Source organism: Cellulomonas persica (genome assembly GCF_007989825.1).
Lineage (GTDB): Bacteria > Actinomycetota > Actinomycetes > Actinomycetales > Cellulomonadaceae > Cellulomonas > Cellulomonas persica.
Map to the genome: position 1 here is coordinate 171,657 of NZ_BJUA01000002.1, position 115,343 is coordinate 286,999.

At 72.9% G+C, this 115,343-nt stretch carries 102 protein-coding genes, 2 tRNA genes and 1 riboswitch (1 of these 105 only partly in view); of the genes, 67 read left to right on the forward strand and 37 right to left on the reverse strand.

Going from position 1 to position 115,343, the window contains the following annotated elements; translation table 11 throughout:
- Together CPE01_RS02600 and aspS are read left to right on the forward strand one after the other, a co-directional pair.
- Nucleotides 1-681, forward strand: partial view of an Rv2578c family radical SAM protein gene (locus CPE01_RS02600; RefSeq protein ID WP_146805083.1) — the 3' portion only. The gene continues 351 nt to the left of window position 1, outside the view; only the last 681 of its 1,032 coding nucleotides appear in the window; the start codon falls outside the window, past its left edge; its stop codon occupies nt 679-681.
- A 128-nt stretch (nt 682-809) separates the two neighbouring features.
- Nucleotides 810-2,594, forward strand: a complete 1,785-nt coding sequence (gene aspS, locus CPE01_RS02605; RefSeq protein WP_146805084.1) for an aspartate--tRNA ligase — start codon at nt 810-812, stop codon at nt 2,592-2,594.
- 105 nt (nt 2,595-2,699) lie between these two features.
- Here the strand turns inward: aspS and CPE01_RS02610 are convergent, their stop codons facing one another.
- The gene (locus CPE01_RS02610; protein ID WP_146805085.1) at nt 2,700-3,053 is read right to left on the reverse strand and encodes a hypothetical protein; all 354 of its coding nucleotides are present in this window, start codon (nt 3,051-3,053) and stop codon (nt 2,700-2,702) included.
- A 30-nt stretch (nt 3,054-3,083) separates the two neighbouring features.
- Nucleotides 3,084-5,318, reverse strand: coding sequence for an MMPL family transporter (locus CPE01_RS02615; RefSeq protein WP_146805086.1), 2,235 nt, complete (start codon nt 5,316-5,318; stop codon nt 3,084-3,086).
- Between the two features lie 156 nt (nt 5,319-5,474).
- Here CPE01_RS02615 and CPE01_RS02620 point away from each other — a divergent pair, with 156 nt between their 5' ends.
- From CPE01_RS02620 to CPE01_RS02665, 10 genes are all read left to right on the forward strand, one after another.
- Nucleotides 5,475-6,848 carry a replication-associated recombination protein A gene (locus tag CPE01_RS02620; protein WP_146805087.1) on the forward strand — a complete coding sequence of 458 codons (1,374 nt, stop codon included), beginning with the start codon at nt 5,475-5,477 and terminating at the stop codon, nt 6,846-6,848.
- 263 nt (nt 6,849-7,111) lie between these two features.
- Nucleotides 7,112-7,738, forward strand: coding sequence for a 30S ribosomal protein S4 (gene rpsD, locus CPE01_RS02625; protein ID WP_146805088.1), 627 nt, complete (start codon nt 7,112-7,114; stop codon nt 7,736-7,738).
- Between the two features lie 188 nt (nt 7,739-7,926).
- Nucleotides 7,927-8,295 carry a DUF948 domain-containing protein gene (locus CPE01_RS02630; protein ID WP_146805089.1) on the forward strand — a complete coding sequence of 123 codons (369 nt, stop codon included), beginning with the start codon at nt 7,927-7,929 and terminating at the stop codon, nt 8,293-8,295.
- The gene (locus CPE01_RS02635) at nt 8,295-8,669 is read left to right on the forward strand and encodes a hypothetical protein (RefSeq protein WP_146805090.1); all 375 of its coding nucleotides are present in this window, start codon (nt 8,295-8,297) and stop codon (nt 8,667-8,669) included. The genes CPE01_RS02630 and CPE01_RS02635 overlap by 1 nt, the downstream gene beginning before the upstream one ends.
- A 104-nt stretch (nt 8,670-8,773) precedes the next feature.
- Nucleotides 8,774-11,470 (forward strand): alanine--tRNA ligase, encoded by a 2,697-nt coding sequence (gene alaS, locus CPE01_RS02640; RefSeq protein ID WP_146805091.1) that lies wholly within the window; start codon nt 8,774-8,776, stop codon nt 11,468-11,470.
- Nucleotide 11,471: 1 nt separating this feature from the next.
- Complete coding sequence (gene ruvX / locus CPE01_RS02645) at nt 11,472-12,062, forward strand: Holliday junction resolvase RuvX (RefSeq protein ID WP_146805092.1); 591 nt, start codon at nt 11,472-11,474, stop codon at nt 12,060-12,062.
- Entirely contained in the window at nt 12,059-13,255 is a 1,197-nt protein-coding gene (mltG, locus tag CPE01_RS02650; protein WP_146805093.1) for an endolytic transglycosylase MltG, read from the forward strand. Before ruvX ends, mltG (CPE01_RS02650) begins: the two co-directional genes overlap by 4 nt.
- A gap of 84 nt (nt 13,256-13,339) precedes the next feature.
- The gene (gene mltG, locus CPE01_RS02655; protein ID WP_146805094.1) at nt 13,340-14,509 is read left to right on the forward strand and encodes an endolytic transglycosylase MltG; all 1,170 of its coding nucleotides are present in this window, start codon (nt 13,340-13,342) and stop codon (nt 14,507-14,509) included.
- Nucleotides 14,506-15,357, forward strand: a complete 852-nt coding sequence (locus tag CPE01_RS02660) for a shikimate dehydrogenase (RefSeq protein WP_146805095.1) — start codon at nt 14,506-14,508, stop codon at nt 15,355-15,357. The genes mltG (CPE01_RS02655) and CPE01_RS02660 overlap by 4 nt, the downstream gene beginning before the upstream one ends.
- A 60-nt stretch (nt 15,358-15,417) precedes the next feature.
- Entirely contained in the window at nt 15,418-17,088 is a 1,671-nt protein-coding gene (locus CPE01_RS02665) for a cation:proton antiporter domain-containing protein (RefSeq protein WP_146805096.1), read from the forward strand.
- A gap of 39 nt (nt 17,089-17,127) precedes the next feature.
- Here CPE01_RS02665 and CPE01_RS02670 read toward each other — a convergent pair whose 3' ends face one another.
- Both CPE01_RS02670 and CPE01_RS02675 read right to left on the reverse strand, forming a co-directional pair.
- Nucleotides 17,128-19,461, reverse strand: coding sequence for a glycosyl hydrolase family 95 catalytic domain-containing protein (locus CPE01_RS02670; protein WP_146805097.1), 2,334 nt, complete (start codon nt 19,459-19,461; stop codon nt 17,128-17,130).
- Entirely contained in the window at nt 19,461-20,501 is a 1,041-nt protein-coding gene (locus tag CPE01_RS02675) for a LacI family DNA-binding transcriptional regulator (protein WP_146805098.1), read from the reverse strand. The genes CPE01_RS02670 and CPE01_RS02675 overlap by 1 nt, the downstream gene beginning before the upstream one ends.
- Nucleotides 20,502-20,674: 173 nt before the next feature.
- Here CPE01_RS02675 and CPE01_RS02680 point away from each other — a divergent pair, with 173 nt between their 5' ends.
- The 3 genes from CPE01_RS02680 to CPE01_RS02690 all read left to right on the forward strand — a co-directional run bounded on the left by CPE01_RS02680 (nt 20,675) and on the right by CPE01_RS02690 (nt 26,604).
- Nucleotides 20,675-22,297 carry a GH39 family glycosyl hydrolase gene (locus CPE01_RS02680; protein WP_146805099.1) on the forward strand — a complete coding sequence of 541 codons (1,623 nt, stop codon included), beginning with the start codon at nt 20,675-20,677 and terminating at the stop codon, nt 22,295-22,297.
- A 407-nt stretch (nt 22,298-22,704) separates the two neighbouring features.
- Entirely contained in the window at nt 22,705-25,353 is a 2,649-nt protein-coding gene (locus tag CPE01_RS02685) for an alpha/beta hydrolase-fold protein (RefSeq protein WP_186811378.1), read from the forward strand.
- 72 nt (nt 25,354-25,425) lie between these two features.
- The gene (locus CPE01_RS02690; RefSeq protein ID WP_146805101.1) at nt 25,426-26,604 is read left to right on the forward strand and encodes a COG1470 family protein; all 1,179 of its coding nucleotides are present in this window, start codon (nt 25,426-25,428) and stop codon (nt 26,602-26,604) included.
- An 87-nt stretch (nt 26,605-26,691) separates the two neighbouring features.
- Here CPE01_RS02690 and CPE01_RS02695 read toward each other — a convergent pair.
- Nucleotides 26,692-26,776: transfer RNA gene (locus CPE01_RS02695), tRNA-Leu, on the reverse strand.
- A 125-nt stretch (nt 26,777-26,901) separates the two neighbouring features.
- Between CPE01_RS02695 and CPE01_RS02700 the strand changes: the two genes are divergently transcribed.
- Nucleotides 26,902-27,561 (forward strand): ANTAR domain-containing response regulator, encoded by a 660-nt coding sequence (locus CPE01_RS02700; protein WP_146805102.1) that lies wholly within the window; start codon nt 26,902-26,904, stop codon nt 27,559-27,561.
- A 64-nt stretch (nt 27,562-27,625) separates the two neighbouring features.
- Here the strand turns inward: CPE01_RS02700 and CPE01_RS02705 are convergent, their stop codons facing one another.
- On the reverse strand, nt 27,626-28,405 hold the full coding sequence (locus tag CPE01_RS02705) for an endonuclease/exonuclease/phosphatase family protein (RefSeq protein ID WP_146805103.1): 780 nt from the start codon (nt 28,403-28,405) through the stop codon (nt 27,626-27,628).
- Nucleotides 28,406-28,652: 247 nt separating this feature from the next.
- Here CPE01_RS02705 and CPE01_RS02710 point away from each other — a divergent pair, with 247 nt between their 5' ends.
- Nucleotides 28,653-29,960 (forward strand): ABC transporter substrate-binding protein, encoded by a 1,308-nt coding sequence (locus tag CPE01_RS02710; RefSeq protein WP_146805104.1) that lies wholly within the window; start codon nt 28,653-28,655, stop codon nt 29,958-29,960.
- A gap of 184 nt (nt 29,961-30,144) precedes the next feature.
- Here CPE01_RS02710 and CPE01_RS02715 read toward each other — a convergent pair whose 3' ends face one another.
- Genes CPE01_RS02715 through CPE01_RS02730 form a run of 4 tightly spaced genes read right to left on the reverse strand, consistent with a single transcriptional unit; the run spans nt 30,145 to nt 34,309 of the window.
- Nucleotides 30,145-30,951, reverse strand: a complete 807-nt coding sequence (locus CPE01_RS02715; RefSeq protein WP_371861974.1) for an ABC transporter ATP-binding protein — start codon at nt 30,949-30,951, stop codon at nt 30,145-30,147.
- A 23-nt stretch (nt 30,952-30,974) separates the two neighbouring features.
- Entirely contained in the window at nt 30,975-31,946 is a 972-nt protein-coding gene (locus CPE01_RS02720) for an ABC transporter ATP-binding protein (protein ID WP_146805106.1), read from the reverse strand.
- On the reverse strand, nt 31,936-32,922 hold the full coding sequence (locus CPE01_RS02725) for a branched-chain amino acid ABC transporter permease (protein WP_146805107.1): 987 nt from the start codon (nt 32,920-32,922) through the stop codon (nt 31,936-31,938). The genes CPE01_RS02720 and CPE01_RS02725 overlap by 11 nt, the downstream gene beginning before the upstream one ends.
- A 16-nt stretch (nt 32,923-32,938) precedes the next feature.
- Nucleotides 32,939-34,309: a branched-chain amino acid ABC transporter permease gene (locus CPE01_RS02730; protein ID WP_146805108.1), complete on the reverse strand. Its 1,371-nt coding sequence runs from the start codon at nt 34,307-34,309 to the stop codon at nt 32,939-32,941.
- Nucleotides 34,310-34,858: 549 nt separating this feature from the next.
- Between CPE01_RS02730 and CPE01_RS02735 the strand changes: the two genes are divergently transcribed.
- The gene (locus tag CPE01_RS02735; protein ID WP_246783688.1) at nt 34,859-35,527 is read left to right on the forward strand and encodes a GNAT family N-acetyltransferase; all 669 of its coding nucleotides are present in this window, start codon (nt 34,859-34,861) and stop codon (nt 35,525-35,527) included.
- On the opposite strand, the gene CPE01_RS02740 is transcribed toward CPE01_RS02735, so the two are convergent.
- Nucleotides 35,511-35,924, reverse strand: a complete 414-nt coding sequence (locus CPE01_RS02740; RefSeq protein WP_146805110.1) for a PaaI family thioesterase — start codon at nt 35,922-35,924, stop codon at nt 35,511-35,513. The genes CPE01_RS02735 and CPE01_RS02740 overlap by 17 nt on opposite strands.
- Between CPE01_RS02740 and polA the strand changes: the two genes are divergently transcribed.
- The 3 genes from polA to CPE01_RS02755 all read left to right on the forward strand — a co-directional run bounded on the left by polA (nt 35,923) and on the right by CPE01_RS02755 (nt 40,900).
- Entirely contained in the window at nt 35,923-38,673 is a 2,751-nt protein-coding gene (polA, locus tag CPE01_RS02745) for a DNA polymerase I (RefSeq protein WP_146805111.1), read from the forward strand. The genes CPE01_RS02740 and polA overlap by 2 nt on opposite strands.
- Nucleotides 38,674-38,891: 218 nt before the next feature.
- Complete coding sequence (locus tag CPE01_RS02750; RefSeq protein ID WP_146805112.1) at nt 38,892-39,245, forward strand: DUF485 domain-containing protein; 354 nt, start codon at nt 38,892-38,894, stop codon at nt 39,243-39,245.
- Nucleotides 39,242-40,900: a monocarboxylic acid transporter gene (locus CPE01_RS02755; RefSeq protein ID WP_146805113.1), complete on the forward strand. Its 1,659-nt coding sequence runs from the start codon at nt 39,242-39,244 to the stop codon at nt 40,898-40,900. The genes CPE01_RS02750 and CPE01_RS02755 overlap by 4 nt, the downstream gene beginning before the upstream one ends.
- Before the next feature lie 75 nt (nt 40,901-40,975).
- Here the strand turns inward: CPE01_RS02755 and CPE01_RS02760 are convergent, their stop codons facing one another.
- Nucleotides 40,976-41,809, reverse strand: a complete 834-nt coding sequence (locus CPE01_RS02760; protein WP_146805114.1) for a class I SAM-dependent methyltransferase — start codon at nt 41,807-41,809, stop codon at nt 40,976-40,978.
- A 142-nt stretch (nt 41,810-41,951) separates the two neighbouring features.
- Between CPE01_RS02760 and CPE01_RS02765 the strand changes: the two genes are divergently transcribed.
- The 7 genes from CPE01_RS02765 to CPE01_RS02795 all read left to right on the forward strand — a co-directional run bounded on the left by CPE01_RS02765 (nt 41,952) and on the right by CPE01_RS02795 (nt 50,715).
- A complete protein-coding gene (locus tag CPE01_RS02765; protein ID WP_146805115.1) occupies nt 41,952-42,977 on the forward strand; it encodes a 6-phosphofructokinase in 1,026 nt (341 codons plus the stop codon).
- A 235-nt stretch (nt 42,978-43,212) separates the two neighbouring features.
- A complete protein-coding gene (gene rpsA, locus CPE01_RS02770) occupies nt 43,213-44,691 on the forward strand; it encodes a 30S ribosomal protein S1 (RefSeq protein ID WP_146805116.1) in 1,479 nt (492 codons plus the stop codon).
- Between the two features lie 178 nt (nt 44,692-44,869).
- Complete coding sequence (gene coaE / locus CPE01_RS02775) at nt 44,870-45,514, forward strand: dephospho-CoA kinase (protein ID WP_146805117.1); 645 nt, start codon at nt 44,870-44,872, stop codon at nt 45,512-45,514.
- A 288-nt stretch (nt 45,515-45,802) separates the two neighbouring features.
- Nucleotides 45,803-46,219 (forward strand): hypothetical protein, encoded by a 417-nt coding sequence (locus tag CPE01_RS02780; RefSeq protein WP_146805118.1) that lies wholly within the window; start codon nt 45,803-45,805, stop codon nt 46,217-46,219.
- 112 nt (nt 46,220-46,331) lie between these two features.
- Entirely contained in the window at nt 46,332-48,437 is a 2,106-nt protein-coding gene (gene uvrB / locus CPE01_RS02785) for an excinuclease ABC subunit UvrB (RefSeq protein WP_146805119.1), read from the forward strand.
- Nucleotides 48,438-48,701: 264 nt separating this feature from the next.
- Nucleotides 48,702-49,712 (forward strand): TerC family protein, encoded by a 1,011-nt coding sequence (locus tag CPE01_RS02790; RefSeq protein WP_146805120.1) that lies wholly within the window; start codon nt 48,702-48,704, stop codon nt 49,710-49,712.
- A gap of 1 nt (nt 49,713) precedes the next feature.
- Nucleotides 49,714-50,715 carry a TerC family protein gene (locus CPE01_RS02795; protein ID WP_146805121.1) on the forward strand — a complete coding sequence of 334 codons (1,002 nt, stop codon included), beginning with the start codon at nt 49,714-49,716 and terminating at the stop codon, nt 50,713-50,715.
- Between the two features lie 4 nt (nt 50,716-50,719).
- Here the strand turns inward: CPE01_RS02795 and CPE01_RS02800 are convergent, their stop codons facing one another.
- Entirely contained in the window at nt 50,720-51,004 is a 285-nt protein-coding gene (locus CPE01_RS02800) for a YciI family protein (RefSeq protein WP_146805122.1), read from the reverse strand.
- 77 nt (nt 51,005-51,081) lie between these two features.
- Between CPE01_RS02800 and CPE01_RS02805 the strand changes: the two genes are divergently transcribed.
- A complete protein-coding gene (locus CPE01_RS02805) occupies nt 51,082-51,897 on the forward strand; it encodes an aldo/keto reductase (RefSeq protein ID WP_146805123.1) in 816 nt (271 codons plus the stop codon).
- A gap of 47 nt (nt 51,898-51,944) precedes the next feature.
- Complete coding sequence (locus CPE01_RS02810; RefSeq protein WP_146805124.1) at nt 51,945-53,102, forward strand: acyl-CoA dehydrogenase family protein; 1,158 nt, start codon at nt 51,945-51,947, stop codon at nt 53,100-53,102.
- Nucleotides 53,103-53,177: 75 nt separating this feature from the next.
- Here the strand turns inward: CPE01_RS02810 and CPE01_RS02815 are convergent, their stop codons facing one another.
- A complete protein-coding gene (locus CPE01_RS02815) occupies nt 53,178-53,885 on the reverse strand; it encodes an MBL fold metallo-hydrolase (RefSeq protein ID WP_146805125.1) in 708 nt (235 codons plus the stop codon).
- A complete protein-coding gene (locus CPE01_RS02820) occupies nt 53,882-55,762 on the reverse strand; it encodes a glycoside hydrolase family 15 protein (RefSeq protein ID WP_146805126.1) in 1,881 nt (626 codons plus the stop codon). The genes CPE01_RS02815 and CPE01_RS02820 overlap by 4 nt, the downstream gene beginning before the upstream one ends.
- A 91-nt stretch (nt 55,763-55,853) precedes the next feature.
- Between CPE01_RS02820 and uvrA the strand changes: the two genes are divergently transcribed.
- On the forward strand, nt 55,854-58,751 hold the full coding sequence (gene uvrA, locus CPE01_RS02825; RefSeq protein WP_146805127.1) for an excinuclease ABC subunit UvrA: 2,898 nt from the start codon (nt 55,854-55,856) through the stop codon (nt 58,749-58,751).
- 127 nt (nt 58,752-58,878) lie between these two features.
- On the opposite strand, the gene CPE01_RS02830 is transcribed toward uvrA, so the two are convergent.
- Nucleotides 58,879-59,391 carry an OsmC family protein gene (locus CPE01_RS02830; RefSeq protein WP_146805128.1) on the reverse strand — a complete coding sequence of 171 codons (513 nt, stop codon included), beginning with the start codon at nt 59,389-59,391 and terminating at the stop codon, nt 58,879-58,881.
- 75 nt (nt 59,392-59,466) lie between these two features.
- Here CPE01_RS02830 and uvrC point away from each other — a divergent pair, with 75 nt between their 5' ends.
- From uvrC to CPE01_RS02875, 9 genes are all read left to right on the forward strand, one after another.
- Entirely contained in the window at nt 59,467-61,572 is a 2,106-nt protein-coding gene (gene uvrC, locus CPE01_RS02835; RefSeq protein ID WP_146805129.1) for an excinuclease ABC subunit UvrC, read from the forward strand.
- The gene (gene rapZ / locus CPE01_RS02840) at nt 61,569-62,510 is read left to right on the forward strand and encodes an RNase adapter RapZ (RefSeq protein WP_146805130.1); all 942 of its coding nucleotides are present in this window, start codon (nt 61,569-61,571) and stop codon (nt 62,508-62,510) included. The genes uvrC and rapZ overlap by 4 nt, the downstream gene beginning before the upstream one ends.
- Before the next feature lie 44 nt (nt 62,511-62,554).
- Nucleotides 62,555-63,565, forward strand: coding sequence for a gluconeogenesis factor YvcK family protein (locus tag CPE01_RS02845; RefSeq protein WP_246783689.1), 1,011 nt, complete (start codon nt 62,555-62,557; stop codon nt 63,563-63,565).
- 46 nt (nt 63,566-63,611) lie between these two features.
- Nucleotides 63,612-64,592: a DNA-binding protein WhiA gene (gene whiA / locus CPE01_RS02850; RefSeq protein WP_146805131.1), complete on the forward strand. Its 981-nt coding sequence runs from the start codon at nt 63,612-63,614 to the stop codon at nt 64,590-64,592.
- Between the two features lie 300 nt (nt 64,593-64,892).
- Nucleotides 64,893-65,897 (forward strand): type I glyceraldehyde-3-phosphate dehydrogenase, encoded by a 1,005-nt coding sequence (gap, locus tag CPE01_RS02855; protein ID WP_146805132.1) that lies wholly within the window; start codon nt 64,893-64,895, stop codon nt 65,895-65,897.
- Nucleotides 65,898-66,016: 119 nt separating this feature from the next.
- Nucleotides 66,017-67,216, forward strand: a complete 1,200-nt coding sequence (locus CPE01_RS02860; RefSeq protein ID WP_146805133.1) for a phosphoglycerate kinase — start codon at nt 66,017-66,019, stop codon at nt 67,214-67,216.
- Nucleotides 67,217-67,219: 3 nt separating this feature from the next.
- Nucleotides 67,220-68,014, forward strand: a complete 795-nt coding sequence (tpiA, locus tag CPE01_RS02865) for a triose-phosphate isomerase (protein WP_146805134.1) — start codon at nt 67,220-67,222, stop codon at nt 68,012-68,014.
- 157 nt (nt 68,015-68,171) lie between these two features.
- Nucleotides 68,172-68,417, forward strand: a complete 246-nt coding sequence (gene secG / locus CPE01_RS02870; protein ID WP_146805135.1) for a preprotein translocase subunit SecG — start codon at nt 68,172-68,174, stop codon at nt 68,415-68,417.
- 11 nt (nt 68,418-68,428) lie between these two features.
- On the forward strand, nt 68,429-68,776 hold the full coding sequence (locus CPE01_RS02875; RefSeq protein ID WP_146805136.1) for an RNA polymerase-binding protein RbpA: 348 nt from the start codon (nt 68,429-68,431) through the stop codon (nt 68,774-68,776).
- 89 nt (nt 68,777-68,865) lie between these two features.
- Here the strand turns inward: CPE01_RS02875 and CPE01_RS02880 are convergent, their stop codons facing one another.
- From CPE01_RS02880 to tkt, 6 genes are all read right to left on the reverse strand, one after another.
- Complete coding sequence (locus CPE01_RS02880) at nt 68,866-69,567, reverse strand: O-methyltransferase (RefSeq protein WP_222592859.1); 702 nt, start codon at nt 69,565-69,567, stop codon at nt 68,866-68,868.
- Between the two features lie 23 nt (nt 69,568-69,590).
- Entirely contained in the window at nt 69,591-70,370 is a 780-nt protein-coding gene (pgl, locus tag CPE01_RS02885; RefSeq protein WP_146805137.1) for a 6-phosphogluconolactonase, read from the reverse strand.
- A complete protein-coding gene (locus CPE01_RS02890) occupies nt 70,367-71,290 on the reverse strand; it encodes a glucose-6-phosphate dehydrogenase assembly protein OpcA (RefSeq protein ID WP_146805138.1) in 924 nt (307 codons plus the stop codon). Before CPE01_RS02890 ends, pgl begins: the two co-directional genes overlap by 4 nt.
- Entirely contained in the window at nt 71,287-72,828 is a 1,542-nt protein-coding gene (gene zwf, locus CPE01_RS02895; RefSeq protein ID WP_186811380.1) for a glucose-6-phosphate dehydrogenase, read from the reverse strand. The genes CPE01_RS02890 and zwf overlap by 4 nt, the downstream gene beginning before the upstream one ends.
- The gene (gene tal, locus CPE01_RS02900; RefSeq protein ID WP_146805139.1) at nt 72,825-73,955 is read right to left on the reverse strand and encodes a transaldolase; all 1,131 of its coding nucleotides are present in this window, start codon (nt 73,953-73,955) and stop codon (nt 72,825-72,827) included. Before tal ends, zwf begins: the two co-directional genes overlap by 4 nt.
- A 128-nt stretch (nt 73,956-74,083) precedes the next feature.
- Entirely contained in the window at nt 74,084-76,252 is a 2,169-nt protein-coding gene (gene tkt / locus CPE01_RS02905) for a transketolase (RefSeq protein WP_146805140.1), read from the reverse strand.
- 657 nt (nt 76,253-76,909) lie between these two features.
- Here tkt and CPE01_RS02910 point away from each other — a divergent pair.
- The 13 genes from CPE01_RS02910 (at nt 76,910) to CPE01_RS02970 (ending at nt 89,487) form a co-directional block, all read left to right on the forward strand.
- A complete protein-coding gene (locus CPE01_RS02910) occupies nt 76,910-77,779 on the forward strand; it encodes a heme o synthase (protein ID WP_246783709.1) in 870 nt (289 codons plus the stop codon).
- Between the two features lie 16 nt (nt 77,780-77,795).
- A complete protein-coding gene (locus tag CPE01_RS02915) occupies nt 77,796-78,752 on the forward strand; it encodes a site-specific tyrosine recombinase XerD (protein ID WP_146805142.1) in 957 nt (318 codons plus the stop codon).
- Nucleotides 78,753-78,789: 37 nt separating this feature from the next.
- Nucleotides 78,790-79,653 (forward strand): ParA family protein, encoded by an 864-nt coding sequence (locus CPE01_RS02920; protein ID WP_146805143.1) that lies wholly within the window; start codon nt 78,790-78,792, stop codon nt 79,651-79,653.
- Complete coding sequence (locus tag CPE01_RS02925) at nt 79,637-80,668, forward strand: segregation and condensation protein A (RefSeq protein ID WP_371861971.1); 1,032 nt, start codon at nt 79,637-79,639, stop codon at nt 80,666-80,668. Before CPE01_RS02920 ends, CPE01_RS02925 begins: the two co-directional genes overlap by 17 nt.
- A complete protein-coding gene (gene scpB, locus CPE01_RS02930) occupies nt 80,665-81,393 on the forward strand; it encodes an SMC-Scp complex subunit ScpB (RefSeq protein WP_146805144.1) in 729 nt (242 codons plus the stop codon). The genes CPE01_RS02925 and scpB overlap by 4 nt, the downstream gene beginning before the upstream one ends.
- Before the next feature lie 221 nt (nt 81,394-81,614).
- Complete coding sequence (locus CPE01_RS02935; protein ID WP_246783690.1) at nt 81,615-82,499, forward strand: pseudouridine synthase; 885 nt, start codon at nt 81,615-81,617, stop codon at nt 82,497-82,499.
- A complete protein-coding gene (locus CPE01_RS02940; protein ID WP_146805146.1) occupies nt 82,496-83,605 on the forward strand; it encodes a prephenate dehydrogenase in 1,110 nt (369 codons plus the stop codon). Before CPE01_RS02935 ends, CPE01_RS02940 begins: the two co-directional genes overlap by 4 nt.
- Nucleotides 83,587-84,309, forward strand: coding sequence for a (d)CMP kinase (cmk, locus tag CPE01_RS02945; RefSeq protein ID WP_146805147.1), 723 nt, complete (start codon nt 83,587-83,589; stop codon nt 84,307-84,309). The genes CPE01_RS02940 and cmk overlap by 19 nt, the downstream gene beginning before the upstream one ends.
- A complete protein-coding gene (locus CPE01_RS02950; protein WP_146805148.1) occupies nt 84,306-84,986 on the forward strand; it encodes a lysophospholipid acyltransferase family protein in 681 nt (226 codons plus the stop codon). The genes cmk and CPE01_RS02950 overlap by 4 nt, the downstream gene beginning before the upstream one ends.
- Nucleotides 84,987-85,052: 66 nt before the next feature.
- Nucleotides 85,053-86,528, forward strand: coding sequence for a ribosome biogenesis GTPase Der (gene der, locus CPE01_RS02955; RefSeq protein ID WP_146805149.1), 1,476 nt, complete (start codon nt 85,053-85,055; stop codon nt 86,526-86,528).
- 38 nt (nt 86,529-86,566) lie between these two features.
- Nucleotides 86,567-87,640: a hypothetical protein gene (locus CPE01_RS02960; protein ID WP_186811381.1), complete on the forward strand. Its 1,074-nt coding sequence runs from the start codon at nt 86,567-86,569 to the stop codon at nt 87,638-87,640.
- 326 nt (nt 87,641-87,966) lie between these two features.
- Nucleotides 87,967-88,494 (forward strand): hypothetical protein, encoded by a 528-nt coding sequence (locus CPE01_RS02965; RefSeq protein WP_146805150.1) that lies wholly within the window; start codon nt 87,967-87,969, stop codon nt 88,492-88,494.
- Between the two features lie 141 nt (nt 88,495-88,635).
- Nucleotides 88,636-89,487, forward strand: coding sequence for a hypothetical protein (locus CPE01_RS02970; protein WP_146805151.1), 852 nt, complete (start codon nt 88,636-88,638; stop codon nt 89,485-89,487).
- A 36-nt stretch (nt 89,488-89,523) separates the two neighbouring features.
- Here CPE01_RS02970 and CPE01_RS02975 read toward each other — a convergent pair whose 3' ends face one another.
- Both CPE01_RS02975 and CPE01_RS02980 read right to left on the reverse strand, forming a co-directional pair.
- Nucleotides 89,524-89,739 (reverse strand): WhiB family transcriptional regulator, encoded by a 216-nt coding sequence (locus CPE01_RS02975; protein ID WP_146805152.1) that lies wholly within the window; start codon nt 89,737-89,739, stop codon nt 89,524-89,526.
- 38 nt (nt 89,740-89,777) lie between these two features.
- Nucleotides 89,778-90,233: a hypothetical protein gene (locus CPE01_RS02980; RefSeq protein WP_146805153.1), complete on the reverse strand. Its 456-nt coding sequence runs from the start codon at nt 90,231-90,233 to the stop codon at nt 89,778-89,780.
- 418 nt (nt 90,234-90,651) lie between these two features.
- Between CPE01_RS02980 and CPE01_RS16315 the strand changes: the two genes are divergently transcribed.
- Nucleotides 90,652-90,837 (forward strand): hypothetical protein, encoded by a 186-nt coding sequence (locus CPE01_RS16315; protein WP_186811382.1) that lies wholly within the window; start codon nt 90,652-90,654, stop codon nt 90,835-90,837.
- Nucleotides 90,838-90,952: 115 nt separating this feature from the next.
- Nucleotides 90,953-91,879, forward strand: a complete 927-nt coding sequence (locus CPE01_RS02985; RefSeq protein ID WP_186811383.1) for a tyrosine-type recombinase/integrase — start codon at nt 90,953-90,955, stop codon at nt 91,877-91,879.
- 97 nt (nt 91,880-91,976) lie between these two features.
- Here the strand turns inward: CPE01_RS02985 and CPE01_RS02990 are convergent.
- Together CPE01_RS02990 and CPE01_RS16585 are read right to left on the reverse strand one after the other, a co-directional pair.
- A tRNA-Pro gene (locus CPE01_RS02990) sits at nt 91,977-92,050 on the reverse strand.
- A 105-nt stretch (nt 92,051-92,155) separates the two neighbouring features.
- A complete protein-coding gene (locus tag CPE01_RS16585; protein ID WP_222592860.1) occupies nt 92,156-94,129 on the reverse strand; it encodes an eCIS core domain-containing protein in 1,974 nt (657 codons plus the stop codon).
- A gap of 454 nt (nt 94,130-94,583) precedes the next feature.
- Here CPE01_RS16585 and CPE01_RS16320 point away from each other — a divergent pair, with 454 nt between their 5' ends.
- Nucleotides 94,584-94,742 (forward strand): hypothetical protein, encoded by a 159-nt coding sequence (locus CPE01_RS16320; protein ID WP_186811384.1) that lies wholly within the window; start codon nt 94,584-94,586, stop codon nt 94,740-94,742.
- A 70-nt stretch (nt 94,743-94,812) separates the two neighbouring features.
- On the opposite strand, the gene CPE01_RS03000 is transcribed toward CPE01_RS16320, so the two are convergent.
- A complete protein-coding gene (locus CPE01_RS03000) occupies nt 94,813-95,694 on the reverse strand; it encodes a manganese catalase (protein WP_146805155.1) in 882 nt (293 codons plus the stop codon).
- Between the two features lie 296 nt (nt 95,695-95,990).
- Between CPE01_RS03000 and CPE01_RS03005 the strand changes: the two genes are divergently transcribed.
- The 3 genes from CPE01_RS03005 (at nt 95,991) to CPE01_RS03015 (ending at nt 98,368) form a co-directional block, all read left to right on the forward strand.
- Nucleotides 95,991-96,554 (forward strand): isocitrate lyase/PEP mutase family protein, encoded by a 564-nt coding sequence (locus CPE01_RS03005; protein ID WP_146805156.1) that lies wholly within the window; start codon nt 95,991-95,993, stop codon nt 96,552-96,554.
- Nucleotides 96,555-96,632: 78 nt separating this feature from the next.
- Nucleotides 96,633-96,992, forward strand: coding sequence for a PadR family transcriptional regulator (locus CPE01_RS03010; protein ID WP_146805157.1), 360 nt, complete (start codon nt 96,633-96,635; stop codon nt 96,990-96,992).
- Entirely contained in the window at nt 96,989-98,368 is a 1,380-nt protein-coding gene (locus tag CPE01_RS03015) for a permease prefix domain 1-containing protein (protein ID WP_146805158.1), read from the forward strand. The genes CPE01_RS03010 and CPE01_RS03015 overlap by 4 nt, the downstream gene beginning before the upstream one ends.
- A gap of 133 nt (nt 98,369-98,501) precedes the next feature.
- Here CPE01_RS03015 and CPE01_RS03020 read toward each other — a convergent pair whose 3' ends face one another.
- Nucleotides 98,502-99,869 carry an SLC13 family permease gene (locus tag CPE01_RS03020; protein ID WP_186811385.1) on the reverse strand — a complete coding sequence of 456 codons (1,368 nt, stop codon included), beginning with the start codon at nt 99,867-99,869 and terminating at the stop codon, nt 98,502-98,504.
- 404 nt (nt 99,870-100,273) lie between these two features.
- Between CPE01_RS03020 and CPE01_RS03025 the strand changes: the two genes are divergently transcribed.
- Nucleotides 100,274-101,506 (forward strand): peptidoglycan-binding domain-containing protein, encoded by a 1,233-nt coding sequence (locus CPE01_RS03025; RefSeq protein ID WP_146805160.1) that lies wholly within the window; start codon nt 100,274-100,276, stop codon nt 101,504-101,506.
- Between the two features lie 43 nt (nt 101,507-101,549).
- The gene (locus CPE01_RS03030) at nt 101,550-101,954 is read left to right on the forward strand and encodes a PIN domain-containing protein (protein ID WP_146805161.1); all 405 of its coding nucleotides are present in this window, start codon (nt 101,550-101,552) and stop codon (nt 101,952-101,954) included.
- 24 nt (nt 101,955-101,978) lie between these two features.
- On the opposite strand, the gene CPE01_RS03035 is transcribed toward CPE01_RS03030, so the two are convergent.
- Nucleotides 101,979-102,911 (reverse strand): VOC family protein, encoded by a 933-nt coding sequence (locus CPE01_RS03035; RefSeq protein WP_146805162.1) that lies wholly within the window; start codon nt 102,909-102,911, stop codon nt 101,979-101,981.
- Nucleotides 102,912-103,027: 116 nt separating this feature from the next.
- Between CPE01_RS03035 and CPE01_RS03040 the strand changes: the two genes are divergently transcribed.
- Both CPE01_RS03040 and CPE01_RS03045 read left to right on the forward strand, forming a co-directional pair.
- Entirely contained in the window at nt 103,028-103,651 is a 624-nt protein-coding gene (locus tag CPE01_RS03040; protein WP_146805163.1) for a MarR family winged helix-turn-helix transcriptional regulator, read from the forward strand.
- Between the two features lie 72 nt (nt 103,652-103,723).
- Nucleotides 103,724-105,982: an aryl-beta-d-glycosidase gene (locus tag CPE01_RS03045; protein ID WP_146805164.1), complete on the forward strand. Its 2,259-nt coding sequence runs from the start codon at nt 103,724-103,726 to the stop codon at nt 105,980-105,982.
- A gap of 23 nt (nt 105,983-106,005) precedes the next feature.
- On the opposite strand, the gene CPE01_RS03050 is transcribed toward CPE01_RS03045, so the two are convergent.
- Nucleotides 106,006-106,638: a TetR/AcrR family transcriptional regulator gene (locus CPE01_RS03050; RefSeq protein ID WP_146805165.1), complete on the reverse strand. Its 633-nt coding sequence runs from the start codon at nt 106,636-106,638 to the stop codon at nt 106,006-106,008.
- Nucleotides 106,639-106,759: 121 nt separating this feature from the next.
- Here CPE01_RS03050 and CPE01_RS03055 point away from each other — a divergent pair, with 121 nt between their 5' ends.
- Complete coding sequence (locus tag CPE01_RS03055; protein ID WP_246783711.1) at nt 106,760-107,122, forward strand: hypothetical protein; 363 nt, start codon at nt 106,760-106,762, stop codon at nt 107,120-107,122.
- Nucleotides 107,123-107,173: 51 nt separating this feature from the next.
- On the opposite strand, the gene CPE01_RS03060 is transcribed toward CPE01_RS03055, so the two are convergent.
- The 5 genes from CPE01_RS03060 to CPE01_RS03080 form a co-directional block, all read right to left on the reverse strand.
- Nucleotides 107,174-107,488, reverse strand: a complete 315-nt coding sequence (locus CPE01_RS03060) for a DMT family transporter (protein ID WP_146805264.1) — start codon at nt 107,486-107,488, stop codon at nt 107,174-107,176.
- A gap of 10 nt (nt 107,489-107,498) precedes the next feature.
- A riboswitch (guanidine-III (ykkC-III) riboswitch) is annotated at nt 107,499-107,564 on the reverse strand.
- 11 nt (nt 107,565-107,575) lie between these two features.
- Entirely contained in the window at nt 107,576-109,159 is a 1,584-nt protein-coding gene (locus CPE01_RS03065) for an esterase/lipase family protein (protein ID WP_146805166.1), read from the reverse strand.
- A 126-nt stretch (nt 109,160-109,285) separates the two neighbouring features.
- Nucleotides 109,286-110,083: a universal stress protein gene (locus CPE01_RS03070; protein WP_146805167.1), complete on the reverse strand. Its 798-nt coding sequence runs from the start codon at nt 110,081-110,083 to the stop codon at nt 109,286-109,288.
- Between the two features lie 93 nt (nt 110,084-110,176).
- Nucleotides 110,177-110,662: a YbaK/EbsC family protein gene (locus CPE01_RS03075; RefSeq protein WP_146805168.1), complete on the reverse strand. Its 486-nt coding sequence runs from the start codon at nt 110,660-110,662 to the stop codon at nt 110,177-110,179.
- A gap of 99 nt (nt 110,663-110,761) precedes the next feature.
- Nucleotides 110,762-111,745 carry a pirin family protein gene (locus CPE01_RS03080; protein WP_146805169.1) on the reverse strand — a complete coding sequence of 328 codons (984 nt, stop codon included), beginning with the start codon at nt 111,743-111,745 and terminating at the stop codon, nt 110,762-110,764.
- Between the two features lie 104 nt (nt 111,746-111,849).
- Here CPE01_RS03080 and CPE01_RS03085 point away from each other — a divergent pair, with 104 nt between their 5' ends.
- The 3 genes from CPE01_RS03085 to CPE01_RS03095 are packed head-to-tail and all read left to right on the forward strand — an operon-like array spanning nt 111,850 to nt 113,433.
- Nucleotides 111,850-112,383 carry an RNA polymerase sigma factor gene (locus CPE01_RS03085; protein ID WP_146805170.1) on the forward strand — a complete coding sequence of 178 codons (534 nt, stop codon included), beginning with the start codon at nt 111,850-111,852 and terminating at the stop codon, nt 112,381-112,383.
- Entirely contained in the window at nt 112,380-113,066 is a 687-nt protein-coding gene (locus CPE01_RS03090; protein ID WP_146805171.1) for a methylated-DNA--[protein]-cysteine S-methyltransferase, read from the forward strand. The genes CPE01_RS03085 and CPE01_RS03090 overlap by 4 nt, the downstream gene beginning before the upstream one ends.
- A 10-nt stretch (nt 113,067-113,076) precedes the next feature.
- Complete coding sequence (locus CPE01_RS03095; RefSeq protein ID WP_146805172.1) at nt 113,077-113,433, forward strand: DUF2277 domain-containing protein; 357 nt, start codon at nt 113,077-113,079, stop codon at nt 113,431-113,433.
- A gap of 49 nt (nt 113,434-113,482) precedes the next feature.
- Here CPE01_RS03095 and CPE01_RS03100 read toward each other — a convergent pair whose 3' ends face one another.
- Entirely contained in the window at nt 113,483-113,809 is a 327-nt protein-coding gene (locus tag CPE01_RS03100; RefSeq protein ID WP_146805173.1) for a hypothetical protein, read from the reverse strand.
- Nucleotides 113,806-115,308, reverse strand: coding sequence for a malate dehydrogenase (quinone) (gene mqo / locus CPE01_RS03105; RefSeq protein WP_281285092.1), 1,503 nt, complete (start codon nt 115,306-115,308; stop codon nt 113,806-113,808). Before mqo ends, CPE01_RS03100 begins: the two co-directional genes overlap by 4 nt.
- Nucleotides 115,309-115,343 lie beyond the last annotated feature (35 nt).

The following is a 115,343-nucleotide window of genomic DNA, read 5'->3' on the forward strand; positions in this document are numbered from 1 at the left end:
CACGTCGCGCTCGGCACCAACACCGACCCCTACCAGCGGGCCGAGGGTCGCTACCGGCTCATGCCCGAGGTGATCGGCGCGCTCGCCGGCTCGGGGACCCCGCTGTCCATCCTGACCAAGGGCACGCTGCTGCGCCGCGACCTGCCGCTGCTCGAGGACGCCGCGCGCGAGGTCCCCGTCTCTCTCGCCGTCTCGATCGCGGTGCTGGACGACGAGCTGCAGCAGAGCCTCGAGCCGGGGACGCCCACGGCGCGTGCGCGGCTCGACCTGGTGCGCGCGATCCGCGACGCCGGGTTGCCGGTGCACGTCATGGTCGCGCCGGTCCTGCCGTGGCTCACCGACTCAACCGACCACCTCGACCGGCTGTTCGCCGCACTCGCCGACGCAGGCGCGCAGCGTGCCACGGTCCTGCCGCTGCACCTGCGGCCCGGGGCGCGCGAGTGGTTCCTCGCGTGGCTCACGCGTGAGCGCCCGGACCTGGTCGCGGGGTACCAGCGGGTGTACGGGCGCGGCTCGTACGCGCACGCCGAGTACCGGGCGTGGCTGGCCGCGCGCGCGGCGCCTCTGCTGTCGCGTCACGGTCTGGACCGCCGCAGGCGGGACGACGAGGACCTCCGGTGGGGGCGCGCGACGGCCGACGCGCACCCGGTGGCGGCCGAGGTCCAGCCGAGCCTGTTCTGAGGCGGTGCGGCGCCGGAGCGTGCGGGATGCCCGGTGCGGCGCGGAATGAGGTCAGGCGTCCCGACGTCGCGCAACTATGATCGTCACGGCGCCCGTCCGGGCGTGATCCCCGACCTGAAGGACCTTCCGTGCTGCGCACCCACACCGCCGGCTCGCTGCGGGCCGAGCACATCGGCACCACCGTCACCCTCACGGGCTGGGTGGACCGCCGGCGCGATCACGGCGGCGTCGCGTTCGTGGACCTGCGTGACGCGTCGGGCATCGCCCAGGTCGTCATCCGGGACGAGGCTGTCGCGCACGGGCTGCGCGCGGAGTTCGTGCTGCAGGTGACCGGCGAGGTCGGGCGCCGGCCTGAGGGCAACGAGAACGCGAACCTCGTGACGGGCGAGGTCGAGGTGGTCGCGACCGACGTGGTCGTCCTGAACGAGTCCGCGCCCCTGCCGTTCCAGGTCTCGTCGTCGCTCGACGAGCAGGTCGGCGAGGAGGCGCGCCTGCGCTATCGCTACCTCGACCTGCGCCGGCCCGCTCCCGCGCGCGCGATCAAGCTGCGCTCCCGGGTGAGCCAGGCCGCACGCGCCGTCCTCGACGCGCACGACTTCGTCGAGGTCGAGACGCCGACCCTGACGCGTTCCACGCCCGAGGGCGCTCGCGACTTCCTCGTGCCCGCGCGCCTGTCGCCGGGCAGCTGGTACGCGCTGCCGCAGTCGCCGCAGCTGTTCAAGCAGCTGCTCATGGTCGCCGGCCTCGAGCGGTACTACCAGATCGCGCGCTGTTACCGCGACGAGGACTTCCGCGCCGACCGGCAGCCCGAGTTCACCCAGCTCGACGTCGAGATGAGCTTCGTCGAGCAGGACGACGTCATCGCGATCGCCGAGGAGGTGCTCGTCGCGCTGTGGCGCCTGATCGACGTCGAGATCCCGACGCCGATCAACCGCATGACGTACGCCGAGGCCATGGAGAAGTACGGGACGGACAAGCCCGACCTGCGCTTCGGTCTCGAGCTCGTGGACCTCACCGCGTACTTCGCGAGCACGCCGTTCCGCGTGTTCCAGGCGCCGTACGTCGGCGCGGTCGTGCAGCCGGGTGGTGCGAGCACGCCGCGGCGCGGGTTCGACGCGTGGCAGGAGTGGGCCAAGCAGCGCGGTGCCAAGGGCCTCGCGTACGTGACGGTGGGCGAGGACGGCGAGCTCGGCGGCCCGGTCGCCAAGAACATCACGGACGACGAGCGCGCGGGCCTCGCCGCCGCGACGGGCGCGCAGCCGGGCGACGCGATCTTCTTCGCCGCCGGCAAGCAGTCGGAGGCTCGCGCCCTGCTCGGTGCCGCGCGGCTCGAGATCGGCCGCCGCGGTGGCCTGATCGACGAGGACGCCTGGTCGTTCGTGTGGGTCGTCGACGCGCCGCTGTTCAAGCCCACGGGTGAGGACGACGACGTGGCCGTCGGCGAGGGTGCCTGGACCGCGGTGCACCACGCGTTCACGTCGCCGACCCCGGAGTGGATCGACCGCTTCGAGGAGAACCCGGGCGAGGCCCTCGCGTACGCGTACGACATCGTCTGCAACGGCAACGAGATCGGTGGCGGCTCGATCCGTATCCACCGCCGCGACGTGCAGCAGCGCGTCTTCGAGGTCATGGGCATCGGCCCCGAGGAGGCGCAGGAGAAGTTCGGCTTCCTGCTCGACGCGTTCCAGTTCGGTGCTCCGCCGCACGGCGGCATCGCGTTCGGCTGGGACCGCATCGTCGCGCTCCTGACGCGCTCGGAGTCGATCCGCGAGGTCATCGCCTTCCCGAAGTCGGGTGGCGGCTACGACCCGCTCACGCAGGCGCCCGCGCCCATCACCGCCGCGCAGCGGCGCGAGGCCGGTGTCGACGCGAAGCCGAAGGAGACCAAGCAGGTCGCCGAGGCGACCGCCTGACGGGTGCCGGTCGCGAGGTGGTGAGCCGCGCAGGCGGCTCACCACCTCGTCGGCCCGCGTTGCGAGCCGCCCAGCACGTCCAGGGCCGTTCGCGATCGAGCTCGCTCACCACCTGGTCGGCGGCGGATCAGCGTCGTCGGCGAACGAGGCGTGCGTGCGCAGCTCGTCGATCACCGGCGGTGCCGGTGGCGCCGGCCGACGCGACGCGTGCAGCGCCTGACGCACGGTCCACCGCAGCGCCAGGATGATCCCGGGAAACGCGAGCACGGCGAAGAAGAACGAGAGTGCGTCGTCCTTGTCGCGTCGTGCGACGGCGTGGACGAGGTAGGAGACGTACGCGAGGAGCACGCAGAGCAGCACGACCGAGCCCGCGACCCAGGCGGCGACCTCGGCCTGGCTGCCCCGCCGCGGTGGGAGCGGGTCCGGCCCAGGTCCGTGGGCCGGCTCTGGCTCAGACATGTGCCTACCTCTCGTCGGGGGACGACGTGCTCAGTGGGCGACGCCGAGTCGCGCGTGCAGCCGCTTCGCCCAGCGGGGCGCCCACCAGTTCGCGCGTCCCAGGACGGTCATGGTCGCGGGGACCAGCAGGAGCCGCACGATCGTCGCGTCGATGAGGACCGCGACGGCGAGCGCGAAGCCGACCTCCTTGATCACCAGCAGCTCGCCGGCGACGAAGCCTCCGAAGACGATGATGAGGATCGCCGCGGCGGACGTGATGATGCGCCCCGACCGCTGCAGGCCGAGCCGGATCGCCTCGAGCGTGGGATGGCCGTCGTCGTGCAGCTCCTTGATGCGCGACAGCAGGAACACCTCGTAGTCCATCGCGAGGCCGAACCCGAAGGCGACCACGAGCGCGAGGACGTACGTCTCGATGCCGCCGGTGGAGACGAACCCGAGCAGGTCCTCGAGGTGGCCGTCCTGGAACGCGAGCACCAGGACGCCGAGCGAGGCGGCGAGCGACAGCAGGTTCGTCAGGAGCGCCTTGACCGGCAGGACGAACGAGCCCGTCATCGCGAACAGCAGCACGAGGGTCGCGAGCGCGACGATGGTGGCCGCGAGCGGTGCCCCCTGCTGGAGCGCGCCGACGAAGTCGATCTGGAACGCGGCCTGACCCGTCACCCACGTCGGGAAGTCCGGGTCGAGCGCGCGGATCTGCTCGACGACGTCGCGGGCGACCGGTCCGCCGCCGTCGGGGGTGTCCGGCCGGACGCCGATCACGACGTACGCGTCGGCCGCCGTCGGCGCGTCGACCGCGGCGACACCGTCGAGCGACTCGAGCGCGGTGGCCCAGGCCCTGCCCTCGTCGAGCGAGGTCTCGGCGACCACGGTCACCGCGGGTGAGGTGGCGGCCGGGTACTCGCGCGCGAGCGTCTCGACGAACTGGCGCTGCGTGCTGCCGGGCGGCAGGAGACCGGTGGTCGAGCTGCGGAGCTCGAGGTGCGCGAGGGGGAGCGCCAGCAGCGCGAGCAGGGCGACCGATCCCGTGAGGAACCACCACGGGCGCCGCTGCACGCGTCCCGCGAGCCGCGAGAACGCACCCTCGGGGGACTGGGTGTCCATCGTGCGGGCGAGCACGGAGCGGACGCCCGGGATGCGCGAGAGCAGCCCGGGCCGCAGGAGCCGACGCCCCGTCAGGGTCAGGAGGGCGGGGACGAGCGTGAGCGCGGTGGCGACCGCGATGAGGATGACCGCGCACCCGGCCGCACCGATGGCCCGCAGGATCTGCGGGCTGAACACCAGGAGCGAGGCGACCGCGATCGCGACCGTCACGGCCGAGAACGCCACCGTGCGTCCGGCGGTCGCCATGGTCCGCTCGACGGCGGCGGCGACCGCGCCGTCGCCACGTCGGCGTCGTGCGGCTCGACCACCGTCGTCGTCGACGAGGTGGTGCAGCTCCTCGCGGAACCGCGACACCATCAGCAGGCCGTAGTCGATGGACAGCCCGAGCCCGAGCACGGTGACGACGTTGATGACCGACGAGTCGACGTCCAGGAGGTAGCTCAGGCCCAGCACCGTCGCCAGGCCGCCGGCGATCGAGGCCAGTGCTCCGGCCATCGGCATCGCGGCGGCCAGGAAGCCGCCGAACACCAGCACCATCGCGACCAGGGCGATCGGGAGCGTCAGGCCCTCGCCGGTGCGCAGGTCCTTCTTCACCTGGGAGGTGATCTCGTCGACGATGAGGCTGGTCCCGCCGACGATGCCCGTGACGTCGGGGGCGACGTCCCGCAGGTCGTCGGGCACGGTGCCGAGCCGTTGCGCGACCGCGCCGATCGCCGTGCCGCGCGCAGACGGGCTCAGGCTCGGGTCGAGGTCGACCACGACGAGGAAGCCGTCACCGCTCGCGGCCACCAACGGGGCCGCGGCCGGGTTGGCGACCCCGTCCGGGAGCGCGAGCGGGTCGATCACCGAGGCCACCCCGGGGATCGCGCCGAGCTCCTGTCGAGCCTCGGTCAGCGCGCCGGCGACGGCGGCATCGGCGGGGTCCAGACCCGACAGGACGAGCGTGACCGAGGCTCCTGCGTCCTGCGCCTGCGCGAGCAGGTTGCGCCCGTCGACGCTCTCCGACCCCGGCACCGACGGCTCGCTCGTCGAGACCCGCTCGAACACGGACTCGCCGTGCAGCCCGAGCCCGGCGAGCACGTAGCACAGGACGGCGAGCACCGCCCACACGGCGATGATGGTGCGGGGGCGATGCGCGACGATGCGGCCGAGTCGGGCGAACACCGGGTCATCGTCGCAGGTCCGCCGCGGCCGCGTGAGCCGGACGCGCGGTCCTGTGGACGCCCGGGACCCTCCCGCCGGGGGCTGGGGACGGTCCGGGAGGCTGCCGCGCAGGACCCGGGGACCGAGCACGTGGGCGCCGCGACGTACGCTGCGCGCATGGACCTGTTCGACGCGATGACGTCGACGACCGCGGGAGTCCCCGCGCCGACGGCGGGCGCGCCGCTCGCCGTGCGGATGCGACCGCGCTCGCTCGACGAGGTGGCCGGCCAGGGGCACCTGCTGGTCCCCGGGTCACCGCTGCGTCGCCTGGTCGAGCCCGCGGGCGACTCCGAGCGGCGCGCCGCCCCGTCGTCGGTCGTGCTGTGGGGGCCGCCGGGAACGGGCAAGACGACGCTGGCCTATCTCGTCGCGTCGTCGTCCGGCCGCCGGTTCGTCGAGCTCTCCGCGGTCACCGCGGGGGTCAAGGACGTCCGTCAGGTCGTCGACGACGCGCGTCGGCGCCTCGTCACGGGCGGCGGCGAGACCGTGCTGTTCATCGACGAGGTGCACCGCTTCACCAAGGCTCAGCAGGACGCGCTGCTGCCGTCCGTGGAGAACCGGTGGGTCACGCTCGTCGCGGCGACGACCGAGAACCCGTCGTTCTCGGTGAACTCACCGCTGCTGTCGCGCTCGTTGCTGCTGACGCTGCAGCCCCTCGACGTCGAGGACGTGCGCGGCGTCGTGCGGCGCGCGGTCGCCGACGAGCGAGGGCTGGGCGGGACGGTCGAGCTCGCGCAGGACGCCGAGGACCACCTGCTGCGTCTCGCGGGCGGCGACGCGCGCAAGGCCTTGACGATCCTCGAGGCCGCGGCGGGCGCCGCGCTCGCCGACGGCACGGCCGACGCCGAGCAGCCCGCGGTGGTGGACCTGCCGACCGTCGAGCGCGCGATCGACGTCGCCGCCGTCCGGTACGACCGCGACGGCGACCAGCACTACGACGTGATCAGCGCGTTCATCAAGTCCGTGCGCGGCTCCGACGTGGACGCGGCCCTGCACTACCTCGCGCGCATGATCGCGGCGGGGGAGGACCCGCGGTTCATCGCGCGGCGCATCGTGATCTCCGCGGCCGAGGACGTCGGCATGGCGGATCCCAGCGCGCTGCAGACCGCGGTCGCGGCCGCCCAGGCGGTCCAGCTCATCGGGATGCCGGAGGCGCGGATCGTCCTCGCCGAGGCCGTCGTGCACCTGGCGACCGCACCCAAGTCCAACGCGGCGTACGTCGGGGTCGACCGCGCGCTCGCCGACGTGCGCGCGGGCAGGATCGGCGCGGTCCCGCCGCACCTGCGCGACGCGCACTACCCCGGGGCCCAGCAGCACGGTCACGGCAAGGGCTACGTGTACGCGCACGACGAGCCGCACGCCGTGGCCGCGCAGCAGTACCTGCCCGACGAGCTCGTGGGCACGCGGTACTACGAGCCGTCGGACCGTGGCTTCGAGCGGCAGGTCACCGAGCGGCTCGACCGGATCCGGCAGATCCTCGGGACCGACTGACCGCCGAGCCGGCGGGCCGTCGGGCGACCGGGCCCGCGTCACACCGCGGGGATTCGGCCCCCGGGTGCCTCAGCGGGTAGAGTCGTCAGGTCGTGCGCGCCACCACCACGCGGTGGAGGGCTCGCATCGACCACCTGGGGCCCTAGCCAGGACCGCTCCGCTCCGCTCGTCGGACGAGGACCGGTCCCTCGAAGGTCGGCCCCACGCCCACGGACGACCGTCCCGCCGGCGTGACGTCAACGAACACGACAGGAAGTACAGCTGTGAGCAGTGTGACCCGCTCGCGCCGCCAGGTCCGCCTGAGCCGCGCCCTCGGCCTGGCCCTGACGCCCAAGGCCGTCAAGCACTTCGAGAAGCGCCCCTACCCGCCCGGTGAGCACGGCCGTGCGCGTCGTCGCACCGAGTCGGACTACGCGGTCCGTCTGCGCGAGAAGCAGCGTCTGCGGGCCCAGTACGCGCTGCGCGAGAAGCAGCTCGCCCGTGCGTACCAGGACGCCCGCAAGGCCCCGGGCCTGACCGGTGAGGCGCTCGTCGAGATCCTCGAGACCCGCCTCGACGCGCTGGTCCTGCGCGCCGGCTTCGGCCGCACGATCCTGCAGGCGCGCCAGATCGTCGTGCACCGCCACATCCTCGTCGACGGCAAGATCGTCGACCGTCCGTCGTTCCGTGTGAAGCCGGGCCAGACCATCCAGGTCAAGCCGAAGAGCCAGGCGACCGTGCCGTTCCAGGTCGCCGCCGCCGGTGCGCACCGCGACGTCCTCCCCGCCGTCCCGGGCTACCTGGACGTCCAGCTCGAGAAGCTCTCGGCCGTCCTGGTCCGCGAGCCGAAGCGCGCGGAGATCCCCGTGACCTGCGAGGTCCAGCTCGTCGTCGAGTACTACGCCCGCTGACGCAGCCTGCACCACGTCACGGAGCCCCGTCGCGCCACGTGCGCGGCGGGGCTCCGTCGTCGCGTGGCCGCCACGCGGAGCCGACGAGCCCGTCGCGGTCGTCCTCGCGGCGGCCGCCGGCGTGTGTGTGGGCGCAGCGTGCGGCGGCGCGCAGGTAGGGTGCAACAGTCATCGAGGAAGGACGTGGGATGTCGGTCTCAGACGTCGCGGGGCTGATCGCGGCCATCGCCTTCGTGCTGCTCGTCGGCCTGCTCGCCGTCCCGCTGCTCAAGCTCGGCCGCGTCCTGGACGAGGCCCGCGGCTCGGTCAAGGAGCTCACGGACCACACCGTGCCGGTGCTCGACGAGACCGCGCAGCTCGTCGCGTCGTCGAACGGTCAGCTCGACAACGTCGACAAGGTGACCACGGCCGCGGCCCAGGTGTCGCAGAACGTGTCCGCGCTCACCGCGCTGTTCGCCGCCACGGTGGGCGGCCCGATGATCAAGGTCGCCGCGTTCTCCTACGGCGTGCGCCGCGCGTTCGGCGGGTTCGCCGCCGGGGCGCGCAAGGGCCGCTGATGCGTCGCCTGTTCTGGATCGGCGTGGGTGTCGCCCTGACCGTCGTCGTCGTGCGCAACGGGCGGCGGATCGCCGAGGCGTACCTGCCCGAGGGCACGACCGACGTCGTGGACGGGGCGACCCGGCTGACGCGTGCGGTGGCGACCGCGCGGTCGCAGTTCGCCGCGGGCTTCGCCGAGCGCGAGGCCGAGCTGCGGCACCAGCTCGTCGGTGACGCGGACGTCGACGAGCTGCGCGCCCAGCGCTCCCGGCACGTCGAGGAGCTCCGCGAGTCGTTCGGCTCGCGTCGCGCCCGTCCCGGCCGAGCCGCACCGTCCGACTGGGCGGGCCCCCTCGACGACCCCGACGACGACGGCGAGGCGGCCTTCTTCTAGACCGTCCGCACCCGACCGCCGCGTCCGCGCGACGGCACCCGCCCCGGGCACCCACGAGCCTGAACACCACCCGAGCACCACCACCGAGAACCACCGAGGACACCATGCGTACCGCCGAGATCCGCCAGCGCTGGCTCGACTACTTCTCCGCACGCGGCCACGCCGTCGTGCCGTCGGCTCCGCTCATCTCGCCGGACCCGTCGACGTTGTTCGTCATCGCGGGCATGGTCCCGTTCATCCCGTACATGCTGGGCGAGCAGACGCCGCCGTGGCCCCGCGCCACGAGCGTGCAGAAGTGCGTGCGCACCCTCGACATCGAGGAGGTCGGCAAGACCACGCGGCATGGCACGTTCTTCCAGATGAACGGCAACTTCTCCTTCGGTGACTACTTCAAGGAGGGGGCGATCACGTACGCCTGGGAGCTCGTCACGGGCAACCAGGCCGAGGGCGGGTACGGATTCGACCCCGACTCGATCTGGGTCACCGTGTACCACGACGACGACGAGGCGGCGGCGCTGTGGAAGCGCATCGCGGGACTGCCCGACGAGCGCATCCAGCGCCGCGGCATGCGCGACAACTTCTGGTCGACGGGCGCGCGCGGCCCCGCCGGTCCGTGCTCGGAGATCTACGTGGACCGCGGGCCGCAGTACGGCGCCGAGGGCGGCCCGGTCGTCGACGAGGACCGCTACCTCGAGATCTGGAACCTCGTGTTCATGCAGTACGAGCGCGACAACGGCGGGACCAAGGACGGGTTCCCGATCCTGGGCGAGCTCAAGCAGAAGAACATCGACACCGGCATGGGTCTGGAGCGCGTGGCGTACCTGCTGCAGGGCGTCGACAACATGTACGAGATCGACGAGGTCCGGCCGGTGATCGACGGCGCGGTCGGGCTGTCGGGCAAGCGGTACGGCGCGGACCACGAGGACGACGTGCGCATGCGCGTGGTGGCCGACCACGTCCGTTCCGGGCTCATGCTCATGGGCGACGGCGTCACGCCGTCCAACGAGGGCCGCGGCTACGTGCTGCGCCGCCTGCTGCGCCGCTCGATCCGCGCGATGCGCCTGCTGGGCGTCGACGACCCCGCGCTGCCGGTGCTGCTGCCGCTGAGCCGCGACGCGATGAGCGCGTCGTACCCGGAGCTCACGCGCGACTTCGACCGCATCAGCGCCGTCGCGTACGCGGAGGAGGAGTCGTTCCGGCGGACGCTCGCATCCGGCACGACGATCCTCGACACCGCGGTCGCGGGGGCGAAGGCCGCGGCCGGCGGCACGCCCGACGTGCGGCCCGTGCTCTCGGGCGCGGACGCGTTCCAGCTGCACGACACGTACGGCTTCCCGATCGACCTGACGCTCGAGATGGCGCAGGAGCACGGGGTCGACGTCGACCGCGAGGCGTTCCGGACGCTCATGGCCGAGCAGCGCGCGCGTGCCCGTGCGGACGCGCTCGCCAAGCGCGCCGGGCACGCGGACGTCGCGGCGTACCAGGACCTGCACGCGACGCTCTCGGAGTCGACGGCCAAGCCCGTCACCTTCGTGGGGTACACCGACGCGCAGGCGCGCTCGAAGGTCGTCGGCCTGCTCGTCGACGGCGTGCCCGCGCCCGCCGCGACGGCCCCTGCCGACGTCGAGGTCGTCCTCGACGTGACGCCGTTCTACGCCGAGGCGGGCGGTCAGCAGGCCGACACCGGCACGATCGTGCTCGACAACGGCGCACGCATCGAGGTCGACGACGTCCAGTCGCCCATCAAGGGCCTGTCGGTGCACCACGGCCGGCTGGTCGACGGCACCGTGACGCTCGGCGAGCCGGGCACGGCGTCGATCGACACCGCGCGTCGGCAGGCGATCGCGCGCGCCCACACCGCGACCCACCTGGTGCACAAGGCGCTGCACGAGTCGCTCGGCGAGACCGCGACCCAGGCCGGTTCGCTCAACGCGCCCAGCCGGCTGCGGTTCGACTTCCGCTCGCCGTCCGCCACGCCGTCGGAGGTCGTCGCGGAGATCGAGGCGCGCGTCAACGAGCGCCTGCAGGACGACCTCGAGGTCACCGACTCCATCAAGCCGATCGACGAGGCGCGCGCGATGGGCGCGATGGCGCTCTTCGGCGAGAAGTACGGCAACGAGGTCCGCGTCGTGTCCATCGGTGGCGACTGGTCGCTCGAGCTGTGCGCGGGCACGCACGTGAAGCGCTCGGGCGAGCTCGGCCTGGTGACCCTGCTGTCGGAGTCGGCGATCGGCTCCGGCGTGCGCCGCGTCGACGCGCTGGTCGGCGCGGGTGCCTACGGCTACCAGGCCAAGGAGCGCGCGCTCGTGGGGCAGCTGTCCGGCCTCCTCGGTGCGCGTCCCGACGAGCTCGCGGAGCGCGTCTCGGGCCTCATGACGAAGCTCAAGGAGTCCGAGAAGGAGCTCGCCGCGCTGCGCCAGGCCCAGGTGCTCGCGATGGCCGGCTCGCTCGCGTCGGGTGCCGAGCAGGTCGGGGTGACGCGCGTCGTCGCGTACGACGCGGGGGAGCAGTCGCCCGACGACCTGCGCACCCTCGTGCTCGACGTCCGCTCGCGGCTCGGCGAGTCCGCGCCGGCCGTGGTCGCGGTCGGCGGCGTCGCCAAGGGCCGCCCGGTCGTCGTCGTCGCGACGAACGCGGCCGCGCGCGAGGCGGGCCTCAAGGCCGGTGCGCTCGTGCGGACGGCGTCGCAGGTGCTGGGCGGCGGCGGCGGCGGCAAGGACGACCTGGCCCAGGGCGGTGGCACCGAGGTGGGTCGGCTCGCCGACGCGCTGGCCGCGGTGCGGGCCGCGGTCCAGGGCTGACGTGCCCGACGACTCGTCGGGAGCGGCGCACACCGAGGTCCCGATCCCTCGCGGGCCGCGCCTCGCGGTGGACGTCGGGACCGTGCGCGTCGGTCTCGCCGCGAGCGATCCCGACGGCCTCGTCGCGACGCCGGTCGAGACGCTCGCGCGGGACGCGCGCAAGCGCCCTGGACGCCTGCCCAAGGACATCGCCCGGATCGTGCGGGAGGCGCGCGAGCGGTGTGCGGAGTGTGTGTACGTCGGTCTGCCACGCCACCTCTCGGGGGCCGAAAGTGCGTCCTCGGCCGCGGCTCGCGCGTACGCTGACACACTGGCGCAGGCTGTCGCACCCGTCGAGGTGCGCATGGTCGACGAGCGGATGAGTACGGTGTCCGCTCATCAGGCGCTGCTGGCGTCCGGCCGATCCGGGCGCCGCCACCGTGACGTGGTCGACCAGGCCGCCGCGGTGGTGATCCTGCAGTACGCGTTGGACGCCGAGCGCGCGACGGGGCGACGCCCCGGTGAACGGGTGGAGGTCCGCCCGGAGCTCGGCACAGCGGGTATGGGGGCTGTGGGCGACGCGACGGACGACGGTGGAGCAACGCGCACGTGACCAACGGCAGCCAGACGCAGTGGTGGACGGCCGACGAAGCCCCTCGGGCTGACGTCGTCGTCCCCGGGGCGCCCGGACTCGCGCCGCAGGAACCTGAGCGCCGGCGGCGGCGCTCGTCGGAGCGGGTCGCGCAGGAGCGGGCTCGTCAGGAGGTGCGGCGGCGGCGGGTCGTGGTGATCCTCGTCGTCGTGGGACTGCTGGCCGGCGCGGGCTACGTGGTCGCGTCGCTGATGCGCGGCGAGGAGCCTGCGGTCGTGGGCGCCGAGTCCACGGCCGTCTCCGACTTCGACGGCCCGGGCCACGGCTCGGTCACGGTGACCATCCCGGCGGGCGCGGACGGCGCGGCGATCGGTGCGCTTCTCGAGGCCGCGGGGGTCGTCGCGGACGCCGACGTCTTCGCGTCCGTGTACGCCGCGAGCGGCGCGGCGGTCACGCCGGGCGCGTACGCGCTGCCGCTCGAGCTCAGCTCGGCCGACGCGGTGGACGCGCTGCGCGACCCCGCGGCCAAGGCGTCGCTCACCCTCACGATCGGCGAGGGCCTGACGTCGTGGCAGATCCTGGAGAAGATCAGCGAGAAGACCATGATCCCGCTCGCCGACCTGCAGGCTGCCGCGGCCGACCCGGCCGCGATCGGGCTACCCGAGCAGGCCGGCGGCAAGGTCGAGGGCTGGCTCGCGGCCGGGGAGTACGGCATCCCGTCCGACTGGGGCGCGGCCAAGGTGCTCAAGCAGCTCGTGGCGCGCACGGTCCAGATCCTGACGGACAAGGGCGTCGCCCCCGAGGCGTGGCAGACGGTCCTCACCAAGGCCTCGCTGGTCGAGCGCGAGATGACGATGGACGAGGCGCGACCGACGTTCGCGCGCGTGATCGAGAACCGGCTCGCCAAGGAGCGCACGCTCGAGATCGCCGCCTCCGTGTCGTACGGCGTGGGCAGCACGGCCGAGCCGACGCCCGCGATGCTCGAGGACACGAGCAACCCGTACAACACCTACAAGCACGTCGGGCTGCCGCCGTCCCCTATCGTGACGCCGGGGGCGGCTTCGCTCGACGCGGTGCTCCAGCCTGCCGAGGGGAGCTGGATGTTCTGGCTCGTGGTCGACGCGGACTCGGGCGAGACGAAGTTCGCGGTGACCTTCGACGAGCAGATGGAGAACCAGGCCGCGTTCGACGCGGCGCAAGCGGCAGACGGGTGACGAGGACCCGACGACCAGGACCCGGACGGACGACGTCCGGGACAGCCGCCCTCCCACGGGCGGCCGACGATGTGGAGAGCGGACGTGAGCGACAGTCAGACCGAGTGGTGGGCCCCGGCCCGTCCAGGAGCGAGCGAGGCGCCCGCTCCTGAGACGCGTCGCGCCCGCGACCGCGGCCGCGGCCGCGCCGAGCGCGCGCGCAAGGCTCGCCGTCGCCGCACGACCTGGGTGGTCCTCGTCGTGCTGCTGCTCGTCGGCGGCGCCGGGTACCTCGTGTGGTCGATGCTCGACGGCATGTTCGAGGGCAACGGGACCTCCGCCTCGCCGACCGACTTCCCCGGACCGGGGCACGGCTCCGTCGAGATCGTCGTCAACCCGGGTGACTCCGGGAAGGCGATCGGTCAGACGCTCAAGGACGCCGGTGTCGTGGCGTCGGTCTCGGCGTTCGTCTCGGCCTACGCCGCGAACCCGGGTGCGACGGGCATCCAGCCGGGCACCTACTCCATGCTGCTCGAGATCCCCGCGGCGGACGCCGTGACGTCGCTGCTCAACCCGGCGACGCGGGTCGAGACCAAGCTGACGGTCGTCGAGGGCAAGACGGCGAAGGAGATCTTCGCGGTCATCGCCGACAAGCTCGGCGTGTCCGCCGAGGACGTCGAGGCGGCGGTGGGTGACGGCTCGGCGATCGGCCTGCCCGCCGAGGCGCAGGGCGACGTGGAGGGGTGGCTGTTCCCCGCGACGTACGTCGTGCAGCCCGACGACGACGCGGTGGCGGTGCTGTCCGCGATGACCGCCAAGACGGTGCAGGTGCTGAACGACCTCGGGGTGCCGGAGGAGGACCGCGAGACGGTGCTCATCAAGGCGTCGCTCGTCGAGCGCGAGGGCAAGCTCGAGGAGGACCGCCCGAAGATCGCGCGCACCATCGAGAACCGTCTCGACGAGGACTGGACGCTCGGCATCGACGCCGCGGTCGCCTACGGCGCCGGCGTCAACGGGACCAAGCTGACCCAGGAGATGCTGAACGACACGACCAACCCGTACAACCTGCGCAAGATCAAGGGTCTGCCGCCGACGCCGATCGCGTCGCCCGGGACCGCGTCGATCGAGGCCGTCCTGCACCCCGCCGAGGGCGACTGGATGTACTGGTGCACGCCCAACCTCGACACGGGCGTGACGGTGTTCAGCGAGACCGAGGCCGAGCACGCGCAGTGCGTCGCCGACCTCAACGCCTGGCTGGAGGAGAACCCCCGGTGACGTCCGGAGTCACGCGACGGGCGGCCGTGCTCGGCCACCCCGTCGCGCACTCGCTGTCGCCCACGCTCCACCGTGCCGCGTACGCGGCGCTGGGGCTCGACGAGTGGGCGTACGACCCGGTCGACGTCACCGAGGAGCAGCTCGCGGACTTCGTCGCGGGGCTGTCCGACGAGTGGGTGGGCCTGAGCCTGACGATGCCGCTCAAGCAGACGGTCCTGCCGCTCCTGGACCACGTGGAGCCGCTCGCGCAGGTCGTGGGCGCGGTCAACACGGTGCTGCTGCAGGGCTCGGGTCCCGCACGCACGCTCGTCGGCGCGAACACGGACGTGCACGGCCTGGTCGCGGCGTTGCGCGAGGGGCTGGGCGAGGGCCGCACGGTCACCCGTGCGGTCGTGCTCGGCGCGGGGGCCACGGCGGCCTCCACGCTCGCCGCGCTGGCCGAGCTGGGCTGCACCCAGCCGCTCGTGCTCGTGCGCTCGGTCGCGCGCGCGGGCGGTCTGCTGCGGGCCGCGCACCGGATGGGCGTCTCCCCGGTGCTGCGCGCCCTCGACGACGCGCCGTCCGCCGTGCTCGACACGGACGTCGTGGTCTCGACGCTGCCGCCGCGCGCGGCCGACCCGGTCGCCGCGCAGCTCACGACCGCACCGGCGGGCGTGCTGCTCGACGTCGCGTACGACCCCCGGCCCACGGCACTGCACGCGCGCTGGTCCGAGCTCGGCGGCACGGCCGTCGGGGGCGAGAGGATGCTCCTGCACCAGGCGGCCGAGCAGGTTCGTCTCATGACCGGTCGCCCCGCGCCGATCGGTGACATGGACGCGGCGCTGGTGCGGGCCCTGGCCGAGCACTGACCCGCCGGCCGGGCCGAGCACCCGAAGCACTCCCGTTCGAGTCTGGTCGAGAGGAACCTGATGGCCGCAGCAGCGCTGTACCTCGGCGCGGCCGTCGTGGGCGGTCTCCTGGCGGTGCTCCTGCGCCTGCCTCCGCTCGTGGGGTTCCTGGCCGCGGGGTTTGCGCTCGGGGCCGGGGGAGCGCCCGAGCTGCCGTACCTCGAGGCGGTCGCCGACTTCGGCGTGGTCCTGCTGCTCTTCGCGATCGGCCTCAAGCTCGACGTGCGCACGCTGCTGCGTCGCGAGATCTGGCTGACGAGCGTCGTGCACATGGTCCTGAGCATCGCGATGGCGCTCGGCTTCCTGGGTCTGCTCTGGGTGGTCGGCTTCGGGCTCGTCGCGGACGAGTCGTTCGGGGCGCTCGCGCTGGTCGGCTTCGCGCTGTCGTTCTCCTCGACCGTCTTCGTCGTCAAGGTGCTCGACGACCGTTCGGACACCACGTCCCTGTACGGCCGGATCGCGGTCGGCGTGCTCGTGATGCAGGACGTGGCGGCGGTCGTGTTCCTCTCGCTGTCGAGCGGCGAGGCGCCGAGCCCGTGGGCGTTCCTGCTGTTCCTGCTGATCCCCGGCTCGTGGGTGCTGCACCGGATCTGGAACCGCGTCGGGCACGGGGAGCTCCAGGCGCTGTTCGGCGTGTTCGTCGCCGTGGTGCTGGGCTACGGGCTGTTCGAGCTCGTCGGGATCGACGGCGACGTCGGCGCGCTCGTCGTCGGCGTGCTGCTGTCCTCGCACCCGCAGGCAGGTGAGCTCTCGCGGTCCCTCATGACGTTCAAGGACCTCATGCTGGTGGCCTTCTTCGTCCAGATCGGGCTGCACGGCACGCCGCACGCCCTCGAGGTCGGGCTGGCCCTGCTGCTCCTGCTGCTGCTGCCGTTCCAGGTCGCCGCCTACGCGGTGGTGCTCTGGTTCATGCGCCTGCGGCGGCGGACGTCGTTCCTGGGTGGCCTCGTGCTGTCGAACTACTCCGAGTTCGGCATCATCGTCGCGGCCGTCGGTGCGAGCACCGGCCTGCTGGAGGAGCAGTGGGTCGTGGTCATCTCGCTCGCGGTCGCGTTCAGCTTCGGACTGTCGGCGATCGTCAACCGGCGCGGGGTCGAGCTCGCGACGAGGCTGTCGCGGCTGCTCCCGGTGCGGGACAGCGACCGCCTGCACCCGGACGACCGGCTCGTCGACATCGGCGAGGCGGACGCGCTCGTCCTCGGTCTCGGTCGCGTCGGCGCGTCCACCTACTCGCGGCTGCGCGACGAGTACGGACTGTCGGTCGTCGGCGTCGAGCACGACGCCACGCGCGTCGTGTCGCTCGAGGACGAGGGCTACGAGGTGGTCCGCGCGGACGCGACCGACCTCGAGTTCTGGACCCGCGTGCAGCGTGCCGGACGGGTCAAGGTCGCCGTCCTGGCGATGCCGTTCCACAACGCCAACCTCATCGCGCTCGCGCGGCTTCAGGCCGCGGGGTTCACGGGCCGCGTCGCCGCGGTCGCCCGGTACGACGACGACGTGGCCGAGCTCGAGCGGCACGGCGCCGACGCGGTCTTCCACCTGTACGGCTCCGCGGGCTTCGCGCTGGCGGACCACGCGGCCGAGGTCCTGCTTCCCGGTGCGAGCGCGCCCCCGACGACGCACCCGCCCGCGCGCCCGGGCGACGAGCTGGACGTCCTCGACCCGCTCAAGCCGCGCGACGAGCTCGACTGAGGGCGCGCGGCGTGGTGCAGGACGACGAGGTGCTCGGTGTCACGCCGCCCCGTCGGCCCACTGCAGCCGCACGGTCCTGGGGTCCGAGTCGACGGCCAGGCGCCCGGCAGGCAGGGCTGTCCCCGGCGTCGTGAACGGCCGTCCGGCGTCGAGCCGGACGCCGTGCGCGGGCGCCAGCCAGTCGGCCTCGGGCAGCCGTCGCACGGTCACGGTGCACCCGGCCGGGTCCCACTCCAGGCGGTCGACGACGACGCCGCCGCGGGCGCGCAGCCCGGTCACGCTGCCCGTCGGCCAGGCGCTCGGCAGCGCGGGCAGGAGGGTCAGGGCGTCGGACGTCGACGCGAGGAGCATCGCCGCGACCAGGGCGGGCAGGCCGCCGCTCGCGTCGAGGTTGAAGATCGAGCCCGCGTCGTGGGTCGTCGTCAGCGCCGGCCGCCACTGGTCCACCGCGAGCCACTCGACGCACCGCAGCGCAGCCCCGGCGTCGCCGAGCGCGGCAGCGGCCAGCCCCACCTGCACGAGCCCGAACGCCATCTCCATACGGCCGGGCGGCGGCGTCGGGTCCGCGGCGCGCCATGCGATCTTGGCGTGCACGGTGGCTCGCGCGGCCGCTCGCAGCGGTGCGCCCGCGGGGCCGACGAACGCGGGGTCCGGCTCGTACCAGAGCGGGTACAGGTGCGACGTGTGGCGGTGCGCGTGCTCCTGCGCGCACCCGTCGGCGATCCACTCGGCGAGCGTCCCGTCGTCGGCCACGCGGTAGGCGGGAAGCACGTCGACGAGTGCCGCCCAGCGCTCGTCGAGACGGTGGTCGTCGCGCGCCGCGGCGAGCACGGCACTCGCGCGGGCCGCGTCGCGCAGGATCGCGACGTCGATCGTGGCGTCCGCGGCGATCGGCCCGGCGGCGCCCGCCGGCGTGTTCTCGGGTGAGTACGAGGGCACCAGGTGGCGCCGCCCGCCGACGAGCACGGTCGACGTCTCCGCGAACCGCAGCACGCCCTCCGCCAGCGCCCACACGCGGTCGTCGACGATCGAGCGGTCGCCCGTGGTGGAGACGAGGTCCGCCGCGAGGCGCAGCACCCACCCCCCGCAGCCCGTCCAGAACGCGTGGGGGTAGGCCGCGCTCAGGTGGTCGGCCCGGCCGTGCGTCGACATGCGCGCGGGCAGCAGCATCCCCTCGGCGCCGAACACCCGGCGGGCGTTCTCCCGGTAGTCGTCGAGGTGGGCGAGCACGAGCGTCAGCAGGGACCGCGCGAGCTCGGGCGTGCCGGTGGGGACGAGCCCGGCCATCCCGCCGTTCTGGAGGTTGCCGTTGAGGGTGTAGTCCGCGGACCACGCCGGTCGCCACGTGCCCTGCCAGACGCCCTGCAGGGTCGGCGGGAGCTCACCGGTGGCCGCGACCGCGTGGGCGCGGCCGGACAGGTACGCGACCTCCACGGCACGGCGACGCGCGGCGGGGTCTCCCGCGCGCGCGGCGGCCCAGACGTCCTCGGTCGTCGGTCCGCCGACCGGGGCCCGCAGGTCGATCTCGGACGCCGACACGAGGCGGCCGTGCGTCGCGGCCTGCCGGCGCCGCAGCGACGCCCAGTCGACCTCGGCGTGCCCGGGCGGCGGGGGAGCGATGCCCGAGGTCCGCACGTCGACGTCGACCCGCACGGCCCGACGCCCGCCCGCGGGCACGACCAGCCGCGACGTGAGCGCGCGCGTCCCTGTCGTCCACTCGCCCGCGCCGCGCACGGTGACCGTGGCCGAGGCCGCACGCGTCGCTGCCTCGAGCCGGGCGTCGCGGCCTGCGGTGAGCGTCGTCGTGACCGCGCTCGAGGAGTCCGCCCCTCCGGTGTCGAGGGCGGTCTCGAGCGCGCCGCCGAGGGCGAGCGTCAGGTCGACGACGACCGCACGGTCCGACTCGACCGCGACCCACACCGTCTCCTCGTCGCGCGGGGTCAGGACCCGCACGACGCACCGGCCGTCGCGGTCGTCGGCGAGGTCGACCGCGATCTCGCCGAGGTGCAGGTCGGTCGAGCGCTCCCGGACCCGGGTGACGCCCGCGACCGCGATCGTGAGGGTCGCGCAGATGCCGAGAGGGTCGGTCCAGACGAGGCCCTCGGGGTAGCCGTTCGCGTCGAGGCCCTGCGTGAGGAGCGTTCCGGCGCGCGCCGCGTCACCCGCGACCACGGCTCGCCGCAGGCCGTCGAGGACAGGACGCAGGTCCGGTGCGGGCGGGCGGGGGTTGACCGGAACGAAGAACCGCTCGTGGCTGATCGTGACGACCTGCTGCTGGGCGGCGCCGTGGAGGACGGCGCCGACCCGGCCGCTGCCGGTGATCAGTCCGTGCTCCCACGTGGGCGCCGGGGTGCGGGTGCGGAACGTGCCCATCACGACGCCGGGGCGGGCGCGGTCGACTCGCGCACGACGAGCGAGGTGGCGAGCTGGACGTACCGGGACGCGGGCTCGGTCCCCGCGGCCATCGTGAGGACCGTCTCGACGGCGACGCGGCCCATCCCGGTCAGCGGCTGGTGCACGGACGTCAGGGGTGGCGAGGTCCACGCGGCCTGCGGGGTGTCGTCGAACCCGACCACGCTGAGCCGGGCGGGCACCGGGACGTCGAGCTCGCGCGCGGCGACCAGCACGCCGACCGCGATCTCGTCGTCGCCCGCGAGCACCGCCGTCGGCGGGTGCGCCGACGACAGCAGGTCCCGACCGCAGGTCCGGCCGGTCTCGACGGAGAAGTGGCCGTGCCGGACGAGGCCGTGGTCCAGCTCGATCCCGGCCGAGTCGAGCGCGGCGCGGTAGCCGTGGAACCGTTCGCGAGCGGCCGCCGAGCTCGTCGGGCCGCCCACCCAGGCGATCCGACGGTGCCCGAGCTCCACCAGGTGCTCGGTGGCCGTGCGGCCGCCGGCCCAGTTGGTCGAGCCGACGCTCACGACGTCGGGCGCGTCGAGGTCGACAGGGTCGACCATGACGAACGGGATGCCTGCCTCCGCGGCTGCCGCCAGGAGCGCGGTCGGCGTCCCGAGGGTCAGGCCGATGATGCCGACGACGCCGGCCGCCTGCTGCTCGGACATCCACGCGCGCGCGGCGGCGGGTGTCCCGCGCACGGCGTGCTCGGGCGCGAGCCGCACGAGCAGGGTCGTCTGCGCGGCCGTGGCCGCGGCGAGGACCCCCTGCAGGACGTGCGTGAGGTAGGGCGAGTCGAGGGCGTCGACGACGGCGGCCAGTGTCCGGGGGCGGGGGAGGTTCCACTGCGACGCCGGGGGCCGGTAACCGAGCTCGTCGACCGCGGCGAGCACACGGGCGCGGGTGTCGGCGGCGACGTCGCTGCGCTCGTTGAGCACCTTGGAGACCGTGCCCTTCGTGACGCCCGCCGCGCGCGCGACGTCGACCAGGGTCACGCGTGCCTGCGGTCGGCCCGCCATGGTGCTCCTCCCGTTCCGAAACTCGTTTCGAGGCTAGCGGCCGCGCGGCGGAAAGGTCAACGCGGCCGACCGCAGCGATGCCCGTTGACGTCGCCGTCGACACTCGATACCGTCCCCGGCGAAGCCGCGACGTTGCGAAACTGTTGCGACCAGACGAGCACCGGGAGCGACACATGACCTCACCGCGACTGCGCATCGACGGGCGCGACGCCGACGACCGGGCACTGCCGCACGTGTGGAGCTACTGCGTCGGCGCCGGCCGCGCCAACGAGGCCCTGCGCGCCGACTGGCAGGAGCACTTCCGCGAGGCGGTGACGACGCTCGGCGTCCGACGCGTGCGCTTCCACGGCCTGTTCCACGACGACATGTTCGTGTACCGCGCGAACGACGGCGGCGGCTTCGGCCCGCCGACGCCGTTCGACGAGCCGCGGTACACGTTCAGCTACGTCGACAAGGTCGTCGACTTCATCCTCGAGGCCGGGGCGCAGCCCTTCGTCGAGCTCGGGTTCATGCCGCGTGAGCTCGCCACCCAGACCGAGACGCTCTTCTGGTGGAAGGCCCACTGCAGCCCGCCCACCGACATGGCGCGATGGGTCGAGCTGGTCACCGCGACGCTCGAGCACTGGGTCGAGCGGTACGGCATCGACGAGGTCCGCCAGTGGCGGTTCGAGATCTGGAACGAGCCGAACCTCGTGCCGCACTTCTGGACCGGCAGCCGCACGGAGTACTTCGAGCTCTACGAGGCGACCGCGCGCGCGGTCAAGGCCGTCGACCCCCGGCTCGTGGTCGGCGGGCCGTCGACGAGCGTGTTCGTGCCCGACGACCGCTACAAGGGCGAGTTCGAGGACCGCGCCGCCGAGCACGCCACCGCGGCGTCGACCGACGTGGACGCGCTCGACTGGCGACCGGTGTGGATCCACGAGCTGATCGAGTGGTGCCGCGAGCGGGACGTGCCGCTCGACTTCCTGTCCACGCACCTGTACCCGACCGACTTCGCCTTCGGGTCCGACGGCGAGCTGCACCACATCCAGCGGCACGTCGACGCGACGTACCAAGACCTGACGCTGCTGCGCGACGTCATCGCCGCGAGCCCGTTCCCGGACGCCGAGCTGCACATCACGGAGTGGTCGAGCTCGCCGTCGAGCCGCGACGCGATGCACGACACCGTGTTCGCCGCCGCGTACATCACGCGCGCGTTCCTGCGTGGCGCGGCGCTCGCCGACTCGATCTCGTACTGGACGTTCACCGACGTGTTCGAGGAGGGCGGCGCGGGCGTCGGCCCGTTCCACGGCGGGTTCGGGCTCGTCAACACGCAGGGGATCCACAAGCCGACGTTCCACGCCATGGCGATGCTCGCCCGGCTCGGCGACCGCGAGGTCGCGGCCCTGCCGTACGGCACGATCACGCAGCACGCCGACTCGGGCGACGTCGCGGCGGTGTTCGTCAACTACCCGCAGGACATGGGCACGCGCGGCATCGGGTCCGAGATCACGTACGAGGCCACGCGTCGGCTCCAGGACCACGGGCCGAGCCTGCACGTGCAGCACACCGTCGAAGGCCTTGCCCCGGGTGCCGTGTACCGGCTCGAGCAGGTCGACTGGGATCACGGGAACGTCGCCGAGGCCTGGTACCGGATGGGTGCCCCGCTCAACCTCACGCGCGACGAGGAGTCACAGCTGCGAGCGGTGGCGGACGACCTCGCGCGGGCCGAGCTCACGGTGGGGCCGGACGGCGTGCTCACCATCGACGTCGACCTGCCGCCGTGGGCGGTCATGTCCGTCAGCCGTTCGCGCTAGTGGTTGCTTCGCCCTACCGCTTGACGCGAATCGGTGCGTACCGCGACGATGCGGACATCCCACTTCGACCTCGCGGCGAACAGGCGGACGGCGCTCCTACACCGGTGTAGAAGTGCAGTCCGGTTCGCCGGGCCGGATCGGGTGTCGGGCTCTACATCGGTGTAGAGCCCACGAAGGGGCACGTCGTGGACGCCGCCGGCGCCCACGTTCCTTCCGGGGGGAGAGCGACGCGGCTCCGGCCTCGTGCCGGGACGGGACCCGCGTGCGCCGTCCCGCCGGTCGACGACCGAGGAGATCACGTGATGCGGATGACTCGCAGGGGGCCGGGCGACCGGCACGGAACGTCGAGACGGACAGGGCAGCGAGGGACCGAGCAGCGAGCGACACGGCAGCGAAGGGCGGCGGCGATGATGACGGGAACGGCGCTCGTCGTGGGTGCGGCAGCCCTGCCGTCCACAGCGTCCGCGGCGGACGGCCCGGCCGCGGACCCGTGGGTGTCGACCATCCCCGAGGGCTACCACCGGTTCACCGCACCCCAGGCCGACGTCGAGGAGATCGTCGGCACCCGCCCCGCGGTGCTCGAGCTGCAGGGGAACATCGGCCCGAGCGGCACGTGGTCCGACCTCGCGATGGACCCGAGCGGGTCGAGCTACCACGCGACGGTCGGCCCGCTCGCACCGGGCCTGTACTACTACCAGTACACGGCGACCGAGGCGGACCGGACCAAGCACTCCTTCCGCACCCCCGGCACGCCCGTGGCGGTGACCTCCCACCCGGCGTGGAACACGCTGTTCGTGCCGGGGCCGTCGGTCCAGTGGATGGCGGACCTGCCGTCGGGCGGCACGGTCGACGAGCTCACCTACGACAGCCCCGTGACCGACGACGAGACGACGACGCTCGTCTGGACCCCGCCGGGCTACGACGGCGACCGCGTGGACCCGTACCCCGTGCTCTACCTGCTCGCGGACTCCAGCCAGACCTTCCGCGAGTGGGCCGAGCTCGGCCGCGTCCCGCAGGTGCTGGACAACCTCGCGGCCGAGGGGCGCCTCGAGCCCATGGTCGTCGTCATGGCACAGGTGAGCGGCAGCGACCCGCGCACCGAGCTGCTCGACGGCGTCGTCGCCGCGACTCGCGACGCGTACCACGTGGCGGGGGACGGCAGCGGTCAGGCCGTCGCGGGGATCCGGGCGGGCGCGCAGCAGGCGCTCACCGTGCTCCGCAGCGACCCAGGGACGTTCGGCGCGGTCGGGTCGTTCTCCGGCCGTCTCACCGGCACGATCAGCGCGTCCACCGCTCGTGAGATCAACGACGGCACGGACCTGCTGCGCATCTACGTGGGCAACGTGCTCGACCCGGCGTACAACCAGAACGACGCGCTCCTGAAGACGCTCGCCCGCGCGGGCGTCGAGCACGACTTCGACGGCGTCGACCCCGCGCAGGGCGGCACCTGGGACACGTGGCGCTCCGGGCTGCGCGACTTCGCCTCCCGCGTGTTCCAGGACGACCCGGGCCACGAGCCGCGCGACGGCCACCGGCCGCTCGACGGGCCGTACACCGCGCCCGCGCCGGGGTCGATCACGCTCCCGCACGTGGACGAGCACGGCATCGTGACGTTCGAGACGGGCACGCAGTGGGCCGACGCGAAGGACGTCACGGTCTGGGCGAACTGGGCACCGAACGGTGCCTGGTTCCGGGTGCCGATGACGAAGGTCGGCGATCGCTGGCGCGTCTCGATGGGGCCGCTCGACGGCTTCTACTACTACCGGTACGTGGTGGACGGCGTCGACGAGAAGGACCCCGAGGACACGGTCAACACCCTCACCGGCGTCAGCCCGCTGTTCGTGCCGGGCAAGACCGACCACATGCTCGGCGACGTGCCCGCCGGGCAGGGCGGAGACCTGTCGGTGCTCACGTACGACAGTGCCGTAGCGAACGAGGAGCGGTCCGCGTACGTGTGGACCCCGCCCGGCTACGACGCGGACCGCGCCGAGCCATACCCGGTCCTGTACCTCAACCACGGCGGAGGCCAGAGCTGGGGCGACTGGGTCGAGGTCGGTCGGGCCAAGCAGATCCTCGACCACCACTCGATCGACGGCGCGATCGTGCCGATGGTCGTCGTGATGGGGAACGGCAACGTGCCCGACTTCCCGGCGGAGCTGCTCGACAACCTGGCACCCGCGGCGCGCGCGAAGTACAACATCGCGTCCGACCCGGACCACCAGGCACTCGCCGGCCTGTCCCTGGGCGCCCTGCGCACCCTGGACACATGGCTGACCCGCCCCGGTCAGTTCGGCTGGATCGGGGCGTTCTCCGGCGGTCTGTTCTTCGGGGCGCCCGAGTTCGACGCGGCAGCGGTGAACAAGAACACGCGCCTGGCCCGGATCTACACGGGCGACGTCTTCGACTTCGCCTACCAGTCGGTGATGGACACGATGGACCTGCTGTCCGAGGCCGGGGTGAAGTACGAGTTCGCCGGCGTCACGCCCGGGCCGCACGGGTTCGACACGTGGCAGGCGAACCTCATCGACTTCGTCCCGCGGCTGTTCCGCGAGGTGCCGCCCGAGGGCATCGAGCTGCGGGCCGTCGTCCCGGAGCAGGAGGAGGGCGTCCTGGCTCTGTCCGTGGCCGACCACGGCGACGGCGTCACGCTCACGCCCGCCACCCACGCCGGTGACCGGCTGCGGTTCCGGGGTGCGCTGCCCGCCGTGACCGTGACGGACTCGCGGACCGTGGCCCAGGCGGGCGCGAGCGGGTGGGCGGTCGCCGGTCAGGCGCACACGTTCACGTCCGACACGCGGGTGTTCGGTGCCGAGCACCTCGGGTGGAGCCCGCGCGTGGGCACCCCACGCCCGGGTCTCGCCGCGGGCGCCGCACGGGCGACCTTCCTGAGCGGCGGGCAGGGGCTCGTCGTGCCGGGTCGGCTCGCCTCGGCGACACCCGAGGGGCGGTTCGGCTCGGCCACGCTGGGCGCGGACCTCACGCTCGAGGTGCCGGTCGACACCGCGCCGGGCAGCTACGCCGGGACGCTGACCCTGACCCTGTTCCCGGTCGACTGACCCGACCAGCACCGACCGCCGCGCGGCGGGCGCCCACCGGGTGTCCCGCCGCGCGGCGGCACTGGAGACCTCATGCGCACCGCTTCCCACCGCATCGCTGCTGCACGCGTCCTGGCAGGCGCCGCTCTCGCCGCGTGCGCGCTGCTGGCCGGCCCCGCCGTCCCAGCGGTCGCCGCACCGGACCCGTCGGTGTCGGCGACGCCCGCACCCACGGGCACCGTCACGTGGACGGTGCAGCCGGCCACGGCCGACGGGCCGGACGGCCGGATCTCGCTGCGCCACGTGCTCGACCCCGGCGCGTCCGTCGAGGAGCACGTCGCGGTCACGAACTTCAGCGACCGCGACGCGACCTTCGTGCTGTACGCCGGCGACGGCGTGGTCGGCGACACCGGCGACTTCGACGTGCCGTTCGGGCCGGACAGCCGCCAGGACGCGGGCGCATGGGTCGAGCTCGGCGAGGTCGAGGGGGCGCAGCGCCTCGACGACGGGCGCCTGCAGCTCACGCTCGGTCCGTCCTCGACGGTTCTGGTGCCGCTGACGATCAGCGTGCCCGCCGACGCGGCGCCGGGGGACCACCCCGCCGGCGTGGTGGCCGAGCTCGTCGACGGCGGGTCCGAGGTCAGGCTCGCGGCGCGCGTCGGCACGCGGCTGCACCTGCGTGTCTCGGGGGACATCCAGGCCTCCGTGGTCGCCGACGAGGTGGACGCGCGGTGGGAGCCGTCATGGAACCCGTTCGGACCGGGCGCCGTGCGGGTCCGGTACGTCGTGCGCAACGCGGGCGACGTGCGGCTCGGGGCGCGGTCCACGGTGCAGCTCGCGGGGCCCGGCGACACCGGCTCCGCGGAGGCGGTCAGCGAGGTCCGTGAGGTCCTGCCGGACCGTTCCGCGCTCGTGGAGGTGACGCTCCCGGTGTGGCCGCTGCTGCGGGCGAGCGGCGGCGTCGAGGTCACGCCGCTCGTCGTGGGCGAGGACGTCGTCGAGGTGAAGCTGGAGCGCACCACGGCCGCGGTCGCGGTGTGGACGCCGCCGTGGTCGCAGCTCGCGCTGGTGCTCCTCGTCGTCGCAGGCGTGCTCCTGGTGCGGTGGCTGCGACGGCGCTCCGCGCGGCGCGTGCAGGCGCACGTCGCCGCGGCCCTCGCCGCGGCGGGGGTGGACCCAGCGCGTGCAGCCGGTCCGTCGGGAGCGGGACCCCGTGAGCCGGACCGGGCGGGCCGGTCGGTCGGGACGCGCGCCGACGAGGCGACGCCCTGACCTCCCCGAGGTGGCCGGCCGGGCCGACGTCGGCCGCCTCGCAGGTGCGCTGGACGACGCACCCGGCGAGCGTGCGGTGAGTCGCTGTGGTGCCCCCGGAGGGACTCGAACCCTCATGCCTCGCGGCGCTCGATTTTGAGTCGAGTGCGTCTGCCAGTTCCGCCACGGGGGCGCGGTTCGCCACCCTATCGGGTCGGCCCCGAGCGACGCGGCCGCGAGCGGCCGCAGGGGCGGCGTGAACGGGCTCACACGGCGCGACAGCGGTGCGACGACGCGCCCGCCCAGTACGCTGTGTCCGTGACCAAGGACGCCACCCCCGATCCCGCCCAGGCAACGCCCGACCTGGAGCCCGCGGCCCCGAGCGCGCCGTCGAGCGGGCGCCCGGCCCGACGTGCGGTCGTCGCCGAGGACGAGGCCCTCATCCGCATGGACGTCGTCGAGACGCTGCGCGACGCGGGCTTCGACGTGGTCGGCGAGGCGGGGGACGGCGAGCAGGCGGTGGCGCTCGCGACCGAGCTCAAGCCCGACGTCGTCGTCATGGACGTGAAGATGCCGGTGCTCGACGGCATCTCGGCCGCTGAGCGCATCGCGAAGGAGCACGTCGCCCCGGTCGTCCTGCTCACGGCGTTCTCCCAGACCGAGCTCGTCGAGCGGGCGCGCGACGCCGGCGCGATGGCCTACGTCGTCAAGCCGTTCTCGCCCGCGGACCTGCTGCCGGCCGTCGAGATCGCGATCTCCCGCTACGCGCAGATCAGCGCGCTCGAGTCCGAGGTCGCCGACCTGTCCGAGCGGTTCGAGACCCGCAAGCGCGTGGACCGCGCCAAGGGGCTGCTGATGACCAAGGGCATGACCGAGCCCGAGTCGTTCCGGTGGATCCAGAAGACGTCCATGGACCGGCGTCTGACGATGCGTGAGGTCGCCGACGCCGTGATCGAGCAGATCGGCGGCGGTTCCTGAGCCCCGAGCCGCACGGCTCCTGAGCCCCCGTCCGCCCCGGTCCTCGACCGGAGGCGGCGGGGGCTCAGTCGTGCGTGGGCGCGGTCAGCTCGACGTCGACGACGAGCGCCCGGTGGTCCGACACCCCGGTCGCGACGGACCGCGCCGGGCCGGTCGCGGCGACGGGGCCGTCGGCGAGCACGTGGTCGATCTGCGACGTCGGCGCGTGCACGGGGTACGTGAGCGCATCCGCGAGCGAGGTCAGCCCGGTGACGCGCGCCGCGGTCGTCGGCCCGAGGTTGAGGTCGCCCAGGACGACGAGCGGGCGCGGCAGGTCGACGACCGCGTCGACGAGGTGGCGCGCCTGCGCCGCGTTCTGCCCGGACATGAACGACAGGTGCGCGCAGACCGCGGTGAGCGGGCCGTCCGGCGTGTCGAGCGTGGCGACCACGGCCGCCCGGGGGTGGTCGTGGATCGGCCGGGGCAGCCGCCGGCCGGACCGGTGTGCCCACGTGACCCCGCGACGCCGGGGGAGCCGCACCGTGCGCCACGCCGCGACCGGGTAGCGCGTGAGGAGGGCGACCCCGTACGCAGGCCCGCTCGGGGCCTCGTCGTGCCTCGGCTCACGCCACAGCCCGACCGGACCGCGCAGCGTCACCGCCAGACGCGCGTCGGCCGCGCCCATCGCCTCGGCCGCGACCGCGGTCAGGTCGGCACGGCTCGAGCGCAGCTGGCGGTGGTCGACCTCCTGGAGCGCGAGGACGTCGGCGTCGAGGGCACGGACCGCGTCCGCGAACCGTGCGACGTCCACCCGACGTGAGCCGGAGACGCGGCCGTGCTGCACGTTGAAGGTCACCAGACGCATGCGTCGATTGTGGCGCGGCGACGCTCGGCAGGCGCCTCGGACCGTCTCCCGGGTCGGAAGCACACGTCTCAGCCAGCGAACAGGCCCTTTCGGGTGAGCGGTTTCATCACAGGTTGGCAACGAAGCGTCGGACGATCTTGGCGGATACATCCCGGATACAAACGATGGTTACCGTCGCGTCACGTTTGCACCGGGTACCGATCCCTCGGGCCCCGGGACGCACCCCTCACGGAGAGGTTGAACGCCCATGGTTCGTTCTCATCACGCGATGAAGGCCGCGGCTCTCGCCGGCGCGGTCGCGCTGGTCCTGACCGCCTGTGGCGACAGCGGCTCGTCCGACGACGAGACCCCCGACGCCGCCGCCAGCACCGAGGCCTCCGGCTCGGGCGGCGGTGAGGGCGGCGCGCTGGTCATCGGCACGCTCCTGCCGCAGACGGGTTCGCTCGCCTTCCTCGGCCCGCCCGAGATCGCCGGTGTGGACCTCGCGGTGAAGGAGATCAACGAGAACGGCGGCATCAACGGAGAGGACGTCGTCGTCAAGCACGCCGACTCCTCGGACGCCGACCACGCGGACGTCGCGCCGCAGTCGTGGACCGACCTCCAGAGCCAGGGCGTCCAGGCGGTCATCGGTGCCGCCTCGTCGTCCGTGACGCAGCTCGTCGTCGACGACATCACCAACGCCGAGGTCGTCATGGTCTCGCCCGCCAACACGGCGACGAGCCTGTCCGGCTACAGCCCGTTCTACTTCCGCACCGCACCCCCGGACACGGTGCAGGGATCGGCGCTCGGCAACCTGATCGTCGAGGACGGCATCGAGAACCTCGGCGTCCTGGTCTTCAACGAGGAGTACGGCACGTCGCTGCGCGACGTCGTCAAGGAGACGGTCGAGGGCGCCGGTGTCACGGTGACGTACGGCAACCAGGGCGAGGAGTTCGACCCGACCGCCTCGTCGTTCGCCGACCCGGTCGCGGGCGTCATGACGTCCAACGGCGGTGCGGCGCCCGACGGCATCGCCATCATCGCGTTCGAGCAGACGAAGTCGATCGTCCCCGAGCTCGTCGCGGCCGGCTACCAGGGCCGCGTCTACATGGTCGACGGCAACACGGCCGACTACTCGAAGGACTTCGAGGCCGGCACGCTCGCCGCGTGGACGACTCAGGGCACCACGCCCGGCGCCTACCCGGACGACTCCTTCAAGGAGCGCATGCTCACGGTCGACCCCGACCTGAAGGACTACGCGTACGGCCCCGAGTCGTACGACGCGGCCATCCTCATCGCGCTCGCCGCGCTCAAGGGCGGTGGCGTCGACGGCGCGACGATCCAGAAGAACATGGCGGCCGTCTCGGGCGCCGACGGCGGCACGGAGTGCGAGGGCTTCAAGGAGTGCGCCGACCTCATCGCGAAGGGTGAGGACATCGACTACAAGGCGGCGTCGGGTGCTGGTCCGTTCAACGCCGACAACGACCCGTCGTCGGCGTTCATCGGGATCTTCCAGTACAACGACGACAACACCTACACCTGGCAGAAGGCGGTCGAGGGCTCCGTCACCGAGTGATCGTCCGCTGAGCTGACGACGTCGGCCCCGGTGGTCCCTGGTGACCACCGGGGCCGACGCGCGTCCGGGGGACGGACCGGGCACACGGGGGCGTGTGTGCCGCTCCGGTCGGGCGGCGGACGCGGCGGGTACGCCAGAGGGGCCCGGGCCGCTGATGCGTCCCCGGGCCCCTCGTCGTGTGAGGTCAGGCCTCCGGTGCGTCCTGCGTCCGGGCGTCCGTGGCTGCGGGGTCCTTCGCCGCGGCCTCGACGTCCGTCGCGAGAGTCCCCAGGTACAGCTGGATCACCTTGGGGTCGTGCATGAGCTCGCGCCCGGGACCGGAGTAGGCGTTGCGGCCCTGGTCGAGCACGTAGGCGCGGTCGCAGATCTGCAGGCAGCGCCGGGCGTTCTGCTCGACGATGACGATCGACACGCCCGCCTTGTTGATCTTGCGGGTGCGCAGGAACGCCTCGTCCTGCCGGACGGGGGACAGGCCGGCCGACGGCTCGTCGAGCAGCAGCACCGACGGCTCCATCATGAGCGCGCGACCCATCGCGACCATCTGGCGCTCACCTCCCGACAGCGAGCCGGCCCGCTGACGGCGGCGCTCCGCCAGGGCGGGGAAGATGTCCGTGACGAACTCGAACCGCTCCGCGAAGCGCTTGTGGTCCTGGAAGATCCCCATCTGCAGGTTCTCCTCGATGGTGAGCGAGGGGAACACGTTGTTGGTCTGCGGTACGAACCCGACCCCGCGGCGCACGAGCTTGTCCGCGCGCTGGTTGGTGATGTCGTCGCCGCCGAGCGTCACCGACCCCGCGCGGATCGGGACGAGGCCGAACAGCGCCTTGAGCAGCGTCGACTTGCCGGCGCCGTTCGGGCCGATGATCCCGACGAGCTCACCGGGGTGCAGCACGAGGTTGCAGCCGTTGAGGATGTCGACGCCGGGCAGATAACCCGCGTAGAGGTCGCGAGCATCGAGCAGAGGCTCTCCGTCGGGCGCTCCGCGGTGCACCTCGGGTGACGTGGTCTGCGTCGTCACTGCGTCGCCTCCTCGGCCTCGGCCTCTGCCTCGTACTGCTCGACGACGTCGTCCTCGAGCAGGCGGTCGTCACCGAGGTCCGTGTCGTGGTGCGCACCCAGGTAGGCGTCGACGACCGCCTGGTCCTGCATGATCGTCTCGGGCGGGCCCTCGGCGACGATCCGGCCCTCCGCCATGACGACGACCCAGTCGGAGATGTGGCGGACCATGTGCATGTCGTGCTCGACGAACAGCACGGTCATTCCCTCGTCGCGCAGGCCCGTGATGTGGCCGAGCAGCGACTGCGTGAGCGCTGGGTTCACGCCGGCCATCGGCTCGTCGAGCATGACCATCGTGGGGTGCGTCATGAGGGCACGCGCCATCTCGAGGAGCTTGCGCTGCCCGCCGGACAGGCTCCCCGCGAAGTCGTCGGCCTTGGTGTCGAGCTTGAACCGCTCGAGCAGCTCGTAGGCACGCGCCGTGATCGCGGCCTCCTGCGAGCGCCACACGGACGGCAGGAGCGACGCGAGCAGGTTCTCGCCGCGCTGGCCGGTGGCACCGAGCCGCATGTTGTCGATCACCGTCATGCGCGACAGCGCCTTGGTGAGCTGGAACGTGCGGACCATCCCGGCGGACGCCATGCGCGCCGCGGTGCGGCCGTGCACGGGGCGGCCTTCGAACGACCACTCGCCGACGTCCGCCTTGTCGAACCCGGTTAGCAGGTTGAACAGCGTGGTCTTGCCCGCGCCGTTCGGGCCGATCAGGGCCGTGATCGCGCCACGCTGCACCTCGAGGTGCTCGACGTCGACCGCGTTGATCCCGCCGAAGCTCCGGCGGACGCCGTCGGCGACGATGATCGGGTCGGGCTTGGGCGCGCCGGGCACGCGCGGCACCGCCGCGAGGTCCTTCGCGATGCGCTCGCGAGGCACCACGCCCGCGCCGCCCACGCGCGCGTCGGGGGCGGGCGTCGGGGGAGTCTCAGCGGACATCGATCGCCAGCTCCTTCTTGTCGCCGAGGACTCCTTGTGGTCGGAAGATCACGAGGAGCATGAGGGTCAGTCCGACGAGCATCCAGGAGAACGCCTCGGACTGCGTGCTGGTGATGAACGACAGCTCGGCGTCCCGCAGGATGCTCTTGACGAGCATGAACACCGTCCACAGCAGCACCGAGCCCAGGACGGGCCCGAACACCGTCGCGGCGCCGCCGAGCAGCAGGATCGTCCAGATGTTGAAGGTCGTCGTACGTCCCATCGCGTCGGCCTGGACCGACGTCGGGAGCGTGTAGAAGATGCCGGCGATCGCACCACCGATGCCGCCGAGGACGAGCGCCTGCATCTTGTAGCCGTAGACGTTCTTGCCGAGCGCCCGCACGGCGTCCTCGTCCTCGCGGATGCCCTTGAGCACGCGACCCCACGGGCTGCGCATCCAGCGCCACACGAGCAGGCAGCCGATCGCGACCGCGACCCACGCGACGAGGCGCAGCCACCACGAGTTCGACGTGCAGTTCGGGTACGTCCAGAGCCAGAGCGTCGTCGAGCCGTCCGGGAACGGGCAGAGCGACTCGAACGACTCCTTGTAGCCGTCGCCGCCGGACAGGCCGGAGTTGCCGCCGGTGAGCGAGGTGAGCGACGTCGAACGGCTGATGATGCGCACGATCTCCGCGGCCGCGATCGTGACGATCGACAGGTAGTCGCCGCGCAGCTTGAGCGTCGGGATGCCGAGCAGGATGCCGAACAGGACCGCCGCGACCATGGCGGCGATCACGGAGGCGAAGAACGGCCAGCCGGCGATCGCGGTGATCGCGTAGGCGTAGGCGCCGAGCAGCATGAAGCCCGCCTGCCCGAAGTTGAGCAGTCCCGTCATGCCGAAGTGGATGTTGAGGCCGATCGCCGCGAGCGCGTAGGCGGCGGTCGCGGGTGCGAACGCCTCGCCGGCGACGTTGGTGAGGATCCGGGTCCAGTCCATGGTGTCCCTCCTGGCCTCAGCCGATCCGGTCCCGGCGACCGAGGATGCCCTGCGGTCGCACGAGGAGGACGAGGATGAGGATGAGCAGCGCGCCGGCGTACTTCATGTCCGACGGGATGACGAGGCTCGACATCTCGGCGACCACGCCGATCACGAGCGAGCCGGCCAGGGCGCCCCACGCGGTGCCGAGACCGCCGAGCGTCACGGCCGCGAACATCAGCAGCAGCACGGTCCCGCCCATGTTCCAGGCGGTGGACTGGAAGTACAGGCCGACGAGCACGCCACCGAGCGCGGCGAGCCCGGCGGCCCCGGTCCAGACGATGCGGATCACGCGCTCCACCCCGATGCCCGAGGCTGCCGCGAGGGCGGGGTTGTCGGAGACCGCGCGCGTGGCGCGGCCGGTGCGCGTGTAGAGCAGGAAGACCGCCGCCGCCGCGAGCACGGCCGCGGCGATGCCGGCCGAGAGCAGGCTCTGCACGGTGAGCGTCACGGGGCCGATCGCCACGGGCTTCGGGTTCGTCGTGTCGATCCGCAACCGGCCGCCGCCGAGCAGGAACTGGAAGAGGTACTGCAGCACCATCGACAGACCGATCGTGACGATCATCTGCTGGGTCAGCCCGACCCTGCGGCGCCGCAGCGGCCGCCAGATGCCCGCGTCCTGCAGCCATCCCGAGGCCGCGCCGCAGAGCGTCGCCAGGATCGCGGCGAGCCACAGGTCCATCCCGACGACCTGCACGAACGTGTAGGCGAGGATCGCGCCGAGCGTGACCTGCTCACCGTGCGCGAAGCTGCTGAGCCCGGTCGTGCCGTAGATCAGGGACAGGCCGACCGACGCGAGGGCGAGCAGCAGGCCGAACACGAGGCCGTTCGCGAGCTGCTGCATGACGCGCTTGCCCGAGACCCCTCCGGTGGCGGACGAGTCGCCGCCGGAGGGCCGGTCGGTCGTCGGTGCTGTCGTGGCACCCTGCGTGGGCTCCGCCGACGGCGCAGCGCCGGTCGGTTCTCCGAGCGGGAACAGCGCGCGGGACTGCGAGTTCAGGAGCACCTTGACGGTGCGCGTCGTCGCGGACGGGTCGCGCAGCTGCTCGCCCTCGGGCAGGGTCGCCGGGTCGATCGTGACGGTGTACTCGCCCGCGGCGGTCACGGGTACGGACCAGACCCCGTCGTCGCCGGTGGTCACGGTGCTCGACCCACCAGCTCCCTCGACCGTGATCGAGACGCCGGCGGCCGGCTGGCCCTCCGCCGTCTTGACGGTGCCCGTGACGCAGCCGGTCGTCGCGTCCGGCGTGCACGGTTGCGAGGCAGCCGCGTGCGCGGGCCACGCCTGCAGCACGACCGCGATCAGCGCGGCGACGAGGAGCGTGACCGCTCCCGTACCCCTCCGCATGCGCAGCGATGCCGTGGCCTGGCCTCGAGTCGTGCTCGGTGCTCGTCCTGGATGGGCGAGAGCGCTCACCGAGGACCTCCGTCCTGTGCTCGCAACACCGTCCCGGGGATCAGGCGGTGGTCCTGCGTGTCAGCTCGTCGTCGTTCCGCTTCGTTCCGTGCTCCGTGCTGTCGCCGCGTCCTGCTCCCGAACGGGTGGCGCGACCGGCGCGACACTGCGTCCGGACGTGCACCGTGCGGGGCTACCGGTCGGTACGGACGCGAGCCGGGCCGACGTTAGGCACTGATTGTGTCCGTCTCGTTTCGGGTTGCCCAGAGGTAGGTTGCATGTCGCACGATCGGACGTATCGTCGCCCGATGTCACAGACGCGCCCGGATCGTACCGATGCTCGGCGTGTCGCGCGGACCTGCGGGTCGCAGCGCTGAGGCAGGACTAGGCACAGCAGCCCGGTGTGGGCCATGATCGACGTCGGCGCCGTCGTGGGCAGCGAGGCGTGCCGGAGTCCGGAGCCCCCTCATCCGCCGGAGGTACACGACCGTGCGTCCCGGAGTGCAAGCACGAGCTGCGCTGCCCGAAGACCTCGACGACCTCGTCCACCTGTGCCTCGAGGCGCGCAAGGAGGCCGGGACCGGAGCTCAGCTCTGCACCGACGACACCGACCGGCTGCGGCGGCAGCTGGGAGCGCTCCTCGCGGTCGACGGCGGCATCGTGCTCGTGGGGACGCTCGACGACCAGCCCGCGGGCCTGCTGCTCGGTCGACTCGTCGGCCCGAGCCTGTTCGCCGACGGGACCTCGCTGGCGCTCGAGGCCATCTACGTCCTGGGCACGGCGCGTCGTCGTGGGCTCGGCCACACCCTCCTGGCCCACGCCGCGGGCGTCGCCGAGCAGAACGGCGCCGCCGAGGTGTACGCCGCCCCGCTGCCCGGTGCGCGCGGCATGCAGCGCTTCCTCGCGCGGCTCGGTTTCGCTCCCGCCGCGGCCTTCCGGGTCGCCGGGACGGCAGCCCTGCAGCGCCGGCTCCAGCACGACCACGGCGCGGCGAGCGTCGCGGTGCGCCGCCCGTCGTCGCGCGGCCTCGAGGACCTCATCGCGCGTCGCCGTCAGGCGCGCGCGGCGCGTCAGCCGTCGGAGGCGGACCAGGCGGGCACGGGCGTCGGCCTGCGGATCGACCGCGCGGTCGGCGTGGTGCGCAGCGTCCCGCTCACCGGGCGTCGATGAGCATGCAGGTCAGCCGGGCGGTGCACAGCCGCCTCCCGGACTGGTCCTCGATCACGACGTCGTAGGTCGCCAGGCTCCGTCCGAGGTGCACGGCGCGTGCCGTCCCGGTGACGACGCCCGCCCGGGCCGACCGGTGGTGCGTCGCGCTCAGCTCGATGCCGACGGCCGTCCGCCCGGGTCCCGCGTGCACGACGGCGGCGTAGGAGCCCAGCGTCTCGGCGAGCGCTGCCGTCGCGCCGCCGTGCAGCAGCCCGAACGGCTGCGTGTTGCCCTCGACCGGCATCGTCGCCACCGCGCGCTCCGCCGAGAGCTCGGTCACCTCGATCCCCAGACGTTCGATGAGGGTGCCCCGCTCGGCGAGGCGGGGGTCGGGTGCGAGCGCAGGAGTGTCGGACATGGCAGATAGGTTGGCACCCGTGAGCGACGAACAGCCAGCCGCCCGTCCCGCCGGACCCGCCCGCCTCCTGCTCATCGACGGCCACTCGATGGCGTACCGCGCGTTCTTCGCCCTCCCGGTGGAGAACTTTGCGACGTCGTCGGGTCAGCCGACGAACGCGGTGTTCGGCTTCACCTCGATGCTCGCGAACCTGCTGCGCGACGAGCAGCCGACTCACGTCGCCGTCGCATTCGACCTGGGACGTACGACGTTCCGCACCGAGCGCTACGAGGCCTACAAGGGCACCCGGGACGCCACGCCCGAGCCGTTCCGCGGCCAGGTCGACGTGATCCGGCGCGTGCTCGAGCCGCTGCACATCCCCGTCATCACCAAGGAGCGGTACGAGGCGGACGACGTGCTGGCCACGCTCACCGAGCAGGCACGCGCGCAGGGCATGCAGGTGCTGATCTGCTCGGGGGACCGGGACTCGTTCCAGCTCGTGCGCGACGACGTCACGGTGCTCTACCCCGTCCGCGGCGTCTCCGAGCTCGCGCGCATGACGCCCGAGGCGGTGACCGCCAAGTACGGCGTGCCGCCCGAGCGCTACAGCGACCTCGCCGCGCTCGTCGGCGAGACGTCCGACAACCTCCCGGGCGTGCCGGGCGTCGGGCCCAAGACGGCCGCGAAGTGGCTCACGCAGCACGGCGACCTCGCCGGGGTCGTCGCCGCCGCGGACCGGATCACCGGCAAGGCGGGGGAGTCGCTGCGCGAGAACCTCGCCCAGGTCCAGCTCAACCGCGAGCTCAACCAGCTCGTGACCGACCTCGAGCTGCCCGTGGGCCCCGAGGACCTCGAGGTGCGCGAGTGGGACCGCCAGGCGCTGCACACCATCCTCGACGAGCTCGAGTTCCGCACGTTGCGGGACCGGCTGTTCGCGATGCTCCCCGAGCAGTCGAGCGTCGCCGCGGTCGCGGTCGCGGCGGCCGCGCTCGAGCTGGACGAGCTCGCGGAGGGTGCGCTCGGGCCGTGGCTCGCGGCGCGGTCCGGCGCGGTGCTCGGCCTGGACGTGCGGGGCAACGGCGCACCGTCCGGCGGGGACGCGTGGGGTCTCGCGGTCGCCGACGCGGACGGGCGGGCCGTCGTCGTGGATCTCGCGCAGGTCGCCCCCGTCGACGAGCAGGCCCTGGCGGCGTGGCTCGCCGACCCGGCGGCCGGCAAGGTCGTGCACGGGGCCAAGGTCGCGGCGCACGCGCTGCGGGGCCGCGGACTGGCCCTCGCGGGCGTGGTCGACGACACGGAGCTGGCCGCGTACCTCTGCCAGCCGGACCGCCGCGCGTACGACCTGCCCGACCTCGCGATCGGGTACCTGCACCGCGAGCTCGGCGAGGACGATGCCGCCGACGGCGCGCAGGGAGCTCTCGACCTGGAGCTGGACGGCACGGGCGAGGACCGTCGCGCCGCGGTGCGCGCCGCCGCGGTGCGCGACCTCGCCGACGTGCTCGCCTCCGAGGTCGCCGACCGCGGCGCCGCGCACCTGCTGTCCGACGTCGAGCTGCCCCTGCAGGACGTGCTGGTCCGCGTCGAGGCCACGGGGATCCAGGTCGACGCCGAGCGCCTGCGCGAGCTCGAGCGGTCGTTCGACGCGCAGGTGACGCGTGCCGCGGACGAGGCGTTCGCGGTGATCGGGCGCGAGGTCAACCTCGGCTCGCCCAAGCAGCTGCAGGAGGTCCTGTTCGACCAGCTCCAGATGCCCAAGACGAAGCGGATCAAGACGGGCTACACGACGGACGCGGCCGCGCTCACCGACCTGTTCGCGCGCACGCAGCACCCGTTCCTCGAGCACCTGCTCGCACACCGCGACGCGATCCGGCTGCGGCAGACGGTCGAGGGGCTGCAGCGCTCGATCGCGCCGGACGGGCGGATCCACACCACGTTCCAGCAGACGATCGCGGCGACGGGCCGCCTGTCGTCGACGGACCCGAACCTGCAGAACATCCCGATCCGCACGGAGGCGGGACGGCAGATCCGGCGCGCGTTCGTGGTCGGCCCGGGCTACGAGACGCTGCTGACGGCGGACTACTCCCAGATCGAGATGCGCATCATGGCTCACCTGTCGGGCGACGAGGGGTTGATCGCGGCGTTCCGCTCGGGCGAGGACCTGCACAGCTACGTCGGCTCCCGGGTGTTCGGCGTCCCGACCGACCAGGTCACGGCCGCGCAGCGGTCCAAGATCAAGGCGATGTCCTACGGCCTGGCGTACGGGCTCTCGGCGTTCGGCCTGTCGCAGCAGCTGTCGATCGAGCGGTCCGAGGCTGCCACGCTCATGGAGGACTACTTCGAGCGGTTCGGCGGCGTGCGCGACTACCTGACGGGCGTCGTCGACACGGCGCGTGCGACGGGATACACGGCCACCGTGCTCGACCGTCGTCGCTACCTGCCGGACCTCACGAGCGACAACCGGCAGCGCCGCGAGGCGGCCGAGCGCATGGCGCTCAACGCGCCGATCCAGGGCAGCGCGGCCGACCTCATCAAGCTGGCGATGCTGGGGGTCGACCGCGAGCTGCGTCGCCGGGGCCTGACGTCACGCATGCTCCTGCAGGTGCATGACGAGCTCGTGCTCGAGGTCGCGCCCGGCGAGCGCGACGAGGTCGAGCAGCTCGTCCGCGAGAAGATGGCGGACGCCGACGCGGCGCTCCCGGGCGGTCGCCTGGACGTCCCGCTCGACGTGAGCGTCGGCAGCGGCGCGAGCTGGCACGAGGCCGGCCACTAGCCCCGCGACAGCCACCCTGGCGTACCGACAGGGCGCGGGCCGAGGCGACACGCCTGGCCCGCGCCCCGTGCGTGGTCGTCCACCACGCGGGACGGGAGCCCTGACGCCCCGTCGAGTGTCGGGCGGTTTGCGGTGTGTTGCGAGCGAGATCGTGTGTTCTGGGTCACACTCGCTGCCGGTGGCAATCATGCCTCCGTCCATGCGGGAGGAGACGCAACGTGTCCGAGACGCTCAACGAACCACCCCAGACGCCGTACCAGGTGGTGCAGGCCAGTCCGGAGTTCCAGGCCCTACGCAGCAGGTTCCGCCGCTTCGTCTTCCCCATGACGGCGCTGTTCCTGGTCTGGTACTTCGTATACGTCCTGCTGGCGAACTACGCGCACGACTTCATGTCCACGAAGGTGTGGGGCAACATCACGGTCGGCCTGCTGTTCGGGCTCGGCCAGTTCGTGTCGACGTTCGCGATCACCATGATCTACGCGCGCTGGGCCAACGACCGGCAGGACCCCGTGGCCGACGAGCTGCGGGCCAAGATCGAGGACGGCGAGCTGGGCGGCGGTGAGCTCGCATGAGCGCCCGCGCCGAGGGCGTCGTGCTCGCCGCCACGACCGAGCAGGTGGGCGAGCCCGCGGTCAACATCGGGATCTTCGCGCTGTTCGTCCTCGTGACGCTCGTGATCGTGTTCCGGGCGTCGCGCAACAACAAGACCGCGGCCGACTACTACGCCGCGGGCCGGTCCTTCACCGGGCCGCAGAACGGCACGGCGATCGCGGGCGACTACCTGTCCGCCGCGTCCTTCCTCGGGATCTGCGGAGCGATCGCGATCAACGGGTACGACGGCTTCCTGTACTCGATCGGCTTCCTCGTCGCCTGGCTCGTCGCGCTCCTGCTCGTCGCCGAGCTGTTGCGCAACACCGGCCGGTTCACCATGGCGGACGTGCTGTCGTTCCGGCTCAAGGAACGCCCCGTGCGCATGGCGGCGGCGCTCTCGACGCTCACGGTCGTCTTCTTCTACCTGCTCGCCCAGATGGCCGGCGCCGGTGGCCTCGTCGCGCTGCTGCTCGGCATCTCGGGCACCGCGGCGCAGGGCGTGGTCATCGCCGTCGTCGGCGCGCTCATGATCCTGTACGTCCTCGTCGGCGGCATGAAGGGCACCACGTGGGTGCAGATCATCAAGGCCGTCCTGCTCATCCTCGGCGCCGGCGTCATGACCCTGTGGGTGCTGGCCAAGTTCGGCTTCAGCCTGTCGGCGGTCATCCAGGGTGCCGTCGACGCCGCGGGTGAGGGCGGGGAGGCGCTGATCGGCCCGGGCAAGCAGTACGGCGCGTCCGCGCTGAGCCAGCTGAACTTCCTGTCCCTGGCGCTCGCGCTCGTGCTCGGCACCGCGGGGCTGCCGCACGTGCTCATGCGCTTCTACACGGTGCCCTCGGCGAAGGAGGCGCGCCGCTCGGTGGTCTGGGCCATCTGGCTGATCGGGATCTTCTACCTGTTCACGCTCGTGCTCGGCTACGGCGCCGGTGCGCTCGTCGGACCGGACGTGATCAAGGGAGCACCGGGCGGCGTGAACTCGGCGGCGCCGCTGCTCGCGTACGAGCTCGGCGGGACGATCCTCCTCGGCGTGATCTCCGCCGTGGCGTTCGCGACGATCCTCGCGGTCGTCGCGGGACTGACGATCACCGCCGCGACGTCGTTCGCGCACGACATCTACGCCAACGTCATCAAGAAGGGCCAGATCCGGCCCGACGGCGAGGTGCGTGTCGCCCGCATCACGGTGGTCGCGATCGGTCTGCTCGCGATCATCGGGGGGATCTTCGCGAACGGGCAGAACGTCGCGTTCCTGGTGGCGCTGGCGTTCGCGGTCGCGGCGAGCGCGAACCTGCCGACGATCCTCTACTCGCTCTTCTGGAAGCGGTTCAACACCTCGGGCGCCCTGTGGAGCATGTACGGCGGCCTGATCTCGTGCATCGTGCTCATCGTGTTCTCGCCCGTCGTGTCGGGCAAGGTCGATCCCGTGACGGGGGACAGCCTGTCGATGATCCGAGACACGTCGATCGACTTCCACCTGATCGGGCTCGAGAACCCCGGGCTGATCTCGATCCCGCTGGCCTTCGTGCTCGGCATCGTCGGGACCCTGATCAGCCGCGAGAAGCCGCACCCGGAGAAGTTCGCGGAGATGGAGGTGCGCTCGCTCACCGGCGCGGGCGCCGAGAAGGCGACCGTGCACTGACCGGTGCAGCACGTGCGGCGGGCGGCCCGGTCGGACGGGTCGCCCGCCGCGCGGGCTCAGCGCCGGTGCGCGGGCTCAGGGCCGGTGCGCGACGAAGATCGCCGTGCCCGGCAGCAGCGCGCCGCGGACCGGACCCCAGCCGCCCCACGTCCGGTCGTGCCCGGCGGGCCACTCGGGTTCCACGACGCGGTCGAGCACGAGGCCGGCACCGACGATGTCCGCCACGTGGTCGCCCAGCGTGCGGTGGTACTCGGCGTACAGCACCGCGCCGGACGCGCCGAGCTCGACGTACGGCCGCCGGTCGAAGTACGAGCGGATCGCGGTCAGGCCCTCGGGGTCGTCCGGGAAGGCCCACCGCACCGGGTGGGTCACCGCGCACACCCAGCGTCCCCCTGGCCGGAGGACGCGCGCCGCCTCGGCGTGCACGGCCGCGGCGTCGGGGACGAACGGGATCGCGCCGAACGCCGTGAAGACGGCGTCGAACGTCGCGTCGGGGAACGGCAGCCGACGCGCGTCGGCGACGACCGTGGGCACGCGCACGCCTGCCGCCTCGTCGTACCCGCGTCCCGCGGCCAGCATCTGCTCCGACAGGTCGCTCGCGACGACCAGCGCCCCCTGCGTCGCGAGCCACCGGCTGCACTGCGCGGCTCCGGCGCCGACCTCGAGGACGCGCGCGCCGGCGACGTCGCCGAGCAGGCGGGCGTCGGCCTCCCGCAGGTGCTCGGGGCACCACACGAAGTCGGCCGGACCCAGGAAGTCGCCGTGCTCGTCGAGGTACTCGGCAGCGTTCGCGTCCCACCAGCGGCGTGCGGCGGTCCCGTCGTCAGCGACGTGCCGGAACGCCACCTCGGCCAGGTCCTCGGCTCCCCGGTCCTGGTCAGCCCTGCGCTCGGACGCGTCGTGCACCATGCCACCAGTGTGGCGGAGCGCGGCGACACCCCGACCCGGGACGGAAGGACCGCGGCGTGCGCGGGCACGCGGATAGGCTGACGGCACGGACGCCCGACGATGCGCGCCGGCCCCCCCTGTCGTTCGATGAAGGAGCTCACGCGTGCGAGTCGGTCTGCTCACCGGTGGTGGCGACGTCCCCGGGCTGAACGCGGCCATACGTGCCGTCGTCAAGCGCGGCGAGGGAGAGTACGGCCACCAGATCGTGGGCTTCCGCAACGGCTGGCGCGGGGTCGTGGACGGCGACGTCCTGCCGCTGTCGCGTCAGCACATCCGCAACGTCCTGCCGGTCGGCGGGACGCTGCTCGGCACGGCCCGGTTCCACCCGCACGCGAGCGACGGCGGCATCGACGCGGTGCTCGCGACGCTCGAGGCGGAGCGTCTCGAGGCGCTCATCTGCATCGGCGGTGACGGCACCCTGCACGCGGCGAGCAAGATCGCCGAGGCGGGCGTCAAGATCGTCGCGATCCCCAAGACGATCGACAACGACGTGTGGGGGACCGACCAGTCGATCGGGTTCGACACCGCGGTGACGGTCGCGACCGAGGCCGTCGACCGGATCCACACCACGGCCGAGAGCCACAACCGTGTGATGATCGTCGAGGTCATGGGCCGGCACGCGGGCTGGATCGCGGCGACCGCGGGCATCGCGGGCGGGGCCGAGATCGTCCTCGCGCCCGAGGCGCCCTTCGACATCGAGAAGATCGAGAAGTTCCTCAAGCACCGCCACCGTGCGCACGCGAGCTTCTCGATCGTGGTCGTCGCCGAGGGCGCCGTCCCGGCCGAGGGCACGGCGATGCACTACGAGACGCAGGTCGGCAAGTTCGGCGAGATCGTCGCGGGCGCCATCGGCGAGCGGCTCAAGGCCGAGATCGAGAAGCGCACGGGCTTCGACACGCGCGTCACGGTGCTGGGCCACGTCCAGCGCGGCGGCACGCCGACGCCCACCGACCGCATCCTCGGCAGCCGGTTCGGCGTCGCCGCGATCGACGCGGTGACGCAGGGCCGCTCGAGCGTGATGACTGCCCTGCGCGGCGACCGCGTCGAGCTCGTCCCGCTCGCGGAGGTCGCCGGGAAGGTCAAGCACGTCCCGGCCGAGCTGCTCCAGGTCGCGAGCGCCCTGGCGTGAGCCTCGCGGGCCGCGTCGTCGCCGACGCCCGGCCTTTGACCCACTCCGCCGTCCACCGTTAGGGTGGACGGCGGTGCCGCGCGCCTTCTTTCTCGCGTGCCCGCACGAGCTCGTCTCACGGCGACTCGTCGGGCCGCCGTGAACCTCGAGAACACTCCTGACGTGAAACCTCGTGGAGGCGTGCCCGCCGTCCCTGTACGAACTACTTCCTGTCCGCATCGGAGCCCACCACTACATGAGCATCTCCACCCCCGCGAAGCCCGCCACGCCGCAGGTCGCGATCAACGACATCGGCACGGCTGAGGACCTCCTCGCCGCGATCGACGCCACCATCAAGTACTTCAACGACGGCGACATCGTCGAGGGCGTCGTCGTCAAGGTCGACCGCGACGAGGTCCTGCTGGACATCGGTTACAAGACCGAGGGCGTCATCCCCTCCCGCGAGCTGTCCATCAAGCACGACGTGGACCCCGGCGAGGTCGTCAAGGTCGGCGACGAGGTCGAGGCCCTGGTCCTCCAGAAGGAGGACAAGGAAGGCCGGCTGATCCTGTCCAAGAAGCGGGCGCAGTACGAGCGCGCGTGGGGCACGATCGAGAAGATCAAGGAGGAGGACGGCGTCGTCACCGGCACCGTCATCGAGGTCGTCAAGGGCGGCCTCATCCTCGACATCGGTCTGCGCGGCTTCCTGCCCGCCTCGCTCGTCGAGATGCGTCGCGTCCGCGACCTCGGCCCGTACGTGGGCAAGGAGATCGAGGCCAAGATCATCGAGCTCGACAAGAACCGCAACAACGTGGTCCTGTCGCGCCGCGCGTGGCTCGAGCAGACGCAGTCCGAGGTCCGCTCCACCTTCCTGCAGACGCTGCAGAAGGGCCAGGTGCGCCCCGGTGTCGTCTCGTCGATCGTCAACTTCGGTGCGTTCGTCGACCTGGGTGGCGTGGACGGGCTCGTGCACGTCTCCGAGCTGTCCTGGAAGCACATCGACCACCCGTCCGAGGTCGTCGAGGTCGGCCAGGAGGTCACGGTCGAGGTCCTGGACGTCGACTTCGACCGCGAGCGTGTCTCGCTGTCGCTGAAGGCGACGCAGGAGGACCCGTGGCAGGCGTTCGCCCGGACGCACGCCATCGGCCAGGTCGTCCCCGGCAAGGTCACCAAGCTCGTCCCGTTCGGTGCGTTCGTGCGCGTCGAGGACGGCATCGAGGGCCTGGTCCACATCTCGGAGCTGGCCGTGCGCCACGTCGAGATCCCCGAGCAGGTCGTCCAGGTCGGCGACGACGTGTTCGTCAAGGTCATCGACATCGACCTGGAGCGCCGCCGCATCTCGCTGTCGCTCAAGCAGGCGAACGAGGGCTTCGACCCCGAGTCGGAGGACTTCGACCCCGCGCTGTACGGCATGGCGGCCGAGTACGACGAGCAGGGCAACTACAAGTACCCCGAGGGCTTCGACCCGGCCACGAACGAGTGGCTCGAGGGCTTCGAGGCTCAGCGCGAGGCGTGGGAGGCCCAGTACGCGGCCGCTCACGAGCGCTGGGAGGCCCACCGCAAGCAGGTCGCCGAGGCTGCGAAGGCCGACGCCGAGGCTGCGACGTCCGAGTCGGCTCCGGCCGCCGGCGGCGCGGTGCCGTCGTCCTACTCGTCGTCGACCGACGAGGCCACGGGGACGCTCGCGTCCGACGAGGCCCTCGCCGCGCTGCGCGAGAAGCTCACGGGCAACTGATCCACACCGGGTGATCGGGAGCGACTGCTCCCGGGCATCCGGACCACGGCGGGCCGGTCACCTTCGGGTGGCCGGCCCGCCGTGCGTTCTCCGGCCCCGGCTCCGGGAGTGCGCGGCCGCACGCCGAGCGGCACGTCGAGCGGGAGCGCGGCACGGCACCGGCGGGCAGGATGGGGGCATGCAACGGATCGGCCTGACAGGCGGCATCGCGGCGGGCAAGTCGGTGGCCGCCCAGCGGCTCTCCGAGCTCGGTGCGGTGGTGATCGACTCCGACGTGCTCGCGCGCGAGGCGGTGGCCCCGGGATCGGCGGGCCTCGCCGCCGTGGTCGAGGCGTTCGGCGAGGGCGTGCTCGACGCGGACGGGGCGCTCGACCGCGCGGCGATGGCGTCGCTCGTCTTCGCCGACGCCGACCGGCGACGTGCGCTCGAGGCAATCGTCCACCCCGTCGTCCGCCGGCTCGGCGCGGAGCGCGAAGCCGCCGCGGCGACGGCGGACCCGGGCGCGGTGGTCGTCCACGACATCCCTCTCCTCGTGGAGACCGGCCAGGCCGACACGTTCCACCTCGTCGTCGTGGTGCACGCACCCGCGCTGCTGCGGGTCGAACGGCTGGTGCGTCTGCGGGGCATGGAACGCGCGGCGGCGGAGGCGCGCGTCGCCGCGCAGGCGAGCGACGAGGCCCGCCTGGCCGCGGCGGACGTCGTGCTCGACGGGTCGGGCACGGATGCCGACCTGCGCGCGCAGGTGGACGACCTGTGGGACCGCCTGTGCGACGAGCGGACGCAGGAGAGCCAGGCCGAGCAGGCCGACGCGCAGCACGGCTGACGCGGTGCGGACGACGACGCCGTCGGCGCAGCAGCCCGCCGAGCGCAGTGCCGCGTCCCGGTGGACGTCCGTCGCCGGCCGGTGCGGCACCCTCCGAACGGCGTAACGGGCGGCTCCATGTACCGCTTCCAGGGCATTCCCTCCGTGCCGCCCTATCGCTAATGTCCCCTCCAGGCAAGGGACGAACCGCCCCGACGCCGCAGGGGGCTCAACCTGGACGCCTGTCCTACCGATAGACGTCTCACAAGCCGGTGCCGACGGGGTCGCCGCGACAAGGAGGTTCGAGCGATGGTCAAGCCCATTCAGACGAGGGCGTCGGTCTCGGTCGCATCCACACTGCTGTCCGAGGGCCGCATGCTCGAGCTCGCCGAGAAGGCCTCGACGGCCACGGACGACGCCTCGGGCCGGTTCCGGGTCGAGACGCGCACGCCGCACTCGACGACCTTCTCGCTGCGCGACCACCTCGACGGCTCGGAGCTGCTGCGCTTCGACACGAAGACCGACCGGGCGGTCGGCCGGACGACGGCGCGGACGGCGATCACGTTCTTCCGGACGAAGGAGGGCGGGCTCGCCTCGCTCGTCCCCGAGGCGAAGCGCAAGCTGCTCGGTTTCCGTGCGTACACGGACTTCATGGACTGGTTCGTCACGGCCGTCGTGCGCGAGGACCCGAACGCGATCGTCACGGTCGTCGACGGCAAGGAGTGACCCCGGGCGAGGCGTGACGCCGGGGAGCGCCGTCGGCTGCCGACGCGCTCCCTGAAGGCCGCTGATCCTCGTCGGGAGCGGGTGTGTCGGTGGTCCGACGTACCGTGGTGACATGCGTCCAGTCACGGAGCTCCAGCGCACCGTCGCACCGTTCCAGGTCGTCTCCGAGTACACGCCGTCGGGTGACCAGCCCGAGGCGATCGCCCAGCTCGCCGCGCGCCTGAACGCCGGCGAGAAGGACGTGGTGCTGCTCGGCGCCACGGGTACCGGGAAGTCGGCGACGACCGCCTGGCTGATCGAGCAGGTGCAGCGCCCGACCCTGGTCATGGCGCCGAACAAGACGCTCGCGGCGCAGCTCGCCAACGAGTTCCGCGAGCTGCTGCCGAACAACGCCGTCGAGTACTTCGTCTCGTACTACGACTACTACCAGCCCGAGGCGTACATCGCGCAGACGGACACCTACATCGAGAAGGACTCGTCGATCAACGACGAGGTCGAGCGGCTGCGCCACTCGGCGACGTCGTCGCTGCTGACGCGACGGGACGTGGTCGTGGTCGCGTCGGTGTCGTGCATCTACGGCCTGGGGACGCCGCAGGAGTACGTCGACCGCATGGTCACGCTGCGCGTGGGTGAGCAGGTCGACCGCGACCAGCTCCTGCGCCGCTTCGTGCAGATGCAGTACACCCGCAACGACATGGCGTTCACGCGCGGCACGTTCCGCGTCCGCGGGGACACCGTCGAGATCATCCCGAAGTACGAGGAGCTCGCGGTCCGGATCGAGTTCTTCGGCGACGAGATCGAGGCGATCGCCACGCTGCACCCGCTCACGGGTGAGGTGCTGCGCGCGGAGACCGAGATGATGATCTTCCCCGCGACGCACTACGTGGCGGGACCCGAGCGCATGGAGCGGGCGATCAGCGGGATCGAGGCGGAGCTCGAGGAGCGTCTCGCCGAGCTCGAACGCCAGGGCAAGCTGCTGGAGGCCCAGCGTCTGCGGATGCGCACGACGTACGACATCGAGCTCATGCGGCAGGTCGGCTCGTGCTCGGGGATCGAGAACTACTCGCGGCACATCGACGGCCGTGCGCCCGGCTCCGCCCCGAACACGCTGCTGGACTTCTTCCCGGAGGACTTCCTGCTCGTGATCGACGAGTCACACGTCACCGTGCCGCAGATCGGCGCGATGTTCGAGGGCGACATGTCGCGCAAGCGCTCGCTCGTCGACCACGGCTTCCGCCTGCCGAGCGCGACGGACAACCGGCCGCTGCGCTGGGAGGAGTTCGTCGAGCGCATCGGGCAGACCGTGTACCTGTCGGCCACTCCCGGCGACTACGAGCTGTCGATGGCGGACGGAGTGGTCGAGCAGATCATCCGGCCGACCGGGCTGGTCGACCCGGAGGTCGTGGTCAAGCCGACCAAGGGCCAGATCGACGACCTGCTGGGCGAGATCCGGGACCGGGTCGACCGTGACGAGCGCGTGCTCGTGACGACGCTGACCAAGAAGATGGCCGAGGACCTGACCGACTACTTCCTCGAGAAGGGTGTGCGGGTGCGCTACCTGCACTCCGAGGTCGACACCCTGCGACGCGTCGAGCTGCTCCGCGAGCTGCGGCTGGGCGAGTACGACGTCCTCGTCGGGATCAACCTGCTGCGTGAGGGGCTCGACCTGCCCGAGGTGTCCCTCGTCGCGATCCTGGACGCCGACAAGGAGGGCTTCCTGCGCTCGGGGAAGTCGCTCATCCAGACGATCGGGCGTGCGGCGCGCAACGTCTCGGGCCAGGTCCACATGTACGCGGACAAGATCACGCCCGCGATGCAGCTCGCCATCGAGGAGACCGCCCGACGCCGCGAGAAGCAGGTCGCGTACAACACGGCCCACGGCATCGACCCGCAGCCGCTGCGCAAGAAGATCGGAGACATCACCGACCTGCTCGCGCGGGAGGACGCCGACACGGCCGAGCTGCTCGGCGGCGGCGGACGGCAGACGAGCCGCGGCAAGGCACCCGTGCCCGGGTTCGGCTCGCGCGCGACGGCGACGGACGAACGTACCCGGCTGACCGGCGCGGCGGCGGGCGAGCTGGCGACGCTCATCCAGGACCTGACGGAGCAGATGCACGGAGCGGCGGCCGAGCTGCAGTTCGAGCTCGCCGCGCGGCTGCGCGACGAGATCTCCGGGCTCAAGAAGGAGCTCCGTCAGATGCAGGCGGCGACGGCGTAGCGCACGTCCCGCGGGGGCCGGCCCGAGCGGACGGCGTGATCTGCGGCACGGCGCGCGGCAGCGTGGTCGTTCGTCGCATACGATGACCGTCGGTGAAGGGGAGTACCCCACAATCGGCCGCGTCGTCATCACGGACCTCGCCGGCTGGAGCACCCGGTCCCCGGACCGGACTCCGGGCGGCGGCAGCCCGGTGCGGTCGGCCCGGGTCAGCGGGCGGGGGAGACCTTCGGTACTGACGTGCATCTCGTACCGGAGGAGTACTCCATGGATGTCCCTGTGCTTGTGTGGGCGCTGACCGGCGTCGCCGTCGTCGGACTCATCGTGTTCGACTTCTACGCCCATGTGCGCACCCCGCACGAACCGACGTTCCGCGAGTCGGCGTGGTGGTCGACCGTCTACATCGCGCTCGCGCTCGTCTTCGGCGTGGGGCTCGGCGTCGTCGCCGGCTGGGACCACGGGGCGGAGTACTTCGCCGGCTACGTGACCGAGAAGAGCCTGTCGGTCGACAACCTGTTCGTCTTCCTCATCATCATGACGAGGTTCGCGGTCCCGCGTGCCTTCCAGCAGAAGGTGCTGCTGGTCGGCGTCGCGATCGCGCTCGTGCTCCGCACGATCTTCATCCTGCTGGGCGCGGCCGCGATCGAGCAGTGGTCGTGGGTCTTCTACGTCTTCGGCGCGTTCCTGGTCTACACAGGCATCAAGCTCGCGCGCGACCACGGGGACGAGACGCCCGACGACGACACCGGCAACGGCGTGCTCGTGCGGTTCGTCCGCCGCGTGCTGCCGACGACGGACGTGTACCACGACGACCGCCTGACCGTGCGGGTCGACGGGCGACGCGTGCTGACCCCGATGCTCCTGGTCATGGTCGCGATCGGCTCGACGGACATCCTGTTCGCGCTCGACTCGATCCCCGCGATCTACGGCCTGACGTCCGAGCCCTACATCGTGTTCACGGCGAACGCGTTCGCCCTGCTCGGCCTGCGTCAGCTGTACTTCCTGATCGGCGGGCTGCTCGAGCGCCTCGTGTACCTCTCGCAGGGCCTTGCGGTGATCCTCGGCTTCATCGGCATCAAGCTCGTGCTGCACGCGATGCACACCAACGAGCTGCCCTTCATCAACGGCGGCGAGCACGTCGAGTGGGCGCCCGAGATCCCGATCTGGCTCTCGTTGACCGTGATCCTCGGAACCCTCGCGATCGCCACCGTGGCGAGCCTCGTCAAGACCCGCGGCGACCGGCGTTCCGAGCGGGCCGTCGCCGCCGTGGAGGAGTGACATGGACGTCTCGTTGCTGGTGTGGGGCGTCTCGATCGCGGTGGTCGTCACGCTCCTCGCGGTCGACATCGCCGTCGTCGGCCGCCGCCCGCACGTGCCGAGCACTGCGGAGTGCCTGCGGCACCTCGCGGGCTACGTGGGACTCGCGATCGCGTTCGGCCTGGGCGTGTGGGCCACGGCCGGCGGGCAGTACGCGGGGGAGTTCTTCGCGGGCTGGCTGACCGAGTACTCGCTCTCGGTCGACAACCTCTTCGTCTTCATGCTGATCATGGCGCGGTTCGCCGTGCCGCGGCCCTACCAGCAGACCGCGCTGCTCGTCGGCATCGTGCTCGCGCTGGTCTTCCGGACGGCGTTCATCCTGGCGGGCGCGGCGATCGTCAGCACGTTCAGCTGGGTCTTCTACCTGTTCGGAGCGTTCCTGGTGTGGACGGGGTGGAAGGTCGGCCGGCAGGGCGCGGAGGACGAGGCCGAGGAGTTCCACCCGCCGCTCCTGCTGCGGCTCGTGGAGCGCTGGTTCCCCTCGACGTCGCAGTACCACGGGGTGCGGCTCACGGTCGTCGAGAACGGCCGTCGACTGATCACGCCCATGCTCATCGTCCTCGTCGCGCTCGGCGCGACCGACCTGCTGTTCGCGTTCGACTCGATCCCCGCGCTGTTCGGGCTCACGAGCGAGCCGTACCTCATCATGATGGCGAACCTGTTCGCGCTGATGGGTCTGCGCCAGCTCTACTTCCTGCTCGGCGACCTGCTCGCGCGGCTCGTCTACCTCAGCTACGGCCTCGCGGTGCTGCTCGGGTTCATCGGCGTCAAGCTCGTGCTCGAGGCGATGCACGAGAACGAGGTGCCGTTCATCAACGGTGGCGAGCCGATCTCGTGGGCGCCCGAGATCCCGATCTGGGCGTCGCTGCTCGCGATCGTCGTGATCCTCGGGACCACCGCTCTCGCGAGCCTCGCGAAGTCGCGCCGCGACGAGCGCGCCGCGCTGACCGACGCCCCGGTCTGAGGTCTCAGCCCGCCCAGGGCCCCAGGACGACGTCCCACTCGCGGACCTCGGTCGCGGTGATCAGGCCCTCGAGGTGGAACGGGTCGTCCGCGAGCAGCGCCTGCAGCGCGTCCTCGTCGGGCGCCGAGAAGACGAGCAGCGCACCGGGGGCGCCGCCCACGTACGGCCCGGAGCCGCGGAGCAGACCGGTCGCGGCGAGACCCGCGAGGTAGGCGCGGTGCGCGGGTCGGACGGCGTCGCGGACATCGGCGCGCTCGTCGTACGTGTACTGGACGGCATACGTGGGCATGCGCCCATCCTGCCCGACGGTGCGCCGTCCCGGCTGCGACGACCGGCCCGGGTCGCGTGAGATGGCAGAGTGGCGGGATGACGACCTGCGTGACGCTCGCCGACGGCATGCGGATGCCCGTGCTGGGCTTCGGTGTGTACAAGGTGTCCGACGAGGATGCGGTGCCCGCGGTGAGCGAGGCGCTGACGGCCGGCTATCGGCTCGTCGACACCGCGACGCTGTACCGCAACGAGGCGGCGGTCGGGCGCGCGATCCGCGCGAGCGGGCTCGAGCGCGACGAGGTCTTCGTCACGACGAAGTTGTGGAACGACGCGCACGGCGACGGCGCGCGGGCGGCGTTCGAGGCATCGGTCGAGCGGCTCGGCCTGGGCGCCCCCGACCTCTACCTCATCCACTGGCCGGCGCCCGCGCGGGACCTGTACGTGCCCACGTGGCGCACGCTGCTCCGCCTGCGCGACGAGGGCCGCGTCCGGTCCGTGGGCGTCTCCAACTTCCAGCCGGACCACCTGCGGCGGATCGTCGACGACTCGGGCGAGGTGCCGGTCGTCAACCAGGTCGAGCTGCACCCGTACCTGCAGCAGCGCGCGCTGCGTGCGGTGCACGCCGAGCTGGGCGTCGTGACGCAGGCGTGGTCGCCGCTGGGCCGGGGCACCGTCCTCGCGGACCCGGTCATCGGTGACATCGCGCGCGCCCACGGGGCGAGCCCGGCGCAGGTCGTGCTCCGCTGGCACCTCGACCTCGGGATCGCGGTGATCCCGAAGTCCGTGACGCCCGAGCGCATCCGCGAGAACCTCGCGGCGGCCGACCTGGACCTGACCGACGAGGACCACGAGCGGATCGCCGCGCTCGACCGGGGCGAGCGCTCCGGCTCGGACCCCGACCTCGTGAACTGATACTCCACCGCCACCGGCCCGCCGGTGGCCCGATCCCGAGGGGAACCATGGCCCGCGAGCTCCGCACCCTGCTGACCGACGAGCTGCTGGCGCGCGTGCACGAGCGCGCGGCCGTCCACGACCGCGAGAACACGTTCCCGCACGAGGACCTCGCCGAGCTCGTCGCGGCGGGCTACCTCTCGGCGTTCGTGCCCGAGCGCCTCGGTGGAGCAGGGCTCACGCTCGAGGAGGTCGCGCGAGAGCAGGTCCGGCTCGCGGCGGCCGCCCCCGCGACCGCGCTGGCCGTCAACATGCACCTCGTCGTGACGGGGATGGCCGCGCTGCTCGTCGGACGCGGGGACGACCGACTCGAGTTCGTGCTGCGGGACGCGGCCGCGGGCGAGGTCTTCGCGTTCGGCAACTCCGAGGCGGGCAACGACCTCGTGATGTTCGGCTCGCGCACGCGCGCGGTGCCGCAGGCCGACGGCGGGTACCGGTACTTCGGGACGAAGATCTTCACGTCGCTCTCGCCGGTCTGGACGCGGCTCGCGACGTTCGGCCTGGACGACTCCGACCCGGCCGACCCTCGGCTCGTGCACGGGGTCGTGACGCGGGACGGCACGACGTCCAAGGACGACTGGGACACCCTCGGCATGCGTGCCACGCAGTCGGCGACCACCGTCCTCGACGGTGCCTACGCCCCTGCGGACCAGGTCTACCGCCGGCTTCCCCCCGGCCCGTCCGCTGACTCGTTCATCTTCGCGCTGTTCGCGGTGTTCGAGATCCTCCTGGGCGCGGTCTACACCGGTATCGGCCGTCGCGCGGTCGAGCTCGCTGTCGCGGCCGCGCGGCGGCGGACGTCGTTCAAGTACGCCGGCCGGCCGTACGCGCAGGACCCGGACATCCGCTGGCGGATCGCGGACGCCGCGCTGCTGCAGGACGGCGCCGAGCTGCAGGTGTTCGCGCTCGCACGGGACGTGGACGAGCAGGCCGACCACGGCAGCAGGTGGTTCGCGCAGCTCGTCGGGCTCAAGGTCCGGGCGACGGAGTCGGCCCGTCAGGTCGTCGAGCTGGCGCTGCGGGCGTCCGGCGGCGGCTCGTACTTCAGCGGCAACGAGCTGGGGCGGCTCTACCGCGACGTGCTCGCCGGGATCTTCCACCCGTCGGACGACGAGTCCGCGCACGCGACGGTCGCGACGTCCGTGCTCGGCCCCGTGGAGGACTGAGCGGCGCCACGCGCCCTCGTCGCGCGAGGCTGGTCGGGTGCGGTGCACCGGCTGTGCGGTGTCGTGCCTGTCGGGTCACCAGCCGCGCGTCCGCCAGTGCGGCAGCTGCGGACGTTCGGCACCCAGCGTCGTGTCCCGCCCGTGCCCGGGGTAGACCCACGTGGCGTCGTCGAACCGGTCGAAGAGCCGAGCAGTGACGTCGGCGTACAGCGACGCGAAGTCCTCGGGCGTCGTCGTGCGCCCCACGCCGCCGGGGAAGAGCGAGTCGCCCGTGAAGACGTGCGCTCGCCCGGGCGCGGCACCCGGTGCGGTCGCGTGCTCGGGCTCGCGGTAGACGAGCGCGACGGAGCCGGGGGTGTGCCCGCGCAGCGCGACGACCTCGAGCGTCACGTGCCCGACGACGACGAGGTCGCCGTCCAGCAGACGACGCGTGACCGGCGTGCCGGTCGCCTGGGCGATCGCGTCCGCGTCGGGTGCACCGGCGGCGACGGCCGCGCCCGTCACCGCGACGACCGAGGTGAGCGCGCCGAGGTGGTCGCGGTGCCGGTGGGTCGTCACGACGGTGTCGAGCCGTGCGGAGGAGCTTCCTTCGCGCACCAGGTCGAGCAGGCGGTCGGCGTCGGCCGCGGCGTCGACGAGGAGCTGGGCACCCGCTCGTCGGCACGTGACGAGGTAGGCGTTGTTGTCCATCGGGCCGACGGACGCCTTGCGGATCTCGACCTCGTCGAGCACGCGCAGGGCCGGGGGTCCGCCGGGGGAGACGTCACCGGTGTACGTCGTCATCGGACTCCTTCCACGCGTACCTCGGACGACCTGGTCGCGGCCGCCACCGCGTGCGACTGCACGGCCTTGACCAGCGCGAGGTGCGACAAGGCCTGAGGGACGTTACCCGCCATGCGACGCCCGCGTGGGTCGTACTGCTCGGCGAGCAGGCCCACGTCGTTGACGAGCCCGACGAGCGTGTCGAGGACCGTGCCCGCCTCGTCGACCTCGCCGATCCTGGCCAGGGCGTCGGCGAGCCAGAACGAGCAGGCCAGGAACGCGTGCTCGCCGCCGGCGACGCCGTCGTCGGTCCGCTCCGCGCGGTAGCGTCGCAGCAGCCCGGGCGCGACCTCGAGCTCGGCGCGGACGGCCGCGACGGTGCCCCGCACACGCTCGTCGTCGGCCGGCAGGAAGCCCACCTGGACGAGCTGCAGCAGCGCCGCGTCGGTGTGGTCCGCGCCGTAGTGCTGGACGAACGTGCGCAGGCCGGGGTGCCAGCCGTGCGCCAGGACGTCGGCCCGGATCTCGTCGCGCTCGCGGCGCCAGCGCTCGACCGGCCCGTCGAGCCCGTGCTCCTCGACACCGCGGATCGCCCGGTCCACCGCGGCCCACGCCATGACCTTCGAGTGCACGAAGTGCTGCGGCTCGCCGCGGACCTCCCAGATCCCGCGGTCCGGCCGTCGCCACTGACGCAGGAGCTCCTCGAGCAGGTGGCGCTGCAGCGACCACGACGCCGCCGACTCGACCACCCCCGCGTCGCGCGCGGCGTGCAGCGCGCACATCACCTCGCCGAGCACGTCGTTCTGGACCTGCCCCGCCGCGAGGTTGCCGAGCCGCACCGGCCGCGACCCGGCGTACCCACCCAGGTGCGTGAGCTCACGCTCGGGCAGCTCCCGGCCGCCGTCGATGCGGTACATGATCTGCAGGTCGGCCGGGTCGCCGGCGACCGCGCGCAGCAGCCAGTCCCGCCACTGCATGGCCTCCTGCGTGAAGCCCTGCTCGATGAGCGCCTCGAGCGTCAGCGCCGCGTCGCGCAGCCAGCAGTAGCGGTAGTCCCAGTTCCGCTCGCCGCCGAAGTCCTCGGGCAGGCTCGTGGTGGCCGCCGCGGCGATCCCGCCGGTCTCGAAGTCGGTCAGGAGCCGCAGGACCAGGAGCGAGCGGATGACGGCCTCGCGGTGCGGACCCTCGTACCGCGCGTCGCGCGCCCACAGGCCCCAGGCGACGCGCGTCGAGTCGACGCGGGCGGGTGAGGGCACGATCTCGGGGACCGGCTCCCAGGACCGGACCCAGGTGACGTCGAGCTCCATCGACTCGCCCGCGCGGAGCTCGATGTCGTCCACGTGCCGGTGGTCGTGCGCGTGCGGCAGGTGCGTGCCGCGCAGGACGAGCGAGTCGGGCCCGGCCACCGCGCGGATCGCCTCGTCCTGACCCCGGGTGTGCGTGACCCACGGCTGGATCGCGCCGTACCCGAACCGCACGACCCACTCGTGCCGCACCTGCACCGTCCCGCGTGTGCACGTGACGTGCCGGACGACGTCGGCGCGGCCGTCGGAGATCGGCATCGCGTCGACGACGACCGCCGTGCCGGTCGGGGACTCGTACGTGGTCTCCAGGACGAACGAGTCCCCGAGGTAGCGTCGCGTGACGGAGTGCGCGTCGGGCACCGTGACGAGCCACCGCCCGTTGTCCTCGGTGCCGAGCAGCCGCGCGAAGCACGCGGCCGAGTCGACGTAGGGCAGGCAGAGCCAGTCGATCGAGCCGCGTCGGGAGACCAGAGCGGTGGTCCGGCCATCCCCGATGACCGCGTACTCGGCGATGGGGACCGGCAGCGGCTCGGGGTCCGGGGGTGCGGCACCCGTGCGCTCGGTGGCGGTGTGCTGTGGGTCGTGGCGGCTCATGGTGCGTCCAGCATGGGGCGGACGCCGCGGTCCGGCACCCCGACCAGCACGTGAGCGCCACATCAGGATCGCCGGTCGAACGGGTGTGCGAATGTCGGTGCCGGAACGTAGACTGCACGCCGTGAACGACCGTCTGGTGGTGCAGGGTGCCCGTGAGCACAACCTTCGCAGCGTCGACCTGGACCTGCCGCGTGACCGGCTGATCGTCTTCACCGGTCTGTCGGGCTCGGGGAAGTCGTCGCTGGCCTTCGACACCATCTTCGCCGAGGGGCAGCGGCGGTACGTCGAGTCGCTGTCCGCGTACGCGCGTCAGTTCCTCGGGCAGATGGACAAGCCCGACGTCGACTTCATCGAGGGCCTGTCGCCCGCGGTCTCGATCGACCAGAAGTCCACGAACCGCAACCCTCGCTCGACGGTCGGCACGATCACGGAGGTCTACGACTACCTGCGCCTGCTCTACGCGCGCGCCGGGACCCAGCACTGTCCGGTGTGCGGCGAGCGCGTGACGGCGCAGACGCCGCAGCAGATCGTCGACCGCCTCCTCGAGCTCCCCGAGGGCACGCGCTACCAGGTGCTCGCGCCTGTCGTGCGTGGACGCAAGGGCGAGTACGCCGACCTGTTCGCCGAGCTCCAGGCCAAGGGCTTCGCCCGCGCGAGGGTGGACGGCGAGGTCGTCCAGCTCTCGTCGCCGCCCACGCTGGAGAAGAAGCTCAAGCACGACATCGAGGTGGTCGTCGACCGCCTGGTCTCGCGCGAGGGCGTGCAGCGCCGCCTCACGGACTCGGTCGAGACCGCGCTGGGGCTCGCGGGCGGGCTCCTGCTCATCGACCTCGTGGACCGGGACGCCGACGACCCGGACAAGGTGCGCCGGTTCTCCGAGCAGCGCGCGTGCCCGAACGACCACGTCCTGACCCTCGACGAGATCGAGCCCCGCACGTTCTCGTTCAACGCGCCGTACGGCGCGTGCCCCGAGTGCACGGGCATCGGCTCGCGCCTCGAGGTCGACCCGGAGCTCGTCGTCCCCGACGAGGACCTCTCGCTCGACGACGGCGCCATCGCCCCGTGGTCGCAGACGTCCTCGGAGTACTTCGGCCGCGTCCTGTCGGCGCTCGCCGACGAGATGGGGTTCTCGACGAGCGTGCCGTGGCGCGCCCTCCCGCAGCGCGCGAAGGACGCGATCCTGCACGGCCGCAACCACCAGGTCCACGTGCGGTACAAGAACCGCTGGGGCCGCGAGCGGCAGTACTCGACCGGCTTCGAGGGCGTCATCACGTTCCTCGAGCGGCGCCACGCCGAGACCGAGTCGGAGTGGAGCAAGGACAAGTACGAGGCCTTCATGCGCGAGGTCCCGTGCCCGACCTGCCAGGGCCAGCGGCTCAAGCCCGAGGTCCTCGCGGTGCGCGTCGGCGGCCGTTCGATCGCCGAGGTCTGCGAGCTGCCGATCCGTGAGGCCCGCGAATTCCTCGACACGCTCGAGCTCGGTGAGCGCGAGCGGCAGATCGCCGCCCAGGTGCTCAAGGAGATCCAGGCGCGCCTCGGCTTCCTGCTCGACGTCGGGCTCGACTACCTGTCGCTGACGCGGCCGGCGGCGACGCTGTCCGGCGGCGAGGCCCAGCGCATCCGGCTCGCGACCCAGATCGGGTCGGGCCTCGTCGGCGTGCTGTACGTGCTCGACGAGCCGTCGATCGGTCTGCACCAGCGCGACAACCGCCGCCTCATCGACACGCTCACGCGGCTGCGGGACCTGGGCAACACGCTCATCGTCGTCGAGCACGACGAGGACACCATCCGGATGGCCGACTGGATCGTCGACATCGGTCCGGGCGCGGGGGAGCACGGCGGTCACGTCGTGCACTCGGGGGACCTCGCCGGGCTGCTCGCCTCGCGTGAGTCGGTCACGGGCGCGTACCTGTCCGGCCGTCGGCAGATCCCGATGCCGGCGACGCGTCGACCGGTCTCGAAGGGGCGGGCCGTCACCGTGCACGGCGCGCGCGAGCACAACCTGCGCGGCATCGACGTCTCGTTCCCGCTCGGTGTCCTCACGGCCGTGACGGGTGTCTCGGGCTCGGGCAAGTCGACCCTGGTCAACTCGATCCTCTACACGGTCATGGCCAACGAGCTCAACGGGGCGCGTCAGGTCGCGGGTCGGCACAAGCGCGTGACCGGTCTGGAGCACCTCGACAAGGTCGTGCACGTCGACCAGGGGCCGATCGGGCGCACCCCGCGCTCGAACCCCGCGACCTACACGGGTGTCTGGGACCACGTGCGCAAGCTCTTCGCGGAGACCACCGAGGCGAAGGTCCGCGGCTACACGCCCGGACGCTTCTCGTTCAACGTCAAGGGCGGCCGCTGCGAGGCGTGCTCGGGCGACGGGACGCTCAAGATCGAGATGAACTTCCTCCCGGACGTCTACGTCCCGTGCGAGGTGTGCCACGGCGCGCGGTACAACCGCGAGACGCTCGAGGTGCACTTCAAGGGCAAGACGGTCGCGGACGTCCTGGACATGCCGATCGAGGAGGCGGCCGAGTTCTTCGCGGCGGTGCCCGCGATCAGCCGTCACCTCAAGACGCTCGTCGACGTGGGGCTCGGGTACGTGCGCCTCGGTCAGCCCGCGCCGACGCTCTCGGGCGGCGAGGCCCAGCGCGTCAAGCTCGCCTCGGAGCTGCAGCGCCGTTCGACGGGACGCACCGCGTACGTGCTCGACGAGCCGACGACGGGCCTGCACTTCGAGGACATCCGCAAGCTGCTGGGCGTGCTGCAGTCGCTCGTGGACAAGGGCAACACGGTGATCGTCATCGAGCACAACCTCGACGTGATCAAGAACGCCGACTGGGTCGTCGACATGGGCCCCGAGGGCGGCTCCGGTGGCGGGATGGTCGTCGCCGAGGGCACGCCTGAGGCGGTCGCCGAGGTGCCGGCGAGCCATACGGGACGGTTCCTCGCCGAGGTGCTCGGGACCGAGATCGAGCGCACCGCGGTCTCGGCCTAGCCCTGTCCCGGGCCGTCCGGCCCGGCCCCAGGTACGCGCGAAGCCGAGCTGCGGCCGCGTCCACGGTCGTCGGTCGGGCGGCTCGGTCTCGCACGGCGTCGAACGACGCCGGCGCCGTGCCGGAGCGTCAGGCGCGGGCCGCGTGCTCGAACGTGACCGGGGCGGGCTCGTGCCGCACCGTGAAGTTCACCGAACGCGCGATGAAGCAGTGCTCGTGCGCGCGGTGGTGCAGGTCCTCGAGCACGCCGTCGTCGACCGCCCGCCCGTCCGGCAGCACGTGGTTGCGCACGACGACGCGGGGCCGCAGCACGACCTCCGTGAACTGCCCGTGCCCTGCCGACTCGATCCGCATGGTGCCGCTCGCTGCGTCGCCGTAGCCGACGACGACCACGCCGGCCTTGGCCGCGAGGTGCAGGAACCAGAGCATGTGGCACTGGGCCAGGGCGCCGACCACGAGGTCCTCGGGCGACCATCGAGCGGGGTCCCCGCGGAACGCCGGGTCCGACGTGCCGGGCAGGGGGAGCTTGTCGCCCGACGTCAGCTCGTGGTTCCGGCCGTAGGAGGTGTACGTGGAGGTGCCCTGGTCGCCCGCGCCGGTCCAGGTCAGGTCCACGGAGTACGAGTGCAAGAGCTGCGCCATGACTGCACGCTAGTCGTGCGGCGGGCGCCCCGCGGCCCGTCGGGGTGTGTCGGCCGGGCGAACTAGGCTCGGAGCATGGCCGATCCCGCGACGTACCGCCCCGCACCGGGAGAGATCCCGGACGCGCCGGGCGTCTACCGGTTCCGGGACGCCGACGGGCGGGTCATCTACGTCGGCAAGGCGAAGAGCCTGCGGCAGCGTCTCTCGTCGTACTTCCAGGACGTCGCGGGTCTGCACCCGCGCACGCAGACGATGGTCACCACGGCCGCGTCCGTGCAGTGGACGGTGGTCGGGACCGAGGTCGAGGCGCTCGCACTCGAGTACTCGTGGATCAAGGAGTTCGACCCGCGGTTCAACGTGAAGTACCGCGACGACAAGTCGTACCCGTACCTCGCGGTGACGCTGGCCGAGCAGTTCCCGCGCGTGCAGGTCATGCGCGGGGCCAAGCGCAAGGGCACCCGCTACTTCGGGCCGTACGCCCACGCCTGGGCCATCCGCGAGACGGTCGACCTCCTGCTGCGCGTCTTCCCGGTGCGCACGTGCTCGGCGGGCGTCTTCAAACGAGCGTCGCAGCAGGGCCGCCCGTGCCTGCTCGGCTACATCGACAAGTGCTCGGCCCCCTGCGTCGGGCGCATCTCCGAGGAGGACCACCACCGGCTCGCGGAGGAGTTCTGCGACTTCATGGCGGGGGACACCTCGCGCTTCGAGCGCAGGCTGACCCAGCGGATGAAGGAGGCTGCCGCGGAGCTCGACTACGAGCAGGCGGCACGCCTGCGCGACGACATCGCGACGCTGCGGCGCGCGACCGAGCGCAATGCGGTGGTGCTGGCGGACGGCACCAACGCCGACGTGTTCGGGCTCGCGGGCGACGAGCTCGAGGCCGCGGTGCAGGTGTTCCACGTGCGCGACGGCCGGATCCGCGGCCAGCGCGGCTGGGTCGTGGAGAAGGTCGAGGACGTCGACGACGCGGCGCTCGTCGAGCACCTGCTGCAGCAGGTCTACGGCACGGAGGACCTCGACACCGGTGCCGTCCCGCGCGAGGTGCTGGTGCCGGTGCTGCCCACCGACGTCGAGCAGGTCGAGGCATGGCTCACGGGGCTGCGCGGCTCGCGCGTGCGGGTGCGCGTGCCGCAGCGGGGGGACAAGCGTGAGCTCGCTGCGACCGTGCGCAAGAACGCCGAGCACGCCCTGATGCTGCACCGCACCCGGCGCGCGGGTGACCTGACGTCGCGCAGCCAGGCGCTGCGGGAGATCCAGGAGGCGCTCGGGCTGCCGAGCGCGCCGCTGCGCATCGAGTGCTACGACGTGTCGCACAACCAGGGCACGTACCAGTCGGCGTCGATGGTCGTGTTCGAGGACGGGCTCGCGCGCAAGAGCGAGTACCGGCTGTTCAGCGTGCGCGGTCCCCAGGGCGAGGGCGCCGCCGACGACACCGCGGCGATGCACGAGGTCATCACGCGCCGCTTCCGGCGCTACCTGGCCGAACGTTCCGAGGCGAGCGACGTCGAGCTCGGCGACGGCGCGGACGGGGACGTCGACGACGGGATGGGCCCGCTCGCGTCGGGCCCGGTCGACGAGACCACGGGCAAGCCGCGGCGCTTTGCCTACCCGCCGAACCTCGTCGTCGTCGACGGCGGCCCGCCGCAGGTCGCGGCAGCCGCGGCCGCGCTCGCCGAGCTCGGGATCGACGACATCGCGCTGTGCGGGCTCGCGAAGCGGCTCGAGGAGGTCTGGCTCCCGGGAGACGACTACCCGGTGATCCTGCAGCGGAGCTCGGAGGGCCTGTACCTGCTGCAGCGCGTGCGCGACGAGGCCCATCGCTTCGCGATCAACGCGCACCGCAAGCGCCGCAGCAAGGGCATGACGGCCTCGGTGCTCGACGACGTGCCCGGCCTCGGGCCCGCGCGCCAGAAGGCGCTCCTGCGCCACTTCGGCTCGGTCAAGCGGCTGCGCGCCGCGAGCGTCGAGGAGATCGCGACGGTGCCCGGCATGGGGGACCGGACCGCCGCCGCCGTGGTCGCCGCCCTGTCCGGATCCGACGGCTCGGGCCCGGCCGACGCCACCGCCGCGGTCGCCGCGGAGAGCACCGCCGACGTCGCCGCCGACGACCGGGCCCCCGACCCGCCGGGCGACCGCGCCCCGGGCTCGGTGGCGCAGTCCGCTGGCATGCTGGGGACATGACCGACGAGCCCTCGCCCATCACGGTCCCCGCCGGCATCCCCGCGATCGACGCGGCCACCGAGCACCCGCGCCTGCACCAGCCCCAGGTCCTGATCATCACGGGCATGTCCGGCGCCGGGCGGACGCGCGCGGCCGCCGTGCTCGAGGACCTCGACTGGTACGTCGTCGACAACCTGCCCGCGCAGATGCTCACGCACCTCGTCGGGATGCTCACGAGCGGCCCGCCCGACACGCGCGCCCGCGTCGCCGCCGTGATCGACGTGCGGGGCCGCGGGTTCTTCGCGGACCTCGCCCAGGTGCTCGGAGGGTTGCGGGCCGCGGGCGTCGAGTACCGGATCCTGTTCCTGGACGCGTCCGACGAGGTGCTCGTGCGGCGCTACGAGCAGGTCCGCCGGCCGCACCCGCTGCAGGGCAACGGCACGCTGCTCGACGGGATCGCCGAGGAGCGCCAGGTGCTCTCGGACATCCGGGAGCGCGCGGACAACGTGATCGACACGTCCGAGCTCAACGTCCACGACCTCGCACGCCAGGTGCGTGCGGTCGTCGCGGGCGACGCCGACGAGCACCTGCGCGTCAACGTCACCTCGTTCGGCTTCAAGTACGGCATCCCGCTGGACGCCGACCACGTGGTCGACGTCCGCTTCCTGGCCAACCCGTACTGGGTGTCGGAGCTGCGGCACCTCACCGGGCGCGACGCGCCGGTGCGCGACTACGTGCTCGGTCTGCCGGGTGCCGCGACGTTCATCGACCGGTACGTCTCGGCGCTCGAGCCCGTGCTCGCGGGCTACCTGAGCGAGGAGAAGCGGTACGTGACGATCGCGGTCGGCTGCACGGGCGGCAAGCACCGCTCGGTCGCGATCAGCGAGGCCATCGCCGCTCGCCTGCGCGAGGCCGGGCACCGGGTGACGGTCGCGGCGCGCGACCTCGGCAAGGAGTGACGGCGGGACTGCCGCCTGCGGGGGCGCCGACCCCCGCAGGGGGCGTGGGACCCGTGCCCGGGACGCTGCCCCGCGGTGTGCGGCGGGGGCCGCGTGTCGTCGCGATCGGCGGCGGGCACGGCCTGTCGGCGACCCTCTCGGCGCTGCGGCTCATGACGGACCAGATCACGGCCGTCGTCACCGTCGCGGACGACGGCGGCTCGTCGGGACGCCTGCGCGAGGAGCTCGCGGTGCTGCCGCCGGGCGACCTGCGGATGGCGCTCGCGGCGCTGTGCGACGACTCGGACTGGGGTCGCACGTGGCGCGACGTGCTCCAGCACCGCTTCCACACCGACGGGCCCCTCGACCAGCACGCGCTCGGCAACCTGCTCATCGTGACCCTCTGGGAGCTGCTCGGCGACCCGGTCGCGGGGCTGGACTGGGTCGGTCGGCTGCTCGGCGCGCGCGGCCGCGTCCTGCCGATGACCGAGGTGCCGCTGCTGATCGAGGCGGAGGTGCGGCGGGCCGACGGCCGGCTCGAGACCGTGCGTGGCCAGAGCTCGGTCGCGCGCACCACCGACCCCATCACGCAGGTGCGGCTCGTCCCGGCGGACCCACCGGCCTGCCTGCACGCGGTGGCGGCCGTCGAGCAGGCCGACTGGGTCGTGCTCGGCCCGGGCTCCTGGTACACGTCCGTGCTGCCGCACCTGCTCGTGCCCGAGCTGCGCTCGGCTCTCGTGCGCGGGGGTGCGCGCGTCGTCGTCGTGCTCAACCTGTCGCCCGAGGAGCACGGCGAGACCGCCGGGATGCACGCCGAGGACTACCTCGCGGTGCTGCACGACCACGCCCCCGAGCTCGAGGTGCACGCCGTCGTCGCCGACCCCCGCGCGGTCGAGGACACGGGCCGGCTCGCCGAGCACTGCGAGGCACGTGACGCGCGTCTCCTGCTGCGGCAGGTGGGTCGGTCGGACGGGACGGCCCGGCACGACCCGCTGCGCCTGGCAGCGGCGCTGCGCGACGTCGTCGAGGGCGTCCTGGGCGACCTCGGCCCGCGTGGCGGGAGGGGCTTTCACTGAGCCCAACCGGCCACCGGTGCCCCGCGCAAATGGCAGGATGACGCCCATGGCTTTGACGGCACAGGTGAAGGATGAGCTCGCCCGACTCCAGGTCGACAAGACCTCCTGCCGCAAGGCAGAGGTGGCCGCGACCTTGCGGTTCGCCGGTGGGCTGCACATCATCTCGGGCCGGATCGTCATCGAGGCCGAGCTCGACACCGCCATCGCCGCGCGCCGGCTGCGCCAGGCGGTCGCCGAGGTCTACGGGCACGAGAGCGAGATCATCGTGGTCTCCGGCGGCGGGCTGCGCCGGGGGAGCCACTACGTGGTCCGCGTGGTGAAGGACGGCGAGTCGCTCGCACGCCAGACCGGCCTGCTCGACAACAGGGGCCGGCCCGTGCGCGGACTGCCGCCGCAGGTCGTCGCGGGCGGTATCGCCGAGGCGGAGGCCGCCTGGCGCGGCGCCTTCCTGGCCCACGGCTCGCTGACCGAGCCGGGGCGCTCGTCGTCCCTCGAGATCACGTGTCCCGGTCCCGAGGCCGCGCTCGCGCTCGTCGGCGCGGCACGCCGGATGGGCATCCCCGCCAAGGCGCGCGAGGTGCGCGGCGTCGACCGGGTGGTGATCCGCGACGGCGACGCGATCGGCGCGATGCTGACCCGACTGGGCGCGCACGAGGCGATGCTCGTCTGGGAGGAGCGCCGCGTGCGCCGCGAGGTGCGCGGCACCGCCAACCGGCTCGCGAACTTCGACGACGCGAACCTGCGCCGGTCCGCGCGTGCGGCCGTAGCGGCGGGTGCCCGGGTCGACCGGGCGTTCGAGATCCTCGGCGACGACCTGCCCGACCACCTGCGGGAGGCCGGCATGCTGCGACTGGCGCACAAGGACGCCTCGCTCGAGGAGCTCGGCAAGCTCGCCGACCCGCCGCTCACGAAGGACGCGGTCGCCGGGCGCATCCGGCGCCTCCTGGCGACGGCCGACAAGCGCGCGAACGAGCTCGGGATCCCCGACACCGAGGCCGGGCTGTCCCCGGACCTGCTCGACCTGTAGCCCGCCCGCCGGGCGCCCGCGCCGGGCTCGTCGTCGGGTCCTCGTACGGGCGCCGTCCAGCACGTGGACGGCGCGCTGGTCTGGGACCTTCGAAGCGAGCCCGACCACCAATGGGGTATAGGCTCGGGGCATCCGATCGTCACACGGGTGTCACGTGCTGGGAATGTCCCGGTCTGCTTCTGGTAGGTCCGGTCATCACCTGGTCGCGAGGCACCCGCTGGCGTGAGGCACGCACATCGGCGTGCGGGAACCCACCACCACATTGTGCGCCGACCCCGTCGGCGCTGCCGAGGAGGGCACGTGACCATCAAGGTCGGCATCAACGGCTTCGGCCGCATCGGCCGGAACTTCTACCGGGCCATCATCGCGTCGGGCGCGGACATCGAGATCGTGGGCGTCAACGACCTCACGGACAACAAGACGCTCGCGCACCTGCTGAAGTACGACACGGTGCTCGGTCGCTTCCCGCTGAGCGTGGACTTCGACGACGACAACATCATCGTCGACGGCAAGAAGATCCGTGCGCTCGCCGAGCGCAACCCGGCCGACCTCCCCTGGGCCGAGCTCGGCGCGGACATCGTCATCGAGTCGACGGGCTTCTTCACCGACGCGACCAAGGCGAAGGCGCACATCGACGCCGGCGCCAAGAAGGTCATCATCTCGGCTCCGGCCAAGAACGAGGACGGCACGTTCGTCGTCGGCGTGAACCACGAGCAGTACGACGCGGCGACGCAGCACATCATCTCGAACGCGTCCTGCACCACGAACTGCCTGGCCCCGCTGGCCAAGGCGCTCAACGACTCGATCGGCATCGAGCGTGGCCTCATGACCACGATCCACGCCTACACGGGTGACCAGAACCTGCAGGACGGCCCGCACCGCGACCTGCGTCGCGCCCGCGCCGCCGCGCAGAACATCGTCCCCACCTCGACGGGTGCCGCCAAGGCCGTCGCCCTCGTGCTCCCGGAGCTCAAGGGCAAGCTCGACGGCTACGCGCTGCGCGTGCCGACGATCACCGGCTCGGCCACCGACCTGACCTTCACCGCTTCGCGTGAGGTCACGGTCGAGGAGGTCAACGCCGCGGTCAAGGCTGCCGCCGAGGGCCCGCTCAAGGGCGTCCTGTCCTACGTCGAGGACGAGATCGTCTCGAGCGACATCGTGACCGACCCGCACCAGAGCATCTTCGACTCGAAGCTCACCAAGGTGTCGGGCGACCTGGTCAAGGTCGTCTCCTGGTACGACAACGAGTGGGGCTACTCCAACTCGCTCGTCGCGCTCACGTCCTACGTGGGCGAGCGTCTCTGACGACGACCGCACCGATCACTCGGTAAGCACGTCATGCGTCCGCGTGCGCCCTGGCCACCGGCCCCGGCGCACGCGGACGCTGTCGTTCCCGGCCCCTGTCCGCTCCCGGAGAAGGATTCATGAAGACCATCGAGGACCTCGGCGACCTGCGCGGCAAGCGCGTGCTCGTCCGCTCCGACTTCAACGTGCCGCTCGACGGCACGACGATCACCGACGACGGCCGCGTGCGCGCGGCCCTCCCGACGCTCACCGCGCTGCTCGAGGCTGGTGCCCGGGTCGTCGTCACCGCCCACCTCGGCCGCCCGAAGGGTGCGCCCGACGAGAAGTACTCGCTCGCGCCCGTCGCGACGCGCCTGTCGGAGCTGCTCGGCAAGCCCGTCGCGCTCGCGCAGGACACCGTCGGCGAGTCCGCCAAGGAGACCGTCGCCGCGCTTCAGGACGGTGAGATCGCGCTCCTGGAGAACATCCGCTTCGACGCGCGTGAGACGAGCAAGGACGACGCCGAGCGTGGCGCGCTGGCAGACGACCTGGCCTCCCTCGCGGACGCGTTCGTGTCCGACGGCTTCGGCGTCGTGCACCGCAAGCAGGCGTCGGTGTACGACGTCGCGCTCAAGCTGCCGCACGCGGTCGGCAAGCTCGTCCTCAACGAGGTCGAGTCGCTGAAGAAGGCGACCGAGGACCCGCAGCGCCCCTACGTCGTGGTGCTCGGTGGCTCGAAGGTCTCCGACAAGCTGGGCGTGATCTCGAACCTGCTGACGAAGGCGGACCGCCTGGTCATCGGTGGCGGCATGCTGTTCACGTTCCTCGCCGCCAAGGGCTACTCGGTCGGCAGCTCGCTGCTCGAGCAGGACCAGATCGACACGGTCAAGGGCTACCTGGCGCAGGCCGAGGAGTCGGGCGTCGAGATCGTCCTCCCGGTCGACATCCGCGTCGCGCCCGAGTTCAAGGCGGACGCACCGGCGTCGGTCGTGGCCGCGGACGCGATCCCGGACGGTCAGATGGGTCTCGACATCGGCCCTGAGTCGGAGAAGCTCTTCGCGTCGAAGATCGTCGACGCCAAGACGGTCGTCTGGAACGGCCCGGCGGGCGTGTTCGAGTTCGAGGCGTTCGCGAGCGGCACCAAGGCCGTCGCGCAGGCGCTCGTCGACGCCGGGGCCAACGGCGGCTTCACGATCGTCGGTGGCGGCGACTCCGCCGCGGCCGTGCGCACGCTCGGCTTCGACGAGTCGACGTTCGGCCACATCTCGACGGGTGGCGGCGCGAGCCTCGAGTTCCTGGAGGGCAAGACCCTCCCCGGCATCGCCGTCCTGGAGGACTGAGACATGGCCCAGCGCACCCCGCTCATGGCGGGCAACTGGAAGATGAACCTGGACCACCAGCAGGCGATCCAGACGCTCCAGAAGCTCGCGTGGACGCTCAAGGACGCCAAGCACGACTACAGCACGGTCGAGGTCGCGGTGATCCCGCCCTTCACGGACCTGCGCAGCGTGCAGACGCTCGTCGACGCCGACAAGCTCGAGATCGTCTACGGCGCCCAGGACGTCTCGGCGCACACCTCGGGCGCGTACACGGGTGAGATCGCCCCGGCGTTCCTCACGAAGCTCGGCGTGACCTACGCCGTCATCGGCCACTCGGAGCGCCGTGAGTACCACGCGGAGTCCGACGAGCTCGTCAACGCGAAGGTCAAGAACGCGCTCGGTGCGGGCCTGGCGCCCATCCTGTGCGTCGGCGAGAAGCTCGACGTCCGCAAGGCGGGCGAGCAGGTCCCCGTGACGCTCGCGCAGCTCGACGGCGGGCTCGCAGGCCTGACGGCCGAGCAGGTCCGCGAGGTCGTCGTGGCGTACGAGCCGGTCTGGGCGATCGGCACGGGCGAGACCGCCACGCCGGAGGACGCCCAGGAGCTGTGCGAGGCGATCCGCGTGCGCATCGCGGAGCTGTACGACCAGGACACCGCGGACGCGGTCCGCGTGCTGTACGGCGGTTCCGTGAAGTCGTCGAACGTCGCGTCGATCATGGCGAAGCCGGACGTCGACGGCGCTCTGGTCGGCGGCGCGAGCCTCGACCCCGAGGAGTTCGCCAAGATCGTGCGCTACCAGTCGCACGCAGTCGGTCTCTGACCCACTCCCACCGGCGCCCCGGTGCGACTCCTGTCTCACGCAGGGGCCTCACCGGGGCGTCGATGTGGATTCTGGCGCGATTCGTCGCCTACCCTGTACCCGGCCCGCGCGTCGTCGCGTGGGCGGCCCCGCTTCGCTAGTGAGGAACGACACCGACGTGACCGGTTTGAAGATCTCGATGCAGGTGCTCCTGGTGCTGACCAGCGCACTCCTCGTTCCGTTGGTGCTCCTCCACAAGGGCAAGGGCGGAGGTCTCTCCGACATGTTCGGCGGCGGCATCACGTCGAGCGCCGGCAGCTCGGGCGTCGCCGAGCGCAACCTCAACCGGATCACCGTCGGTGTCGCGCTCACGTGGGCCGGCGTGATCGTGGTGCTCGGTCTGATCGAGCGCTACGACGGCTGAGGCGGGCGACCATGGCGAGCGGCAACGCGATCCGAGGCTCCCGCGTCGGCGCGGGCCCCATGGGCGAGGCGGAACGCGGCGACGCGGCTCCGCGGATCTGGATCTCCTACTGGTGCGCGAACGGCCACGAGACGCGCCCGAGCTTCGCCGAGGAGGCCGCCGAGGAGGCGCCCGCGACCTGGGACTGCCCGCGCTGCGGCTTCCCCGCGGGTCAGGATCAGGAGAACCCTCCGGCGCCTGTGCGCAACGAGCCGTACAAGACGCACCTCGCGTATGTGAAGGAGCGGCGGTCCGACGAGGACGGCGCCGCGATCCTCGACGAGGCTCTCGCGGCCCTGCGCGCACGGCGCGGCCGCTGACCCAGCTCGACCGAAGGGCTCCCGCACCGCGCGGGGGCCTTTCGGCATGTCAGGCCACGTGGGCCGACGCTGGTGATCCGGCGCGCGGCTCAGGGCAGCACGCGGAGCAGGGCGAAGCCGTCGTAGCCCTTGCTGCCCACGGTCTGCAGCACGGTCGCCTCGACGCGTGGGTGGTCGGTCAGCAGCTCGACCATGCGTCGCACGCCCTGGACCCGGTCGTCGGGGTGCTCGGGGTCGATCACCGCGCCGTCGCGCACGACGTTGTCGACGACGATCGCCGTGCCGGGCCGGGAGAGCGCGAGCGACAGCTCCACGTACCGCGCGAGCTGTTGCTTGTCGGCGTCGATGAAGATGAAGTCGAACGGCTCGGTGGCTGCGGCCACGAGCGCGCCGAGCGAGTCGACGGCGGGACCGACGACGACCTCGACGAGGTCACCCACCCCCGCCTGGGTGAGTGATGCACGAGCGACCTCGGCGTGCTTCGGGTCGAGCTCGAGGCTCACGAGGCTGCCGTCCGACGGCAGCGCCCGCGCGAGCCAGAGCGTGCTGTAGCCGCCGAGCGTGCCGATCTCCAGGACGCGGCGGGCACCGACGAGCGAGGCGAGGAGCTGCAGCAGCTTGCCCTGGTTCGGCGCGACCGCGATGTCGGGCAGTCCCGCCTCCGCGGCACGCTCGCGCGTGGCGGTGCCGTCCGGGTCCTCGCGGACCAGCCCACCGAAGTAGGAGTCGACCTGTGCCCACCGCGCGTCGGGATCGCTCGGGACGGGCTGGACGTGCGGCGCCTGGGCCACGGCGGTTCCCTCTCGGTGGTCGGTCAGGCGGGGGCGCCGCCTGCGGGCAGGTCCGCGGCCGCGGCCGCGTCGAGCAGCCACAGGGTGCGCTCGGTCCCGAGCGCGCCTGCGGCGGGCGTGACGGAGACAGGCGCCGACGCGAGCGCGGACGCCACCGCGGTCGCCTTCTCGGCGCCCGCGGCGACCACCCAGACCTCGCGCGCGCCGCGGATCGCGTCGAAGGTGAGCGTCACGCGCAGCGGCGGTGGCTTGGGGGAGCCGTGCACGCCGGCGGTGGCGACGCCGTCGACGTCGACCGCAGGGTGGCCCGGGAAGAGTGACGCGACGTGGCCGTCAGGCCCCATGCCGAGGAGCAGCACGTCGAACCGGGGCACCTGCCGACCGTCGTCGGCGTACCGGGCGAGCTCGGCGGCGTAGGCCTCGGCGGCCGCCTCGGGCGTCGGGACGGTGTCGTCGAGCGCCGGGACGGGGTGCACGTTCGCCGTGGGCAGGGCGTCGCCGAGGGCCGTGAGCAGTGCGTCACGCGCCTGGGTCTCGTTGCGGTCGCCGTCACCGTCCGGCAGGAACCGCTCGTCGCCCCACCACAGGTGCACCTGCGACCAGTCGACCGCATCGCGCACGGGCGAGGCAGCAACCGCGGCCAGCGTGGCGATGCCGACCGTCCCGCCGGTCAGCACGACGTGCAGGGGAGCGCGGTGCGACTGCGCGTCGACGAGCGCGACGAGCAGGCGCGCCGCGGTGGCCTGCGCCAGGAGCGTCGCGTCCGGGTGGACGACGACGTCGCGCGCCGCCCGCGCGGTCATACGGGGATCCTCGCCAGACCCTTGGTGAGCACCTCGCCGTACACCTCGTCGGGATCGAGCCGGCGCAGCTCCTCGGCGAGGCACTCGCGCAGGTGCCGGATCGGCAGCGCGATGCGGTGCTCCGGCTGGCCCGGCTGGTGCAACGCGGCAGTCTTGCCGTCCGGGCGGCCGAGCACGATGTCACCCGACTCGCGCTCGAGCTTGACCTGGACGATCGCCGGGGCGTCCGGGATGCGCTCGACCTCGACCGGGCAGCGCAGTGCGTGCGCGAGCCAGGCGGCCACCATGTCGACGGACGTGTGGGTGGCCTCCCCGGAGACGACCGCGCGGCGCACCGGCTCGTACGGGGGCTGCTCGAGCGTGGCCGCGACGAGCCCGCGCCACAGGGTCGCGCGGGTCCACGCCAGGTCGGTGTCGCCCTCCTGGTACGACTCGGCGAGGCGGCGCAGCCACGCGTGCGGGTCGGACGAGCGCACGGAGTCCGTGATGCGGCGCTGTGCCATCCGGCCGAGCGGCGTCTCCGACGGGACGGCGGGCGGCTCGTACGGCCACCACGCGACGATGGGGGCGTCCGGCAGCAGCAGCGGCATGACGAGGGTGTCGAGGTGCTCGGCGACCTCGCCTGCCGGCCGCAGGATGATGACCTCGCTCGCGCCGGCGTCCCCGCCGAGGCGGATCTGGGCGTCGAGGCCCTCGCTGCTGGGGGAGCCGTCGTGCTGCGACTGGATGAGGATGACGCGGCACGGGTGCTCGCGGCTGGCGTCGTTCGCGGCCGCGATCGCGTGCTCCGGGTCGTGGTCACCTGTGTCGACGATGAGCGTCAGGACGCGGCCGAGCGCGACCGCGCCACCCTCGTCGCGCTCGGTGAGCAGACGCTTGGCGATCGCACGCGTCGTGGTGCCCGGCATGTCGATGATCACGGCAGCCTCCACGCGCGCCCGTCGCGCGCCATCATCTCGTCGGCGGAGCGCGGGCCCCACGTGCCCGCGCGGTACTCGTCGGGCTTCCCGTGCTTGGCCCAGTACTGGATGATCGGGTCGAGGATCTTCCAGGACAGCTCGACCTCGGTGTTCTGCGGGAACAGCGGCGGGTCGCCGAGCAGCACGTCGAGGATGAGCCGCTCGTACGCCTCGGGCGACGCCTCGGTGAACGCGTGGCCGTACCCGAAGTCCATGGTGACGTCGCGGACCTCCATCTGCGTGCCCGGCACCTTGGCGCCGAACCGCAGCGTGACCCCCTCGTCGGGCTGCACGCGGATGACGAGGGCGTTCTTGCCGAGCTCCTCGGTGGCGGTCGACTCGAACGGCAGGTGCGGCGCGCGCTTGAACACGACGGCGATCTCCGTGACGCGCTTGCCGAGCCGCTTGCCGGTGCGCAGGTAGAACGGCACGCCCGCCCAGCGTCGCGTGTCGATGTCGACGCGGATGGCCGCGTACGTCTCGGTCGTCGAGTGGGGGTTGAAGCCCTCCTCCTCGAGGAAGCCGACGACGGGCTCACCGCCCTGCCAGCCCGAGGTGTACTGACCGCGCGCCGTGTGCCGGCCGATGTCGCGCGGCACGCGCACCGCCGAGAGCACCTTCTCCTTCTCGGCACGCAGCGCGGCGGCGTCGAACGAGACGGGCTCCTCCATCGCCGTGAGCGCAAGGAGCTGCAGGAGGTGGTTCTGGATGACGTCGCGCGCGGCGCCGATGCCGTCGTAGTAGCCGGCACGGCCGCCGATGCCGATGTCCTCGGCCATCGTGATCTGCACGTGGTCGACGTAGTTCGCATTCCAGATCGGCTCGAACAGCTGGTTGGCGAAGCGCAGCGCCAGCAGGTTCTGCACCGTCTCCTTGCCCAGGTAGTGGTCGATCCGGAAGATGTCGTCGGGCCGGAAGACGCTCGAGACGATCTCCTGGAGCTCGCGGGCGCTCGCCAGGTCGTGCCCGAACGGCTTCTCGATGACGACGCGGCGCCACCGCCCGTCCTGCGGCTGCGAGAGGCCCGAGCGCGAGAGCTGCTCGCACACCACGGGGAACGACGAGGGGGGGACCGACAGGTAGAACGCGTGGTTGCCGCCCGTCCCGCGCGAGACGTCGAGCTCCTCGACCGTCTGCCGCAGGCGGTCGAAGGCGTCGTCGTCGTCGAACGTGCCCTGGACGAACCGGATCCCTTCCGAGAGCTGGCGCCAGGTGGCCTCGCGGAACGGGGTCCGGGCGTGCTCCTTGACCGAGTCGTGCACGATCTGGGCGAAGTCCTGCGTGGCCCAGTCGCGACGCGCGAAGCCGGTCAGCGCGAAGCCCGGGGGCAGCAGCCCGCGGTTCGTGAGGTCGTACACGGCGGGCATGAGCTTCTTGCGCGCGAGGTCGCCCGTGACGCCGAAGATGACGAGCCCGCACGGACCGGCGATGCGGGGCAGCCGGCGGTCACGCGGGTCGCGCAGCGGGTTGATCCCGCTGGCGACCTTCGCGAGGCTCACTGGGCCCCCGCCGCGCGCTCGGCCGCCACGCCCAGGCCCTCGGACACCTTGGCGAGCAGCTGTTCCCAGCTCGCCTCGAACTTCTCGACGCCCTCGATCTCGAGCTGCCGCGCGACGTCGTCGACGTCGATGCCGAGCGCGACGAGGCGGTCGAGCAGCCTGGCGGAGGCGTCCTGGGTACCCGTGACGGTGTCGCGCGCGTCGCCGCCGTGGTCGGCGACCGCCTCGAGCGTCTTCTCGGGCATCGTGTTGACGACGCCCGCGACGACGAGCTCGTCGACGTACAGCGTGTCGGGATAGGCCGGGTCCTTGACGCCGGTCGACGCCCACAGCGGGCGCTGCGGGCGCGCGCCGGCGGCGGCGAGGGCCTGCCAGCGCTCGCTCGCGACGACCTCCTCGTACACGCCGTACGCGAGGCGTGCGTTGGCGATCGCGGCCTTGCCGCGCAGCTCGGCCGCCTCGGGGGTCGCAAGGTCGTCGAGCCGGGGATCGATCGCGGTGTCGACGCGCGAGACGAAGAACGAGGCGACCGACGCGATCGGAGCCAGGTCGTGGCCGTTGGCGCGCGCCTGCTCGAGGCCCGACTGGAACGCGTCGAGCACGGCGGCGTAGCGCTCGAGCGAGAAGATCAGCGTCACGTTGACGCTGATGCCCTCGGCGAGCACGGCGGTGATCGCGGGGAGGCCCTCGAGGGTCGCGGGGATCTTGATGAAGACGTTGGGCCGGTCGACCGTCGACCACAGCGCGCGAGCCGAGGTGACCGTCGCCGCGGTGTCCCGCGCGAGCCGCGGGTCGACCTCGATCGAGACGCGTCCGTCCTGGCCGTCGGTGCGGTCGTACACGGGACGGAGCACGTCCGCGGCCGCTCGCACGTCGTCGGTCGTGATCGTGAACACCGCCTGGTCGACGTCCGCGCCCTGCGCGGCGAGCGCGCGCAGCTGCTCGTCGTAGGCGTCGCCCTGGCTGATCGCCGCCGCGAAGATCGTCGGGTTGGTGGTCACACCCACCACGCCGCGCTCCACGAGCGAGGCGAGGTTCCCGGAGCGCAGCCGCTCACGCGACAGGTCGTCGAGCCAGACGGCCACTCCCGCCTCGGTGAGCCGTGCGAGGGGTCCGCTCGGTGCCATGGTCGTTCCTTCCCTCATGAGCTTGCTGCGCGCAGGCACGACCGTGCCCTCGCGACCTCCTCGTCATCCTGACCCGCGGGTGCACGGGACGCCTGCTGGAGTTGTGGCGTCCCGTGCACCCGTGCGGATCAGCCCTGCTGGTCGCCCGTGCCGGTCGCCGTCGGGGCGGCCTGCGACGCGGACGGCGCCGCGTCGCCGCGCGCGGCCGCGATCGACTCGTGCGCGGCCGCGACGACGGCCTCCGTCGTGATGCCGAACTCGCGGTAGAGCACCTGGTAGTCCGCCGACGCGCCGAAGTGCTCGAGCGAGATGCTGCGGCCCGCGTCGCCGACGATCTTGTGCCACGAGAGCGCGATGCCGGCCTCGACCGAGACGCGCGCCCGCACCGACGACGGCAGGACCGACTCGCGGTACGCCTCGTCCTGAGCGGCGAACCACTCGAGCGACGGCGCCGAGACGACGCGCGTCGGGACACCGGCGGCCTCGAGCGTCTCGCGCGCCTCGACCGCGAGCTGGACCTCGGAACCCGTGCCGATGAGGATGACCTCGGGCGTGCCGGTGCTCGCCTCGAGGAGCACGTAGGCGCCCTTGGCGACACCCTCGGCGCCCGCGAAGCCGTCCTCGCCGCGCGGGAACGTCGGGACGTTCTGGCGCGTGAGGATCAGGCCGACCGGACCGTCGCGGTGCTCGAGGATCGCCTTCCACGCCTGCGCCGTCTCGTTGGCGTCCGCGGGACGGACGACCGCCAGGCCGGGGATCGCGCGCAGCGCGGTGAGGTGCTCGACGGGCTGGTGCGTCGGGCCGTCCTCGCCGAGGCCGATCGAGTCGTGCGTCCACACGTAGATCGCGGGCACGCCCATGAGCGAGGCGAGCCGGACCGAGCCGCGCATGTAGTCCGCGAACTGCAGGAACGTGCCGCCGTAGGCGCGGGTCAGGCCGTGCAGCGTGATACCGGACAGGATCGCGCCCATGCCGTGCTCACGGATGCCGAAGTGCAGCGTGCGGCCGCCCTCGTCGCCCGCGAACTCGTGCGTGGAGCGGTGCGCCGGGATGAAGGACGGCTGGCCCTTCATCGTCGTGTTGTTGGAGCCGGCCAGGTCGGCCGAGCCGCCCCAGAGCTCGGGGAGCTCGTCGGCGATCGCGGAGAGCACCTCACCGGAGGCCGCGCGCGTGGCGACGGCCTTGCCGGCGGGGAACACCGGGAGCGAGTCGGTCCAGCCCGCGGGCAGCTCGCCGGCCCGCAGCCGCTCGAGGAGCGCGGCGCGCTCCGGGTTGGCGGCCTTCCAGGCGTCGAACGACTCCTGCCATGCGGCGCGGACGGTCGCGGCGCGGTCCGCCAGTGAACGCGTGTGCGCGAGGACCTCGGGCGCGACCTCGAACGTCTGGTCCGGGTCGAAGCCGAGGATCTCCTTGAGGCCGCGGATCGAGTCCGTGCCGAGCTTCGAGCCGTGCGACGAGTGGTCGTCGGTCTTGCCGGGCGTCGGCCACGCGATGAGCGTGCGGATCCCGATGAAGGACGGCTTGTCCGTCACGGCCTTGGCGGCCTCGATGGCCGCGTGCAGCGCGTCCACGTCCTCGCGGTACTCGCCGCCGGCGGTCCAGTCGACGAACTGCACGTGCCAGCCGTACGACTCGTAGCGCGCCAGCACGTCCTCGGTGAACGCGATCTGGGTGTCACCCTCGATCGAGATGTGGTTGTCGTCCCACAGCACGATCAGGTTGCCGAGCTCCTGCGTGCCGGCCAGCGACGAGGCCTCACTCGTCACGCCCTCCTGCAGGTCGCCGTCCGAGGCGATCACGTACGTGTAGTGGTCGAACGGGCTCGTGCCCGCGGGCGCCTCGGGGTCCAGCAGCTGCCGCTCGCGGCGCTGCGCCATCGCGAAGCCGACCGCCGAGGCCAGGCCCTGGCCCAGCGGGCCGGTCGTGATCTCGACGCCCTCGGTGTGCTTGTACTCGGGGTGCCCCGGGGTCTTCGAGCCCCAGGTCCGCAGCGCCTGCAGGTCCTCGAGCTCGAGGCCGAAGCCGCCCAGGTAGAGCTGGATGTACTGGGTCAGGCAGGAGTGACCCGCCGACAGGACGAAGCGGTCACGACCGAGCCAGTGCGTGTCCTGCGGGTCGTGCCGGAGCACGTTCTGGTACAGGAGGTAGGCCACGGGGGCGAGGCTGATCGCCGTCCCCGGGTGTCCGTTGCCGACCTTCTCGACCGAGTCCGCCGCCAGGACGCGCACCGTGTCGACAGCCTTCACGTCCAGGTCGGTCCAACCGACCGTCTGGGCCAGGGGAGCCTTCGCGTTCACCGCACCTCATTCCCACCCGGGGGAGCCGGGTGACGTGTTCCGACTTGCGTGCCGTGTCCGTCAGGCGCCCGCAGGCGGTCAGGCGGCACGGCCTCGCGAGGGTTCTCGCGAGCGCACGGTCGTCCGTGGCTGGCCCGCGCGCCGGTTCGTGCGGATGCGGCCCTGCTCGGGGCGCACCCGGACGACGTCGCGCGCGGACGGACGCCGGTTGCCGCTCGAGCCTATAGCGCATGCACAGAGGTCGAGCGACGATGACCAGCCTCCGGCCACTCTCACGCGGCCACGCCGGACGATGTGCGGCGCGCGACCGATCTCACAGGTCCCGCCGGGCGTGCTGGCGGGCCTTTCGTCCCGCGCGCGGCGTAGCATGGCCGTCGACGTCAGCCCCCGACCGGCGCACCGCAGCGACCGGCCGACCCCGAACGAACGGAACCGCCTCGCGTGCGCCTCACCAGCCCCTCGTCCGTCGACGGCAGGTCGACTGACGGCGTCGTCGCCGACGCGCACGGTGCTGGTGCTCCTCGCGGTGCTGCGGTGCGCAGCGAGTCCGCGCCCGCCGCCGGCACGACGGCGGCTCCCGCGTCCGACGCGCGCACCGGCACGCTCGCGGCAGCGGCCGCCACGCCGGCGGGCCGCGTCGCGCGGGCCCGGGCAGTCGTGGCCCGCTACGTCACGCTGACCAAGCCCCGCGTCATCGAGCTCCTGCTCGTGACGACGATCCCGACGATGATCCTCGCGCAGGAGGGCTGGCCGAGCCTCGGCCTCGTCCTGGCGACGCTCGTCGGCGGTGCGACCGCCGCGGGCTCGGCGAACGTCCTGAACTGCTACATCGACCGCGACATCGACCGCGTCATGAACCGGACCCGCCGCCGCCCGACGGCGACGGGGGAGATCAGCCCGCGTGCCGCACTGACGTTCGGCCTCGTGCTCGGCGTCGTCAGCCTCACCTGGCTGTGGTTCCTGGTGAACCCCGTGTCTTCGATGCTGACCGCGGGTGCGATCCTCATCTACGTCGTCGGCTACACGATGATCCTCAAGCGCCGCACGCCGCAGAACATCGTGTGGGGCGGCGCGGCCGGCTGCATGCCGGTGCTCATCGGGTGGTCCGCCGTGACCGGCACCGTGGGCTGGCCCGCGGTGCTGCTGTTCGGGGTCATCTTCTTCTGGACGCCGCCGCACTACTGGCCGCTGTCGATGAAGTTCCGCCGCGACTACGCCGCCGCGGGCGTGCCGATGCTCCCCGTCGTCGCGCAGGACACCAAGGTCGCGCGCGAGATGATCGGCTACACGCTCGCGATGATCGCGTGCTCGCTGCTGCTGGTCCCCGCCGCGGGGATGACATGGGTCTACGCCGTGCTCGCCACCGCGCTCGGCGTCTGGTTCCTCGTGCTGTGCGTGCGCCTGCTGCGCCGCGCGGAGGACCCGGCCCGCGGCAAGCTCCGGGCGATGAGCGTGTTCCACGCGTCGATCACCTACCTGACGCTCCTGTCCGTCGCCGTCTCCGTCGACGTGTTCCTGCCCCTCTGACGAGCGGTCCCGCGCGGTGACGCAGGTGGTCTCCCGCACGCCGCTCGAGCGCGCCCTCGAGCAGTACCTCGCACACCTGACGGTCGAGCGCGGGCTGTCCCGCAACACGCTCGCCGCGTACCGCCGCGATCTCGGCCGGTACGTCGCCTACCTCGTCGCGCGCGGACGTCACGAGCCGCAGGACGTGGCCTCCCAGGACGTCGAGGACTACCTGCTCGCGCTGCGCACCGGGTCGGACGGGGGAAGCGCGCTGTCGGCCTCGTCCGCCGCGCGTGCGGTCGTCGCGGTGCGCGGCTGGCACCGGTTCTGGGTGCTGGACGGCGTGACGGCCGACGACGCCGCGGGTGCGGTGCGGCCTCCGGCCACGCCTCGTCGCCTGCCGAAGGCCATCTCGGTCGACGAGGTCGGCCGGCTGATCGACGCGGCCGGCTTCGGCGACGGTGCCGTGCCGCTGCGGGACCGCGCGCTGCTCGAGCTGCTCTACGCCACCGGGGCGCGCATCTCGGAGGCCGTCGGACTGGACGTCGACGACGTCGACGCGACGCCCGGGCGCGCGGCCGTGCGCCTGCTGGGCAAGGGCGGCAAGGAGCGCGTGGTGCCGGTCGGCTCGTTCGCGCTCGACGCCCTCGAGGCGTACCTCGTGCGAGGTCGGCCGGAGCTGGCGGCGGCCGGTCGAGGGACGCCCGCGGTGTTCCTCAACACCCGCGGCGCGCGGCTGTCGCGCCAGAGCGCATGGGCGGCCCTGCGGACCGCGGCCGAGCGAGCGGGTCTGGCGGGAGCCGGGGGAGCGCACCTGTCGCCGCACACGCTGCGACACTCGTTCGCCACGCATCTGCTCGCGGGCGGTGCCGACGTGCGCGTCGTCCAGGAGCTGCTGGGGCACGCATCGGTCACGACGACGCAGATCTACACGCTCGTGACGCCCGACACGCTGCGCGAGGTCTACCAGCTCAGTCATCCACGGGCGCGCTGATCGTGTCAGGAGCGTCCGCTCCGGTAGGTTGTGCGACGTGGTGAGCAGCGACACGACGCAGGAACTGGACGCCGTCGGGCGAGCACTGCCCGTCTTCCCGGAGCCCGCACCCCTGGCCTCGCACGGGCCCGCGCGCGTGATCGCGATGTGCAACCAGAAGGGCGGCGTCGGCAAGACGACGACGACCATCAACCTGGCCGCCGCGCTCGCCGAGTACGGGCGCAAGGTGCTCATCGTCGACTTCGACCCGCAGGGCGCCGCGTCCGTCGGGCTGGGCATCAGCCCGCACGAGCTCGACCTGACGATCTACAACCTGCTGATGGAGCGCGACGCGCAGGTCTCCGACGTCATCCGGCACACGAGCACGCCGGGGCTGGACCTGCTGCCCGCGAACATCGACCTGTCGGCGGCCGAGGTCCAGCTCGTCGGCGAGGTCGCGCGCGAGTCCGTCCTGTCGCGCGCACTGCGGCCCGTGCTGGACGACTACGACGTCGTGCTCATCGACTGCCAGCCGTCGCTCGGCCTGCTCACCGTCAACGCGCTGACGGCCGCGCACGGCGTGCTGATCCCGCTCGAGTGCGAGTTCTTCGCGCTGCGCGGTGTCGCGCTGCTGATCGAGACGATCGAGAAGGTGCGCGACCGGCTCAACCCGCGCCTCGAGGTCGACGGCATCCTCGCGACCATGTACGACTCGCGCACGCTGCACGCCCGCGAGGTCGTCGCGCGCGTCCACGAGGCCTTCGGGGACACGCTCCTGCAGACCGTCATCGGCCGCACGGTGAAGTTCCCGGACGCGACGGTCGCGGCCGAGCCGATCACCACGTACGCGCCCACCCACACGGGCGCGCAGGCCTACCGCCAGCTCGCGCGCGAGCTCGTCTCCCGTGGCGACGCCGCCTGACCTCGCGGCCGGAGGCGACACGGCGGGCAGCACCCCGGACGAGGCGGCACCGACCCCGACTCGCGACCAGCTCGGCTCGGCCGCCGGGCCGCCGGCCGGGTCCACATCGGCCGGGTCCGAACCCGTCGGGACTGCACCCGCCGGGACGGCCGGCTTCGAGGTGCACCTCGACAACTTCTCGGGTCCGTTCGACCTGCTGCTCGGCCTGATCGCGAAGCACAAGCTCGACATCACCGAGGTCGCGCTCGCGCAGGTCACGGACGAGTTCATCGCGTACCTGCGAGCTGCCGAGGCGCAGTGGGACCTCAACCGCGCGTCGGAGTTCCTGGTCGTGGCCGCGACGCTGCTCGACCTCAAGGCCGCCCGGCTGCTGCCGTCGGCGGACGTCGAGGACGCCGAGGACCTCGAGCTCCTGGAGGCGCGTGACCTGCTGTTCGCCCGGCTGCTGCAGTACCGCGCGTACAAGGAGGTCGCGGCGCACCTCGCGCACCGGTGGGCCACCGAAGGACGCCGGTTCCCGCGTACCGTCGCGCTCGAGCCCCACCTGGCCGCGCTGCTGCCCGAGCTCGTCATGCAGGTCGGACCCGAGCAGCTGGCCGCGTTGGCGGCCAAGGCGCTCGCGCCGAAGGCGCCGCCGCCCGGCGTCGACATCAGCCACCTGCACGCCCCACCGGTCTCGGTGCGCGAGCAGGCCGCGGTCCTCGTCGACCGGCTGCGGCACCACGGTGCGGTGTCCTTCCGCACGCTCGTCGCGGACGCGGGCTCGACGATCGTCGTCGTCGCGCGGTTCCTGGCCGTGCTCGAGCTGTTCCGTGAGGGCGCCGTGGGGTTCGACCAGGTGACGCCGCTCGGGGAGCTGACCGTGCGGTGGACCGGGGCCGCCGAGGGCGACGTCACGGTCTCCGACGACTTCGACCAGCTCGACACGACCGCCGGGGACGCCGCCACGGTCGACGGGCCGGCACCCGACGAGGCGGCCACCGACGCGCCGCACCTGTCCGAGGAGGACGCATGAGCCACGACCCGTCCGTCGCGCCGGAGCACGACGAGCCCGTGACCGACGCCTCAGACGACGTCCCGGGGCCCGTGGCCGGCACCCCGGCCGACGACACCGGCGACGTCCCGGTGCCCGACGAGCTCGCGTTCGACGTCGACGACCTGCCTGGCGGTGCGCTGGCCGCGCTCGAGGCGGTCCTCATGGTCGCCGACGAGCCGGTGCCCGCGGTCCGGCTCGCGGCCGTCCTCGGACTGCCCACCGCCCGCGTCGAGGAGCTGCTCGACGAGCTCGCGGCCGACTACCGCGGCGAGCACGGGGGCCGGCCGCGCGGCTTCGAGCTGCGGCGGGCCGGGGACGGCTGGCGCATCTACTCGAGCACGCCCTACGCCGATGTCGTCGGGCGGTTCGTGCTCGACGGGCAGACCGCCCGGCTCACGCAGGCCGCCCTCGAGACTCTGGCCGTGGTGGCGTACCGCCAGCCGGTCACGCGCGGGCAGGTCTCCGCGGTGCGCGGCGTGAACGTCGACGGTGTGATGCGCACCCTGACGGCGCGCGGTCTCGTCGTCGAGGTGGGCACGGAGCCGACGAGCGGTGCGTTGCTCTACGGGACCACGGGATACTTCTTGGAGCGGATGGGCCTGTCCAGCCTGGACGAGCTGCCCCCGCTCGCGCCTTACCTGCCGGAGATCGACGCCCTCGAGGGCGTCGACGAACCCGGCGCCACGATCGGAGGACCAGCATGAGCCCCCAGCAGCGCCGCGGTGACGCGGACCGCAACGGACGCCCCGGAGCGCGGGGAGGCGCGCCTCGCGGCGGCGGCTCGGGCCGCGGCGCGTCCGGCGGGACGTCCGGTCGGGGTTCCTCGGCCGGCGGCACGTCCGGTCGGGGTTCCTCGGGCCGCGGCTCGTCGGCTGGCGCCGGTGGACGCGGTGCGTCGGGGGCGTCCAGCTCGACCGGCCGCGGCGTGGGTGACGACGCGCGTGGCGCGGCGAAGAAGACGCACCGCGGCCAGTCCGGCCAGTCGCGTGGCCCGGTGAAGGGTCGCGGCGCGTCCCGTCCGACGAGCGCGCGCCCGGCTGCGGCGCGACGCGCACCCGCCACGCCCACGATCGACGTGCACGACCCCGAGGGCGTGCGGCTGCAGAAGCTCCTCGCCGCGGCGGGTCTGGGGTCGCGGCGCGCGTGCGAGGCGCTCATCGCCTCGGGCCGCGTCGAGGTCGACGGCCAGGTGGTGATGGAGCTCGGGGTACGCGTCGACCCGGCGCACGCGGTGGTCCTCGTCGACGGCATGCGCGTCCAGCTCGACTCGACGCACGTGACGATCGCGCTGAACAAGCCGAAGGGCGTCGTCTCGACGATGCACGACGAGCAGGGCCGCCCGTCGGTCGCGCAGTACGTGGCGGACCGCACCGAGCGGCTGTTCCACGTCGGCCGGCTCGACGCGGACACCGAAGGCCTGCTGCTCCTGACGAGCGACGGCGAGCTCGCCCACCACCTGTCGCACCCGTCCAGCGGCGTGCCCAAGACGTACCTCGCCGAGGTGCAGGGCCGGATCACGCCCGGGATCGCCCAGCGCCTGCAGAAGGGCGTCGAGCTCGAGGACGGTCCGGCGAAGGCCGACAAGGTGACGATCGTGCAGGCGCTGTCGCACCTGAGCCTCGTCGAGCTCACGCTGCACGAGGGACGCAACCGCATCGTGCGCCGCATGCTCGAGGAGGTCGGCCACCCGGTCACCAAGCTCGTGCGCACGCGCATCGGCCCCATCCGGCTGGGCGACCTCAAGCAGGGCAGGACGCGCGTCCTGTCCCAGGTCGAGATCGGCTCCCTGATGTCGCAGGCGGGCATGTGACGGCCGCGACCACGGGCCCCGTCCTCGTGGTCGGGGTCGGGCTGATCGGCGCGTCCGTGGGGCTGCGGCTGACCGCGGAGGGCGTCGACGTGCGGCTGCAGGACCCCTCGCGGACCGCGGTCGCGCTCGCGCGGGACGTGGGCGCGGGGCGCTCGGCGCGTCCGGACGACGACGAACCCGCGCTGGTCGTCGTCGCAGCGCCGCCGGACGTGACTGCCGGCGTGGTGCGCGCCCAGCTCGAGGCGCACCCGGGAGCGGTCGTCACCGACGTCGCCTCGGTGAAGGGCCACGTGCTGGCCGAGCTGCGGGCGTCGGGCGTGCCGCTGGACCGCTACGTGGGGTCGCACCCGATGGCGGGACGCGAGCGCTCCGGCCCCTCGGCGGCCGTGCCCGACCTGTTCCTCGGCCGCCCGTGGGTCATCGCGGAGGCGGAGGAGTCGTCGGCGGACGCGGTGCTCGCGGTACGTGCCCTCGCGGTCGACCTGGGCGCCGTCCCGGTGACGATGGACGCCGACGCGCACGACGCGGCCGTAGCGGCCGTCTCGCACGTCCCGCAGGTCGTGTCGTCGCTCATGGCCGCCCGGCTCGTCGGCGTCGACGACGCGGCGCTCGGGCTCGCGGGGCAGGGGCTGCGGGACGTGACGCGCATCGCGGCCTCCGACCCCGAGCTCTGGACCTCGATCCTCGCGGCGAACTCGGCCGCCGTCCGTCCGCTCCTGGAGGCGCTGCGCGGCGACCTCGACGAGGTCATCGACGCGCTCGCGTCGGCCGACGAGGCCGACGGGCCCGAGACGATCGCCACCGGTGTCCTGGTGACGCTCGCGCGGGCGATCGCGGCCGGCAACGAGGGCGTCGCCCGCATCCCGGGCAAGCACGGCGGCGCACAGCGTGCGTACGAGGAGGTCACCGTGCTGGTGCCCGACTCGCCGGGTGAGCTCGCGCGCCTGCTGACGGAGATCGGTGAGGCAGGCGTGAACCTGGAGGACCTGCGGCTCGAGCACGCGGCCGGGCGGCAGGTCGGCATGGCGGCGATCTCGGTGCTGCCCGGCAGCGCTGCGCGCCTCGAGGCGGAGCTCGTGGAACGTGGATGGAGGCTGGTCGTGTGAGTGCGCTCGTCGTGGCGGTGGACGGACCGTCGGGGTCGGGCAAGTCGAGCGTCTCGCGCGAGGTCGCGCGCCGGCTCGGGCTGGCGTACCTGGACACGGGCGCGATGTACCGCGCCGCGACCTGGTGGTGCGTGCACACCGGCGTCCCGCTGGCCGACCAGGACGCGGTCGCGCAGGCGGTCCGTGACCTGCCGCTCGACCAGGGCGTCGACCCGGACGCGCCGCACGTCGTGGTCGGCGGGACTGACGTGGGCGAGGCGATCCGGACCACCGAGATCTCGGCGGCCGTGAGCGCCGTCGCGACGAACCTCGCGGTGCGTGACGAGCTGCGCCGGCGCCAGCGCGTGGCGATCGCCGTGGAGGCGGCGGCCTCGTCGTTCTCCGAGGGGCGCGGGATCGTCGCCGAGGGGCGTGACATCACGACCGTGGTCGCGCCCGACGCCGACGTCCGGATCCTGCTGACGGCGTCCGAGGAGGCGCGCCTCGCGCGTCGGGCTCGTGACGTTCACGGCTCGGACGACGACGCCGCGGTCGAGGCCACGCGCGACCAGGTGCTGCGCCGCGACGCGGACGACTCGACGGTCGTGCAGTTCCACGTCGCCGCGGACGGCGTGGTGACGGTCGACTCGTCCGACCTCGACTTCGAGCAGACCGTGGCGGCCGTCCTGCAGGTCGTCGCCGAGGTGTCCGGGACGCGCGCGTGAACGACCGGCACGAGCGCCCGACGACGGGCGCTCGCGTCGGCCATGGCCTCGGGCGCGTCCTCGCGCACGGCGTGTGGGCCACCAAGGTCCTCGGCGCGCACCACGTCCCGGCGCACGGCCCTGTTCTGCTCGCCGCGAACCACACGGGCGTCGTCGACGGGCCGGTGCTCGTGGGTGCCTCGCCGCGGCCCGCGCACATGCTCATCAAGCAGGAGATGTTCGCCGGCCCGATCGGCGCTGTCCTGCGCACGGTCGACCAGATCGCCGTCGACCGCGACAACCCGCGCGCCGCGCTTGCAGCCGCTCTCGAGGTGCTCAAGCGCGGCGCCGTCGTGGGGATCTTCCCCGAGGGCAGCCGGGGACGCGGGGACGCGTCCGACTCCCGCGCCGGCATCACGTGGCTCGCCCTCAACGGGCGGGCGCCCGTGGTGCCCGTCGCGATCCTCGGCACACGGCGAACCGGGCAGGGCGTCAACCACCTGCCGCGTCTGCGTCAGCGGCTCGTCGTCGCGTTCGGCGAGCCCGTCGTCGTCGAGCGTGCCGTCGGGGTGCCGGGACGACAGGCGATGGCGGAGGCCAACGACCGGCTGCGGGACGCGCTCGCGCTGCACGTCGCCGCGACGGTGACCGCCACGGGTATCCCGCTCCCGACCGACGACCCGCTGAACGCGGTCTGAGGCCTCAGCGGCACCTGACGCGCGAGGCGTCCGGCAGCGACGCGATCGTCAGGGACAATGGGTCCCATGAGTGAGCCTGAGGTCGACTTCGTCCTGCCCGACGAGGCCGGGGACGCCGAGCGCGAGCGCGCCCTGCGAGCCGGTCTGGCCGAGTACGAGCTCGAGGACGACGACCTCGCCCTCCTGCACGGTGAGGTCGGCGACGACGAGGAGGGTGCCCCGGAGGCGCCGCTGCCCGTGCTCGCGGTCGTCGGCCGCCCGAACGTCGGCAAGTCGACGCTCGTCAACCGGATCCTCGGTCGCCGCGAGGCGGTCGTCGAGGACAAGCCCGGCGTGACGCGCGACCGCGTCAGCTACCCGGCCGAGTGGTCGGGCCGGCGGTTCACGCTCGTCGACACGGGCGGTTGGGAGGTCGACGTCGCCGGCATCGAGGCGCGCGTCGCCGAGCAGGCCGAGGTCGCGATCGCCCTGGCGGACGCCGTGGTCTTCGTCGTCGACGCGACCGTGGGGGCGACCGACACCGACGAGCAGGTCGTGCGCCTGCTGCGCCGCTCGGGCAAGCCCGTCGTGCTGTGCGCCAACAAGGTCGACGGCCCCGCGGGCGAGGCGGATGCCGCCGCGCTGTGGGCGCTCGGCCTGGGGGAGCCGTACCCGGTCTCGGCGCTGCACGGACGCGGCACGGGGGACCTGCTCGACGCGGCCCTCGACGCGCTGCCCGAGGTGTCCGAGCACGGCGTCCTGCGTCCGCAGGGACCGCGCCGCGTCGCGCTCGTCGGCCGCCCGAACGTCGGCAAGTCCTCGCTCCTGAACAAGGTCGCAGGTGCCGAGCGCGTCGTCGTCGACGACGTCGCGGGCACCACGCGCGACCCGGTCGACGAGCTCATCCACCTCAAGGGCGTGCCGTGGGTGTTCGTCGACACCGCCGGCATCCGCCGTCGTGTGCACCAGACCTCCGGCGCGGACTTCTACGCGAGCCTGCGCACGCAGGCCGCGATCGAGAAGGCCGAGGTCGCCGTCGTGCTGCTCGACGCGTCGACCCCGATGACCGAGCAGGACACGCGCGTGATCCAGCAGGTCATCGACGCGGGCCGTGCGCTGGTCATCGCGTACAACAAGTGGGACCTCATGGACGAGGACCGCCGGCCCTACCTCGAGCGCGAGATCGAGAAGGAGCTCGTGCAGGTCACCTGGGCGCCGCGGGTCAACATCTCCGCGAAGACCGGGTGGCACGCCGAGCGCCTGGTCCCGGCCCTCGAGCGGTCGCTCGAGTCGTGGGACATGCGCATCCCGACGGGCCGCCTCAACGCGTTCCTCGGCGAGCTCGTGGCCGCGCACCCGCACCCGGTGCGCGGCGGCAAGCAGCCGCGCATCCTGTTCGCGACGCAGGCCTCGACCCGCCCGCCGCGCTTCGTGCTCTTCACCACCGGCTTCCTCGACCCGGGGTACCGCCGGTACGTCGAGCGGCGCCTGCGTGAGACGTTCGGCTTCGAGGGCACCCCGATCACCATCTCCGTGCGCGTGCGGGAGAAGCGCAAGCGGTGACGCCCGACGGCCGCACGACCCGGGACACACCGACGAGCGTGCCGTGGTCTGCCCGCGGTCCGCGCGGCCTGCTGCTGCGCTGGGGGCTGCCGCGCGACCCGCACGCGTCCCGTCACGTGACGAGCTTCCTCGTCGTCACCGTGCTGACCGTGCTGGTGACCCGCGGCGCGCTGGCGGCCACGGGCTTCCCGCAGGTCGGGGGAGAGGGCCTGCACATCTCTCACGTCCTGTGGGGCGGCCTGCTGCTCGCCGTGGCCGTGATGCTCGCGCTGTCGTTCATCGGCCCCGTCGTCCGGCCGATCGTCGTGCTGGTCGGGGGAGTGGGCTTCGGCCTGTTCGTCGACGAGATCGGCAAGTTCGTCACCGACGACTACGACTACTTCTACGGCCCCACCGCGATGCTCGTGTACATCTCGGTGGTCGCGCTCGCGCTCATCGGCGAGGCGCTGTCGGGACGCCGCAGCGCGGTCCCGCCCGAGCGGCTCGCCGCCGCGGTCGACCAAGCCGTCGCCGGGGTCGCGGGGGGCTTCTCGCCGCGCGTGCGCGCGCACGCCAACGACCTGCTGGACGGCGCGGACGGCGTCCCGGGCCGCGACGAGGCGGCGGCGCTCGTCGCGACGGTCCGGCCCGACCGCAGCGAGCTGCCCGACCCGATCGCCTGGGCCTCGCACACCGTCGTCGCCCTGTCTCGTCGGCTCGTGCGCGCGGCCTGGGTCCCACGTGTCGCGGTCGTGACCATCGCGGGGACCGCGCTGGTCGGCGTCGCACGGGGTCTGTGGCTCGCACGCGACGGCGGGACGTCCGGGTGGATCGTCGGCGCGCTGCTCGTCGGCGGCGCCGCGACCACCGCCGCGTGCATCGCCGGGCTCCTGGCCGACGACCGCGAGCACGCGTTCATTTGGTTCCGCCGGGGCGTGCTCGTGAGCCTCCTGGTCACGCAGGTCGCCCTCCTGCGCATCGAGGAGTGGGCGGGCTACGCGGGCCTCGCGCTCGACGTGGTCCTGCTCGGGCTCGTCGCCGCCGAGCTCGACGTCCTACGCGAACGCGCGCACTCAGGAGACACCGAGGAGGCCGAGGCGGGTCTGGGCGGCGGCCGTCCGAGCGGACGATGAGACGACTCAGGCCTGGTGAGACGACGTCTCACCAGGCCTGATGTTGTCGGGCTGACAGGATTTGAACCTGCGACCCCTTTACCCCCGGCCATGCCAGGGAAAGAACAGCGCGCAACGCAGCGCAGCCAGAATCCGACCGTGACCTGCGCGAAAAGTGCGCCTGGCGAAGCGAGCCGCAGCGACTCGGACACCCCATTCGGAGATCGAGTGACTCATGGAACGACTCATGACTCGGCGGCTCTCCCCAGCTCTCGCGCTGCCCTCCGGCGGCGACTGATCGCGCGCGCCACCCGTAGCGCCGAACGCTCGCCCGCTAGCGTCGCGGCATGTCTCACGCGCAGGTCGTGTTGCTCGTGCTCGGTCTGGTGCTGACCGTCGCGGGATCGGTCCTGGCGGTCACGGCCGCCGTGCGCGACTGGCGTCGATTCCGAGCGTCCGAACCGATCGTCATTCCGCGTCGGTTGCGCGACTGGTGGCGACACACAGTCACGCGTACGCCGCGACCGCGATCGCGGATCTACGGCATGTCCGGGACTGGGATCGGCTACGTCGACTTCACAGCAGCCGAGCGGACCGCGAGCGACGACGGCGACCTCGGCAGGCGGGTCGACGCGCTGGTGCAGATCGCCCGCGAGCTCGAAGCGCGCTATCGCCGCGCACCATGCGGCGACCGATTACTCGATCGGAACAGGCAAGGATCTCGCTGCCCTGCGAGCCTCGATCGCGGACGTCGCGACGAGTTCGGTGCGGCTCGAACTGGTCGGCGTCGTGCTCGCCGTCCTCGGTGCCTGCCTATCGACCGCGTCGAGCTTGCTCTCGGCCTGACCGCGACTCGCGCGAGCGCGGGGCGCTAATCCTGCGGCTGCGATTCTCAGCGCCTCCCACGGCGTCCCGGGCCGCTGACCAGGCCGAGGCCGCCAGGCCGCCCAGGGGGCGCGTACGGGCTCAGAGCGAGCCTGCAGCGTGCACCCCTGCTTGGCATCGAGCATGGGCACATGACCGAGCCGATCACACCCACAGCAGGGGTCCCATCGTCCACCTGGCCGAACGTCAAGGTCGCTCGCGCAGCGCAGCACCTGTCCGAGCTGCAGGCACGAATCGGCCTCTGGTTTGCCACGAGTCCGTTCTACGGCGATGCCGTGGTCGCGGACGATCGGCTGAGCTGGTCCATGCGCCTGCACGTGCTGTCGCCGCCGCCACTAGACGAGTGGGGTGCCTACGTGGGCGACTGCGTGCACAACCTGCGCAGCGCTCTCGATGCAGCGGTCTGGGATCTCGCGACGAGCGGCGGACGGGAGCCGTCGAGTCCGACCTGGATCAGCTTTCCGATAGTCACGACGGCCGAACGCTGGAGAGGCGTCCCGGAGCGCAACCTCGACGGTCTGCCTGCCGACGCGATCGAGCGGATCTGGCGGATTCAGCCGTTTCAGCGTCCTGCAGCGGAACAGCCCGGGGACGCGCTGGCGATCCTGCAGCGCCTCGACAACGACGACAAGCACCGATCGAAGATCGTGGCGCAGGTCGCGGCAGTGGAGATGGGCCACGACTGGAGCGTGGAGTTCGCCGATGATGCGGCGGCCGGGCGCAACGTTCCACCTGACACCACGTTGCACGCACCCGACCTCACCGACGGTGCAGTACTCATGGTGAACCGAACGGTCGACCCGATCGTGAAGGTCAGGGGCTCATTCGCCCTCAGGGCGAACCTCGTGATCGAAACGCCGATGGGACCGCAGCAACTGATCGAGACCCTGGGATCGCTGATCAGCTACGTCGACCAGATCCTCGCGATCGTGTACGGGCGGGTCGAGCTGGTCGGGCCCGGTACGGCGGATGCCACGGAGTAGCCGTACGGCCCGCCGTCGAGGCCGACGCCATCGTCGCTACCGAGCTGCGCCGTACCGCCTGCCCGCCCACACGCCGAACGACGGGCGCAGCTCGCGGGCAGCCTCGCCGCACGGCACGAGGACCAGGCAGGAGCGGCAGCGGAGGCACGCCTCGGCGACCTCGGCGGCCGTGCTGCGCGGCGAGATCCAGGCGGGGTCCCCGCTCGTGCAGGGCGCGCCCGCGAGGATCGCCGCCGACGTCAGTTCGGCCACGGCCGACGACGCACCAGCGCCCGGACGAGCCGACCGGGTCAGCGTGTCCATCGGGCAGGCACCGCCCAGCCGAGCTCGTCGGCGGCGAGCGCGAGCTCGGTCGGGATCGTCCGGTCGCGGACCAGCTCGACGGCCCGCGCCCACAGGTCGGCGGCCTCGCCCGTCCGGCCCCGTGCGAGAGCGGCCCGGATCCGCCAGCACCAGAACGGCTCGTCGAGCCCGCGCGCGGGGTCGGCGGAAGCCCGCACGAGCTCGGCGACCTGGGCGAGCCGCGCAGCCTTGCGGGTGGCCTCTCGGGCGACGACGCGCGACCATTCGGCACGCTTGCGGCAGGACCGAGAGCATCGCGCGTCCGGCGCTCGGTCGACGAGCACGACGCCGCAGCCGTCGCGCACGTACACCCGCTCGGGCGGCTGCCCGACGAGCTGCAGGCGGCGCTCGGGCGCAGCGGAGGCGATCGGGGCGCGCTCCGGCGATCGGGGTCGGATCGCCACTGGTCGCCGCCCCGGTACGTGAGTGCCCGAGATCCATCGCGGGATGCCCTGGCCGCCTGAGGACGAAAACCCGGGCCGTGCGCCTCAGTCATCGGTAGAATCGCGGCGAACCCGCCCAAGGCGTGCCCACCCGGTAAAGGCGCGTCCGACCGCAGCTCGGCGAGGGTGGTTGCCCGTTCGAGCCGGGCCGGGTCCGTGACGGGAACCTCGCGCTGCGGTCGCGATTCGGTTCCCCAACCCGCGGTGCTCGGCGTGTTCGTGCGTATCGCGTCGACCTCGTCGAGCTAGCGGTGCGCCTGCAGGACGGCGTCGACGTCGAGCGCGTGACGCTGCGCGTACAGAGAGTCTCGAAGTATTCGCGCCGCACCTCGTCCTCGCGCGCGAGCAGCCACAGCCGCTCTTGCTCATCGTCGAGGCGTTGCTGCCAGCTCATGCCGTCGGCGAGCTCGGGCGTCGGAACGGGCGCGGGCTCGAGGTCGTCGGCCTGGTCGAGCTGTACCCAGCGTGCGCCAGCGGCGACGAGCTCGTCGGCCTCGGCGAGCACGAGCGCGGAGCGGGCGACCGCACGCTCCAGCGCAGCACTAGGAACGAGGACCAGGCATGACGACCACGACGCGACGCGCTCGCACGGCGAGGGCAGGATCTATGAGGCGAACGGTGGGTTCGTGGCTCGGGTCCCGTACGTCGACGCAGCGACGGGCAAGCGCAAGCTGCAGCGGGTGACCAAGCGCACCCGTCGCGAGGCGCTCGAAGCGCTCCGGGACATGCAGCGCCGCCGCGCAGGCGGAAAGCCACTGCGCGACTCGACGGGCACAGTCGCGCCATGGTCCCAGCGCTGGGATCCGACATCCCTAGCGGCATCCGAGCGCCGAGAGACGACCAAGATGATCTATCGGACCCTCGCGAAGACGCTGATCCGCCCGTACCTCGGAGGGATCCGGCTCGACAAGCTGCGCCCGACCGACGTCGAGACATGGCTCGCCGATCTCAGCGCGGCGGGCAAGTCGGCGAGCACGCGGCGTCAGGCACTCACGATCCTGCGCGCGATGCTCGATACCGCTGTCCGCGACGGCGTCGTCGCCACGAACGTCGCCGCGACCGTCACGAGGCCGACGCTGCGCCGAGCCGAGGCGAAGCACTTCGACGCCTCGGGCGTTGCTGCGCTAGTCGCCGCTGCACAGGATGACCAGCTGCCGCCGTTGCTGATCACCCGGACCGAGCACGGCCTCGTGATTCAGCCGCCCAAGACAGCTCGCGGCTGGCGAACCATGCCGCTGTCAGCGCCTGTCGTCGCCGCGCTGCGGGCGCAGCGTCAGCAGCAGCGCCTCGACCGGCTCGCCGCTGGGATCTCGTGGATCGCGACCGACCACGTGTTCACGACGACGGCTGGCACGCCGCACGCCCCGCGCAACATCAGCCGATGGTTCACGGCGCTCGCGAAGCGCGCCGGGGTCGAGGGTTCGATGCACGCCACGCGGAACACGGCGCTCTCGGGCATGGTGAACGCAGGCGTACCGCTCGCGGTCGTCAGCCGGGTCGCCGGACACGAGTCGATCAACATCACGATCGACGTGTACGGACACGTCAGCGAGCAGTCGGCACGCGACGCTGTCGACGCTGCGGTGGGCGCGCTCGGCCACGGATGACTCATGGTCGAGCGAATGACTCATGGAACGTCCTGAGACACGAATCAGGGGCCGTCCCAATCTCTCGGAAACGGCCCCTGATCTGTGTCTTTACCTGTCGGGCTGACAGGATTTGAACCTGCGACCCCTTGACCCCCAGTCAAGTGCGCTACCAAGCTGCGCCACAGCCCGATGGCTCCCGAAGAAGCCTGCGACAGCCTACCGTACGGGCGCGGGTGCCTCGTCGCCCGTCCCATCCGTGTCGTCCTGGCGGCACGTGGTGCCGCGGTGCGTCCGCTACTTGAGCGCGGAGCGGGGGGTCACCTTCGTGCGGAGGTCGGTCAGCTCGGCCTGGTACTTGGAGGCGCTCTGCTGCGCGAGGGCCAGCGCGGCTGTGTACTCCTTGACCTCCTCCTCCTGCTTCTGGGTCTTCTCCTTGACGGAGTCCAGCTCGGCCAGACGCTGCTGACTGACCAGCACCTTCTGGTTCTCCTCCTTGACCAGCGTCTCCAGCGCGGGGATGCCGACGGTCACCGCGTCGTAGAGCCCCTTGGGCAGGTAGGTGGAGGTGGGCGTCTTCTTCTCCTGGAAGTAGGAGTACAGGGACTTGCCGGCGCTGCCCTTCACCTTGATCTTCTCGGCGAGCTGCGACTTCGGGACGGTGAAGACGTCTCCGCTGCGTCGGGTGTAGGTGATCGGCAGGGCGTTGTACCCCTTGATCCGGAAGACCGTGGGCTGGGGCTCGCCCGCGCGGCTCCCGGCGGGCACCGTGACGTCCACGGTGTCGTCGCCGTCCGTCACGGCGAGCTGGAGATCGGTGAGCACCTCTCGGAGCGTCTTCTCCGCCTCGGTGGGCGGAGCAGTGTGCTTCTCCGCGTCGACGATCTTCACGAAGAGCTTGGTGCCCTGGATCGAGCCGGGTACCTTCTTGCCGCCGTACGTGTACTCGCCGCCCGACCGCGGCAGCAGGTCCTCGTACGGGGCCTGACCGATCGAGGCCAGGGGCAGCACGAAGTAGGCGTAGCCACGCAGGTGCTTGCGGCCCAGGTCCGGGTTGCTCGCCAGCCGCTCGACCTCGTCCAGCGAGGTGATCTCCGTCCAGTCGGTCGGGCTGAAGGCCGCGTTGGCCTGGTTGGCGGTGATGGCCAGGATGCGCTGGAGCCGCGCATGGATCTCCAGAGCGATCGCGGCTCGCGCCTCGTCCGTCTTGGCCGCGCGGTGCTTCTTCAGGTCGCCGTACAGCCCGTCGCCCTCGGCCTCGAGCTCCTCGTACCTCGGCGCGAAGTACCGACCGTCACGGTCCATGTCGGCCTTGTCGTCGACGGGTTCCGTGCGGATGGAGGTGTTCGGGCCGGCGTACTGGTTGCCCTGCTGCCACTCGTAGAACGACTCACGGACGTCCTGGATCCGCTGCCCGCCGATCTCCCCGGTGTCGGCGGGGTCCGCCAGGCGCGCCCGGACCGCCGCCAGCGCGTCCGGGCTGTAGTCGGGCAGCGTGACCTTGAGCAGCTCGAGCATCTTCTGGGTCAACACCTGAGGGATCGAGCGGATGTAGATGTCGTTGCGCTGGTCGGCGCTCAACGTCCTGGCGGCTTCGACCAGCTTGGCGTGGCCGATGATGTGGTGGCCGGTCAGCGTCCACCCGTCGTGGCTCTGGCCGGTCGAATACGGGTTGATCTCGCGGCGCCGGATCACCCCCGCGGCGTGATGGCGCCGCAGCCGGCTCAGCGCAGGGCGGGCGCCCGGCGTGGAGAGCTCCGTGGGTGTCGCCGTCGGCTCGTGGCGCCGCTGGAGGAGGCTCAGTGCCGAGGCCGCCACGCCGTCAGCCGCGCTCTCTGCCGGGTCGGCGGCGTGCCCGATCGTCGTCTGCGACGAGCTGGAGCCGTGGCGCGCGGTCTGGTTCTGCACGACGTGAGCCAGCTCGTGCGCGAGCAGCTGTCGGCCGCCGGTGCTGTCGGGCGCGTACGCGCCCTGGGTGAAGTAGATGTCCTGGCCGTGCGTGAACGCGCTCGCCTGCACCGAGCGGGAGATCCGGTCCGCCTCACCGTCCGCGTGGACGCGCACGCCACCGAAGTCGGCTCCCATCGCCTCGCCGAGCGGGACGGCGAGCGCGTCGGGCAGCGGCCTGCCCGCGCCGCGACGACGCACGAGCGCCGCCAGGGTCTCGGCCGGCAGCGGCGTCCCGCCGAGCGGGTCGGACGGTGCCGGCTCGACCGCTCTGCGCACGTCGAACGCCAGTCCGTCGAGCGGCGCGGCGTTCGACGGCGCCACGTCACGACCGACCGGGGCCGGGCGGTCGACGGGCAGGCCGCCCGAAGCCGCGGACGCAGGGTTCGTCTTCCGACCACGCTCGGCGTGCTGGGTCACGGTGGGCCTCCGGTGGGTCGCGAGCTCCCCCTGCGCGGGTACCGCCGACCCACGGTCGGACGGCTTCGTCCGGGCCGACGTGGCCTCAGACGAACCGGACAGGCGCGTCGATCGTCGCGCCGTCGGAGCACCGACCGCAAGAGCAGCGACGCGACGACCTCAGCGAGTGCGACCGTCGAAGCTCGTCCCTCGCCGACTGGTCCGACCGGCACGCGGACGCCCTCACCGCGTCGACGAGCGCCCCGGGCGGGGAGCGGTCTGGCAGGCCGCGGCGTCGGCTGCGGACCCCGGGTCGGCGCAGGACCCCGGTCTGGCGCTTCTCGGTGACCTCGTCTCGCTGCACGCGCACGCCACACGCGTGGCGCTGGTCTGGCAGCTCGTCGGCATGGCCGCGAGGACCACGCACGACGCCGAGCTCGCGGCGCTCGAGCAGCAGTGCCGACCGGAGGTGCTGCGCCAGGCTGCGTGGGCCGGCGCCGAGGCCAAGCAGGCGGCGAACCAGCTGCTCGTCACCTGAGCGCACGCGCACGTGGCTCGGCGGGCTGCGAACCACCCGCCGAGCCACGTGCGTGCGCCACGGCTTCGCGTCACTCCTTGCCGAGGGCGTCCTGCACCGTGCCGGCCGCCTTCTCGACGACGTTCGGCACCTCGGTCGTGCCGTAGAAGCGCACGTCCGGGTGCGTGGGCGGAGGCATCGGCACGCCCTGCGGGGGCTCGGCCACGTAGGTGAACTCGCCCTTGCCGTCCGGCGTCGGCCCCGACGCCCACGAGCCCTCGGACGCGTGGGCGCCGTCCGAGAAGTTGATGTACTGGTAGGCCACGTCACGGTCCTCGTGACGCAACGGGAAGTTGCTGGGCACGGGCAGCTCCTCCACGCCCTCGGCGCGCAGCTCCGCCGCCGCCGCGAGCCACTGGTTCTGGTGCATGGTGTCGCGCGCGAGCAGGAACCCGAGCAGGTCTCGCACGCCCGTGTCGTCGGTCATGTGGTAAAGCCGGGCGACCTGCACGCGCCCCTGCATCTCGGCGTTGGCGTTCGCCGTGAAGTCCGCGAGCAGGTTGCCGCTCGCGGTGATGTAGCTCCCGGACCAGGGGTTGCCCATAGAGTCGACGGGACGCGCACCGGCGCCGGCGACGATCGCGTGCTGGATGTCGGTCCCTCCGATGACGGCGGCCACGGTCGGGTCGTCCTGCATCGCGCCCTCGGTGACGCCGACCGGCGCCTTCTCGAGCAGCTGGGCGATCATCGTCGCGAGGATCTCGACGTGGCCGAACTCCTCGGTGCCGATGCCGAAGAGCAGGTCGCGATACTTGCCGGGCAGGTGCGCGTTCCACGACTGGAAGGCGTACTGCATGGCGACGGTGATCTCGCCGTACTGCCCGCCGAGCACCTCCTGGAGCTTGCGGGCGTAGACGGCGTCGGGCTGGTCGGGCTTGGCCTGGTGCTGGAGCGTCTGACGGTGCAGGAACATGGAGCCTCCCGTGCCGTCCGAGCCCGCCCGAGACGGCGGTCGTGGGGCCGGGTCGACGGCGCGCGGCCACGGCGACCGCCCGGTCGGTACCCGGGGCGCGCCGACGGCCTTCTTGCGCCGGAGCTGGGGCTCTCACGCGAGCCACCTCTCGACGCTAACCCGCCCTCGTCGCCCCGCAACTCCAGGCGACGCCGGCGCGGCCGGCCACCGGCGCGGACGACGGCGACAGGGGATGAGGGCGTGGGCCGGGTCGTCGTAGGGTGCGAGCAGGTGCAGGCTCGTCGACGGAGTGTGACATGGGTGGGCACGAGGATCGGGTCGCGCAGTTCCGGCAGCTGCACCGCGACGGGTGCTTCGTCATGCCGAACCCCTGGGACGTCGGCACGGCCCGGTTCCTGGAGCGGCTGGGGTTCCCCGCGCTGGCGACGACGAGCGCGGGTGCTGCCTGGACGCTCGGCGTGCCGGAGGCCCACCTGACGCGCGACCAGGCGCTCGACCACCTCCGGACGATCGCCGCGGCGGTGTCGGTGCCGGTCAATGCCGACTTCGAGGGCGGCTACGCGGTGGACCCGGCCGGCGTCGCCCGGAATGTGACGCTGGCGGCGGCGACCGGAGTCGCGGGCCTGTCGATCGAGGACTCCTCGGGAGACCCTGCTCGCCCGCTCTTCGACGTCGGCCTCGCGGTCGAGCGGGTCGCGGCAGCGCGCGAGGCGATCGACGCGAGCGGCACGGGCCTCGTCCTGACGGCGCGCTCCGAGGGGTTCGTCTGCGGGGTTCCCGACATCGACGAGACGATCAGGCGCCTGCGGGCGTACGCCGACGCGGGCCTGCCGGACGTCGACGCGCTCCTGCACGACTGACGGCCACCGCCACGCGATGCCGATACGTAGCAGTGCTAGGGTCGCCATACCTAGTACCTCAACGTATGGAGGCGGTCCGTGCGCATCGACAAGGACCTCGTGGCAGCGTCCGCGACGCCGCTGGTTCTGGGCATCCTCGCCGACGGCGACCTGCACGGGTACGCGATCCTCAAGCGGGTCGACGAGCTGTCCGGCGGCAGGATGCAGTGGACCGACGGCATGCTCTACCCGCTCCTGCACCGGCTCGAGCGCAACGGCCTGGTGCGCGCCACGTGGGGGCTGTCCGAGGCCGGTCGCAGGCGCAAGCACTACGCGCTGACGCCCGCGGGGCAGGAGGCGCTCGCCCAGCGGCGGGCGCAGTGGGAGGTCGTCTCGGACGCCCTGCACCAGGTCTGGAGCGCGCTGCCCGCACCCCGGGCGGCGGAGGCCTGGGCATGAGCGAGCACGGGACCCTCGGCGACGGACCCGGCCTGCAGCACCAGATCGACCAGTGGCGCACCTGGGTCTCGCGGCGCGACGCCATCAGCCCCGACGACGTCGCGGAGCTCGAGGACAACCTGCGCGGCCGCATCGCCGACCTGCGGGCGGGCGGCCTCGACGACGAGGAGGCCTTCCTCGTCGCCGTCCGCCGTCTCGGCAGCATCGACGAGATCTCGCGGGAGTTCGCGCGTGTGCACTCCGAGCGACTCTGGAAGCAGCTCGTGCTCGTGCCGGGGTCGCCGCCCGAGGCGGACCGTCGCCGCCGAGACCTGGCAGTCCTCCTCGCCCTGGCGGTCGGTGCCGGGATGGCGGTCAAGGCGCTGCTGGCCCTGGGCGACGACCGGAGCTTCGCACTCAACGTGGCGTTCGCGGTCCTGCCGTTCCTCGCCGCGTACTTCGCGTGGTCACGCAGCCTGCCGCGCCGGGTCGCGGGCACCCTCGCGGCGATCGCCGGCGGTGTCGCGCTCGCGGTGAACCTCTACCCCTTCGCGACCGACGGGCACGGCACGGCCACGGCGACGACGTACACGCTGGCGGCGGCGCACCTGCCCGTGCTGCTGTGGTTCCTGGTCGGCGTCGCGTACACCTCAGGAGCATGGCGCGACCACGCCCGTCGCATGGACTTCGTGCGGTTCACGGGCGAGCTGGCCATCTACTTCACGCTCGTCGCGCTCGGGGGCGGGCTGCTGACCGGGCTGCTGCTCGCGACGTTCGACGTCGTCGACATCGACGTCGAGCCGTTCGTGCAGGACTGGCTCATGCCGTTCGCGGTCCCCGGGGCGTTCCTCGTCGCGGCGTGGCTGGTCGAGGCGAAGAAGAGCGTCGTCGAGAACATGGCGCCCGTGCTCACCCGCGTGTTCCTCCCGCTCACGCTCGTCCTGCTGGTCGCGGCCCTCGTCGCGCTGCTCGCGGGCGGACCGTTGACCGGGGTCGACCGCAACCTGCTCATCCTCATGGACGCGATCCTGCTGCTCGTGCTCGCGCTGGTCCTCTACTCGACCAGCGCCCGCGACCCGGAGGCGCCCGCCGGCGCGTTCGACTGGCTGCAGCTCGCGCTCGTCGTCGCGGCGCTCGCGGTCGACGCCGTGGCGCTCACCGCGATGGTCACCCGGATCGCCGACGCGGGATGGACGGCCAACAAGACCGCTGCGCTCGGGCTCAACGTCGTCCTGCTCGTGCACCTGGTGCAGACCGGCCGGGTGCTGTGGCGGTTCGTCCGCGAGCGCGGAACCTTCGGCGCGGTCGAGCGCTGGCAGACCCGTTACCTGCCGGTCTACGCGGCGTGGGCCGCGGTCGTGGTCCTCGTCTTCCCGCCGGTGTTCTCGTACACCTGAGCCGTCGCCGGCCGGTGACGTCCGCGACCGAGGCCGGGGCCGCACGCGTCCTCCCGCGCGCACCACGGACGACGGTGGGCAGCGGCTGTCGGCGCGTCGCCCCGGGCGCGAGCCGTGCCGACGTGTGCGCAGGTCAGGCGCCCAGGACCCAGCGGACGAGCGTCGTGACCGTGACGGTCACGAGCACGATCGACGAGACGCTCAAGGGGAACCCGGCGCGCAGCATGTCGGGCACCCGGACGTACCCGGACGAGTACGCGATCGCGTTGGGCGGGGTCGCCGCGGGCATCATGAACGTGCACCCCGCCGCGAGCGCGACGGGCGCCGCGAGCAGCAGCGGCCCGTGACCGAGCGCGACGCCGACGCCGCTCATGATGGGCAGCAGCGTCGCGGCCGTCGCGGTGTTGGACATGAACTCCGTGAGCAGCACGGTCAGCGCGCACACGGCGGCGACCACGACGAGGGTCGGCATGCCGTCGAGACCGTGCGCGCGTTCGCCGATCCAGACCGACAGACCGGACGCGGTGATCTGCGACGCGAGGGCGAGCCCACCGCCGAACAGCAGCAGGATTCCCCACGGCAGCTCGCGCGTGTCCGACCAGTCGAGCAGGCGTCCGCCGCAGTCGGCGCCCGACGGGAGCAGGAAGAGCAGGACGGCGACGACGACCGCCACGACCTCGTCGTTCACCGGCGTGCCGGGCCAGACGAACGGCAGCGCGATCCACGACACGGCCGCGAGTGCGAAGACCGCCACGACGCGGTGCTGGGGCGCTCCCATCGGGCCGAGCCGCCGCAGCTCGGCCCGCACCACGCTCTCGTCCTCGCACAGGGGAGCGGGGTCGAACCGGAACACGACGCGCGTGAGCACGAACCACGCGAGCAGCAGGAACACGACCGACAGCGGCAGGCCGACCGCCATCCACTGCCCGAACCCGATCTCGATGCCGTACGTCTCCGAGAGGTAACCGACGAGCAGCGCGTTGGGCGGGCTCGCGATGATCGTGCCGAACGAGCCGATGGTCGCCGCGTACGCGATGCCGAGCATGAGCGCCGACGACAGCCGTGGGTCGACGCGGCCGCGCTCGCGACCGAGCATCGCGAGCACCGAGACGCCGATGGGCAGCATCATGACGGCAGTGGCCGTGTTCGACACCCACATGCTCAGCAACGCGGTCGCGGTCATCATGCCGAGCACGAGCCTGCGGGGAGCGGTCCCGACGAGCCGCACCACGCCGAGCGCGATGCGCAGGTGCACGTCCCAGCGCTGCAGCGCGATCGCGAGCACGAACCCGCCGAAGAACAGGAAGATGACCTTGTTCGCGTAGGGCGCGGCGACCTCAGCCATGGGTGCGACGCCACTCACCGGGAGGATCACGAGCGGGAGCAGCGCGGTCACCGCCAGCGGGAGCGCCTCGGTCATCCACCACACGCCCATGAGCACGAGCGTCGCGGCAGTCAGGGCTCCGGCGTACGCCGGCGCTCCGGCGGTCTCGGGCGTCATGTCGGGGACGAGCCAGGCCACGAGCGCCGCCAGGACCGGGCCGGCGACGAGGCCGACGGTGGACCTGCTGGGGCGGCGGAGCCGCTCCGCGCGCGGCACCGCACTGCCGCGCGCGCGGTCGGCCGGCGGGTGCGCGGGGGCGGGGACCGTTGCGGAGCTGATGGGAGACCTCTTCGTCGTCGCAGGCGGGCGTGTCTTCCTCCTCGACGCTAGCCCCCGCGCCACCTCGTGCCGTGGGACCTTCGTGCAACGAGCCGGCCGACGCGTCCGGGCATGCGCTCACCCGTGCCGGGTGGTGCCGCGGCCGTCGGGGCGCGACGACGATGACCGTGCGCCGCGCGGCGGCGCGCTCCGCCACGCGCGGCCCGCCTGCGTGGTCGGACGGCCCGGGGAAGGGACACACCATGTCGCGACCTGCTCGAGCGACCGGAGTACGGCCCGGCGGTGCCGGGACCGACGCGCGGGGCACGGGGCTCGGGCCGACGGGGCACGTGTCGCGACGACGACGCCACCTGCGCGGCGTCGTCGTCGGCCTGGGCATCGTGTGCCTCGCGTCGACGGCGGTCTCGTGCAGCAGCACGGCCTCCTCCCCGGTCGCCGTGGCCGAGGCCGACGTCCGGGCCAAGGAACGTGCCTTGACGGACGCCGAGACGGCGGCCGACGAGGCCATGACCGACTTCTGCGACGCGACCGCCGAGTACGTGACGTCGCTCGACCGGTACGGCGACGTGCTGCACACGAGCGCTCCGACCGTCGGCGACGTGCGGGATGCCGGTGCGGACCTCCTGGCACCGGCGCAGGACGCGCGCAGCGCCGGCCAGGCGGTGGTCCAGACGCGCGAGGCGGTGCTCGTCGCACGGGGTGCGCTGGTGGACGCGCAGGACGCGCTCGCGAGCGCGCAGGCCGTCGCGGCGAGCCAGGCACCGCCCACGCCCGGGCCGCGTCCGACGAGCCCGCCGCCCGCCGTCGCGCCTGCCTCGGTCGATCGCGTCGAGCAGGCGGAGAAGGACTTCACGAGCACGGTGGCCGGCATCACCGACGAGACGCCGCTCGCGCAGGCGGCCGAGCAGTTCAACGCCGCCGCGGTCGCTCTCGAGACCGCGTGGCTGCAGCTCGTCGCGCAGTCCGGCTGTCTGGACGACGACCAGCTGGCGCAGGCGGCCGCGGCGGCGAGCAGCTACACGAGCGCACTGCAGCAGTCGCTGGCGGACGCCGGGTACTACACCGACGAGGTCGACGGCATCTACGGCCCCGCGACCGTCGCGGCGGTCGAGGCCCTGCAGAAGGCGCACGACCTGCCGCAGACCGGCACGGTCGACAAGGCGACGGCGGCGGCACTCGAGGACGAGCTGACGGAGCTGGGTGGCGCCGAGGCGCAGGAGGCCCTCGTGACGACCACCGCGCTGCAGCAGACGCTCATGCTCGCCGGGTACTGGGACGGTCCGGTGGACGGCCAGTGGAGCGACGAGCTCGGCGCCGCGCTCGGTGAGGCGCAGGAGGCGCTGGGCGTCCCGGTCACGGGCGTGGTCGACGCGGCCACGGTCGGCGCCTTCCAGGAGGCGCTGGCCGCGGTGCGGGCGCCCGCTGCCGCACCGTCGTCCGACGAGCCGACGGCGTCGCCGGAGCCGTCGGCGTGACGCCCGACCGTGCGGCGTCGGTGCGGCGTGGGACGCTCAGGTCGTGACACGCTATGCGATCGACGCACCCGTCGCGGTCCGGATCGTCCGTGAGGGCCTGACCGTCGCCGACGGGCACCAGCTGGTCGGGCCGAACCTCCTGCGTTCGGACGCGTTGTCGCTGCTCTACCGCGAGTTCCGGGACGTGGAGATGTCCATCGGTGCGCGTCGGCGTCTGCTCGACGGTCTCGCCGAGCTGCGGATCCGCCTGCTCGGAGACCGGGTGTCCCGGGCGATCGCGTGGGAGATCGCCGCGCGGCTGGGCTGGGAGGACACCTACCGCGCCGAGTACCTCGCGGTCGCGCAGCTCCAGGCGGATGTCCTGGTCACGCAGGACCCGCAGCTGGCGCAGGGCGCCGAGGGGATCGTGCCGGTCGTCGGGATCGACGCGCTCACGAGCGCGGGCTGAGGGCCGGGCGACCGCCGGGCGTCGTCAGCGTGCGAGGACGTCGTCGGTGGTGGAGCCGGGCAGGGACACCGTGACCTGCGTGTCCCACGGGTCGCGCGCGGTGATGGACCGGCCGTCGTCGGCGAACGCGATGCCGCGTGCGCGCAGCCGGGCCGCGAGCGCGTCGAGGTCGTCCCGCGCGGGGACCGTCACCGCGACGTCGCCCAGCCCGAGCGTGGATGCGCGCGGTCCGGCGCCCTGGCTGTTCCACACGTTCATCGCGACGTGGTGGTGGTACCCGCCGGCCGAGGCGAACAGCGCGCCGGGGTACTCCTTCATGGTCGCTTCGAAGCCGAGCGCGTCGACGTAGAACGACTCCGCGCGCGCGATGTCGCCGACCTGCAGGTGGACGTGCCCGACGCGCCCCGCGAGCCGGGGCCCGGCGTCGAGCGCCTCCTGCGTGAGGTGCTGACGCAGGAACGCGTTCGGGTCCAGGAAGGTCGTGTCCATGAGGATCTGGCCGCGCGCGTGCAGCCACAGGCTGCGGTCGCGGTCGGTGTACAGCTCGATGCCGTTGCCCTCGGGGTCCGAGAAGTAGAACGCCTCGCTCACGGAGTGGTCGCTCGAGCCGACGAAGCGGCTGAGCGGGTCCTGCGCTGCGCGGTACACGGTCGCGGCGAGGCTGGCCTGGTCGTCGAAGAGGAACGCGGTGTGGAACAGGCCCGAGGCGCGCGGGTCGACGCCCGGCAGGTCGGGCGTGTGCACGAGCCGCATCATCGGCGTGGTCCCGCGCCCCAGGACGCGGTGCACCTGGCGACCGCGGCTGCGCTCCTCGATGGGCTCCATCGCGAGCGCGTCGGAGTAGTACGCCGACATCCGCTCGAGGTCGCCGACGTGCAGGGTGACCGCGTCCATCGTCGTGTCGGGGTGGATGACCTTCTCGTCGCGTGCGGCGGTCTGGTCGAGGGGCGTGCTCATGCGGCGGGGCTCCTGGTGGCGGCGAGGACGGCCGGGCGGGCCGATGATGGTTGTACCTACAACTGCGACGGTACGGCAGAATGGTTGTAGGTGCAAGTTCTTGCTACGCTGCGGGCATGACCCTCGCCGACCTGCGCTCCGCGGACACGGCCGACGCCCCCTCGCGGCAGGGCCGGCGCGCGGACCGCGATGCGGCCGAGCTGCTGCGGCGCGACGAGCGGATCGCCGTGGCACGCCTGCACGCGCTGCTCGAGCTCCTGCCCACGGCGCTCGACAAGCAGCTCTCGTCGGCCGGCCTGACGTCGTTCGAGTTCACGCTGCTCGAGGCCCTGCACGACGAGGACGGCGGGCGTATGCGGCTGTCCGCGCTCGCAGCGCGCACCAACGCGACGCTGCCGCGCCTCTCGCGCGTCGTGACCGGGCTCGAGCGCAAGGGGCTCGTCGACCGGACGCCGTGCGAGCAGGACGCCAGGGCGACGAACGCCGTGCTCACCACGGCGGGGGAGCGCGCCTACCTCGGCGCCCGGCCCCTGTATGCCCACGCGGTCCGCTCGATGGTCCTGGACGGTCTCGACGACGACGGCGTGGCGCACCTCGCCGACCTCACGCTCGCGATCCTGCGCCGCCTCGACCCCGACGGTCGCCTCGCCGTGACGGCGACGTGCGCGGCCGACCCGCGCGAGCAGCGCCCGCCCGCCGGATTCGAGCCCGCGGTCTGCGACGCCGACCCGAGGTCCTGAACGAAGAATCCCTACCGCGCGGTAGGTGACGGGCTACGCTCGAGCGACGCTGCCGCACGAGGAGGTCCGCCGATGGGGTTCGACGTCGAACGCGTCCTGTCCGAGCTCACGCTCGAGGAGAAGGCCGCCCTGACCTCCGGGGCCGACTTCTGGCACCTCGAGCCCGTCGAACGCCTCGGGATCCCCTCGATCATGGTGGCGGACGGCCCCCACGGGCTGCGCAAGCAGACGACCTCGTCGGACCACCTGGGCCTCGGCGAGGCCGAGCCCGCGACCTGCTTCCCGACGGCGGCGGCGCTCGGCTCGACCTGGGACGTCGACCTGGTCCGACGCGTCGGCGAGGCGCTCGGCCGGGAGACCCGGGCCCAGGACGTCGCGGTGCTGCTCGGTCCGGGCGTCAACATCAAGCGCAGCCCGCTGTGCGGGCGCAACTTCGAGTACGTCTCGGAGGACCCGGTGGTCTCGGGCGAGGTCGGCGCGGCCCTCGTCGAGGGCATCCAGTCGCAGGGCGTCGGCACCTCGCTCAAGCACTACGCGGTCAACAACCAGGAGACCGACCGGCTGCGCGTCTCGGCCGACGTCGACGAGCGGACGCTCCGCGAGATCTACCTGCCGGCGTTCGAGCGCGTGGTCACGCGCGCCCGTCCCTGGACCGTGATGTGCGCCTACAACAAGGTCAACGGCACCTACGCGTCCGAGCACCACTGGTTGCTCACGCGAGTGCTGCGCGACGAGTGGGGTTTCGACGGCCTCGTCGTCTCCGACTGGGGCGCGGTCCACGACCGGGTCGCCGCACTCGCGGCGGGGCTCGACCTGCAGATGCCGGGAGCCGGCCCGCGCCCCGACGAGCAGGTCGTGGCCGCGGTGCGCGAGGGCCGGCTCGACGAGGCCCTCCTCGACCAGGCGGCGCGTCGGGTCCTGCACCTGGTCGCACGTTCGCTGCCCGCGCGCGACGAACCGGGCGAGGTCGACGTCGACGCGCACCACGCGCTCGCGCGTGAGGCCGCGGCGGCCGGCTGCGTGCTGCTGAGGAACGAGCCTGTCGACGGTGCACCCCTGCTGCCGCTCACGGGTGAGGACGTGCTCGTCGTCGGCGAGCTCGCCCGCACGCCGCGCTACCAGGGCGCCGGGTCGTCCCAGGTGAACCCGACCCGGCTCGACGACGCGCTCACGTCCCTGCGCCGCACGCTCGGCGACGTGCCGTTCACGCCGGGCTACACCCTCGAGAACGGGCCCACGGGCGACGACGCGTCGCTGCTCGAGGCCGCCGTCGCGGCCGCGGGGCGCGCCGGGACGGTCGTCGCGTTCCTCGGACTGCCCGCGTCCGACGAGTCCGAGGGCTACGACCGGCCGCGTCTCGGCCTGCCGGACAACCAGGTCGCGCTGCTGCACGCGCTGTCCGCGGTCACGCCGCGCGTGGTCGTCGTCCTCGCCAACGGGTCGGCCGTGGACATGCCGTGGCGCGACGACGCCGCCGCGATCCTCGAGACGTGGCTCGGCGGGCAGGCCGGCGGCTCGGCCGTCGCGGACGTCCTCACGGGCGCGGTCGCACCGGCCGGGCGGCTCACCGAGACGATCCCGCTGCGCCTCGAGGACACGCCCGCGTTCGGCGCGTTCCCCGGTGAGCACGGGCACGTGCGCTACGGCGAGGGCGTCCTGGTCGGCTACCGGTGGTACGACACGCGCAAGCTCGACGTCGCGTTCCCGTTCGGCCACGGCCTGACCTACACGCGCTTCGGCTACGACGACGTCGCCGCCGCCGTGCGCGGCGCGGGTGCCGACGTCACGGTCGACGTGCGCGTGCGCGTCACCAACCTCGGCGAGCGCGCGGGCGCCGAGGTCGTGCAGCTCTACGTGCGCGACCTGGAGGCGAGCGTGGTGCGTCCCGTGCGCGAGCTCAAGGCGTTCGCCAAGGTCGCACTCGAGCCGGGGGAGTCGCGTGAGCTCGCCTTCACGCTCGCGCCGCGTGACCTCGCGTACTGGCACCGCGGGCTGGGTCGCTGGGTGGTCGAGGGCGGCACGTTCGCGATCGAGGTCGGGGCGTCGTCGCGCGACGTGCGCGGCACGGTCGAGGTCGACGTCGTGGGCGAGCCCCTGTGGGGTGCGCTCACCGAGATGTCGACGATCGCCGAGTGGCTCGAGCACCCGGTCGGGGCCGCGCTCCTGGCGCCGCTGCTCGAGCCGCCGCCCGGCGAGCCGGGCCTGGACGACCTCGACCCCTCGACGCTCGCGATGATGCTGCAGATGCCCGCGAGGGCGGTGGTCGACACCGGGTTCGCGCCGATCGACCATGACGGCCTCGCCGACCTGGTCGCACGCGCGAACGCCTGACCGTCGCTGCGTCGACGCCGGTGTCAGACGAGGAACGACAGGTACTGCGCGCGCACCTCGGCCGCCATGTCGACGCGGTCGGCGGGGGAGTCGGCGGCGGAGTCGGTGCCCAGGAGCCACTGCACCTGCAGGCCGTCCATCACCGCGACGAGGCGCCGTGCGGCCGAACGCGGCTCGACACCCTGACGCAGGGTGCCGGCGGCACGGTGCTCCTCGAAGACGGCGGTCGTCGCGGCGAGCACGTCGGCGTAGCGTCGTTGGAAGTACGCGTGCGCGGGGTGTGCAGGCGAGGTCGCCTCCGCCGAGAGCGTCGCGAAGAGCTCGACGATCCCCGGGCGTGCCACGTTGCGCTCGACGACGCGCACGAGCGCCTCCAGGTAGTCCACGCCCGCGTCGAGGTCCGCCCGCATCGCGGCGTCGTCGACGTCGTCCCTGCGCTGCAGCACCGCCTCGAGGAGCGCGGCCTTGCTCGGGAAGTGGTGCAGGAGCCCCGGGTGCGAGATGCCGACGCGCGCGGCGATCTCCCGCAGCGACGCGGTGTGGTAGCCGACCTCACCGAACAGCACGAGCGCCGCCCTCAGGATGTCCTCGCGCGTGGCGCGACCGCGCGCGTACCCGCGGGGCGCGTCGACGCGGTCGCTCTCCTGGGCGGTCATGGCGCCCAGGATCCCACCCCGAGCGGTTCGTGGTGCCCGCTCCGCGGTCCCGGCGCGTCCTGTCGCCCGTCCGGGCGCTCGACTCGAACACGTGTGCGAGTACAGTGATGCCGTGGAGGAGATGAGCACGGGCGCGGCCCGGCAGGTGCCCGGGCCGGGCGCGTCGCGGCCCCGCGCGGCGCGTCGCGAGGTGGCCAACCGTGAGGCGCCCGAGCGGATCCCGGTCCGGCCGCAGGGCGACATCCCGGTGATCGTCCGGGTCGTCTGGCTCGACGGCACGGAGGAGTGGCGGCCCGCACGGGCGGTGCGGTGGACGGCCGACCACGTGATGGTCGCGTGGCGCGACGAGCCGTCGGACCCGCGGTCCGAGCGGCACGAGTGGCTGCGTGCGGGTGACGTCGCCCGGTCGGTCAGCTGGTTCGTCGGACCGCCGCAGGCGCCGCGGCAGGTCCCCCTGCGGGTCCGGCCGGCGGCGAGCGCATGAGCGCCGCCGCCGCGCCGGCCACGGCTCAGGTCGGCTCGGTGGGCCCAGGCCTCAGTGGACGAGCTTGAGCCCGACGACACACCCGACGATCCCGAGCACGAGCAGCAGCCGGACCAGGCTGACGGGTTCGGTGCCGGTGACCATCGCCCAGCACACCGTGAGCGACGCGCCGATCCCGACCCACACCGCGTAGGCGGTCCCGACGGGCAGTGTGCGCATCGCGTAGCCGAGGCCACCCATGCTCGCCGCGAGCGCGACCACGAACACGATCGACGGGACGAGCCGGTGCAGCCCCTCCGAGCGACCGAGCGCGGTCGCCCAGACGGCTTCGAGGATTCCGGACAGGACGAGGACGACCCAGGCCATCACGAACTCCAGTGCGGCCGTCTTGTCGCTGTCCGGGTACGGCACCCTCGTCCGGGAGCCCAGGTCGGGGCTCTGCGGCTCAGTTTCTCACACGGTCTGCGCGACGGGCAGCGTCGACCGGCCCTGGACGGTGATGGTGACGGCCGCCTGCTCGCCCAGGAGCCGACGCGCGTTCTCGGGCAGCCGCACGCACGCGCGCCACAGCCCGTCGGCGACCTCCTCGTCCTGCAGGGCAGGGTCCACGTCGGGGTCGGGCGCCCAGTCCCGCAGCGGCACCCCGAGCTCCGAGCCCCAGCGCGCCCAGGTGCGCGGCGGCGCGCCCTCGGTGAGCTGGATGTCGACGACCAGCACGTCGGCCCAGTCCTCGGCCTGCTCGAGGTGGTCGAGGAACGACAGCAACCCGCCCTTGGCCCGCAGCGAGAGCAGCCGCAGCCGCAGGACGTGCCGCATCGTCTGGCTGGGGGCGGCGTCGTTGCGCGGGTCGGGTGGGCGCGTCGCCTGCGACGACAGGTAGGTGCGCACGATCGGCACGGGCCGCACGTCGGTGCCGCCCGCCGGTCGCTCGATCTGGATGGGGCACAGGTGCGCGGTGCTGCGCTCGTGCAGGACCACGGGCAGGCCACGGATCGACATCTGCGTCTCGAGCTGCCAGACCGTGTCGTCGTCGGGGCTGCCCCACGGCGCCAGGCCCGTCAGGTCCGCGGAGACCTCGAGGTCCCCGAACAGGAACCGCCGCAGGTTCTGGTAGCCCTCCTCGGAGTTCACGATGCCGAACCGGCCCGAGTGGCTGCGGTGCACGTAGGAGCACGGGGCGCCCTCGACGAACGCGTTCTCGATCTGGACGAGGCCGTCGCTGCGCGGCCCGACCGCACGTGACGACAGGCCGAGCGCGGCGGCGTAGTCGGTCGCGTTCGTCCCGACGAGGCAGAAGAACCGCTCGGGCGGGAACCCGCCCGCGGGAAGGCGGGTCGCGGAGAACTCGTCGGTCAGGCCGACGGTGGCCGGCGTGAGGAACTCGCGCATCCGGCGCGGCCCGAAGATGTCGGCCCCCTGCACGCCGAGCGCGTCCCGGACCTTCTCGAGGAGCCCGAACCCGACCGCGAACTCGATCCCTCCGTGCGGCGTCGCGTACGTGAAGACGCGGTCGACGAACGCGAGCGCCGCGTCGAGGGACCCGCCGACCCGCTCGGCGTCGGGGATCACGCGCTGCAGCATGCTGCGCACGACGAGCCCGCCCATCGAGTGGGCGACGAGGAAGACGCGCGGTGCCCCGGTCCGCTCGCGCACCAGCTGCACGAACTCGAACAGGCTCTCGGCCGCGCGCTCGAGGCTGAACGTGGCGGGCTCGTGCGTCAGGTGCGGCGCGAACTCGTCGTAGAACCGGTGCACCCAGATGGTGGCGGCGGGGACCGTGCGCGTCTCCTGCCGCCGCAGGTACGCCTCCTGGTCGCCCTGCACCAGGAGCTGGTACTCGTGGTCGATCATGAGCCGCAGCAGCGGGCTCTCGAACTGGTGGAACAGCGGACGGTTCTCACCGTCCACGCGGGCCTGGACCGAGCCCTCGTTGAAGCCGTAGAACGGGTCGTCGACCGCCTTGTCGATCCCTGACGGACCCCCTGCGTAACCGCGCACGTAGACGACGGGCAGCCGCCCGTCCCCGGGGTAGCTCATCGCCGCCTCCTCGTCGAAGACGCCGTCCGGCGTCACTTCGAAGGACGCGGTGAGATCCGTCCTGATACGCCGCCCACGAACGGGCGGGCACGGTGCGGCCCCACCGGGCCGCGGCGGCCGGGGACGTCAGGCGATGTCGTCCCGCACGACGAGCACGGGGCAGCTCGCCAGGCGTGCCACGCGACGGCCGACGAGATGACGACGCCCCCGCAGCCGGCGCGACCCGACCACCACGAGACCTGCCGTGCGCGACGCCTCGACGAGCGCGCGCACCGGGTCGCCGTCGGTGAGGATCGTCCGCACGTCGAGCCCGGGGTAGGTCTCGGCGAGGTCGGCCGCGACGTCCAGGGCGGTCTCCCGACCCTGCGTGTCGTGGCCGTTGCGGCGCGCGTGCAGCACGTGCAGCGGGACGCAGCGGCGCACGGCCTCGCGCGCCGCGAGCCCGGCCGCGAACCACGAGTCGGGGCTCGCGTCGACGCCCACGACGACAGCGCCGTCGGTGCTGCGCTCGTCCCGCACGAGCGCGACCGGGCACCGGGCGCGCCAGGACAGCGCCGTGCTGATGGTCAGCGACGCCGCGGTCTGGTCCGACCGGGTCCCGGCGACCAGCAGCTGCGCGTCCCGGCTGTACTCCGCGAGGGCGGGCACGGTCGACCCCTGCAGGAGCACGGCGGCGACCTCGAGGTCCGGGTGCGCCTGCGCCACCGAGTGGCACACCGCGCGCAGGTCGTCGCTCACGGCGTCGGTGTCCGGCGGGACCGCGGGCGCACCCGCCCAGGTCCAGGGGCCGACCGCGGGCGCGACGACGTGCGCGACGACGAGGCGCGCGCGTCGCTTCACCGCGGCGTCCACACCCCAGCGCAGGGTCTGGGCACTGCGGTCGGAGCCGTCGAGTGCCACCACGACGGGTCCATCGGTTCGCATCGCGTCACCTCGCTGTGCTCACGCCTCGTGCTCGACACCCCCAGCATCGCCCCACCGGGCGCACCAGGTGTGGCACGAAGGTCCCTCCGCGTGTCAGCTCGTGACAGGGTGCACAGCTCCGCCCGTGACACGCACGAGCTCCTCGAACGTCGTCGGGAACACCGTGTGCGGCGTACCGCCCGCGGCCCAGAGCCGCTCGTACTGCGCGAGCGACTCGTCGACCACCGTCTCGAGCGGAGCGGGATGCCCGAGCGGCGCGACGCCGCCGATCGCCTGCCCGGTGGCCGAACGCACCTGCTCGGGCGTCGCACGCTCGATCGAGGGCCGGCCCAGCCGTCGGGCGAGGGCGCCGGTGTCGACGCGGTGCCGGCCGCTGGTCAGGACCAGGAGAGGGCGTCCGTCCGACCAGAACACCAGGCTGTTGGCGATCTGGCCGACCTGGCAGCCGAGCGCGGCCGCGGCCTCGACCGCCGTACGAGCCGAGTCCGGCAGCTCGACGACGCTCCCCTCGACGCCCGCGTCCGCGAGAGCCTGGGCGACGGCCTGGGAGCGGGCGGGCAACGAGGGCGTCGAGGTCACGGCGTCATCCTGCCGCAGGTCATGGGCTCGACCGTCCACCTGTCCACCCGGTGGCGCGCCACGGACGCCGCGGTCGAGCACGGTCGGCAGGCGCGGTCGTCACGCACCGTCGGCGGTGGGCGGCACGGGCCGACGACGCCGCGGCGTGAGCCGGATGTTCGGCAGCTCGGGCGCCGGGATCCGCTCGTCGCCGTGACCCGCGACCGTGCCGAACCGCTCCGCACGCGTTGGCGACTCCCAGTCCGCGCGCGCCTGCGCGACCTGCGCGTGGTCACGTCCGACGAAGTTCCACCACATCACCAGGTCGTCCGCGAACGGCTCGCCGCCGATCAGCAGCACCCGCGCACCCGGCGTCGACTCGAGCGTGAGCTCGTCCCGCCCGTCCCCCAGGAACAGCAGCGGCCCGGGCTCGCACGGCTCTCCCGCGACGAGCGCCGTCCCGCGCAGCACCAGCACCGCGTGCTCGAAGTCGGGGTCGAGGGGCAGCGCCGCCCGAGCCCCCGGGGCCAGCGCAAGGTCCGCGCCGACGAGCGGCGTGTGCACGACGGCGGGGGAGCGGACGTCACCGACGGCCCCGACCATGACGGTCGCGACGAGGCCGGGCGACGTCCACACGGGCAGGTCGGTGACCTGCTGGAAGGAGGCCGGGCCGGCTGCCGCACCGTCGGGCAGCGCGACCCAGAGCTGCACGGCGTGCACGCGCGGGCTGTCACCGATCGAGAGCTCGGAGTGCGCGACCCCGCTCCCCGCGGTCATGAGGTTGAGCTGACCGGGACGCACGACGACGTCCGAGCCCACGCTGTCCCGGTGGTGGATCTCGCCCTCGATCGGCCACGTGACGGTCTGCAGCCCGGTGTGCGGGTGGGGCAGCACGCGCATCTGCACGTCCTGCGGGCCGAACTCGTCGAGGAAGCACCACGCCCCGACCGTCGGCAGGGCCCGTTGCGGCAGGGTGCGCCGCACGTTCATGCTCCGGATGCCGCCGAGAGGCACCTCGCGCGCCTCGAGGCGCTCAAGCCGTGGACCGCTGCGCACGTGCCCGACGCACAGCTCTGGTGCCGGCCTCGTCTCGAGGTTCGTCATGGCGCCACTGTGTCACCCGGCGCGCTCCGCCGTCACGCCCCGCCGACCGGCACGCCGCCCGGACCTCACACCCACGCTGCGCGCCGCGTCTGCAGACTGTGAGGGTGCATCCACCGTTCGAGGACGTCGTCCGCGCGCACGGCGCGACCGTGCTGCGTGTGTGCCGGGCGGTCGTGGGCGTGCACGACGCGCAGGACGCCTGGGCCGAGACGTTCCTGGCGGCGCTGCGCGCCTGGCCGACGCTCGACGAGGGCGCCAACGTCGAGGCGTGGCTCGTGACCATCGCGCACCGCAAGGCGATCGACGTCTGGCGTGCGACCCGACGACGCGCGGTCCCCGTCGCCGAGCTGCCGGAGCGGGTCGATGCCGGCGAGGGACGCGACCTCGACCTGTGGGCGGCGATCGCGCGACTGCCCGACCGGCAACGGCACGCCGTCGCGCTGCACCACCTCGGGGGCCTGCCGTACGCGGAGGTCGCCGACGTCCTGGGCGGCACCCCGGCCGCGGCCCGGCGTGCGGCAGCGGACGGCATCGCCACGCTCCGACGGACGTCCTTGCGGTGGGCGGGCGGCGGGGACGAGGGCCGCCAGGACCGCGAGCGGCATGGCGACGGGCACGACGAAGGGGACGAGCGATGACGGCGCACGAGAACGGCGAGATCCGCCCCACCGCGCTCACGGCCCGGACGACGGACGCGCTCGCGGCGGCCCTCGCCCCGGTCGACGACGCGACGCTGGACGGTCTGCGCACCCTGCTCGCGGAGCGGGCCGAGCGCGACGGGCTCCTGGACGTCGCCTACCGCACGGTCGACGGCCCGCTCGGGACGCTCCTCGTCGCCGCGACACCGGCCGGGCTGGTGCGCGTCGCGTTCGAGGTGCAGGACCACGCCGCGGTGCTGGCGGACCTCGCGGCGCGCGTGAGCCCGCGCGTGCTGGCCGTCCCCCGTCGGCTCGACGCCGTCGCCCGCCAGCTCGACGAGTACTTCGCGGGCACGCGTCGCCGGTTCGACCTGCCGCTCGACCTGCGCCTGAGCCACGGATTCCGGCGTGCGGTGGTCGAGCACCTGGCCGAGATCGCGTACGGGCGCACGGCGAGCTACGCCCAGGTCGCCGCGGCGGCCGGCAGCCCGCGGGCGGTCCGCGCGGTCGGCACGGCGTGCGCGCTCAACCCCGTGCCCGTGGTGGTCCCGTGCCACCGCGTGGTCCGCTCGGACGGCACGCCCGGCCGGTACGCCGGGGGCGCAGCGGCCAAGGCGGCCCTGCTCGCGCTCGAGGCCGACGGCGTCGCTCCCGGGGGAGACCGCGGGGGCCGACCGGCGTAGCGTCGCTCGCATGTGCCGGAACATCACCACGCTGCGCGGCCTCGAGCCGCCCGCGAGCGACGCCGAGATCGAGGCGGCCGCCGTCCAGTACGTCCGCAAGGTCACCGGGGTCCGCACGCTGTCGCCGTCGACCCGCGAGCCGTTCGAGGCCGCCGTGCGGGCCGTCGTCGCCGCCACGGCGGCGGTGCTCGCGGACCTGCCCGAACGGCGCTCCGCGCCGACGACGCTGCCGCCGCTGCGTCGGCCCGAGGTGCAGGCACGGATCGCCGCGCGCATGGCCGAGCGCGAGGCGCACGAGCGCGCGCACGAGCTGGGTCTTGCGCACGCGCACGACGACGACGGGCGCATGGTCACGGCCGAGCGCTGACCGGCGGCCCGGTCGCCCCGCCACCACGGTGAGCAGGCGGCGGCGGCCGCTACTCGACGTGCGCGGACGCGGCCGGTGCCGCCCCGTCGCCTGCCGGTGCCGCGAGCGGCCACGGCACCAGGCGCGGGATACCGGAGGGCGCGACGGCGGCGAGCGCGAGGAACCGTGCCTCGGCGCGGTGCAGGCGGATGTGCTCGTCGAGCGACCACGTCGGGCCGTTCGTCAGACGCATGCCGCACGCGCACGCGATGGTGACGCGTCCGTCGGGGTCGGTCTCGACCACGCCCACCGTGGTGTGGTCGGTGAAGGCCTGCACCTTCGCGCGCCGCATCTGGGCGCTGACGGCCTCGGGGGCGCTGTGCTCGTCAGGGGTCACGCTGAATGATCGGACGAGAACGCCTCGTCGACCAAGCGGTCGAGCTCGAACGACTCGTCCCAGGCCCCGCCGCCGAGGCTGGGCATGATCTGACGCAGCGTCGGACGCCACTCCTCGATGCGGTCCGCGAAGCACCGCTCGAGCAGGTCGACCATCGTCGCGACCGCGGTCGACGCCCCCGGGGACGCGCCCAGGAGACCCGCGATCGACCCGTCGGCCGACGTCACCAGCTCGGTGCCGAACTCGAGGACTCCGCCGCCCTTGCCCTTCTTGATGACCTGCACGCGCTGGCCTGCGGTGATCAGCTCCCAGTCGCGCTCCCGCGCGGTCGGCATGAACTGGCGCAGGGTGCGCAGGCGCGCCTCGCGCGAGGCGGTGACCTCACGGATCAGGTACTTGAGCAGGTCCAGGTTGTGCAGGCCCACCGCGAGCATCGGCACGACGTTGCCCGGCCGGATGGACCTGACCAGGTCGAGCCACGAGCCGTGCTTGAGGAACTTCATGCTCCAGCCCGCGTAGGGGCCGAACATGAGCGCGCTCTGCCCGTCTACGACACGCGTGTCGAGGTGCGGCACGGACATCGGGGGAGCGCCGATCTCGGCGCGGCCGTAGACCTTGGCGTGGTGCTGACGGACCACGTCCGGGTTCGTCGTGCGCAGGAACTGGCCGCTGATCGGGAACCCGCCGTAGCCCTTGGCCTCGGGGATCCCGGACTTCTGCAGCAGGCCCAGCGCGCCACCGCCGGCGCCGATGAAGACGAAGCGCGCGGTCAGGGTGCGGGCGCGGCGGTGGCCGTTCCAGCGGCGGTCGCGCACGGTGACGCGCCACGTGCCGTCCTGGCGACGACGCAGGCGGGTGACCTCGGACTCGAGGTGCAGCGAGGCGCCGCGGTGCACCGCGTCGTGGATCATCGAGTGCGTCAGGGCCCCGAAGTCCACGTCGGTCCCTGCGGACGCGCGGGTCGCCGCGATCGGCACGTCCGGGTCGCGGTCCTCGACGAGCAGGGGCGCCCACTGGCGGATCTGCTCGGGGTCGGTCGTGAACTCCAGGTCGGAGAACAGCGGGTGCCGGCTCAGCGCCTCGTGCCGGCGGCGCAGGAAGTCGACGCCCTCAGCACCCCGCACGAACGTCATGTGCGGCGTGGCGGAGACGAACCCGGTCCCGCCGGGCAGCCGGCCCTGGACCGCGAGGTGGTGCCACAGCTCGCGCGACAGCTCGAACTGCTCGTTGATCGTGACGGCCTTGGTCACGTCGATCGAGCCGTCGGGGCGCTGCGGCGTGTAGTTGAGCTCGCAGAGCGCGGCGTGGCCGGTGCCCGCGTTGTTCCACGGGTTGGAGCTCTCCTGGGCGAGCCCGTCACGCCGCTCGTGGATCTCGATGCTCCACGTCGGCTCGAGCGTGCTGATGAGGCTCGCGAGCGTCGCGCTCATGATGCCGCCACCGATCAGGAGCACGTCCACGTCGGTTCCGGTCTGGCTGTTCCGGTCCACTGAAGGCACGCTTCGATCGTAAGTTGATGTCGAGATTCTCCATC

Bases quoted from the DNA above. Each gene is read 5' to 3' on its own strand.
- CPE01_RS02610 (WP_146805085.1), bottom strand. From the start codon at position 3,053: ATGTCTGAGCCAGAGCCGGCCCACGGACCTGGGCCGGACCCGCTCCCA.
- CPE01_RS02620 (WP_146805087.1), top strand. From the start codon at position 5,475: ATGGACCTGTTCGACGCGATGACGTCGACGACCGCGGGAGTCCCCGCG.
- CPE01_RS02630 (WP_146805089.1), top strand. From the start codon at position 7,927: ATGTCGGTCTCAGACGTCGCGGGGCTGATCGCGGCCATCGCCTTCGTG.
- CPE01_RS02635 (WP_146805090.1), top strand. From the start codon at position 8,295: ATGCGTCGCCTGTTCTGGATCGGCGTGGGTGTCGCCCTGACCGTCGTC.
- alaS (WP_146805091.1), top strand. From the start codon at position 8,774: ATGCGTACCGCCGAGATCCGCCAGCGCTGGCTCGACTACTTCTCCGCA.
- CPE01_RS02665 (WP_146805096.1), top strand. From the start codon at position 15,418: ATGGCCGCAGCAGCGCTGTACCTCGGCGCGGCCGTCGTGGGCGGTCTC.
- CPE01_RS02670 (WP_146805097.1), bottom strand. From the start codon at position 19,461: ATGGGCACGTTCCGCACCCGCACCCCGGCGCCCACGTGGGAGCACGGA.
- CPE01_RS02675 (WP_146805098.1), bottom strand. From the start codon at position 20,501: ATGGCGGGCCGACCGCAGGCACGCGTGACCCTGGTCGACGTCGCGCGC.
- CPE01_RS02680 (WP_146805099.1), top strand. From the start codon at position 20,675: ATGACCTCACCGCGACTGCGCATCGACGGGCGCGACGCCGACGACCGG.
- CPE01_RS02685 (WP_186811378.1), top strand. From the start codon at position 22,705: ATGATGACGGGAACGGCGCTCGTCGTGGGTGCGGCAGCCCTGCCGTCC.
- CPE01_RS02690 (WP_146805101.1), top strand. From the start codon at position 25,426: ATGCGCACCGCTTCCCACCGCATCGCTGCTGCACGCGTCCTGGCAGGC.
- CPE01_RS02705 (WP_146805103.1), bottom strand. From the start codon at position 28,405: ATGCGTCTGGTGACCTTCAACGTGCAGCACGGCCGCGTCTCCGGCTCA.
- CPE01_RS02710 (WP_146805104.1), top strand. From the start codon at position 28,653: ATGGTTCGTTCTCATCACGCGATGAAGGCCGCGGCTCTCGCCGGCGCG.
- CPE01_RS02720 (WP_146805106.1), bottom strand. From the start codon at position 31,946: ATGTCCGCTGAGACTCCCCCGACGCCCGCCCCCGACGCGCGCGTGGGC.
- CPE01_RS02725 (WP_146805107.1), bottom strand. From the start codon at position 32,922: ATGGACTGGACCCGGATCCTCACCAACGTCGCCGGCGAGGCGTTCGCA.
- CPE01_RS02730 (WP_146805108.1), bottom strand. From the start codon at position 34,309: ATGCGGAGGGGTACGGGAGCGGTCACGCTCCTCGTCGCCGCGCTGATC.
- polA (WP_146805111.1), top strand. From the start codon at position 35,923: ATGGCAGATAGGTTGGCACCCGTGAGCGACGAACAGCCAGCCGCCCGT.
- CPE01_RS02740 (WP_146805110.1), bottom strand. From the start codon at position 35,924: ATGTCCGACACTCCTGCGCTCGCACCCGACCCCCGCCTCGCCGAGCGG.
- CPE01_RS02755 (WP_146805113.1), top strand. From the start codon at position 39,242: ATGAGCGCCCGCGCCGAGGGCGTCGTGCTCGCCGCCACGACCGAGCAG.
- CPE01_RS02760 (WP_146805114.1), bottom strand. From the start codon at position 41,809: ATGGTGCACGACGCGTCCGAGCGCAGGGCTGACCAGGACCGGGGAGCC.
- rpsA (WP_146805116.1), top strand. From the start codon at position 43,213: ATGAGCATCTCCACCCCCGCGAAGCCCGCCACGCCGCAGGTCGCGATC.
- coaE (WP_146805117.1), top strand. From the start codon at position 44,870: ATGCAACGGATCGGCCTGACAGGCGGCATCGCGGCGGGCAAGTCGGTG.
- CPE01_RS02780 (WP_146805118.1), top strand. From the start codon at position 45,803: ATGGTCAAGCCCATTCAGACGAGGGCGTCGGTCTCGGTCGCATCCACA.
- uvrB (WP_146805119.1), top strand. From the start codon at position 46,332: ATGCGTCCAGTCACGGAGCTCCAGCGCACCGTCGCACCGTTCCAGGTC.
- CPE01_RS02790 (WP_146805120.1), top strand. From the start codon at position 48,702: ATGGATGTCCCTGTGCTTGTGTGGGCGCTGACCGGCGTCGCCGTCGTC.
- CPE01_RS02795 (WP_146805121.1), top strand. From the start codon at position 49,714: ATGGACGTCTCGTTGCTGGTGTGGGGCGTCTCGATCGCGGTGGTCGTC.
- CPE01_RS02800 (WP_146805122.1), bottom strand. From the start codon at position 51,004: ATGCCCACGTATGCCGTCCAGTACACGTACGACGAGCGCGCCGATGTC.
- CPE01_RS02805 (WP_146805123.1), top strand. From the start codon at position 51,082: ATGACGACCTGCGTGACGCTCGCCGACGGCATGCGGATGCCCGTGCTG.
- CPE01_RS02810 (WP_146805124.1), top strand. From the start codon at position 51,945: ATGGCCCGCGAGCTCCGCACCCTGCTGACCGACGAGCTGCTGGCGCGC.
- CPE01_RS02815 (WP_146805125.1), bottom strand. From the start codon at position 53,885: ATGACGACGTACACCGGTGACGTCTCCCCCGGCGGACCCCCGGCCCTG.
- CPE01_RS02820 (WP_146805126.1), bottom strand. From the start codon at position 55,762: ATGAGCCGCCACGACCCACAGCACACCGCCACCGAGCGCACGGGTGCC.
- uvrA (WP_146805127.1), top strand. From the start codon at position 55,854: ATGTCGGTGCCGGAACGTAGACTGCACGCCGTGAACGACCGTCTGGTG.
- CPE01_RS02830 (WP_146805128.1), bottom strand. From the start codon at position 59,391: ATGGCGCAGCTCTTGCACTCGTACTCCGTGGACCTGACCTGGACCGGC.
- uvrC (WP_146805129.1), top strand. From the start codon at position 59,467: ATGGCCGATCCCGCGACGTACCGCCCCGCACCGGGAGAGATCCCGGAC.
- rapZ (WP_146805130.1), top strand. From the start codon at position 61,569: ATGACCGACGAGCCCTCGCCCATCACGGTCCCCGCCGGCATCCCCGCG.
- whiA (WP_146805131.1), top strand. From the start codon at position 63,612: ATGGCTTTGACGGCACAGGTGAAGGATGAGCTCGCCCGACTCCAGGTC.
- CPE01_RS02860 (WP_146805133.1), top strand. From the start codon at position 66,017: ATGAAGACCATCGAGGACCTCGGCGACCTGCGCGGCAAGCGCGTGCTC.
- tpiA (WP_146805134.1), top strand. From the start codon at position 67,220: ATGGCCCAGCGCACCCCGCTCATGGCGGGCAACTGGAAGATGAACCTG.
- CPE01_RS02875 (WP_146805136.1), top strand. From the start codon at position 68,429: ATGGCGAGCGGCAACGCGATCCGAGGCTCCCGCGTCGGCGCGGGCCCC.
- pgl (WP_146805137.1), bottom strand. From the start codon at position 70,370: ATGACCGCGCGGGCGGCGCGCGACGTCGTCGTCCACCCGGACGCGACG.
- tal (WP_146805139.1), bottom strand. From the start codon at position 73,955: ATGGCACCGAGCGGACCCCTCGCACGGCTCACCGAGGCGGGAGTGGCC.
- scpB (WP_146805144.1), top strand. From the start codon at position 80,665: ATGAGCCACGACCCGTCCGTCGCGCCGGAGCACGACGAGCCCGTGACC.
- cmk (WP_146805147.1), top strand. From the start codon at position 83,587: ATGGAGGCTGGTCGTGTGAGTGCGCTCGTCGTGGCGGTGGACGGACCG.
- der (WP_146805149.1), top strand. From the start codon at position 85,053: ATGAGTGAGCCTGAGGTCGACTTCGTCCTGCCCGACGAGGCCGGGGAC.
- CPE01_RS02965 (WP_146805150.1), top strand. From the start codon at position 87,967: ATGTCTCACGCGCAGGTCGTGTTGCTCGTGCTCGGTCTGGTGCTGACC.
- CPE01_RS02970 (WP_146805151.1), top strand. From the start codon at position 88,636: ATGACCGAGCCGATCACACCCACAGCAGGGGTCCCATCGTCCACCTGG.
- CPE01_RS03000 (WP_146805155.1), bottom strand. From the start codon at position 95,694: ATGTTCCTGCACCGTCAGACGCTCCAGCACCAGGCCAAGCCCGACCAG.
- CPE01_RS03005 (WP_146805156.1), top strand. From the start codon at position 95,991: ATGGGTGGGCACGAGGATCGGGTCGCGCAGTTCCGGCAGCTGCACCGC.
- CPE01_RS03015 (WP_146805158.1), top strand. From the start codon at position 96,989: ATGAGCGAGCACGGGACCCTCGGCGACGGACCCGGCCTGCAGCACCAG.
- CPE01_RS03020 (WP_186811385.1), bottom strand. From the start codon at position 99,869: ATGACGCCCGAGACCGCCGGAGCGCCGGCGTACGCCGGAGCCCTGACT.
- CPE01_RS03025 (WP_146805160.1), top strand. From the start codon at position 100,274: ATGTCGCGACCTGCTCGAGCGACCGGAGTACGGCCCGGCGGTGCCGGG.
- CPE01_RS03035 (WP_146805162.1), bottom strand. From the start codon at position 102,911: ATGAGCACGCCCCTCGACCAGACCGCCGCACGCGACGAGAAGGTCATC.
- CPE01_RS03040 (WP_146805163.1), top strand. From the start codon at position 103,028: ATGACCCTCGCCGACCTGCGCTCCGCGGACACGGCCGACGCCCCCTCG.
- CPE01_RS03045 (WP_146805164.1), top strand. From the start codon at position 103,724: ATGGGGTTCGACGTCGAACGCGTCCTGTCCGAGCTCACGCTCGAGGAG.
- CPE01_RS03050 (WP_146805165.1), bottom strand. From the start codon at position 106,638: ATGACCGCCCAGGAGAGCGACCGCGTCGACGCGCCCCGCGGGTACGCG.
- CPE01_RS03055 (WP_246783711.1), top strand. From the start codon at position 106,760: ATGAGCACGGGCGCGGCCCGGCAGGTGCCCGGGCCGGGCGCGTCGCGG.
- CPE01_RS03060 (WP_146805264.1), bottom strand. From the start codon at position 107,488: ATGGCCTGGGTCGTCCTCGTCCTGTCCGGAATCCTCGAAGCCGTCTGG.
- CPE01_RS03065 (WP_146805166.1), bottom strand. From the start codon at position 109,159: ATGAGCTACCCCGGGGACGGGCGGCTGCCCGTCGTCTACGTGCGCGGT.
- CPE01_RS03070 (WP_146805167.1), bottom strand. From the start codon at position 110,083: ATGCGAACCGATGGACCCGTCGTGGTGGCACTCGACGGCTCCGACCGC.
- CPE01_RS03080 (WP_146805169.1), bottom strand. From the start codon at position 111,745: ATGACGAACCTCGAGACGAGGCCGGCACCAGAGCTGTGCGTCGGGCAC.
- CPE01_RS03090 (WP_146805171.1), top strand. From the start codon at position 112,380: ATGACGGCGCACGAGAACGGCGAGATCCGCCCCACCGCGCTCACGGCC.
- CPE01_RS03095 (WP_146805172.1), top strand. From the start codon at position 113,077: ATGTGCCGGAACATCACCACGCTGCGCGGCCTCGAGCCGCCCGCGAGC.